Source organism: Sphingorhabdus sp. (genome assembly GCF_023910635.1).
Lineage (GTDB): Bacteria > Pseudomonadota > Alphaproteobacteria > Sphingomonadales > Sphingomonadaceae > Sphingorhabdus_B.
The window spans coordinates 1-112840 of the sequence record NZ_JAAVVZ010000003.1; the positions used below are offsets into that span (position 1 = coordinate 1).

Consider the following 112840-nt stretch of genomic DNA (forward strand, 5'->3'; position numbering starts at 1 on the left):
AAATGGCCGCCCTTCGACGGACGCAGCCGCTGCGCGACTGCTGCTCAGGGCTACGGTTAAGTCGAAACCTCATTGCGCACTCGCCCTCGGCACCAAGCCCGCGCGGATAACGCGCAGCGCATTTTCGCCCATGACCGCGCGGATTTCGGCTGTAGTAAAGCCTTCGTCCATCAACGCTTGCGTCACCTGAACCAATTGCGAAGTATCAAACCGCACGGTGGTCGCGCCGTCATAATCCGAGCCCAAAGCGACAAATTGAATACCCACCAAATCGCGGACATGCTTCATCGCCTTGGCTGCCGCGCGCGGGTCGGTCGAACACAAGGCGCCATCCCAATACCCAATGCCAATGACGCCGCCGGTCTTGGCCACACCGCGCACTTCGTCGTCGGTCAAGTTGCGGTTAACCTTACACGTCGCCTGCACGCCGCCATGGCTGGAGACGACCGGCCGCGTGGCCATGGCCAGCACTTCTGCGACGCCCGTGTGCGACAAATGGGCGATGTCGATGATCATGCCCTTTGCTTCCATTCGCCGGACAATGTCACGGCCAAAAGGGGTCAGTCCGCCCTTTTTCAGGCCGTGCATGGAACCAGCCAGTTCATTGTCAAAGAAATGGGTCAGGCCAGCCATGCGGAAACCGGCGTCGTAGAGTCGGTCCAAATTGGCGGCCTTGCCTTCAAGATTGTGCAATCCTTCAATCGTGAGCATTGCGCCGCGAGGAAAAGGGTGATCGGGTGGTGGAGCATCCGGCCCATGATATTCCGCAATTTTGGCCACTCCAAGTGCGTCATCAACCAAAAACCAGGGCACTAAATTGCGATCATTATAAACAGACACTCGCTGCCTAGCCACCGCAGCGCGTAACTTTTCCGCATGATAAAGCGACCGCTCGACCAGCGAATTCCAAGTCTTTACCGGCTGCAACTGCGCCACGGTCAGCAGTGTTATGTTGTCGCTATCGGCACCATTGCCATCATAATTCTGGCCCTTCGGCGTCTTCGTCACCGATGAAAACAACTGCAGCGCGACATTGCCTTCTTGCAAACGCGGTAAATCCATATGGCCGCGGCTGGCACGCTCCGTTATGTCACGATCCCACATCAGGCTGTCGCTATGCAGGTCAACAATCGTAAGAGTTTGATGAAGCTCTTTCGCCTCATCGCTGACCGCGATCAGCGGCTTGCCGTCAATCTGGTTCATTGACCCTTCGACATAGCCCGGCAGGAAGCCAAAGAATCCTACAGCAGCAGCGGCAATCAACGTCGCCGGTATCCAGATTTTTTTACGCATAATCCACCCTATGACCCCCGACGTTTACGCCGCAGCCCGCCGCAACAACGTTACAAAATCATAGGCAGGAGCGCCGCCTTTCGCTGCATGGCTATCCCGGGCAATTTCTTGCCAGACCGACATGTCAAACGCGGGGACGGTCGCATCACCATCGGGACTGGCCGCGATTTCGGTGAGCTCAACGCGGTCCGCCAGCGGCAGGAACAGGCCATAGATTTCGGCCCCACCGATGACGCAGACATGCGGCCCATTGGCGCACTTCAATGCTTCCTCGACCGAATGCACAACTTCAGCGCCCTCCTCTTCCCAATCATGGTCGCGGGTAAGCACAATGTGGCGGCGGCCCTCCAGCAAGCCCGGCAGGCTATCAAAGGTCTTGCGGCCCATGATCATGGGCCGCCCCTTGGTCACTTGCTTGAAATGGCGCAGGTCGGCCGGGATATGCCATGGCATGCCGCCATCCTTCCCGATTGTTCCATTAAAGGCGCGGGCGAGGACAAGAACGATTTCGGGATGATTCATGTCCTTCGTCTTGCCGACTTTTTCTTACCTATACAAGCGGGTGACGTGGCCTATTTTTCGGCCGGGTCTTGCTTCTGCCTTGCCATATAGATGCAGATGCGCCGCCGGATCAGCCAGAATTTGTTCAAAGCGATCGCCATCGTCGCCAATCAGGTTTTCCATTTCGACGCGTTTCGCCAAGGTTTCGGTGGCTCCAAGCGGGAGCCCGCAAATGGCACGAATATGGTTTTCAAACTGGCTCGTGACTGCGCCCTCGATGGTCCAATGTCCGCTATTGTGCACGCGGGGCGCGATTTCGTTGAACAAGGGGCCTATCGCGCTGGCGAAGAATTCAGCGGTAAAGACGCCGACATAATCCAGCGCCGATGCGACCGCCGATGCCATATCACGCGCCGCTTGTTGCTGGCTTTCGACCAAGGGCCCGGCCGGCAGTGTCGATTTCGCGAGGATGCCACCGATATGCAGATTTTGCGAACTGTCCCAAAAACGGATTTCACCATCTTGGCCACGCGTTAATATGACCGAGAATTCCGCATCAAACGACACCATGGCTTCGGCAATGAGCGGCTGTCCGCCTGTGCGTTCCCACGCACCCTTTATGTCACCCTCGTCCATGATCCGCGACTGGCCTTTGCCGTCATAGCCGAAGCGAATGGTTTTCAGGATGCACGGGGTGCCTACAGCCGCAATCGCAGCGGTTAGGGCGCTTTCGTCCTGCGCAGTCGCAAACTCGGCGGTTTTCCCGCCAAGTGCGCGGACAAACTGCTTTTCGGCTGCACGATCCTGCGCCACTTCAAGTGCCTTGAGCGGCGGGTATACCGGAACAAGGCCAGTGATCGATTCGAGCGGCGTCACGGGTACATTTTCAAATTCGAATGTCACCACGTCGCAAGCCATTGCAAACGCCTTCAGCGCGACCAGATCATCATATTCGGCGACCGTATAAGCGGCCGTGACATCGCAGGCGACATTGTCCCCGGGCGGCGCATAAATATGGCAGCGATAACCCAATTGCGCAGCCGCAGTCGCCAGCATACGGCCAAGCTGACCACCGCCCAATACGCCAATCGTCGATCCGGGGGGTAATGCCGCCATAAATGCGCCTTATTCCGGCGTTTCGGCGACCGAAGCCGTCTGTGCCGCGCGCCAAGCGTCCAAGCGTTCGGCCAGCGCGGCATCTTCATTCGCCAGCATTGCCGCCGCCAAAAGCGCCGCGTTTGTTGCGCCTGCCTTACCAATGGCCAATGTACCAACCGGGATGCCTGCCGGCATTTGCACGATGGACAAAAGGCTATCCATGCCGTCCAGCGCCTTGGATTGCACGGGTACGCCCAACACCGGCAGCCGCGTCATGGATGCCGCCATGCCGGGCAAATGCGCCGCGCCCCCTGCGCCCGCGATAATGCATTTCAAGCCACGCCCGACTGCGCTTTTTGCATAATCATAAAGACGTTCGGGCGTGCGATGCGCAGACACCACCTTGCATTCATGGGGAATATTCAGTGCAGCAAGCGTCGCCGAGGCTTCTCGCATCGTCTCCCAGTCCGAACGGCTTCCCATGATGATGCCAATGATCGGCGCTGCGTCGGTCATATGTCACTCCCCTGACAAGTTCGATGGCCATGGCCTTAGCCTTGTGGTGCCAAAGGCGCAATCCAGCAACGCGGCGTTAACCGCCCGAATGCTTAAAGTGAACTTAATGCTCGGACAGATAGTAATATTCACCGTTCAGATGGTCGTCCAATTCATAGATGATTGGCTGACCCGTGGGGATTTCCAAGCCGTTAATGTCGGCATCGGAGATACCCGACAGATGCTTGACGAGCGCGCGCAGGCTATTGCCATGCGCCGAAATCAATACGGTTTTTCCGGCCTGTAATTCAGGCACTATCGCGCTGTCCCAATAAGGCAGCACACGGTTAATGGTGTCTTTGAGGCTTTCTGACGCCGGAATATTTATACCGGCATAACGCGGGTCATTGGACAGGTCATAAGGCGATCCTGGCGCAAGCGGCGGCGGCGGAATGTCGAAACTGCGGCGCCAGATCTTCACCTGATCCGCGCCATGCTTTGCCGCTGTCTCTGCTTTATCCAGGCCCGTTAGCCCGCCATAATGCCGTTCGTTCAACTGCCAATTCTTCGTCACCGGAACCCACAGGCGCCCCATCGCCTCCAGCGCCAGATTCAGCGTCTTGATTGCCCGTGTCTGCACGCTGGTAAAGGCGGTGTCGGGCGCGATGCCCTTTTCCTTCATAAGCTCGCCTGCCGCCCAAGCCTCAGCCGCACCTTCTTCGGTGACATCGACATCCCACCAGCCAGTGAAGCGGTTTTCAAGGTTCCACTGCGATTGGCCGTGACGGATGAGGATGAGTTTTGGCATGAGAGGCTCCTGAATCGTATCCCCGCGCCCTAACGCAAGTTCGCTAAATCGCCAAGGTCATGAAACGACTGAAGGGGTTTTCGTGCAGATTCCTGTTCAACTCCCCCTCGTCATTCCCGCGCAGGCGGGAATCCAACGCCTGACTAATCGATTTTCACGCGGTGGTCGAGGATACGGAACGTTCGGGAGTTGGATTCCCGCCTGCGCGGGAATGACGAGGGGGGTAAGCGCGTAATATGGTATATGCGCGTTGAGGGTTAAGCCTACAGTTGCAGCCTGAACATCCGTGCTCATTGCTAACATCCCTGCAAAATGCGTTTCGAGCAAGGCCCGAATTTCAACGCCTGTCAGGTCGTCCTTGCTGATGTGCATCGCAGCTTTCATGTCGGTTGTATCCGATTGACAAGTTACGATATGTAATATATGGATTACATATGATAGAAGTTCGTCGTACGGAAACTTTTGATCGGTGGCTGCGAAAAGTCGGCGATTCAAATGCGAGGGCGCGGATTCAGGTCCGGATAGACCGGCTGGCGCGCGGTCTGTTCGGCGACGTGAAGGATATCGGCAACGGCCTAAGCGAACTTCGGATCGACTATGGGCCGGGCTATCGGGTTTATGTGATGCGACGGGGCAATGTCCTGATCATCCTGTTGTGCGGCGGCGACAAGCGGACACAGAATAATGACATCAAACTGGCGAGGGCCATAGCCGATGAATGGAAACGGAGCGACTCATGATCGAAACAAAACCTTATGACAGTGCCGATTATCTCGACAGCGAAAAAGCAATCGTCGCCTATCTGAAAGTTGTGTTTGAAGAAGGGGATGCTGACGACATCCGTGCGGCGCTTGGTGCGGTGGCGCGAGCGCGCGGGATGACGGGGCTATCGAAGGAAACCGGAGTTGCGCGCGAGGCGCTTTACAAAGCGCTTGGCAAAGAAGGAAACCCAACTTTAGATACGCTGTTGGCGGTAACGCGGGCTTTGGGGGTCAAGTTGTCTGTTGCGGCCTAGGCAATGTCAATTTGCCTCATTATGAATTCGACGCGGTCGCGTACTGGCATTCTCGGAATTTCGACTTGCCGGTAGTTAAAATCGGTCAATGTTTCGCAAATCAAATGATATTCCTTTACGGCTGCGGAAAAATCATGGCGACGCTCCGCATCGTCGACAAACAATTCGGGCCAAGGCGGTGTTACAAAAACCGGATCACTATATCTTCGCCCGCCGACTTCATCTTTGAATGCCAAAAAAGCTTGGGAGTCAGATGACCGCCAATACGCAAGTGCCTCGATAAATCCTCGGTCAAAAAAGGTGGGTCTATCGAGGTCGTTGACGTGGTCAAACTGTTCAATTGAATCTTGCGAAAGACGGCGAACAAACGAAGTCATGTCCAGCCAAGGCAAAATCTTACCCCCAATAGCAAGCTGCTCCTGAACAATCATTCGCCCTGCCTCCGGCACGACAGCATACCCCTTGATCAATAGAGCATCGATCAAGCTAGACTTCCCGCCGCCTGAACACCCCGTGATAAGATACCGGCTGCTTGCCAATCAAACCATCTCCGCCAAGGTCGCGAGGCATTCGCGGAAGTGAAGCCATTGCGCGAATTCCGAAACCTTGTCCTGGCAGGCTCTCCAACCTTGCGACCATGCACCAGCATCCGGGCCCAGCGCATAAATTGTAGGCATCAATCGACTGAAACCTACGCCTACACGAAGGACATTAACCCGTCACATCCACCACATTGTCATCCGAATTTTTGTCGATGTAAAAATTATACGGATCGACCCCGGCAAATTTCGGTTTAATTTTTGAGGTGATGACAATTGTCTGCACGCCGTTCTTTACTGGCTTGCGTTCGATAGAGACCACGTCATTCTTACCGAACGCGCCGATGCCCGGGCGACCCCCAAATAGACCGATTTCGATTGATTCTGCCAGCGGCGCGGACTTTTCATTGCCCTTGGCGTCGGCATAATATTTGGCTGCTTCGACGCTAATCGACGTCTGCCACAAGCCGTTCGCTAACTTTGCGGTCTTAGCCTCTTTCGCCTTCAAATCGTAAATCGTGATCTTCTCGAACAGGTCGGTAATCAGCGCCTGTTGTTCGGGCGTGGTGGCTTCCTTGCGCAATTCGGTAATCAGGTCGACCGAGCGGTGGAAAGGAGCGCCCTTGAACTTCCATGTCTGAATAAAGCGAGCCAGAGCTCTGTTAACTGCGGCTTCGCCCAGCCGTTCCTGCAACAGGTACATGACCAATGAACCTTTGCGGTAATGGACATAGCCCTGATTTTCGACGCGGTAGAGCGGTTGTTCGCCAATGGCATCCCCCTTGCGTCCGCCCAGATAATTGTCGAGTTCGTATTTCAGGAAACGGCGGATCTTGTCCTTGCCATATAGCTTTTTCATCACCATCAGCGCCGAATATTGCGCCAGCGTTTCGGACGTTACCGTCACCCCTTGCATGTCGGCGCCGATCACCTGATGCGCCCAATATTGGTGCGACAGCTCATGCGCGGTAACGTAGGTCACGTAATCAATCGAGTCCTTGTCAGTTACATCAGCGGCAAAGCCGATGCTTTCCGAATAGGGCATCGTCCCAGCAAAAGCCTGCGCGAACGACTGGTAGCCTGGGAATTCGATGATGCGGGCATGGTCGAACTGATAGGGCCCGAAATTGGCCTGGAAATAATCCAGGCCCGCCTCAAGTGCGCCAAGCATCGCTGGCACGTTCCAAACGTGGCGCGGGTCATGGTAGATCGACAGCTTGATGCCGTCATGCATGCGCTCGGTAAGCTTATATCGCGCAGACTGCACCGACAGGAAATTTTGAATGGGCACGCTGGAGACGAAATGCGCGGTGCGGCGACCATTTTTGGCACTGTCCGTAAGCTTACGCCCCGGTGCAATCGGTGTCTGGTCGGCATCGGTCGTAACGGTGATATCGGACATCACCCAATCGGTGCGAACGTAGTTCTCGCGGGTGGCGCTCATGTCTTCGAGCTTGGCCATGCGAAGTTCCGCGGGAAGGCCTTGACGCCTCCGGACGGTGCGGTCCTGCAGTAAGGCTGACCGGTTCATTCCGATGATCGGCGCAAACAGGAAATTGTTAACGAACGTCCCGTTGAGGTTAACCTCAGTGGCTGGGGCACCGTTTCGGAAGCCCTTGTGGTGGAGGCGCGACGCGAAATCGAGTGATGCCTCGCCGCCTGGCTGCAAGGGTTGGTCGAAACGGAAAATGCGGTATCCAAATTTTTTGTCATCCGTCACTAGCTTTGCGCCAGCAAGTGCAAGCTTGGTATATTCCACATCACGTTCGCCTTGGCGCACATGCACCTCATATATCGGCGCTGCGGTTTCGTTGCGCATCTGGTAGCTGCCAATCACTTCCATGCGGCGATCTTTAGGGAATATCTGCACATCCAGTTCGACCGATTTGACTACCGGACGCGGCAGACTTTCATATTTCAGATATCTCTTTTCATAATCGGCGAGGAATTTTTCGCCCTCGTCGCTGGTTTCATAGCGGTTGAGGATTTTGAAATTATAATAAGCGTAGCTGCCCGTCCCGATCATCGCCACGACCGCCGCGCCGATCAATCCGAGCGGTGCGCCGCGAAGGCCGGGGCGGATGCGCTTTAGGCGGCTGCGCCAGCGTGTGTCCGTGCCACGCGGCCAGACGAGATGCGCGATCACCAACAGGATGACTCCGAACGCCAGCCAATAAACGCGCAGTACCCAGGCGCCGAAACTGAACCCGCCGCTTCCGTTCATGTCGCTCAGCGGTTCGGCGGGGGTAGCGCCATAATCGTAAAGCGCGTTCGAATAGCCCAAATTAGAGAGAAAAATCCCCACGATGAAATAGACGAGGAACAGGCCCCAGCCGACATATTTATTCGGACTCAATGCTTGGAAAAATACCGCGAGGACAGCAATCATAAGCATCTCAACCGTCACCGGTATGATGAACCAGCCAAAATAGCTGGCAATGCCAAAATCGGCCGCGCCTTTTATCAGTTGGAAGACAAGGCCGGTTGCCATTGCGGCCACGTTGATGAGCAACAGGACGACAAGGATCGCGAAGACCTTGGGAATGGTGATGACCCAATTCGCCGCAGGCGTCGAATCTATGATCTCGCTGATTTTTGCATCGCGCTCGCGCCAGACGAGTTCGCCGCCGTAAAAGATCGCGATGATCAAAAGGAAAAGCGAGAAGCCCGAGATGATATTTGTGATGATATCTGCGGTGAGTGGGTGCGACGGCGTGCCGTAGAGCGTCTCCGTCAGCCAAAGCCCTGCTGCAGCATAGATGACCCCAAGCAACAACAGCACAATCAAGCCTGGACTGCGCAAGACCTGCATGATCTCAGTCTTAAGTCGCACCATGAACTGGGCGCGCGTCGTCGCTCCATCGAAGCGCTGTGTCGCCTTTGTCAACGCAATCTGCGTCGGCGTCGCTTCAACTTCGGACGCCCGCTGCCGCGCCAGTTTCTTCAAAAGGCGTTTTGATGGTGCACGTTCTTCCATCGAAAAGCGCCAATAGGTCAGCGCCAGCAACACCGCCGAAATTGCCAGAACCAGCCCGCGATTAAACAGAATATTATTATCGAGCGGCAGCAACCGCGAATTCATATCGGCTGCGGTCCAGTAGCGCGTTGCTTCCGCCAGCGCGCCGAACCCGAGTGGCTCATACTGCGCCATCAATTGCTGATATTCGACCTTCGATCCCAGTATCGAGGTAGCGATCAGATACCCCATCACGAGCACTACAACGCCAATATAGCTCCACAACATTGAGCGTGTGACCGTCGCCAGCCCGAACAATAGGCTGCTGGCAAGGATGATGTTGGGGATCGCAAGGATAAGATACGGCCAGAGATAAAAGGCGGGATTTTGCGGGCCGACGGTTTCTGCATCGACCCAAGGCATCACCGACCCAAAAAACATGCCCACGGGAATGGCGAGATAACCGATCAGCGCGATGGCCAAACCGCCAAGAAAGCGCCCCATCACATAATTTGTTTTGCCGATTGAGGTCGACTTGATGATTGGACCAAAACCGCTGCTGTCATCGCGGACGATTGCGTTGGCGACGAAGGAGGTGATGACGAACAGATAGAACAGCGAGGCCAGCGCGATCATCGAAGCAATCGCAAAGGGCGCATTTTCATGCACCGTGCCCGGCGTGCCGATGCTGACATTCTCGCTTGCGGTTACGCCGAAGCCGAGCAGGAAAAACAGGAAGAGCGACACCCAGAAAACCGGGTTGCGGAACTGGTAACGCAATTCGAAACGCGCGACGCCTATCAACATGACCAGATCCCCCGCTTAAGCCGCGCGACGCAGGTCGGCGAGCGTGGTGAAGTAGACATCCTCCAACCCCGCTTCGACATCGTCGAAACCTTTTGGCTTACTGTCCGCAAGGATGTGGATGATGGTGCGTCCGGCGAACAGCCGTGTCGAAATCACCTGATATTGTTCTTGATACGCCTCCAGATCCTCGCGCGCGATGGTCTTTTTCCAAACGCGGCCATTTGTCGCGGCGATGAGGTCGAGCGGCGCGCCTTCAAGTTGCACCTTGCCGCCCGCCAGCACCGCCATGCGCGGGCAAAGGTCGGCAACATCGTCTACGATATGCGTGGATAGGATGATGACGACATTGTCGCTGATGCCGGCGAGCAGGTTAAGGAAACGGTTGCGTTCTTCAGGGTCAAGTCCAGCGGTCGGTTCATCGACGATGATCAGTTCGGGGTTGCCGATCAACGCCTGCGCTATCCCGAACCGTTGCCGCATCCCACCCGAAAAACCGGCAATGAAATTTCTGCGATGGTTCCACAAATTGGTCTGGTTCAGCAACGTTTCGACAACTGCCTTGCGCTCGCTTTTGACGGATATGCCCTTCAGCACCGCCATGTGGTCGAGCATATCGAAAGCGGTCACACGAGGATAAACGCCGAAATCCTGCGGCAGATAGCCGAGTTTCCGCCGCAATTGATCAGGACTTGCCAATATATCGAGATCACCAAAGCGGATCGCGCCCTCGGTGGGCGTCTGCAGCGTCGCAATGGTTCGCATCAGTGTAGATTTGCCCGCGCCATTGGGCCCGAGTAGACCATACATACCACGCGGTATCGACAGGCTAACATTATCGAGCGCCCGTGTTCCGTTTGCATACACATGGCTTACACCACTGATTTCGAGCATTAATTCCTCCTGTATTACCTGCCTACTACAGTGAATGGATCAATGTCAAAATAAATTCGTTTTCGACAAACGACATTCGGTGCTCGACGAGTAACATTTCCCTGATCGCGCAGTGAGACTGTCGCGCCGACAATCCTGACCCTATTTGTCGGTATAATAGAATTTGAAATCGGCGGTTTCGTCCTGCCTCCGGCACGACGGTATATCCGCTGATGGATAGAGCATCAATCAAGCTGGACTTTCCGCCGCCTGAAAACCCTGTGATTGGGTATCGGCAAGTTGCTACTCAAACCATCTCCGCCAAGGTTGCGAGGCATTCGCGGGCGAGTAAGCGGCAGCGTTCGGGGGACCAGCCTTGGTCGGGGTCGTTGCCGTGGACGGTGTCCTTATAGGGCATTTCCAGCGTCATTGAGACGCAACCATGAGACGGGCCGAAACGCTCCGCGAGCTGGTTCGTCGACATCGACAGATTGGCTTTGCCCGGGCCAGCTTTGGTATAACCCAGCGCGGTCTGAAAATCGGGGGTGCGGGCCGAAAGGCGGTTGATGAAAGCATTATAGCGATCACCCTGATCATCGGTCCATGACGGAATGCCTTCAAACCCCGCCATAAATGCCGCTGGAATCGCTTCATCGCCATGAATGTCCATGGCCCAATGCACGCCTGATTCATCCATCGCGTTGCGGATAGCCAACACTTCGGGGCTACGCTGCGCCGACGGTTCGGCCCATTCACGGTTCAGGTTAACGCCCAGATAATTGGTCCGCAAATGCCCACGGCAGCTTCCATCCGGATTGCAATTGGGCACAATGTGGAAGCGGCATTTATCAAGCAGTCGCCGCGTATGCGGGTCGCTTAGGTCCGTCAGCATGTCGATGGCGCCTTCCATCCAATATTCGGCCTGCGTCTCGCCCGGATGCTGCCGCGCATAGAGCCAGACCTGCGTATCGCCATGGCCCATTTCGAGGCAATCAATCGGCTGGCCTTCGATGCTGCGGCCAAGGCAACGATAGGTCACGCCTTCCAGCGATGCCGTCTCGGCAATCAAATCATGGTGGCGTTCCATGCTGTAGGGGGCGAAATAGGCAAACCACGCAAGATCGCTTGCGGGGGTGTAACGGATGGTCAATGTCCCGCCATCTTTTGCCTTGTCATAGGTCGTATCGGCGCGGCCCCAATAATCGCGGTCTTCGGAGACGCAAGCCCGGTAATCGGGCCAACCACCGGGATAGGCGCTGCTTTCGAGTCCGGTAATCCGCAATGCAAGTTCTTCGCCTGCGGTGCATGCAACGCGGAAGTGAAACCATTGCGCGAATTCCGAATCCTTATCCTTGCGGATGCCCAGCGTCGCAACATTGTCGTCGATGGCATGAACGATGATGTTGCCGCTGTCGAAGGCGGCATTGATGTCAGTAATCGGCATAAAATCTTACTTCCCCACTTTGTCATTCCCGCGAAAGCGGGAATCCATGGACTAACCGTGCAGCAAGCTGCGCCGGTGTGTTAATACGAAAGCTCAGCTAATGGATTCCCGCTTTCGCCGGAATGACAATGTCTGGCTGTTCACGGCACGGTCTGGCTGTTCATGGCACGCGAATAGTCTCACCCGACACGCCGGGGAAGTCCTTAAACAAGGCTTCGGCCAATTTTGATGCGGCGATGCCGGGTTGCGCGGCGGGTGAGCCAACCTTGGCAGCTTGCACCGCCGTGCCTTCCCAAATCACCAATTGGTCGCTGCGTCTGATAATGCGCACCGCCAATGTTGTCTGCAATTGCGATGCCGAACCACCACCAAGATTGATACCGAGGCCAAGGCCAACGCCCGACCCATAAGTGCCCGTAGAACCGCCTACGCCAACTGAAACTGGCGAACGGCGGTCCGGACGGATCATTGTCGCGCCAAAGCGTATCTCGGCCACAACATCGCTTATCCCGGCTTGATTACGATAGCCGACACGCTGCATTTCGCGCGCAACCGCCGCAAGATAAGGCGAGGCCGATAGCGCTCGATCAGACGCCGATTCGCCAGCAACCTCAACAATGAAACTGCCATTGCCATAGGACACGCCTTCGGCCGCGCGGTTAAAGCGCGTAACCTCAACAGGGCCAGTGGGGACAACACAAGCCGTCAGCAGCGAAAGGGCGAGAAGTGGCAATATTCGGGCGGTTTTCATCATGGTCCTATTCTTAGGCGCGTCATATATCATGGCAAGCTATGTATGGAGGCTGAATCGGATAAAACCGCCAATCACGCTTGACTTTCCAGTGCCCGACCCATAGGAGCGCGCCTTCAATTCAAGCTTCTTGCATTTATTAGACGGGTAAATCCGATGAAAGTCGTTAATTCTCTGAAGTCGCTCAAGGGCCGCCATCGCGATAACCGCGTGATTCGTCGCCGGGGCCGCACATATGTCATCAACAAGACCCAACCACGCTTCAAGGCGCGCCAGGGTTAATTTGGTCCTGCCTGCGCGATGCGGGCATTTGGATGAGGCAAAATGCCGCTCCGAATCTGATTCGCGGGCGGTTTTTTTGCGCCTTAGCCTTGATTTTATGTTTTAGCACCAACAACGTCATTCCCGCGAAGGCGGGAATCCATGGCCAGAGGGATAATTCAACGCTGACGTTGTTGCGCAAGGAACAGTTAGTCCATGGATTCCCGCCTTCGCGGGAATGACAAATGGGGTGTGATTAATGGCCAAGATAACCACCGTCGTCTTTGATGTCGGCAACGTGCTGTTCGAATGGAATCTAAGGCATCTTTTTGCAAAGCTGATCACGGACAAGGGCGAGCTGGAATATTTCATCACAGCAATTGTGACGCCCGAATGGCATTTCCAACATGATGCGGGTCGCGCTTTGGACGATATGGTTGCCGAGCGGATTGCTCAATTTCCAGAATATGCCACGTTGATTGCGGCCTACGCCACCCGTTTCAATGAGACCATTCCCGGACCCGTCACAGGGTCACTGCAGATCGTGCAGCAACTCGCCGAACGCGGCGTGCCGTTATTTGCGATAACCAATTTCGGCGCTGAGTTTTGGGATATGTTTCGTCCCACCCAGCCGATATTCGACCGTTTTCAGGACATAATCGTGTCGGGAGTCGAAAAATTGGTGAAGCCTGACCCAGCCATTTACGCGCTCGCGTTGCAGCGTTTCGGACTAAAGTCGGGCGAAGCGATTTTTATCGACGATAATCATGACAATGTCATCAGTGCGCGCGAAAACGGTTTTGCGGCGCATCATTTTACGGATGCAGCCTCGCTTCGTCGTGAATTGGTGGCGCTTGATTTACTGCTCTGAATTTTTTGCTCGCAGAGGCGCGGAGGATGCAGCGATTGGGACATGTTTTCCCCGCCCTCTGCGCCTCTGCGTGAACCAAAAAACATCGGCGCAAGCCCTTCCATTCATGGCGCGTCTGTGCTTAAGCAACCGTTGAAACTATCTTTTTCAGGACGCCATCTCCCATGAATATCCATGAATATCAGGCCAAAGAATTGCTCGCAAAATTCGGTGTGGCTGTACCCGCTGGTATCGCGGCATTGAGCGTGGAAGAGGCGGTTGCCGCCGCTAAGCAGCTTCCCGGCCCGCTTTACGTGGTGAAGTCGCAGATTCATGCCGGTGGGCGCGGCAAGGGCAAGTTCAAGGAATTGGGACCTGAGGCAAAGGGCGGCGTCCGCTTGGCCTTCAATCTGGACGAGGTTGAGGCCTATGCAAAAGACATGTTGGGCAATACGCTGGTAACGATCCAGACCGGCCCCGAAGGCAAGCAGGTCAACCGCCTATACATTACCGATGGCGCCGACATTAAGCAGGAATTCTACCTCGCTTTGCTCGTCGACCGTGCGACAAGCCGTATCGCGGTTGTTGCCTCGACCGAAGGCGGCATGAACATCGAAGACGTGGCGCATGACAGCCCCGAGAAAATCCACACCATATTGATCGATCCCGCCACTGGCCTTCAACCCCATCATGGGCGCAGCGTTGCCAAGGCACTTGGCCTGACGGGCGACTTGGCCAAGCAGGCACAGACTGTGCTTGCCGGTCTCTACAGCGCGTTCATCGGCACCGATGCCGAACAGATCGAAATCAACCCGCTGGCAGTGTGCGAAGGCAAGAGTGGCGACGCGCTTCTTGTGCTTGATGCCAAGGTCAGTTTTGACGGCAATGCGATGTTCCGTCACAAGGACCTCGCCGAACTGCGCGATCTGACCGAAGAAGACCCTGCCGAAGTCGAAGCATCGGAATATGATCTGGCTTACATTAAACTCGACGGCAACATTGGCTGCATGGTCAATGGCGCTGGCCTTGCCATGGCGACGATGGACATTATCAAGTTGAATGGCGAATTTCCTGCCAACTTCCTCGACGTAGGTGGTGGCGCATCGAAGGAAAAAGTAACAGCCGCGTTCAAGATCATTTTGAAGGACCCCGCCGTAAAGGGCATCTTGGTCAACATCTTTGGCGGCATCATGAAATGCGACATCATTGCCGATGGTATCGTTGCCGCGGCCAAGGAAGTGAACCTGTCAGTGCCGCTCGTGGTGCGTCTTGAAGGGACCAATGTGCAGCAGGGCAAGGACATCTTGGCCAATTCGGGCCTACCCATCGTATCGGCGAACGACCTTGGCGATGCGGCGGAAAAAATTGTCGCGGAAGTCCGCAAAGCGGCGTAGGACAACATTATGTCGGGAAAAGTCGAAAATCTGATGCTCGAACATCTCAAGCGCTTTCAAGCGACCCTTGAGCGTATCGAAAGCAAAATCAGTGAACTGACCATGCGGCAGAATGAAACCTACTCAGCGGTAATTGGCCTTCGGCGGGATCAAGCTCAAGACGCAGAAGTGGCAGCGCATCTGCAAGTGCAGCCTGACGCCGTTCGTGATCGATTGGACCGGATTGAACGTCGTATAGAAATCACAAATTAGGGACCGAGATCGGTTAAGCAGCGATATAGGATTATGTGGCAGACGCACTTGACGTTCACGTAAACGTTAAGCATAGGCGCAACAGATTAAGCAGGCATCCAATTGCCTTATTGAGTCGGTATGGAAGGATGAACACATGAAGATCATCGTCCCCGTTAAGCGGGTCATCGATTATAACGTAAAACCGCGGGTTAAGCCCGATGGTTCGGGTGTTGATTTGGCAAATGTCAAAATGAGCATGAACCCGTTTGACGAAATCGCAATCGAAGAAGCGTTGCGTTTGCGGGAAAAGGGCGTTGCGACGGAAGTGATCGCGGTGTCGATTGGACCGGACAAGGCGCAAGAAACACTGCGGACTGCACTCGCCATGGGCGCTGATCGTGCGATCCTCGTTGTCGCTGAAGATGTCGAGCCTTTGGCAGTCGCCAAGATCCTCGCCAAGATCATGGACGAAGAACAGCCCGGCCTTGTCATTCTTGGCAAGCAAGCCATTGACGATGATAGCAACCAGACCGGGCAGATGCTCGCTGCGTTAACGGGTCGTCCGCAAGGCACCTTTGCCAATACGGTAAACGTATCTGGCGATGCAGTGCATGTTGCGCGCGAAGTCGATGGTGGTTTGCAGACATTGTCGTTGAAGATGCCCGCGATCATTACGACTGACCTGCGCTTGAATGAGCCGCGTTATGCGTCGCTGCCCAACATCATGAAGGCAAAGTCAAAGCCGCTCGCGCAGAAAACGCCTGCCGATTATGGCGTTGACGTCAGCCCGCGCCTCAAGACGTTGAAGGTTGTTGAACCGCCCGTGCGCAGCGCCGGTATCAAGGTTGCCGACGTTGATGCGTTGGTTGCAAAGCTTAAGGAAATGGGAGTGGCCGCATGAAGACCCTCGTTTATGCCGAACATGACAATGCATCGTTGAAGGATGCGACGCTTGCTGTCGTCACCGCTGCATCGCAGCTAGGCGAAGTACATGTCCTCGTTGCTGGCTCAGGCTGCGGTGCGGTTGCCGAACAGGCTGCAAAGATCGCTGGTGTGACCACCGTGCATGTTGCCGATGACGCTATATATGCACAGCAACTGGCCGAAAATGTCGCGCCATTGGTTGCGTCATTGATGGCAACGCATGACGCGTTCTTGGCGCCAGCCACATCGAACGGTAAGAATATCGCGCCACGCGTAGCGGCCTTGCTTGACGTCATGCAGATTTCGGACATTTTATCGGTTGAAAGCGCGGATACGTTCACGCGTCCCATCTATGCCGGTAACGCGATTGCCACGGTGCAGTCGTCGGATGCCAAGAAGGTCATCACCGTGCGCGGTACGGCCTTTGCCAAGGCGGAAGCCGCCGGTGGTTCGGCGACGATCGAAGCGGTCGCAAGCAGCGGCGATGCAGGCACGTCAACATTCCTGTCCGCTGAGATCGCCAAGCAAGAACGCCCTGAACTCACCTCTGCCAAGATCATCGTATCGGGCGGTCGTGCGTTGAAAGATGCGGACACTTTTGCCGCAACCATCTTGCCATTGGCTGATAAGCTTGGCGCTGGCGTTGGCGCAAGCCGCGCCGCAGTAGACGCAGGCTTTGTGCCCAATGACTATCAAGTCGGCCAGACCGGCAAGATCGTCGCCCCAGAAGTATATGTCGCCGTCGGTATCTCCGGCGCGATTCAGCATTTGGCAGGCATGAAGGACTCCAAGGTCATCATCGCGATCAACAAGGACGAAGACGCGCCGATATTCCAAGTTGCGGATATTGGCCTCGTTGGTGACCTGTTCACGGTCGTGCCGGAGCTTGTTGGTAAGCTGTAGGAGCTTGCAATCAATTGTAAATTTTTAAGGGCGGGCAGAAATGTCCGCCCTTTTTCCTTGTGACGACGACCTTGTGCTGTGTAGCTTGCTGGCTATGGCAAAATCATTCGTCGCATCGCTCCTATTTGTCGCCCTCGGTATGCCCGCACCCGCGGCCGCCGCAGCGCCTGCACCGTTGATTTTGAAACCTACATCGGCATGGCAAGTCGATTATGCCGACGAACGATGCCGACTCGGCCGTCAATTTGGCGAAGGCAAGCAAACCGTTTTGTTGTTCATGGACCGCTTTGGCCCAAGCGAATATTTCCGTCTAACGATTGCCGGGCAGGTAGTTAAAACATTTGTCGAAAAAGGGGATGCCGATATTCAGTTCGGACCCACAGAGGAGGAACAGCAGCTTGCCTTTTTGAAGGGAAATCTTGGCAAGGAACCCGCCTTGGTCTTTTCTGGCAGCGCGCGCATCGCACCGCCAAGCGCGGCGGAACTATTGGCGATCAAAAATCGGGGAAAAACCGAATGGGTAGTGATTCAGCCCATAAGTGAAGACCGTCAAAAGGCAGTTCGCCATTTGCGCGTTGGGAAACCGTTGAGAAAACCAGTCATGCTGGAAACAGGTTCAATGCGTGCGCCGTTGGCGGCGCTCGATACCTGCATCGACAATCTCCTGACAAGCTGGGGTGTAGATGTTGAAAGGCACAAGACGCTAAGCCGCACGGTCACGCCGTTGAAATCTCCCGATAAGTGGATTATGCCGTCTGACTATCCCAACGAAATGCTATCTGCTGGTCAGCCCGCATTGGTGAGTTTTCGGCTCAGCATTGGGCCCGATGGTGTACCCGCAGCTTGCCATATTCAGGCGACAACGCGTCCCAAAGAATTTGACAATGCGGTTTGCAAATCGGTCATGCGGCGCGCGCGTTTTTCCCCCGCGCTTGATGCACAGGGCCAGCCGCTGGCGTCTTATTATCAAAACAATGTTTATTTTGCCCTCCCCTAAAAGTTCAAAACCCGCTTAAAAAACTGGCCAGATTTTCGCCAAATTTATCGACAGCATAGCGGCCTTCGGTCAGCACCACCGTCGGCAATCCGGCGGCGGCAATGTTGCTGGCCAGCGCCGCATAATCCGGTGTTTGCAGTGCAAAATTGGCGATTGGATCACCTCCAAAGGTGTCTGCACCAAAGCTAAAGATCAACAGGCCGGGCGCGCAGTTGGCAATTGCCTCAAGCGCTTTGCTTTGCGCAACGCGGAAAGCGCCCATCTCGGTCCCCTGCGGCAATGGCAGGTTAAGCGTTCTACCTGCACCTTCGCCTTCTCCCGCGCCGCAGAGTTGCCTGCCCGCCTGGTTGCGGTTATGCCGTTAGCATAGACGTGCCGGATTTCGATGCGGTGGCTGAGGTCGTTCTGGAGGGCCGATGGCATTTGGTCGACTCCAGCCGCTTGCCTCCGGAAGAGCATCTCGTCCGCCTTACCGTGGACGTGCGTGTGGCGGGCTTGTCAGCATAGGCCGGATCGTGTTATAACGTTCGTATGAACGAAACTGTAAAAATCATCAGAGTCGGCAACAGCGCCGCTATCATTCTGCCAAAGCGCGATCTCGACCGGTTGCAAGCAAAGGTTGGCGATGTTTTGACGAAACGCGATACCGATAGCGGTCTTGAGCTAAAACCTTTTGACGCGGACTTCAACGCACAAATGCAAATTGCCCGCGAAGTGATGGCGCAGCGGAAGCGTGCGCTGCGCGAACTCGCTAAGTAAGAACTGCGTATGACACAGGCTTGGATTTGGGTAACGCTCGACGTTACGATTGCCGCGCATGCGGAGCAAATTGCCGAACATGGTGGCGGTGAAGGAATTCGCGAATCGGGATTGCTCGAAAACGCCATGGCACGCCCGCAAAATCTCGCGCTTTACGGCGAACCTGACATCAGTGAATTGGCGGCTAGCTATGCCTATAGTATAGCGCTTAACCACCCATTTGTGGACGGAAACAAGCGCACGGCGGCCGTGGTGAGCGAAACTTTTCTTATGCTGAACGGCGGCCTGCTATTGGCAACGGACGCAGAACTCGTTGTCGCATTTGTTGCCCTCGCCGCCGGAGAACTAACCGAAGACGAACTCACTGCCTGGTTCCGCGAACATCTTGGCTAAGGCAGCAAGTCCGCTGGCAGCGTCGGTTCGCTCAATATTTTCTCCATCCGACGCCACCGCTCGGCCGTATCTGGATTACCGCGTTCGATATAATTGCGGACCAGATCCTTGCCCCAGCCATAGTTGATCACATAGCTGCGATAATGGTCGGTGAACTTCACCGATTGTTCCGCGCGCGCGGGCGAGAGCAACAGATATTTCTGCGTTAACTCAAGTGCCTGCGCCCGTGTAACCGCACCATCGAGATACATTTTCGCGATAGTCAAACGGGCGCCCGATAGCGCTTCGGTCATTTGCTGCATTTTCCAAAATGCTTGCGCAGAATTGGGGTCGAGGCCAGCGATTGGATATAGAATATCGCGTTCAAACGCCAAGCGTTCTGCGGCAGGGAATGCCAGATCGATGCCATAATTGGCGCTGCCTTCGGATAACACGCTGGTCGGGCTGTAGAGCGGATTAACTTCATATTCCTTCCACCCATTTTTGCGCGCGAGCCGTTCTTCGACCATCAGGTTGAGAACATGGTGGCCCGGATAGCCTTCGTGACAGCCCAAATCGACCGCACGGCTGATGCGAATCGGCAGGTCGGTGTTGATCTGGATCAGGCTTTTATAATTGCCCTTATAATAATTATAGCCTGACCAAGGCTTGCCCGTGACAAACTCCATCGCGAACGTCTCGCCCGCTGGCAAACGGATATATTGCGCCGTGCGGCGCTTACATTCGGCAATTGCGGCGTCAAACACAGGCTGCAACCGGTCTTTGGGAATGACATAACGCTCATTAAAGGCATCGACGCGTGCGGCGAGCGGACCATCGCCGGGAATCATCGTTTCAAGATTGGCCAATATGGCGTCATAATGCGCCAGAGGTTTCAAGTCCGGCACCGTTGCAAACTGACCTTGTGCTTCATCGTTGAAGGAAAACTTGCGGCCCTGAAGCATTTGCAACCGTGTGTCGGCAGCCACCAGCACGCCGCGTAACGCAACCGCGCGACGGCGGTCCGATTCGGCGCGTAAGGACGGCAACGCTGCATCAATAGCCGCCGTCAGCGCGCGGGCTTCGACGATCAATTGTGCCAGTGATCGCGGATTTGCCTTCGCTACGTCTTGCAGCGCGGGCGGGCCATAATACGCATCGACATATTCCGCTTCATGCGTGCCCGCCTCAAGGGTCAACCGGATATAGGCATCGGAGATAGCAGCAATCGACATCGCCGGTGCGGCGACATTTGCGGGGGCTGGAGCCACTGGCGCAACGGTGGCGCAAGCCGACGCAAGCAAAGCGAGCGGAAGGATGATGTAGCGAAGATTCATATGGTGCTTTCAGATATATTTTTTTGCGGCGCGGCAAAGCGCAGGATTAAATACCCAATTATCGCCGACAGGATAGAGCCCATCAGAACCCCAATTTTGACATCATCCGCCTGATCCGGTCCAGTGAACGCAAGGCCGCCGATAAACAAGCTCATTGTAAAGCCGATACCGCACAGCAGCGCAACGCCATAGACTTGCCGCCAGCTTGCATGTGAAGGACGCGCAGCAATGCCAAGTTTGACCGCGATCCAGACGCTGGTAAAGATTCCAATTTGTTTGCCCAAAAACAAGCCCATCGCGATACCAAGAGGCAGCGGCGCAGCCAGCGCAGCAAAGCTGGTGCCGGCCAACGAGACACCCGCATTGGCGAACCCAAAAATCGGTACAATGAGAAATGCAACTGGCTTCACTAGCGCGTGTTCCAGGCGGTGGAGTGCCGAATCTTCCGCGTCAGGTGCAGCCAGCGTTCGGCGAAAGGGAATGGCAAATGCTGCCATTACGCCCGCAATGGTGGCGTGCACGCCGGATAACAATGTCGCGTACCATAACAGAGCCGCGAGGATCAGATATGGCCAAAGGGCATTTACCCCAAAACGGTTCAGCATCATCATAGCGAACCAAATGCCGCCAGCAGCGGCCAGCGCGGGGATGTTTAACTCGGCTGTATAAAATACAGCTATGATCGCCACCGCGCCCATGTCATCAACAATGGCAACGGTCGTCAGGAACAGTTTCAGGGAAGCAGGCGCCCGACTGCCCAAAAGCGCGAGCACGCCAATGGCAAATGCAATATCCGTAGCAGCCGGTATAGCCCAGCCACGCTGTAATGCAGGATCACCTCCCGCAATAGCCAGATAAACAAGCGCCGGAACAAACATCCCCGCCGCAGCGGCAACCATTGGAAGCGTGCGGTCGGCCCAAGTCGACAAATGTCCGTCAACAAATTCGCGCTTAATCTCCAGCCCGACGAGCAGGAAGAAAATCGCCATCAGACCGTCATTTATCCAAAGGTGAACGGTCATCGGGCCAAGCTTTGGCGTCAACTCCGGCCCGATCACCAAATGTAAAAAATCATTATATTTTTCAGTAATTGGCGAATTGGCAATAATCATGGCCAATGCGGCGGCAGCCATTAACAAAATACCGCCCGCTGCTTCACTAGACAAAAATGCCCGCAAAGCAGAAGTTTTGGCGGGTTGTTTTACAGTTCCAATCATCACCATTCCTTATGGCGGGTCGGCCAAAAGATGGCAAGTAAAGGCGGAAAATAGAGCATTCGCCTTGCCTTAGCAGATTATATGGGTTTATAACCTTAGTTAAGGGGGCTGGGACCATGGCCGACATAATGTCCAAAAAGTCTTTTGTCGAAAAAAACATTTCGATGCGCGCACAGTCACCTCTTCACTTGACCGAGGGTCAAAAGGCATGCCTGCGGTTGGTGGTGCAGCTTCACACTTCTAAGGAAATCGCCCGGACATTGGGCATCTCACCATTCACTGTTGATCAACGGCTTGACGCGGCACGGCGCAAACTGAATGCCGGCAGTCGCATAGACGCCGCCAAGATATTCGACGCAATGGAACGCAACGATATATACGAACCATTCGTATACGAAGCGTCAGGTCTTGAGCCGATCAAACTCACCGTTAGTCAGGACTTACTTCTTGACAGGGTACGTCAGTGGTTTGCGAAAATAACTTCGTTCATCGCTGTGCCGCCCATCGGGGGGGAAAGGCATGAATTATCTAATAAAGAAATTCTTGTTTTTGCGTTAAATTTAGCATTTTTCAGTACGGTAATATTGGCATTGGTTGTGGTCGTACTCACGGGAGTGTTTCGACTATTTCAATAGCTCCTCCGTTGCTGGCTGAAAAATGTCCAGAACATGAGGAAACTTTGACATGGTACATATCGAGCATGAGACAGCCAAGCAATTGGCATTGGACATTACCTCCACACATCTAGCCATTGATAAAGCTCTGGCCGACCTGGCCACCCTTACATATTCGGTTATTGACGCTTGTCGCCATTCCGATGCATCCTTGGCGCAATCGCAGGCGGCCATTGAAGGCGTTGCGAATGGCCTCACAAAAATGGTCGATGCGCGTAAAGGATTTATGCATGCCCACCGCAAAATTGCCGTCGCCCAACGGGATAGCAACTTGCAAGAGATCAATTTCGGTTGCGCGCCCGGTCCGCTAACTCGGCCATCCGCCCTTCGGGTTGTAAACGGTTAAGTTGGGATATGCTTGCCCGTTCACGGGTAGCAGAACGAGGGCAGACAAGGCCATGGATACGATATTGCTGGCATTTTATTCCGCGCTTTTGTTGTGCGCGGCTTATGCCAGCGTAAACGGAGGCCGCACGGGCAAGGCAGGCTCGGCCATTTTTATCGTGGCGTCTATATCGACCGTGGCGGCGGCGCAGATGAACCCCAGTTGGGCTGGAACCTCACTGGGGCTGTTTGCGGTCGATGCAGGATGCTTGCTGGCGTTGCTCATCTTGGCGCTGATGAGCAATCGATTTTGGCCGATTTGGGCCTTAGGGTTTCAAATCGTCGCGGTTGCGACGCACCTTGCCACCCTATACATCCCGGATGTCGTCCCAAAATCATTCCAGGCACTGCTCTCGTTTTGGGCCATTCCAATACTCTGGGTGATGGTCGCGGGTACCCATAAAGACCGTCAGTATGAAATCGGTCTAGAACGGCGGAGCCGCGCCTAAAAACCTATAAATCACTTGAAATTCGGCGCGCCTTTAGTTGCGACCGAAAAGGGCGCGGCGACTTTGATGGATTGGATTTTGCCTTTTCTGGAAACGGGTCAGCGTGAACTATTTCTGTTCAGCGCCGTCTGGATTTTGATTAGCGCTATAGATGATCTGTGCGTCGATATCATCTGGATCGCTCGCGTTGTCTATCGGCGGCTGACCTTTTACCGGTACGCGTTACCGCGCGAGGTGGGCCAACTTACCGACCCCGTTGACCATAAACGGCTGGCTGTTTTTGTGCCCGCTTGGCGGGAGGCAGGCGTCATTGGCGATATGCTACAAAATTGCACGCGCAAGTGGGCTGGGCGCGCGGGCCGGTATCGGATCTTTGTCGGTTGCTATCCGAACGATCCGCACACGGCCGCCGCGATTATTACAGCAGCCCGGACCAACGCCGACATCCGTCTCGTCCAGGTCGAACATGATGGTCCCACGACAAAAGCCGATTGTCTCAACCGATTATGGCGCGCACTGCTCGCAGACGAAATTGCCGAAGGATATATAGCCAAGGCCGTTGTTCTGCATGATGCAGAGGATTCTGTTCACGCCGACGAATTACGCGTTTTCGACTGTCTAGTGACCAACGGGGGCGCTGTGCAATTACCGGTGATCCCGGTGCGTACCGCCAACTCTCGATGGATTAGCGGCCATTATTGCGACGAATTTGCAGAGGCGCATAGCAAAAACATGGTGGTCCGCGAAGCGTTGGGTGCACCCTTGCCTCTCGCCGGAGTGGCATGTGCCATTGAACGCAACCTCATGGGGCGCCTTGCGCAGATAAACGGCGGCAAGCCCTTTGATGCACACAGCCTGACAGAAGATTATGAACTCGGCATCCGCATGGGTGCCGCGGGCGGGCGGACGATCATGGCGCGGATATTGGACAGCCAAGGCAAGTTGGTCGGCACCAGAGCCTGTTTCCCCGACACGCTGCAGACGTCAGTGCGTCAGAAAACCCGTTGGTTGACGGGTATTGCACTGGCGGGGTGGGACAGGCTCGGTTGGGAGGGCAATATCGCGCAGAAATGGATGCTGTTCCAAGACCGGAAATCAATTTTCGGCACGATTGTAGTCATAGCTGGCTATATCTGCCTTCTGCTCACCGCCATCTTGGCCGCTGCGTACGCACAGGGACTATATCAACCGCCAGCACTGCGGGCCGACGTGATCCTATTACTGTGGTTGAATTCGGCATTTTTGCTTTGGCGGCTTGGTGTGCGCGCTTGGTTTGTGGCGGCACTATACGGTCCGGCAGAGGCCCTGCTGTCCATACCCCGCAGCATCGTCAGCAACGTCATTGCCATCATGGCCATGCGGCGGGCCTGCACCAATTATCTGAAACATTGTTTGGGCGCGCCGCTGACATGGGACAAGACCGCACATCACTTCATGCCCGATAAGCTGGCACATAGCGACTGATGCGTGGCCGGGCCCTCGGATTTGTCGCCATATTATGCGCAACCTGGGTCACGGCGCGGATTGGATTTACCCTCATCGCCGACAGGAATGGGCAAGTCGCTCCACAACACAAGGCTTCGGCTGGCGCAATTGCGCAACCTGTCACGCATATTAAGCAGGAACGACCGCTTAGTCATGTAGCAGCAAAGACTCGTAGCGCCGCGAATCGGACGACAGATCGCGTTTTTGCAAAGGTTCCAAGTTCCCTTGAATCTATGGCAGTTGGTCCAAACCGTAAAATATACGCAATTTGGGGCAATGCGGGCGATTGGATTCCCGATGACAAGGCTCCACGCAATGTATCATCCGAAGCTATCGCATCCTCCTTAGCTGACCCCCAGAAAAAGGGCGGCTCCGTCCGCCCAATCCAGATATATGCGTATAGCTTCTGGCGGCCGGGCGATACGGCGCAGGGGGTGCTTGGCAACGGGCAATATGGAGGTGGTCAAAGCGCGCTGTTGATGACGATCCCGCTGCTGCGATATAAGCGTAAACGTAGCGTTTCGCGTTTTTCACTTGTCGGGCGGGCGTCGGTTTCCCACGATGACCTGCGCGATCGCGAATGGGCAGCGGGGCTGCTTTGGCGTCCTTCAGCCGCCTTTCCAGCGCAATTGTCCCTAGAACGACGTTTTCGGCCAGATCGCCCCGATGCCGTTGCGGCGTTTGTATCTGGCGGACATGACGGCACTTCATTGCCCTTGGGCTTTGCGCTCGACGGGTATGGGCAGGCAGGATTTGTAACCGGCAAAACTGGTGGTGGCTTTGCCGACGCCCAATTGCATATATTGAAAAATATCGCCAGCGACGGACATGCTAAGCTGGCGGTCGGCGCAGGCGCATGGGCGGGCGGCCAAAACGACATCATGCGCGTCGATATCGGGCCATCTGTCCGCGCGAACCTAAAGGCTGGCGCAACGTCGCTCCGGCTAGACGCAAGCTGGCGCTTTCGCATTGCGGGCAACGCACGGCCCGGCGATGGTCCGGCGGTCACCTTGTCCACCAGTTTCTAAGTCCTAGCCTTTATCCTGCCGTCAAATGCCGTTAGGGTCAGATTGTCGATCATGGATATTTATCTTCCCATAGCCAATCTGTCGGTCAACGCGCTGGTGATCATCCTTTTGGGTGGCGGCGTCGGCGTGCTGTCGGGCATGTTCGGCGTTGGAGGAGGATTCCTGACCACGCCTTTGCTCATATTCTACGGTATCCCGCCAGCGGTAGCCGCGGCGTCCGCATCCACGCAGGTGACAGGGGCCAGCGTCTCGGGCGTATTTGCACATATGAAACGCGGCGGGGTCGATTTCCAGATGGGCGGCGTGCTTGTGGTCGGTGGCATATTCGGCACTGGCGCGGGCGCAGGGATATTTGAAATATTGGAGGCGATTGGCCAGATAGATACCGTCATCAACATCCTCTATGTACTGATGTTGGGCAGCATCGGTGGCTTAATGGCCAAGGAAAGCTTAACCAGCGTCCTTGCCGTGCGCGCGGGAAGGCCGGTCGCTGCGGCCAAACGCCGGCATCACCCGTTGGTAGCCAATTTGCCGATGCGCTGGCGTTTCTATCGTTCTGGTCTATATATTTCGCCTATCGCGCCGCTGATATTGGGCTTTATCACAGGCATCATGACCATGCTGCTTGGCGTGGGCGGCGGCTTCATCATGGTACCTGCCATGCTCTATCTGTTGGGCATGGGCGCGCAGGTGGTGGTGGGGACATCCTTGTTCCAGATTTTGTTTGTGACGATGGCGTCAACGATGATGCACAGCCTGACCACCAAAGCGGTTGATATCGTGCTTGCCGTATTCTTGCTCATTGGCAGTGTGACAGGGGCACAAATCGGCGCGCGTCTGGCGCAGCGGATGCGGCCGGAATATCTGCGCCTCTTTCTCGCCGCGATCGTTCTGCTTGTCGCAATCCGCATGGCGCTTGGTCTGGGCTGGCGTCCCGACGAAATCTATACGTTGCAAGCGTTATGATCCGTTTATTTGCCCTGATATTGTTTTTGCTGCCGATCAGCGCCAGCGCGCAAAATGTGCCCAAGCTGGTGCCGGATGTCTCGCAACGGCAAATCAATATCCAGTCGGGATTCACGGGCGCCGAAATGCTGTTATTCGGAGCCATCATCTACCCACGCGGCCTGGCGCCAGAGGGGCAAGTGGATGTTGCGGTTGTTCTGCGCGGGCCAACCCGGTCGGTAACGTTACGGGAAAAGCAGAAAATTGCCGGTATCTGGATCAACGTCGACAGCACCGATTTCCGGTCCGTCCCCGCATATTACGCTATCGCGTCGTCACGCCCGCTTGACCAAATCATCAACAGCAAAACAGCAGCAATTTACGAGCTTGGCCTTAACCGCCTGCAATTGTCGCCCAGCGGCGAGGTCAATGCCACCGAGCAGCGTCGCTTTGTCGATGGACTGGTGGACTTAAATCGCCGCAACGGTCTTTTCCGGCAAGATGCGGGCACGGTCGAAATAACCGATCAGGTGCTGTATCGTGCGCGCCTCAACATTCCGTCCAGCGTGCCGGTCGGTGTCTACACTGCGGAAACGTTGCTCATTCGCGATGGCCGGGTGATTGTGGCCGATGACAATGTCGAAGTCCGCATCCGCAAAACCGGGTTCGAACAATTAGTCACCATATTGGCTCAGGACTATGCCTTTTTTTACGGCGCAATGGCGGTGCTGGTCTCGTTACTGCTTGGCTGGTTTGCCGGATTTGTCTTCAACCGCCTGTAAATTGTAAAGTAACGTAAAAAATTATAATTTCCTGCGATTTATCCCGTTGCGATCGTAAGTATATTTTTACCTTCTTGGCCTATTGCCTGACGCTTCTTTATGAAAGAGGCGGACAGTTTATGGACATTTCGGCACATCGGCCGTCCGATCGGGCAGGCCACCCGGATCAGTCGGCACCTATGCCCATAGCCGTGCCAGACGCAGCGGCACCGACGGGCGTGCCGGTCGTTAACGCGACGCTGCACCATATTGGCTTTGTCATGGAAATTTCGGGTTCAGAGTCACAAGTGACGCTCGATGCCTCTTTGTTAACTAGCCTTGATTCGCACAGTGACTCAAGCATCGCGATGTCGGGACAAGTCGGCAGTCAGATTAAAATCCGCGTCGGTAATAGCTGGCTTCTTGCCAACATCCGTACCCAAAAAATGTACGAACGCGACCATAAAATCATCACCGCGCAAGTCGATTTCCTAGGCGAAGGCGATGAGGACATAGTGACTGGCAAGATTTACAATTTCCGCCGTGGTGTGACGCGCTACCCAGTGCCCGGCAGCGAAGTATATGCGGTTTCCAGCTCCGACCTCAAACAAGTCTATGCCACCGACGCGCGGGCGAATGTCGAAATCGGCACGGTATTTCCAACGAAGGATATTCGCGGCGCGCTGTATGTTGACGCCATGCTTGGCAAGCATTTTGCGCTGCTGGGTTCAACCGGTACGGGTAAGTCGACCAGCGCTGCCCTGATTTTGCACAAGATCTGCGACATCGCGCCCGAAGGGCATATCGTAATGATTGACCCGCATGGGGAATATAGCGCCGCGTTTAAAAATAATGGCGCGCTGTTCGACGTTAACAACCTGGCCATGCCCTATTGGATGATGAATTTCGCCGAGCATTGCGAAATTTTCGTCACTTCCAATGGCGACGACAGACAAATAGATTCCGATATTCTCGCCAAATGCCTTCTCCAAGCGCGGTCAAAAAACCGGATTGCCGAGACGATTGGCAAGCTGACTGTTGACGCCCCCATTCCTTATCTCCTGTCCGATTTGACCACCATCATTCAAAATGAAATGGGGCGGCTCGACAAGGCGACATCGTCCGTTCCATTCATGCGGTTGAAGAACAAAATTGACGAGTTAAAGGCAGACCCACGTTATAATTTCATGTTCTCAGGTATGCTTGTTGGCGATACGATGGCGGAGTTTGTGGGCAAGATTTTCCGTATGCCGTCGAATGGCAAGCCGATTTCCATCATCGACGTTTCTGGTGTGCCGTCGGACATCACCTCGACAGTGGTCGCCGTGCTCTCGCGCCTTGTATTTGACTATGCGATCTGGTCACGCAACGAACCACAGCGGCCTATATTGCTCGTTTGCGAAGAGGCGCACAGATATATCCCGTCGGAACATGTGTCAAAAGACAGCGCCGTGCGCTCCATCCTTGAAAGAATTGCCAAGGAAGGCCGTAAATATGGCGTATCGCTCGGCCTAATTACGCAGCGGCCATCCGACTTGGCCGAAGGCGTGCTGTCGCAATGCGGCACGATCATTTCGATGCGTTTGAACAACGACCGCGATCAAGCCTTTGTGCGTGCCGCAATGCCTGAAGGCGCGCGCGGGTTCCTCGACTCTATCCCGGCGCTGCGGAACCGCGAATGCATCATCTGCGGCGAAGGTGTCAGCATTCCCATCCGCGTTGCGCTCGATAATCTTGAAGAAGAAAAGCGCCCTGCTTCGGACGATCCCCTGTTTAGCCAATTGTGGCAGGAAACGGGTGGGGAAGCCGAAATACTGGAACGGGTTGTCCGACGATGGCGCGCGCAAGGCCGGTAAGGCTATTTCTCAATGTCGAGATTGTCGAGAAGCCTCCAGTTGCATAGGCGCATCCAACAGCCGAAAAGCAGAATTGGGCAACCATTAGCGCTTTTCAAAGGGTTTTAGGCCGCGGCCAAGTCGGTTCCCGCCCAATGCCGACCGGTCGCCCGACCAGTCAGCGACGAACACAGCCCGTCGGTCCACGCCCGCTGCAATGTGCGCTTCATTCGCGTTAACCGACAGGCCAAAGCTGCTTTGCCCACGGCCTTCGGACGCGACGGTGATGAAGGCGCTGTCACTTGCCTTGGACGCAGCTTGCACGAATATATTGTGCGCGATGCTGCCGCTTGCGCCAATGGGTAAGTCAATCATCCTATCGGTGCCGCGGCCTCGGCTATCGTCAAAGGCGTTGTCCGTGATCGTTATGCGCGCTGCGCGGCTTTGAATGTAATGCCCGCCATTACCACGTTCGAAACGGCTGTTCGTCACCGAAAGCGGACCCTTGCCGCCGATAGAGAGGCTATGCGCGCACGGCTGACGACGAACGCAGCGACCAAGGCCAATGAAGCTCGATTGTTTAATGCTGATTGCGCCAGTCCCTTTGTCGGCAGTTGTGATGCCCTGCACGCTGTTGCGGAAGATACTGCGGGTGACAGTCAAATTGCCTTTTTCAAGGCGAATAGCTGCGCCATCGGCATCGGCCACGCGCATATTCTGAAAAACAACGCCATCGACCCGTGCCCCCTGCCCGCGCAGCACCAACGCGGCTTTGCCTTCGCAAGTTTTCGTGTCGAATATGCTCTGCCCGGGAATGACAGCGCGAAAGGCAATGATGCCCGATGTCTGCACGGCGCATTGGCGGTAACTTCCTGGTGCGATAAGGATTGTGCCTTGCGCATCGCCAATTGAATCAACTGCCGCTTGCAGCCTTGCGTAAGTTCTTCCTGTTTCGGCGTTTCGAAAGGGCGAGGCATTTTGTGCTGATGCGGCAGCGGCGCACAACATAACGGCAAGGACGAGTGACGTTTTCTTCATGCGCTTTGGTCCTTAAGTGGCCCTGACCCTAGGACCAGGGCCATCCTTATTCGTTGAGATTGGGCCGCAGATATTGCCGCGCACGATCAAGGTCCAGCCCACGGCGCGCCGCATAATCCGACACTTGGTCATCGCCAATGCGCGCAACGCCGAAATATTCGGATTGCGGGTGGCCGAAATACAGACCGCTTACCGCAGCGGTCGGCAACATGGCAAAGCTTTCTGTCATGGTGATGCCGGTTGTATGCGTGGCATCAAGCAGGTCGAACAATGTCGGCTTCAGGCTGTGGTCCGGACAGGCGGGATAGCCAGGGGCTGGCCGGATACCGCGATATTCTTCGCGGTTCAGAGCCTCGGGCGTGAATTGTTCATCGGGGGCATAGCCCCATAAATCCTTGCGGACATGTTCGTGCATCCGCTCGGCAAAGGCCTCCGCCAAGCGGTCAGCCAGTGCCTTCAACATGATGTCCGAATAATCGTCGATATTGGCTTTGAACTGCGCCAAATGCGTCTCGATGCCGTGGCCAGTGGTCACTGCAAATCCGCCAATCCAGTCGCCATCGCGGCTGATGAAATCGGCCAAGCACATGTTCGCTTTGCCTTCGCGCTTGCCGATTTGCTGGCGCAAGAACGGCAGGCGGACATGCGCCTCGGTCTGTTCGCAATAGACAACCACATCATCGCCATCGCGCCAACAGGGCCACAGACCGGCAACGCCCTTGGCGCGAAGCCATTTTTCGTTGATGATCTTGTCGAGCATTGCATTGGCGTCGGCAAACAGGCTGGTTGCGCTTTCGCCGACAATGTCATCGGTCAATATCGCCGGGTAATTGCCATGCAATTCCCAAGCACGGAAAAACGGGGTCCAATCGATATAGTTGCGCAAGTCGGCCAAATCCCAGTCATCATAGACATGGACACCCGGCTTTTGCGGCGCGGCTGGTTTCATGCTTTCGTCGATTTCAAAGGCATTGGCGCGCGCTTCTTCCAGCGTGGCGAGCGGCTTTGCCGTCTTGCCCGCGCGGGCGTCACGAATATGGCTATATTCGGCGCGGGTGTCGGCAACAAACTTGTCGGCCATGGTGTCGCTAACCAATGTTCCTGCCACCCCGACGGCGCGCGAGGCGTCGAGCACATGGATGACGGGACCAGAATAGACAGGCTCAATACGCAAGGCCGTGTGCGTTTTCGACGTGGTTGCGCCGCCGATCATCAACGGCATCGACATGCCCGCTTTTTCCATTTCCTCGGCAACGGTCACCATTTCGTCGAGCGAAGGGGTGATAAGGCCCGACAGCCCGATCATATCGGCATCATGTTCGACCGCCGCTTGCAAGATTGTCGGCCATGGAACCATCACGCCTAGGTCAACAATCTCGAAACCATTGCATTGCAGGACAACGCCAACGATGTTCTTACCAATATCATGCACGTCGCCCTTCACGGTCGCCATGATGATCTTGCCCTTGCCCTTGGCGCCCGCCTCTTTCTCCGCCTCAATATACGGGAAGAGATGCGCGACCGCCTTTTTCATCACGCGCGCCGATTTTACCACTTGCGGCAGGAACATGCGGCCTGATCCGAACAGGTCACCCACAACGTTCATGCCGTCCATCAACGGCCCTTCGATGACCTCTATGGGGCGACCGCCAGCCGCTTTGATGGCAAGCCGGGCTTCTTCGGTGTCATCGACGATATGCGCGTCAATGCCCTTGACTAAGGCATGCTCCAACCTTTTGGTCACGGGCCAGCCGCGCCATTCGGCCTCCGCCTTTTCCTGAGCAACATCGGTCCCGCGATATCTTTCGGCAAGCGTGATCAGGCGCTCGGTCGCATCGGGGTCGCGGTTAAGAATGACATCTTCGCACGCGACGCGCAGTTCCGCGTCAATGTCATCGTAAATGTCCAACTGCCCCGCATTGACGATGGCCATATCAAGCCCTGCCGGGATGGCGTGATAGAGAAAGATCGAGTGCATTGCGCGGCGCACGGGTTCATTACCACGGAAGCTGAACGACAGGTTGGAAAGCCCGCCTGAATAATGCGCATGCGGGCACAAGACGCGCAGTTCCTTTATGGCCTCGATAAAGTCGACGCCGTAATTATTATGCTCCTCAATCCCCGTTGCCACCGCAAAGATGTTGGGATCGAAAATGATGTCCTCGGGCGGAAAACCGATGCCGATCAGCAAGTCATACGCCCGTTTGCAAATCTGGACCTTGCGTGCTTGCGTGTCGGCTTGGCCAGTTTCATCAAACGCCATGACAACGACCGCAGCGCCATAAGCCATACACAAGCGCGCGTGATGCAGGAACGCATCTTCGCCTTCTTTCATTGAGATCGAATTTACGATGGGCTTACCCGAAACGCATTTCAGCCCAGCCTCAATCACGCTCCATTTGGAACTGTCGATCATTAAAGGCACGCGGGCGATGTCTGGCTCTGCTGCGATGCGCTTGATGAAGGTGGTCATCGCTTCATGCGCGTCCAGCAGGCCTTCATCCATGTTGATGTCGATAATCTGCGCGCCATTTTCGACCTGGTCGCGCGCCACCTCGACTGCGGCTTCATAATCGCCTGCGAGGATCAGCTTTTTGAACTTGGCGCTGCCCGTGACATTGGTGCGCTCGCCGATATTGACGAAGCGAGAAGAGGAGGTGGAGGAGGACATTTTTGTTCTACTTTATACGGGTTCAGGCGGCCATGATGAAGGGTTCAAGCCCCGCCAGCCGGGTCACGACTTCCGCCTTGGGAATGGCGCGTGGCGCACGGTCCGCAACCGCCTTGGCGATCGCGGCGATATGCGCAGGCGTGGTGCCGCAACAGCCGCCGACGATGTTCACCAGGCCATCATCGAGCCATTGGCCAATCAATTGCGCCGTGGTTTCGGGCAGTTCGTCATATTCGGCAAGATCATTAGGTAGGCCTGCATTCGGATATGCCATCACAAGCGCATCGGCTTGCTTGGACAATGCGGCCAGATGCGGACGCAACAAATCCGCGCCGAACGAACAATTCAACCCGATGGTCAGTGGTTTGACATGCCGGATCGCAGCCCAGAATGCTTCTACCGTGTGGCCGGAAAGATTACGGCCGGCCATGTCAGTGATGGTCATCGATATCATCAACGGCACATCGCGCCCACAGGCCGCAGCAGCCTCTTGCGCAGCCATCGCAGCACATTTGGCGTTGAGCGTGTCGAATATGGTTTCAATCAACAGGAAATCGACGCCACCTTCAATCAGCGCGTCGCATTGTTCGCGATAGACATCTTTCAGATAGTCAAAGTCTATTTCACGATAGCCAGGGTCGTTGACGTCGGGTGACAAGGACAAGGTTTTGTTGGTCGGGCCAATCGACCCGGCAACGAACCGCTTTATGCCGTCTTTTGCCTCGGCAGCGTCGCAACAGGCGCGGGCCAGCTTCGCCGACTCCATGTTCAACCGCCGCACCAAATGCTCACATCCATAATCGGCCATGCTGATTTTGGTCGCGCTGAACGTGTTGGTCTCGATCATATCGGCACCCGCCTCCAGATAGGCGCTGTGGATTGCCCCAACGACATCGGGACGGGTAATAGACAATAGGTCGTTATTGCCCTTTTGATCATGCGTCAGTTCAAGTTCGCCGCGATAATCAGCCTCAGACAATTTATAGCCTTGGATCGCGGTGCCATAGCCACCGTCGAAAACCAATATCTGTTGCGCCGCGCGGGCGACAAAGGTTTCACGCGCGCTCATGCTGCGGCCTTTTGCGCTAAAGCGGAAGGCCGCTTGCCCAGCAAATGGCAAATCGCGTAGGATAATTCCGCGCGGTTTAGGGTGTAGAAGTGAAATTCCCGAACGCCGCCTGCATATAATTTCCGGCACATTTCTGCTGAGACAGTGGCGGCCACCAATTGCCGTGCGGACGGATGGTCATCCAATCCGTTGAACACATCGGCCATCCAGCTGGGGATAGCTGTGCCCGTCAACTGCGACATGCGGGTAATCGCGGCAAAGTTCGACACGGGCATGATGCCCGGCACGATCTCCGCATCAATGCCAGCCGCGGCAACCGCATCGCGGAAACGGAAGAAAGTTTCGGGTTCAAAAAAGAATTGCGTAATCGCGCGGCTTGCACCGGAGTCCAGCTTGCGCTTTAGAAAATCAATGTCTGACGCCGCAGACAAGGCCTCTGGATGGGTTTCGGGATAGGCGCTGACCGATATTTCAAACGGGTGCAGTTTGCGCAAACCTTCGACCAGTTCCGCAGCGCTGGCATAGCCATCGGGATGCGGCACAAATTTGCCGTCAGAATTAGGTGCATCCCCGCGCAGCGCGACAATATGACGGACCCCTGCTTCCCAATAGGCGTTGGCGACATCGGCAATTTCGCCCTTGGATGCTTCGACGCAGGTTAAATGCGCGGCCGCCGGAATATCGGTCTCGCGGGCAATGCGCGCGACGGTGTTATGTGTGCGTTCACGGGTTGTGCCGCCTGCACCATAAGTGACCGAAACAAAGCGCGGACCCAGCGGCGAGAGGGCCACGACCGAATCCCATAATTGCTCTTCCATCTTTTCCGTTTTGGGCGGGAAGAATTCGAAGCTGATCTCGCAATCACCTGGAAGCCCAGCAAAAAGCGGGGCGGCAACTGCCCGGCTGGCCTCCTGCATCTGTGCAAGTGGGAGAATCATGCGACAATCCTTAAATTGTTTTTTGGGCTGAAATTATCTGTGGGACGGGGCTGCAAGACCGAGAGCTTTTCACCCATCCAGACTTTGATCACCAGTTCGCCAGCCTCAAGCGCAGTTTGGTGCACCATCTGCAGGCCGTGACTATTAAATGCTTTTCTCATGAACTCATCGGAAAAGCCCAACCGGGCGTGGGCATGTACCGTGCGCAACTCTTCCAGATCATGCGCCGCAAAATCAACGATGACGAGCCGGCCACCCGGCGCAAGCGTGCGGATCGCTTCGGCGATAACGGCCTCAGGATGTTGCGCGTAATGCAGGACCTGGTGGAAGATGACGGTGTCGAATTCACCATCACCCAAGGGCAGCATGTTGAAGTCGCCCAGCTTTATGTCGATTTTATTAGCGATTTCGGGGCTTAAGTTGGCAATTTTCGCGCGCGCAAGCCGCAGCATTTCGGGACTGTTATCTATCGCCACAAATCGGCTGGAATCAGCCGCAAACAATTCGACAATGCGCCCGGTGCCCGTGCCCACATCAAGGACCCGGCCTAAGGGTGCGCTGTTTAGAACTTGCGTCAAGCGCGCCTCAACTTCCGAATCGGCAATGTGCAATGATCTGAGCGAATCCCACGCATCAGCATGCGCCGCAAAATAATGTGCCGCCATGTCGGTGCGCGCATTGCGAACTTCATCCAGCCGAAGCAGGTCCCGCTGGAACGCCTTTGCCTGCGACACATCCGCCTCTGCCAATAATGATGACAGCGGGCCGTTTGTTAACATCCCGCTTGGCCTTAAGAATACCCAGCTTCCCTCCTTGCGACGCTCCAAGAGCCCGGATTCATCCAGAATGCGGATATGTCGGGAAACGCGCGGCTGGCTTTGGTCGAGTATCTGGACCAATTCGCCCACCGAAAGCTCCAGCCGAAGCACTAGAAACACGATTCGTAACCGCGTAGGGTCGGCTAAAGCCCGCATGATATTTAACAAACTGATCATTTGATAAAGATATAAAGAATTCTTTATATAAAGTCAATCCGCACAAATTAGCCATATTTTCTACTGTTATAGTAGACATAAGCCCAAAACAGCTATGTAACATTTTGTCGGAATGAAAAAGCGCATTGCCAGCGAATTATGAACGGGCTAGAGGGCTTTTCGCAGGCAAGCTGCAATACTTGCAACGTGCCTGTCAGGTTTTCATAAGTTTTGCTAGGGGGTTTCCCATATGAAGAAAATTGCTGTATCTCTCGTTCTTGCCGCTTCGCTCGGTTTGGCCGCTTGTTCAGGTGCTGAAGAAGCATCCACAGAAGCAACCACAGAAGCAACCACAGAAGCTGCTGATGCCGCTGTTGAAGGCGCTGAAGTAGCTACCGATGCTGCTGCTGCAACTGAAGCCGCTGCAACCGACGCTGCTGCAACTGCAACTGACGCCGCTGCAACTGCAACCGACGCCGCTGCAGAAGCCGGTGCCGCTGCAGACGCTGCGAAAGAAGCTGCGAAGTAATATTCGCGCTTTCTAAGCGAAAGCATTTTGATAAGGGCTGTCCTGTTTACAGGACGGCCCTTTTCTTTGTCTGCGGCAATTTCTGTGTCGGCAGCAAGCGGCTGGACCATGTCTTTGGCCACCCTAATTCGCGGCGATGATTATTGACCGTGATATGTGGCGATAGTGCGTGACACGAACTGCATGAACGACATGCGTTGCGGAATGGGCGCGGTCGTACTGCCCATCATCACGGCAACGGCATAACGCGTGCCGTCAGGCGCGGTCATTATACCAATATCATTATAGCCTGTTGAAACCGGCGGCAGAATTTGCCCCGTCCCCGTCTTATGCACAAAATGCCAATCTGCCGGCACACCAGCCCTCAACCGGTTTGGACCGCTTGATGTACGTGACATTATCCCCAAAATAAGGCGCGTCGATGCAGGAGAGAGTAGTTCGCCCTTAGCCAATTTCGCCAACGCACGGACTATCGCCTCAGGACTTGCCCCGTCGACGGGATCGGCAAGATAGCGATCTAACGCTGCTTTGCGTGTCGCCAGTGGAACCTCTGCACGCGCAGCGTAAAATCGGCGGCCAATGGCATATTCTTGACGCCACTCCAGCCCTGCTATCGCGCTTTGCATCAAACGCTCACCCGGGCCAAAGCGGATGGCCCCCAGTTTTTTGCGCAGCAGGAAATTCTGCACAGCCTGCGGACCACCCGCTGTTCGCAGCAGCGAATCATTGGCCGTGTTGTCGCTGCCGATGATCGCTTGTTCGAGCAACGAGAGCACCGTGACTTCGATCTCGCCATTGGCGATAACGGAATCGCGAATGGGCTGATGAAAGACCGCAAGGTCATCGCGCGTAATACGTATTTTTTGGTCCAGCCGGACCTTATTTTGGTCGACCAAGTCCAAAATCGTCAGCGCCACCCATGTTTTGGATACGCTTTGCTGCGGGAATAGCGCGTCAACGCGTTTGCCGGTTATCCATTCGCCGCCATCGATACGCATAATAGCAACGCCCGTGCGACCCGGAAAAATACGCCATTGGTCGTTCAGCAGATTTTCAAGTCCTAATGGTGCGCGGACAACTGCTGGACGAACTTGAGTGGCAGGCGTCGGTGCCTTTTGCGAAGGCAGTGGCCGATTCACGACGGGCGCGGGCAGTGTTCGTGATGGTGCGCGCTCTGCAGCGACACATGCCGACAGCACGGACAGTATTGCCAAAGAGGCGATGCCTTTGCGACGCGCGTCTTGAGCGCATATTTGCCAGGCGTTTGCTATTTGGACCATGACGACAGGATAGAACATACCCGCATTGGATAACAGCCCCTACGCATTTTTTGCGACGAACGATTCTTGAACATCGACGAGATGAGAGACGCCTGTCGGTGTAAGCTCTGTACTATCCATTGCAGGATTTACTTGATCGCCTCGTCCCTGCATAGTCGGTTGCACGCATTCAGCTTTCATAGGTGGCCGGTTATATGGACAGCATCTTCATTGGACAAAATTCCAACGGCCACGAAGTGCTTAATCTCAAACGCGCAAACCGCCATGGTTTGATAGCTGGCGCAACCGGCACCGGTAAGACCGTAACCTTACAAGGCATAATCGAGGGACTGTCTGCCGTGGGCGTTCCGACATTTGTCGCTGATGTGAAGGGTGACTTGGCCGGATTGGCCATGCCTGGATCACCTTTAACCAAAACACATGAAATTTTTGCGGCACGTGCTGCGGAAATCGGGCAGCAGGGCTGGGCCTATAAGGACAATCCGGCGCAATTCTGGGACTTGTTCGGTGAACAGGGTCATCCGGTACGCACGACGGTTTCAGAAATGGGGCCGCTGTTGCTCGCGCGCTTAATGGACCTGAATGAAGTGCAGGAAGGCGTGATAAACATCGCGTTCCACGTGGCGGACAAGGAGGGGCTGTTGATGCTCGACCTTGATGATCTGCAGTCGATGCTTGTGTACTGCGGCGCGCAAGCGGACACGTTGACGCTGGAATATGGCAATATCTCAAAGCAATCGGTTGGCAGCATTCAACGCGCACTGCTTCAATTGCGCGCGCAAGGCGGCGAGAATTTCTTTGGTGAACCAGCACTTGAAATCGGCGACCTCATCCGGTGCGACGATAGTGGCCGGGGCGTGGTGAATATCCTCGCTGCCGATCGACTCATGTCCAGCCCAAAGCTCTATTCCACATTCCTTTTATGGCTGCTTTCCGAACTGTTCGAAACGCTTCCTGAAATTGGCGATCCTGACAAGCCGAAGCTCGTTTTCTTCTTTGATGAGGCGCATTTGCTGTTCAACAATGCACCAAAGGCCTTGCTTGAGAAGATCGAACAGGTCGTCCGCCTTATCCGGTCCAAAGGTGTGGGGGTATATTTCATCACCCAGAACCCGATCGACATTCCGGACACGGTGGCCGCGCAATTGAACAACCGGATTCAGCATAAATTGAACGCCTTCACTCCGCGCGATCAGCAAGCGGTGCGGTCAGCCGCCGAAACCTTCCGTCCGAACCCAGCGCTGGATGTCGCGCAAGTGATCACTGAGCTGAAAATCGGTGAAGCGCTTGTATCCCTGCTTCTGCCGGACGGGTCGCCATCAATGGTGCAGCGCACGTTGATCAAGGCGCCGTCGAGTCGAGTCGGGCCGCTAACCCCGCAAGAACGCGGCGTGATGATTACGACCGATGCCGTTGGCGACAAATATGACGCGATGATTGACCGCGAATCCGCCGAAGAAATACTCGCCGCCAAAGGCGCGCAGGCCGCCGCTGCTGCACAAGAAGCGAAGGCACAGGTGGTTGCAGACAAGGAAGCCGCCGCCGCCGCAAAGGAAGCTGCCCGCGCAGAAGCTATCGCTGCCAAGGAGGCTGCGCGCCAACAGGCCGTCGCGGCACGGGAGGCCGCAAAGCCGAGCATGGCAGACAGGATGTTGCAATCAGCAGCACGTTCCGCCGCAACTTCAATTGGGCGTCAGGTTGCCGGGTCGTTTGGCAAATCTTTGGTGCGCGGAATATTGGGTGGGTTGTTTAAATAACCTAGGGTCAGGACCTAGAGCGGCGCACTGAAAATGTGAATCATGTAATTCTTGGGATTCCCTTTGATTGAGAACTGTGATTCACTGCTCATGGAGGTGGATCATGGGCAAAAGCAGTTCGTCGGATTTACGGGTTCGGATCGTTGGAGAGATTGAGAGCGGTCATTCATGCCGGGCAGCAGCTCGCCGATTTGGGGTGAGTGCTGCCACTGCGGTTCGGTTGGCGCAACGCAAGGCGCGGACGGGATCGATCACGCCGGAGAGGCAAGGTCGTCCGCCGGGCAGGGGGCCGCTGTCGGCGCATGCGGATGTTCTGATCAGCTGGGTCGATGCCGAAGGCGACGTTACGATGCCGGAGCTGGCGGACCGGTTGTTTAAGGAGCACGGGGTGAAGGCGCATCCAGCTTCCCTGTCCCGGTTGCTGCTTGCGCACGGATTTACCGTCAAAAAAAACTCTGCTGGCGAGCGAAACCGATCGCGCTGACATTGTTCGTGCCCGGCGCGTATGGCAGACACACCGTCAGCCTTGGATGAAGAGGCGCCCGGAAAGGCTGGTCTTTATTGACGAAACCGGGACCACAACCAAGATGACACGGCTGCGGGGGCGTGCCCGCCGGGGACAGCGGCTGAAGATGAAGGCCCCGTTCGGTCACTGGGGAACACAGACCTTCATCGCGGCCTTGCGCCATGACGGCCTCACCGCTCCGTGGGTCATTGACCGTCCCATGAACCGAAAAATCTTTGAAACCTATGTGGAAACCCAGTTGGCGCCGACGCTCCAGCGCGGTGACATGGTCATCCTCGACAACCTATCGAGCCACAAAAGCGAGAAGGCCAAAGCCATCCTCAAAGAGCGCGGGGCGTGGTTCCTCTTTCTGCCGCCCTACAGTCCAGACCTGAACCCAATCGAGATGGCGTTCGCCAAACTCAAGGCGCATCTGCGCAAAGCAAAGGCCCGCACCATCGATGACCTGTGGAAGGCCGTTGGATCAATCTGCGACCTTTACACCCCAGAGGAATGCTGGAACTATCTCAAGCACGACGGCTATGTTGCAGATTAAATGCACGAAGCTCTAGCCGCGACCGCGATAGGGCTGAACACCCTGATCGGGTAACCACAGACCCTTGGGTGGCTCGCCTGATTGCCAGAACACATCAATCGGTATGCCGCCGCGCGGATACCAATAGCCGCCGATGCGCAGCCAATGCGGTTTCATCTCCGAGAAAAGACGCTGGCCGATGCCAACGGTGCAGTCTTCATGAAAGGCGGCGTGATTGCGGAATGATCCCAAAAACAGCTTCAACGATTTCGATTCGACTATCGTCACATTTGGCGCATAGTCGATGACCAGATGCGCAAAGTCCGGCTGCGCCGTAACCGGGCAAAGCGAGGTAAATTCAGGCACGGCAAAGCGCGCAAGATACAGCGTGTCCGGGCGCGGATTGGGAACATAATCGAGTTGCGCCTCTTCAGGCGTTTGGGGAAGCGCGCTTTGCGCACCGAGAAATTTGGGCTTTAGTGTGTCAGTCATGATCGCGCATTTAGCGATTTCGCCGCGCGAAGCAAACGGGTGATGTCAGATATCGCCAATGGTTCGGGAATGAATACTAAGCCACGTCTTTCTTCAAACCCTGTATCGCCCTTGCATGCGCGCCGCGCTATGGCGCAGGCATGACAATTTTGATTCCCATATTTGGTGACCAGCTAAGCCACGGCCTGTCTTCTTTGGCGGGACAGGACAAAACAGCATGCGTCATCTTGATGGCGGAGGTCGACGAAGAAACCGAATATGTGCCGCACCATAAATCCAAAATGGCGTATATTCTGTCCGCCATGCGCCACCATGCAGAGGATCTGCGCAGCGCAGGCTGGACCGTCGATTACGTAAAACTTACCGAGGCCGAAAACAGCGGTAGCTTCACCGGCGAAGTCGCGCGCGCAATCGAGCGACACACAATTTCCGCACTGCGCGTGACCGAGGCGGGCGAATGGCGCGTAAAGGCCATGCTCGATAGCTGGGATGACCGTTTTGATATTCCGGCAGAAATCCTGCCCGACGACCGGTTTTTGTGCACCCATGGCGAATTTGAAAGCTGGGCCAAGGACCGCAAGCAGTTGCGCATGGAGTATTTTTATCGCGACATGCGCCGTAAGTCCGGCCTGCTCATGAACGGCGATGCGCCCGAAGGTGGGCAATGGAATTTTGACGCAGAAAACCGCAAACCCGCCAAGCGCGATCTGACGATGCCAAAGCCTCTGCATTTTGCGCCCAATGCTGTGACGCAAGACGTCATCGAGATGGTAGAGAGCCGTTATGGCGACAATATCGGGCAGACGGCCAAATTCGGCTTTGCCGTGACCCGTGAAGATGCGTTGAAGCAGCAAAAGCATTTCCTAGCGCATGCTTTGCCGAATTTTGGCGATTATCAGGACGCGATGCTGACCGGCGAACCGTTTTTATGGCACTCGATCCTCTCGCCCTACATCAACTCCGGCTTACTTGACCCGCTTGAGCTGTGCCGCGCGGTTGAGGTGCAATATCGGGCGGGCAAGGTTCCGATTAACGCCGCTGAAGGCTTTATCCGGCAAGTCATTGGCTGGCGCGAATATGTACGCGGCATTTACTGGCATGCTGGCCCCGAATATGTGGAGAGCAACGCGCTGGCCGCGACCCGGCCCCTGCCTGCATTTTACTGGACGGGTAAAACCGACATGCTTTGCCTGTCGCAGGCGATTGGCCAGACAATCGCGCATAGCTACGCACATCATATCCAGCGGCTAATGATCACCGGCAATTTTGCCTTGCTGGCAGGGGTCGACCCGAAGCAAGTGCATTTATGGTATCTGGCCGTTTATGCCGATGCCTATGAATGGGTGGAATTGCCCAACAGCCTTGGCATGAGCCAGTTTGCCGATGGCGGCATGCTCGCGTCAAAACCCTATGCGGCGAGCGGTGCCTATATCAACCGCATGTCCGATTATTGCACACATTGCCGTTATGACGTCAAACAACGCGTTGGACCAAAAGCATGTCCTTTCAACGCGTTATATTGGGAATTCATTGCCCGTAACGAAGGCAAGCTGCGCAAAAACCCGCGCATGGCGATGCCGTATAAAAATTGGGAGCGGATGGCGGACGCAGATAAAACAGCGCTTCGCAGCCATGCGCAGCAGTTTCTGGAAACACTTGGATAGTTTGAAAAAGCAGCTTATCCTGCACGGAACAAGAATCATATATGCGGGCAAGGACGAAATCATGGAATTGTTAGTAAGCACCGATTGGTTAGCGAACGAGATCGGCGCGTCCGACCTTCGCGTGGTCGATGCAACATGGTTCATGCCCGATGCGGGCCGCAATGCGCAGGCAGAATATGAAGGCGGGCATATTCCATCGGCCGTGTTCATGGATTTGGAAGAACTTGCCGACGCCAATAGCAGCCTGCCGAACACATTGCCGCCGCCCGAAAAATTCGCGAGCCGTATGCAATCGCTCGGACTTGGGGACGGCAGCCGTATCGTGGTGTATGATGACAGCCCGTTCAAGTCTGCCGCCCGCGCCTGGTGGATGCTGACCTTGTTTGGCGCACATGATGTGGCAATCCTTGATGGCGGCATCGCCAAATGGAAAGCCGAAGGTCGCCCGCTTGAAACCGGCAAGCCCACCTTGCGCCATCGCCACTTTACCGTGTGGAAAGATGACAAGGCCGTGCGTAGCAAGGCAGACATGCTCGCCAATTTACATAGCAAAGACGCAAGTGTCGTCGATGCACGCGGTGCTGGCCGTTTTACCGGCGAAGAAGCCGAGCCACGACCTGAAATGGCGTCAGGCCATATTCCCGGCAGCCGCAACTTGCCGTTTAGCCAGCTTTTCAACGCAGATGGAACGTGGAAGCGCGGCGCGGAATTGACACAAGCCTTTACCGACGCGGGCGTGGATTTGAACACCCCCATGATCACCACCTGCGGGTCGGGCATGACTGCTGCGGTCGTCCTTTTTGGAGCGCGGATGACAGGCAAGACCGATGTAGCATTATATGATGGTAGTTGGTCCGAATGGGGCCTCGATGCGGACACCCCCAAGGCGCAGGGTGCGGCTTGAGTTCTGACAAGCCCCAAAAGCCCTCCACTAAAATAGTCACTGCAGGACGAAGGGCTTCATTAACCGGCCCAGTCGTCAACGTGCCCATTTGGCGCGCGAGCACGCATCTATACCCGGATGTCGCCGCGCTCGAAGCTGGCAAGGCATCGAACGAAGATGGCCGGTTTTTCTACGGTCGCCGTGGGTCACCGACGCAATGGTCGCTGGCCGAGGCGCTGACCGAGATGGAGCCTGGCGCGCATGGAACGATGCTCTATCCATCGGGCGTCGCTGCCGTTGCGTGCGCATTGCTTTCGGTCCTTGCGCCCGGCGATGTGCTGTTGATGACCGACAATGCTTATGACCCAAGTCGTTCATTCGCAGAAGGCTTCCTGAAGCGCTTTGGCGTTGAGACGCGTTATTTTGACCCGCGTACGACCGATTATGATTCGGTATTTTGTGACCGCACCAAAGCGATCTTGTTGGAGTCGCCCGGAAGCCTGACCTTTGAGGTTCAAGACATTCGCGCCATTTGTGCAGCGGCCAAAAAACATAATGTTGTCACTTTGCTCGATAACACGTGGGCGACATCTTATTTCCATACGGCGCTCGACAAGGGCATCGATATGGCGATCTTATCGTGCACCAAATATATTGTGGGCCATAGTGACGTCATGATGGGCAGCGTCACCACGCATGCGAAATATTGGACGAAATTGCGCCAAACCGCGCAGCAGCTTGGCCAGACAGTGTCACCCGACGATGCCTATCTCGCCAGTCGCGGCTTGCGGACATTGTCTTTGCGGATGAAGGCACATGAGGCCTCCGCGCTGCAGATCGCCAAATGGTTGCAGACCCAAGCGGATGTTGCAGCGGTGCTTCACCCGGCGCTGCCGGAATGCCCAGGGCACGACATTTGGAAGCGTGACTTTACAGGCGCGTCGGGCCTGTTCTCGTTCATCCATAAAGGTGACGCCGCAACCGCCGCCGCCTTTGTAGATGCACTCGGCCTGTTCGGCATTGGCTATAGCTGGGGCGGCTTTGAGAGCCTTGCTTTGCCCGTCCACCCCGAAAAATATCGGTCAGCAGTGCCTTGGGACAAGGAAGGCACCCTCATCCGCCTGCAAATCGGGCTAGAAGATACCGACGATTTGATCGCAGATCTTGAGGCCGCCTTCCGTGAGAGTGGTGCCTTAACCTAACGTCGATTGAAAAGTCGCCCGCACGCAAAAAATGCTTGAAGTTGACCCAGCGTCAAGATGCATAAAGCCTATATGACTGATTCGCTTCCAATAAACGAAGTTGTACGCCGCACGGGACTGACAAGCCGCACATTGCGTTTTTACGAAACCAAGGGGCTCGTCGCACCACTGCGCACTGCTTCAGGGCGCAGGATATTCGGTGCGCGCGAATTGTCGCGCTTGCATCAGATCGCGGTCCTGAAATCGGCAGGGTTGAGTCTATCGCAAATGCAACGTCTGTTTGCGGGACATAGTGTCGATATGTCGGCGATGTTGACCGCTCAGCTAAAAATGCTTGATGAAGAGGCTGCGCAGATAAACAGCGCGCGCCAAATCATTCGCTTTGCAATGTCGCGCCTCGACGACGGTGAACGGATCGACCCCGCGACATTTTGTGCGCTCATCGAATCTGGACAGCGGATGACGAATCAAGAGCCAAGGGAATGGCAAGCCATAACCGACCGATATTTTTCTCCGGAGGAGAAAGCGAAATGGGCAAGGGCATGGCAATTAATCGGTGCTGACTTCGATGCGCGATCCTATGATGCGCAATGGCAGAGTTTGGGCGACCGTATCAAAGCCGCGATACCAATGGAGCCCGAAAGCGAACGCGCGCAGGGCTTTGTCGATGAGTGGTTCGAACTGCTCAAGCCCTTTTCTGCGGTCAGCACGCCTGACATGTGGCAATCGAGCATAAAAATGTTTGACGAAATGGATCAATGGACAGGCGAAGGCGCACCCGACCCCGGTTTCGACAAGTTGGTCTGGGACTTTATGAAACGCGCCACGACGGCGCGCATCATGCGGGGCGGGACGTTGCCTTGGGTCAGGACCACTTAAATCCATCTTCGCGGCGTCAAAATGGCCTCAAACCGCGAAGGTGGACTTAAGTGGTCCTGACCCAAGTTTTGAAGCGAACAAAGAGGGAGATTGAAATGAACGCGTGGATCTATCTGGCAATCGCCATTGCCTTTGAAATAGCAGGAACGAGCCTGCTCAAGGCGTCGGACGGCTTTGCCCGTATCGGCCTCGGTATTGGCTCGATGGCATGTTATTGGGTATGCTTCGCCTTCCTTGCCGTGGCGATGAAGAGCATTCCGGTGGGGGTAGCTTACGCGATCTGGGCCGGGGTCGGGATATTGGCGATTACCATCATCGGTTGGCTGGTGTTCAAACAAAGCCTGCAACCCATCCAGATTGGGTTTATCCTGCTGATCTTGGTCGGGGCAACCGGGTTAAATCTGACAACAAAAGCCGATGCCGCAGAGCCTCAACGTGTCGGTTCGGGCATGTCCCCCGAATAATCGTAAAATCCGCGCTTTACCTTGCGGCCATACCATCCGGCCTCAACATATTTTTGCAGCAAGGGCGCAGGGCGGAACTTTGGATCGCCCGTCGATTGGAACAGTATATTGGTGATTTCAAGACAGGTATCGAGCCCGATAAAATCTGCCAAGGTCAGGGGCCCCATGGGGTGATTGAGGCCAAGCTGGCACGCGGTATCGATATCGCGCATGTTGGCAACGCCTTCGCCAAGCGCAAAGATTGCTTCGTTGATCATGGGCATCAACACGCGGTTGACGATGAAGCCCGGCGCATCATTGGCAAAAACCAATTGCTTGCCAAGCGCTTCGCCATATTGGCGCACGATGTCGACCGTCGCGTCCGTCGTCGCAAGCCCACGGATGATTTCAATCAGGCCCATGACGGGCACCGGATTGAAGAAATGGACACCAATAAATCTTTTTGGGTCGGACGACGCCTGCGCCAAACGGGTAATAGGGATGGACGATGTGTTCGATGCCAGCACCGCCTGATGGCCAAGGATTTTGCCCACAGCCTCAAATATCTTGCGCTTGATATCCTCGCGCTCGGTCGCCGCTTCGATGATTAGCCCGGCATCAGCCATCGGTTCATAGCTGGCGACAGGCTCAATGCGCGCCAACACTGTGTCGGCTTCGACCTGCCCCATTTTCTCTTTGGCGACCAAGCGGACCAAGGCTTTGGCAATGCTGGCTTTGCCTGCTTCGGCCTTGGCCAGATCAAGGTCGGATAGATAGACATGATAGCCAGCAGCAGCGCTCACTTGCGATATGCCTGCACCCATTTGACCCGCCCCGATAACACCAACTGCACGCATTTTTTCACTCCGATTTCGCTTCCATCCGGGCTCTAGCGAACCCCATGCCCAAGCGCCAGCCTTGCGCTTGTCTTATGCCTTTGGCGCGCACAACCGCAAGGGTATCGCAAGCTTGGGCTAGCGTTTCCATCAATTTCCACTTAAGCGCGGCATAAATCCTCCAGATTCAAGGCAGAAAGTCATTTAGCCATGTCCACACCCGTTCGTCATGCACCCCTTAAAGTGGGCCTCGCTGGACTTGGAACCGTGGGCAGTGGTGTCATTCGCCTGATTGAAGAAAATGCAGCGCTTATTGCGCGTAGAGCCGGCCGCGAGATCAAGATTGTCGCCATTACCGCGCGTGACCGGACAAAGGATCGCGGCGTTGATCTGTCGCCGTATCGCTGGGTCGACGACATGGGTGCGCTTGCGACCACGGACGATATTGACGTTGTGGTAGAGCTCGTCGGGGGATCCGATGGCCCTGCCCTGACCTTGGCCCGTGAGACTTTGTCCAACGGACGCGCTTTGGTGACCGCCAACAAGGCGATGATCGCGCATCATGGTTTCGAGCTTGCGGCTTTGGCGGAGAGCAAGCAGGCTGCGCTCAAATTTGAAGCGGCTGTTGCCGGAGGTATTCCTGTCATTCAAGGTCTGCGCGATGGTGCCGCCGCCAACCGCATTGACCGGGTCTATGGCATTCTCAATGGCACATGCAATTTCATCCTGTCCACTATGGAGCGCGACGGGCTGGATTTTGCGCAGGTTCTTTCCGATGCGCAGGCCAAGGGCTTTGCCGAAGCCGATCCGTCGTTCGACATTGACGGGATCGATGCCGCACATAAGCTTTCGATTCTTGCCTCCTTAAGCTTTGGCTCTGTCATCGACTTTAGCGGAGTTGAGGCGCGCGGTGTGCGTAAAATCCTGGCGGCGGACATCGCGCAGGCCAAAACCTTGGGCTATCGTATCCGGCTGATTGGCCTTGCTGAAATTGACGGCGACAATGGATCGTCGACTATTTTTCAGCGCGTTGAGCCGTGCCTCGTGCCGCTGAGCCACCCGCTCGCAGTTGTCACAGGCGCAACCAACGCCGTCGTTGCAGAGGGCAATTTCTCGGGCCGCCTGCTGTTCCAAGGCGCAGGCGCAGGCGACAAGCCAACAGCGTCAGCGGTCGTCGCCGATTTGGTCGATATTGCGCGCAAGGAAACCGGCCCTGCATTCTCCATGCCGTCGGCTGAACTTGAAAAAATGCCGCGCGCAGCCTCGGCGCACCGGATCAGCAAAACTTATTTGCGCATGTTGGTGGCCGACCGGGTCGGTGTGCTCGCGGAAATCACCGCAGCGATGCGCGATGCGGGGCTGTCGATTGAAAGCCTCATCCAAACCGAGGCAGGTGACGATGGTTCGGCATTGATTGCCATGGTTACACATGCTGGGCCCGAGCAAGCCATCAACGACACCATAAATGCGCTTTCAACATCCGATAGCTTGCTTGGCGAGCCGATGGTGATGCACATTTTGGGCGAATGATCAGGGCGGTGCGTTCTCGCCGTCGGTGACAATCATATCCGGTTCAGGCAGCCCTTTAAGCACTTCTTCCAAGGGGATCGCCGGCGGCGGAACATAGCCGAACGAAGATGTCCAAAATGGCGGAATTTTAGGGATTGGCGAGCAGCAGGCCGCGCGCAGTTGCGAGACCGCCTCGCCGGGGCGGATACGGTTTTCATCAGGAGGACCTCGATCCGTAAACATGCGCTGGCTTTTATTGTCTGGGTTTTCGCCGCACACGACAATTTCGTCGGTTGCAGGATATTTAACGCAGCCATCTTCATCGACCGCAATTATCCGCCGGGCTTTTTCGATCCGTTCCGCAATTTCGTCATCGCTCACTGGCTGCGCAGAAACGACGGAAGCAGAAAGTGCCGCGGCGGCGACAAGTAATCTCGACATTTAGCTACGCCTTCCCTATCGGAACCGCAGTGCCGACGTTAACGCCCCAGATGCCGAAATTTCTTTCCCCAGAAACCCGATATTTCAAATAGCTAGGAAAAAACGATGACTACAGCAAGCCAAATCCTCGACCGGGTCCTTGTTTTGGAAATGGTGCGGGTGACGGAAGCTGCTGCCATCGCAGCGGCGAAGCTTATTGGTCGCGGCGATGAGAAGGCAGCGGATGCCGCCGCCGTCGAAGCGATGCGCGCCGCCTTGAACGAATTATATATGGATGGAACGGTCGTCATCGGTGAAGGCGAGCGGGACGAAGCGCCGATGCTGTTCATTGGTGAAAAGGTCGGATCGGCGATTGGCACTGGCCCCAAAATCGACATCGCGCTGGATCCGTTGGAGGGCACTACCATCACCGCAAAGGCCGGCCCGAACGCACTGGCCGTTCTGGCCGTGGCCGAAGAAGGCAATTTACTCAACGCGCCCGATGTCTACATGGACAAGATCGCAGTTGGCCCCGGCTATTCACCCAACATCGTCAATCTCGACAAATCGGTGGCTGAAAATGTTGCTGCTGTTGCCGCGGAAAAAGGTGTGCCGCCGCATGAGCTGATTGTGTGCGTGCTTGACCGTCCCCGCCATGAAAAGATGATCGCCGAACTGCGCGAAATTGGCTGCGGCGTCATGCTTATCCCCGATGGCGACGTCGCCGGTGTGATAGCAACCACGAACCCCGACACGACCGTCGACATCTATATGGGTAGCGGGGGCGCGCCAGAGGGCGTGCTGGCAGCCGCTGCTTTGCGTTGCGTCGGTGGCCAGTTTAAGGGCCGCTTGCTGTTCCGCAATGACGATGAGCGGCTGCGCGCCCGCAAATGGGGTATCGAGGATCTCGACAAAATCTATGATCTTGAAGAACTGGCCAAAGGCGACTGTATCTTTGCCGCTACGGGCGTTACGCATGGTTCCTTGCTTGAGGGCGTAAAGACCCTTCGTGATGGCCGCGTGACCACCGAAAGTGTGGTGATGCGCGCCTCATCGGGCACCGTTCGCTGGGTCAAGAGCGAGCATCGGAAAGCGGACCATATCGGCTGATATTTAGTAAATACCCATTTGCAGACCCGTCGCGATCTGATCGCCCATTTCCGCTGCCGCTGATAGCTGCGCAACATCAATAATTTTGGCCGCCAATATCGCCGCTTGTGTCTGCGCATGCGTGCACACAATCACAGTTGGCAGTATTTGTCGCAGCCGCCAGCCCGTCGCGATCCGTTCGGCCTGCGCAACCGCATTGCGTCCATCCGAACCAGCGCATACGATCATCGCATAAGGCCGCCCGTTTAGCGCGCCAAGGCAAGGATAATAGCATCGGTCGAAAAAGCTTTTCATGCCCCCGCTGATCGCCGCCAGATTTTCAGGAAAGACGAACAGATAGCCATCCGCCGCCAACATATGTTCAGGGTCGGCCTCTGCTGCGTTCAGCATCAGCACATGCACGCCCTGCCCCCGCACCGCGCCGTCATAGGCCGCCTGCGCCAGAGCCTTCGACCCGCCGGTCATGCTGTGCCAGATTATTGCCAGTTGCTTCATCCCCACTTGCTAGCACCAGCAGCGCGCCATAGGGAAGCATCATGAAGCCAGTCCTCGACATAAATCACTCCATCCTTGAACAAGCCTGGCATTGGCGGGGCAGCGGCACCGATGGCCGCGACCCGGATTTTCAGCCTGACGATCTTGTGACCCAGTTGCTCATGGCGCGCGGTGTCGCGCGCGACGATATCGAGCGGCACCGCAACCCGACCATCCGCAACTTCATGCCCGACCCGTCGATCTTTCAGGATATGGAGAATGCGGCACTTCGACTGGCACAGGCGGTTGAGGCAGGGGAGCAAATCACCGTCTATGGTGATTACGACGTCGATGGCGCGACCAGCGCGGCGCTCCTCATCCGCTTGCTGCGCAATTTGGGGCTAGACGCAGGCTATTATATCCCGGACCGCTTGATGGAGGGCTATGGCCCCTCTGGCGAAGCCTTGGTCCGTATTGGCGACGGCGGCAGCCGCTTGATCGTTACCGTCGATTGCGGAGCCATGGCCTATGACGCCTTGTCGCAGGCCAAGGCCGCTGGGCTCGAGGTCATCGTCGTAGACCATCATAAATGCGCCACAGAGCTTCCTGAGGCCTTTGCCTTGGTCAACCCCAACCGACTGGACGAAACCGACGCAGCGGCGTCCCACGGGCATCTGGCGGCGGTTGGCGTGGCATTCCTTTTGGGGGCAGCGTTGATCCGCACGCTGCGCACCCGTGGCTATTTCGCCACCCGGGCCGAACCCAAAATCATGGAGCTACTCGATATCGTGGCCTTGGGCACCGTGGCCGACGTGGCGCAGCTGCGCGGGCTGAACCGCGCGTTCGTTGCGCAAGGGCTGAAGGTAATGGCCGCGCGCCGCAACATAGGTCTGTCCGCGCTCATTCAAGCGAGCCGCCTGACCCGCGCACCGATATGCTCCGACCTTGGCTTTGCCTTGGGTCCACGCATAAATGCCGGCGGCCGCGTCGGCAAATCTGACCTTGGCGTGCGCTTGCTGATCACCGAAGATGCGGTCGAGGCACAAGACATCGCGATGGAGCTTGACCGCCTGAATGAAGAACGCCGGGCGATTGAATCGGTGGTGCAGGAACAGGCCGAGGCCAACTTGGCCGGACAACATAACCGCGCAGTGGCGTTGTTATCTGGCGAAGGCTGGCATCCGGGTGTCATTGGCATCGTTGCCGGTCGCATCAAGGAAAAGACTGGCAAGCCATCGATCGTCATTGCCGTCGACGAAAATGGGGTCGGCAAAGGATCGGGTCGGTCCATCGCGGGTGTTGACCTGGGCGCGGCAATCATTTCGGCACGCGAGGCTGGATTGCTGGTGGCAGGCGGTGGCCATGCCATGGCGGCGGGCCTGACCGTAGCGCGCGATAAAATTGATGCCTTGGCCGACTGGCTCGACGCGCGGCTGGCAACAGATGTCGCCAACGCATCGGGGACCAAGGCGTTGCTGATCGACGCCATTGTCGCGCCGCGCGGGCTGAACCCCATTTTTGTCGACGCCATGGAGTCCGCTGGACCTTATGGCATGGGCTGGCCCGGGCCGCGGGTGGTTACAGGGCCATTGCGAATCATCAAATGCGATATTGTCGGCAAGGACCATGTCCGCGCTATTGTGGCAGGCGACGATGGCCAGTCGTTCAAAGCCATGGCATTTCGTCAGGGCGAGACCGTTCTTGGTCAGACCATGCTCCACGCCGATCGCGGTCGCCGCTACTGGTTTGCAGGCCGCGCCAAGACCGATGACTGGGGCGCAACGCCAAAAGCGGAGCTGCATGTCGACGACATTGCCTTTGCCGACTGAATTTGCGCCAACTTGGCCTTGACGGGGGCAGAACGAATCCGTAAAGGCGCGGCTCGCCAAGCGATTGGCCCCTTCGTCTAGCGGTTAGGACGCGGCCCTTTCACGGCTGAAACACGGGTTCGATTCCCGTAGGGGTCACCATCCGTTCTGATATTCCTTGGAATACTGGGCGGTTTTGGGTATCAGTTCCCTGTCTACTGCGTTTCCAGTACATACCGACGGTACATAATGGACATTCAGCCCGTGCAGCCGAGGGTGTAATATCGGCAGGGTCGGCTCAAATTTGGTGGAGCTGGAACCGGGGTACGCCGCCGTGAGCGGAGTACGCGCCCCACACCTTCAACGCCGTGATGGCGTCTATCATCTGAGAATTCGGGTGCCGGACGCAATTAGGCCGCAAGTCGGCAAGACGGAGCTCGTTCGGTCTTTAAGGACCTGTTCGTTCCGCAAAGCTCGTCCTCTTGCAGCCTTACTCACGGCTCTGGTGATGGAGGCTTTTGAAATGATTAAGACAACTCAAATGACGACAAATGATGTCCGTAAGCTAGTTCAGGACATTTTCGTGAACGTAATTGCAGAGCAGGAGGCTGTAGGGGCCTATGTTGCGCAAACTGACCAAATAGACGATGAAATGCGCGAGCAACTTTTCATGTCTCAAGATCGCATCGCGGACTTACGAAATCAGATCGCGCTGACGAAATTTGACGGTGAAGTTCGGTATCATCTCCGCAATCTCCTTACACGCAATGGCTTTGGACAAGATGAACTGAGTCAAGCACGCATCGACGATATTGCGAATGGTGTTGCAAGAGCTTTGATTGAGCAGCAGCGGTTTTTCCAACTTCGCATTGACGACAGGCTGGCGCACTTTTCTCCTGCTGACAGCCTATTTGTGTCGGCGGCTTTGGGAGTGACTGAGCAGGGCGTATTGCCCACCTTCAAAGGCCCGCAACTTGGCGATGCAGTTGAGAAGTATCTATCTGTTTACCGCAGCGTGTGGAAACTCAAGACTTACAAGGCTCGGGTTTGGCAACTTGGCTACCTCGTCGAGTTTTTGGGAGCACAGCGACCAATTGAAAGCATCCAGCCTAGCGATATCCGTAACTATCGGGACGCGCTTTTGACGCTTCGTGCGAACCACGGTTTTGCCGCTAGTCAGAGCTTTGCAGCTAAGCAGACAGCAAATGCTAACGCCCGAATAAAATTGAAGACCGTAGAACTGATTTTTCAGCCCATAAAGACCTTCTTAAAATGGGCGGTTTCGGTGGAAGGGCTAATTGAGGTGAACCCCGCACAGTCGATCAAGGTGGTTGTCAAAAAAGAGAAAACATTTGTTCGAGTGCGTCGGTCATTTGTGAAATCCGATCTGGAGCGCCTTTTCTCCTGCCCTCTTTTTATCGGCTGTCTTTCACCACATCGACGGTTTGTCGTAGGCGGCAAGGTATTCCGGGATGCAAAGTATTGGTTACCTATCCTTGGCTATTTAACGGGAGCCCGGCTTGGTGAACTCGTTCAGTTGGCAATTGGAGATGTGCGTGTCGAAGATGGCATTTCCTATATTGATATCAACGAGAAGGCGCTCGTTGGGGTTGAGACCAAATCTGTGAAGTCTGGAGCAGGTCATCGTCGGGTACCATTACATCCTGATTTGCTCTCTCTCGGGTTTATGGAGTTCGTCGCAAAAAGGGCAAAACAGGACAAGGCAGACGTAAGACTATTCAAGGATGTACCGTTCGGAGTCGATGGTCAGGCTTCGACTGAGTACAGCAAGATATTTGGCCGGTTAATGGACAAGGTTGGCCTTACAGACCCGCAACTCGTTTTCCACAGCTTCCGGCACACTGCTGAAGACGCCCTAAGGGATGCAGGTTGTCAGCCCTACGTGATCGACCGGATTATCGGTCACGCTGATAACACAATGGGCGGCAAGTACGGGTCAGGGGTTTCGCTAAGTGTTTTGGCTGAAGCAGTGGCGTCTATGAAGCTCCCGGTTAGGCTCCCCAGCCTGTTGCCGACCGCCAAAAAAGACTAGCGGCATTCAGGTAGTGTCTCAGTTTGAAATTTAGCCTTTTACGCCTTTTGACCAAGCGCCTTTCGATGGAGGCTTTGGAACTTTAGTTTTCGGGCGGTCATTAGGGTGTATCCAGTGAGCCGGTGGGTCATATTCGGGAGGGCGATTGATCATGCCATTTGCCCCGTCAACTTGTGAGTCCATTACACAACGCTCAATCATTGCGACTGATATATTTCTACGTGGTACACCAAGGCCTTTATAGTCCGTTGGATAATTTTGACCCGGCGGAATGGCGGCAAAAAGCAATTTGCCTTTCGGTGCTAAGCGAGCATTAAAAAATTTCGCGGTAGCAACTTGGTCAGAATCGGCGGACAGAAGAAACGCTGCGTCATATTCATCGTCTTCGCCGTCACAGATGACAGACAGTGCAACATTTATGTCTGATTGTTTTTCAGAATAGACGCCGTTGGCCGGGACATGATGCCCTCGCAGAATTTCAACGCCTCTTGCTGAAAGAGCGTTGTTAAATGTTATGTGGCGCTCAAATGAACCCGGTATGTGATCGGGAACAGCGGTGCAAAAAACAACTTTCACAAGCTTTAGCCCCTCAGGCTTGCAAAGCATTTCGCCAAGTTTCCAGAGGCACGCCCATTTAAGATGATTCATTCCTGTTTGATGAATTGGATGATAAAGGTTGAAGCCATCTACATATAGAGCTCCTCTGCGCTGATTTTGATCTTGACGTTTTTGATCGCTCACGCTATATGGCCCCTATCGATGCCAACTTGTTCACTTGTTGGCGGAAGCCCCGGCAATGCCGGGGCTTTTTCTTTTTAGACTTGTTTCTTGTATGGTCCACGCTTTTTCGGGGCCGGGGCAAGTTCATCAATCTTAACGATAACATCATCAAGCGACCATAGGCGGTCGGTAATGCCAGCGGCCATAGCTGGCGACACGCGCAGTGTTTTGTGGATACGAGTGAAATTGTAGAACACGAAATACAATGCCAGCGCGTGAATGTGGTTATCCAGCTTCTTTGAAAAGGCATTGGTCAAGCGGATGAAGCGGCGCATGGACATACGCATTGTAAGGTTCTGGCGCTCGACATAGCTTGTCGGCGTTCGGGCGTCATGTTTGCGGCGCGTTTCTTGCCTCCAAGACTCCCAAGCTTTGCAGCAGCATTTTTCGTTGTATCGCTCGTGTCGTCTATTTCGCCGGTCGCAATCTTGCCGATCATAACGGCAAGGCCGATAGCGTCGGCTGGGCGCTTTTGCCCGTTTGGTCCTTTAGGCATTGTGAAGTTCCAGAAGCTTTTCGATGTCGTCGGCAATTCCGCTCACAAGTTTTAGATAGGACTGGGTTCGATCCGTATCCCCGACCCGCCACCGTGCGCTTCCGCCGTATCTAGAGCGGCGCTGTTCCATGAAGTAGAACATGCGCTGCAATTCAGCAATTTCGTCTTCTCGGGTCATGCAACCTCCTATGCTTTGCGCTAAGCATATAGGAACGGCGGCTGGAATGCGATTGGGCTATCGGTCAAAATTCAAACTGAGACACTACCGGCATTCAACCGAGCTTGCACAATGAAATGCAATGTCGTATGTACGTAATGCTCGGCAGTCATATGAAATGACCGTAGCCACAAGCGTGCTTGTCGAGAGTTTCCAACAGCAATCTGTTTTGGTCCATTCGGATCAGGGGGCTCTCAGATGTCTTATCTTTGCAATTATTGCAGCACTTCAGTGCACATCGCAGCATCGTTGCGGGGGGCAGAGTGATGGCTCGTCATATACCCGGCCATCTCAGCGAACTTGACCTTGCTCTAAAGCTTGGCATCTCAATTTGGGGGCTAAGAGCATGGCGTCGTCGAGGATATGGGCCGTCATCTGTGAAATTCGGCAAAAGCGTATTCTATCGTGAAGACGAGGTAGCAAAGTTCATTGATGCGCCGGTTGGGCATGGAGCGTCGGAATGACACAGCATGCACGTCCTTTCGAACCACCCTTTACGTTGGCACAGGTGTTAAACAGGGCCAGGTTCGTACTTGGAGTGGATAAGTTACCCGAGGACATCGCATCAGAAGTTCGTCGAATGACTGCTGGGTATTTGGGGCGACTACACCGATTACAGCGCGTCGAATTTGCTGGGGGGCACTACCGCTCTCGGGACACTCTTCATCGTATGCACTCGTCATTAGCTGCCAAGACAATTTCATTTTTGCTGGCATATCCAAAGAATAGAGCTCCGATGACGTGGGATGAGGTGAAAACGCAATCGAAGCGGGTCAATGTTCTCCGTCCCTCTGGAGAACTGGTCATTTCCTGGGAACAAGCCAAGCGAACACTGGGCGTAAGGACAATATGCGCTTTTGGCCCAATCTCTCGTGCTGCCCAGGAAATGGTCAGCCACATAATATTCGTGGTGGCTGGTCCCAGCCCCTATGAGTTCGCCCAGTCGAGGCGAGGACGGGATGCAGCGGCCCGAGTTTCGTTGCATAATATCAAGCATAAAGGAGTAAGATGGTTCGGTCTGGCTGACGTGAGTAACTGCTTTCCGTCAATTAACCGCGAAATGGTAAAGCAGGCGCTCCCGTTCCTGCCGTGGTCGATCATCGACGCAACCATTTTCATCCACGACGACACAGACATATCAGCAACAAGTCTCAACGGAGACAAAGCGAACAATAAATCAGTGAACGCGATCCGACAGAGTTTACCGCAGGGATCGTTGGCTTCGCTCCTCGTCACCAGCAAAGTATTACAGCCGCATCTAGATGCGCTAAGTGCTCCGCTGATTATCATACACGTCGACGACGTGATGATTGGTGCAAAGACGGAAGAGCAAATCCAAGCGAACTTAATTGCCCTGACTTCTTCAATGAAGAAGACCTCTGGAGGATCGCTCCATCTGACAACTCAGGTTTGCAAACTAGGCGATCCAGAAATGGACTATCTGGGTTATAGGTTCCGACAGGAATGGATGCTGGCAGGTGGTTTTGGACGAGCATTTCCTGCCAAACGGTCATTCCGACAGTTGCATGTTCGTATAGCCCGGAAATTACTGCTCATTCCCGAAAAGTTTTGGGCAGAGACGATCGAAATAGAGTGCGCTCGTTGGATACGCTCCTTTCCTGCTTGGGCAGGCCGATTTCGGTCGGAGTATTTTGCGATCCTACATTGTGAGTTAGATATGCTTCCAATGCTGTATCGCGTTCGAGCTGCAATCACAGAAGCAAAATATAAATGGGCAAGTTTTTCTGAAATGACTGATTTTCTGACTAGCACCGCAAATCTGCTAGCAGATCAAATGCCGCGCCTTTTCACCGAGGGCGGGCCTAGCAAGTTACTTAAGGGTGCATCGATCTGCCCGGCGTTAATCTAACCTTTCAAATCCACATTCAACAAGGAATGTGACGCTTATGGACTGTACAGCGAAGTCCCTAAAAGTCAGAATGTCCCACACATACCACCCTCTATTCGGGACAGTGCATGTTTTACGGCTATATACGCGTTTCAACTGACCGACAGGCTATTTCTGGACTTGGTCTTGACGCTCAGCGTCAATCAATCGAGCTATATGCCGCTCAACAGGGTACTACGCTTACAGAAATCTTTGTCGAGACAGAAAGCGGGACGAGAAATGACCGGCCCCAACTACATGCCGCAATAACTTTGTGTCGAAAGCATAAAGCGACGCTCGTTATTGCCAAGCTGGATAGATTAGCCCGCAATGTCGCATTCGTATCAAGCTTGATGGAAACAGGCGTCGAGTTTGTCGCAGTTGATGCGCCTTTTGCTAATCGGCTTATGATCCATGTGCTGTCGGCGGTAGCTGAATGGGAACGTGAACAAATTTCTGTTCGAACTAAAGCAGCCCTCACTGCTGCAAAGGCCCGAGGCGTCAAATTGGGTACTCACGGTGCGGTGCTAGCATCCCAAAGAAAAGCTGAAGCATATGCTCGCGCTCGGACGTTACAGCCATACATTGTGCGCGCCCAATACGATGGTTGCACCAGCCTGCGGCAAATCGCAGGTCATTTAAACTCGGCGAGCGTGGCAGCGCCCGGCGGGGGTTTATGGCATGCTAGTAATGTCCATCGAGTTATGAATCGCCTAAATCTGCCGGGTACCGATCAAACCTATTCCGACGGCACGTCGCCATTTAGGTGATTGGGATGCCGTTTACATCGTTAGATAGCCCCGAACTCATTACTATAGCATTCGCCTGGAAGCTTCAGCTAACCTAGCTGAACGAATGGCAAAAACTGCCGGCTTGAACTGCTGGCGTTCATGACCGAAATGTTGTGGGACGCAGACATCTAGAATTGTTAGCGCTCAAACTCCCAACGCAAGAAAGGTCGGGCCGCTTGAATAAAATCCTCGAAGCGAGAATAATCCCGTTCGCCAAATTTTGATTGGATTGCGCTCTTTATCTGCACGTCATCCAATCGATCAACGATCAGAAATTGATCACAAAAACCAGTCTGATCGTGACCTAGGTGCTCCAAGGCCCAATGTCGATTGGACACATTTACAAAGAAAAGATCAAAACCCTTTGCGTCACTTTCTCCGATTTCGATGATGCAGTGGCAGGTAGCTGGCTTGTGCACGCCCTCCTCAAAATCATCTATGAAATCGACTGACCGGACTTCGATCTTCATTGCTATTCTCCTGATCGATTTCGGTCGAGATAATTCCTACGGAAATATATCGGTTTAATCTTCATCGTAGAATATGTGCCCGCGATTGTCGGGCTTCAGTAATCGGAAGATGGGTGATGGCGTAACTTCTTCTGCATTCAGTTCCAACTTAACTTGGTTAGAATTGAGCCAACCGGTTTGCCGCTCAAGGTTATCGCGGACACGGCGGAAAGCAGTGTTCTGAGCGGAACTGATCGAGGATGCCAATACGAAACGGTGACAATAGAAACCCAAAGGTTGCCATGTGTCATCTACGTCATTATCTGACGTTACGGCGGTGCACCAATCCAATCGGCCATGGATCACGACATAGTAACATTGCATTCAAACCAACATATACGGCGCGTCCACAAAAACAATACCGCCAGAAGCCGAACGTCCGCTTTGTTGTCGTATCCTGAAAGTCTGCTTTTGTTGCATATTGTCGGAAAGCAGACCTTCGTTCAGCTGGTGAACCAACGGCAGCATAAATGGCTGGGAAGTCCTAGACGTCGCCATTCAGTGTAAAGCGATAATGGCAAAAAAAGAGGCAGTTTTCAGGATTACCGCCGCATATAAAAAAGCGCTTCATTCGACGCTTGAAGCTTCCGTAGCTCGCCTTGGTGGCCTTCGATTGAGTGCGTGATCAACAAGCTTTAATACCCACTCCAAATCTGAAGTATCGAGAGACGCAACGCGACTGACAAGTTTGCTTAGTGGGGCAGCTGACACCTCCTGCCCAGCTGCAAAATGATTAACGCCAAAAAGATCACGCACTTCTACGTTCAGCGCCGAAGCAATGCCTGCAAGCGTTTCAAAGCTTGGTGCGGATGAACCGCGTTCAATTCTTCCGACTAGCTGGACTGACCTCTCGATACGATCTGCAAGCTCAGCTTGGGTAAACCCCGCAACTTCCCGATGATGTCGGACAAGACTGCCTACTTGAACTCTGAGGTCAGACACTAACTCACACCTAAAATTTAATTGCAGTTATGTGCCAAAACTACCTTTACGCTTGACGATGAACGAGCAACTGTGGTTGCAATCAATTGCAAAATATACAATAGGATTGGATATTCAGATGATTTCAAGACAATTAGTTGCGACAACAATTTTATTGGGTCTGACGACGGCTGGCCAGGCTGCTAAACCTCCCAAATATAACTCCGATGCTCCGCTCCCTGCTGAAGAAGTTTACCGCCCAATCATCAAAGGCATGATCGATGGTATTCTCCGCGATCCCTACAGTGCAGTGTATAAATGGGGGGCCCCATACCAGATCACATGCAAAAAGGATTTGTTTCGGACCGCGGAGCGATGGCGCGGTTGGGCGATCAACATTAACGTAAACGCCAAAAACGCGTATGGTGGATACGCTGGAGCTTCAGACTATTACGTCATGTTTATGAGTGATGGGATAAAAGACGATATGGAGCTGCACACTGGGTTTGCAGCGTTTGATTACAAAATCTGTCGCAGGGAGAATTGGGGACCCGACAGCATTCCAACCTCCCCGCCAAAACAATAATATTGTAATAAAAATAGATAGTTGCTCTGAATTTTATGTTCATCTGAGCACATAAAAGTTAGGCTTTAAGGCAACATATAGCCTTGGAAAACCTAATGATTTATACAATTGGATACAGCAATCGAAGCTTACCTGAGTTTCTTAACGAACTGACCAGCAGGGGCATAGCGCAACTATGGGATGTCCGCTCATCGCCATGGTCGCGCAACGCTGCATTTAACGCGTCTAAGATCGAACAATGGTCAGAAAGCGCAGGTATTTTCTATCGGCAATGCGGTACAATTTTTGGGGGCAGGTCAGAAGTGGCACTGGATGACCCAATTTACATAGATTTGCTGAATGAGCTTATAATTGCGGCTAAACGGAACCCAGTCGTAGTGATGTGTGCTGAGGGCGATCCAGCCAATTGTCATCGCTCCTGGGCAATTGGTGCTAGCCTGCTTCTTAAATGCAATGTGTCGGTGATAAACATCATGCGAGACGGGACTACCGAAGATATTGGAGCTAGCATCCGACGAATCAAGCGAAGGAATTTTACGCCGGCTATTTTGTCTGCATTAGATGGAATGGAGCCTTTCGCCTGGCCGGAAAAAAATTGGTTTTGCTGACAAACTCTCCGTAAACTACAAAATCCTGTAGCCTTACGAAATCCTTGGTTTTTTGGTTTCACACCCTACAAATGTTGTATGATTAGAGCTTCAAAAACTAGCTAATGCAGGCGCAAAGTATTCATGGTACTGCCTTGGCAAACGCTTCTTCAGGCGACAATCCTTCGCGGATCATTTCGATGATTTTATTGCGTTTGCTTTCGAGACCCTTAGGAATTGATGCGCGGTTACCCAGATAATATTCGGACATTAAATTGCGTGCGGCTTCGCTGCTAATTTTTGGCCTAGACCGAGGTTTTATATTCTTTCGCAAGCTGGATATATGAAGATTAAATTCGTCTGAAACGGTACTCCAATCGAATGCTGCCACCTCCGCCCGAATGCGTTCCGCATCAGAACCGAATGCGACACCAACTTCACCTGTTCCTGCGTTTACGATTAGGCTGGTAAGGTTTGGGAGTTTCTGCTCGGCCAGAAAAATTCTTACAACGTCCAGCCGACGCCCCAATGAAATTGGGATTGCCGATTGGACAGCATCATTGTTTGGAAACCGAACCTTTGCTTCATCAAGCAATGCTCCGTAGGTTAGCTTTTTCACAGGCGATTGCCGAGCGCACTCCACAAGAATAGGGTAAAATGCGGCAGCAATGGTGACGTCAGTTTCCGTAACCTTCAAAATCTGGTTCTTTCACAAAATAAAAACGCGTTACAAATGGACTACCATTAATCGCCTTAAGATACCAAAACGCCAAATTAAGGGGTATCTAGGGCATACACGGCTGCATTCATAATTCCCCAACTCCCCACGGCATTAAGTAACTCAAAGTGAAAATCAGAGAAGTTACGTTCGCATTGCTTTGTCGATCATGCTAGAGCGCGCTACCATCGGCCAATTAGCTAAGTGCACGATACTCGGAAAAAAGGTAGAGAGTTAAGAGTTCAAAGGTCATTTCCTCCCGAACTGCCTGACAAATCATTGGGCCGTTGATAAACTTCGTCAGCTTCAACAAGCATTTTGGAGATCGTGTTTATCGACACGTTTAAACTAAGATGAACTCTTCAGTTGGCTGTTTTGTCCGTAGGGACCTTTAGGCTTCAATCGGCTTCCATCCACGCGATGAACTGATCCCACGAGACTTCAACGCCGTTCTTTTTGTGAGTTTTCCCAGCGCACCACACGAGTTTCGCTTTTGTTATTGTGAGGTCACCCAGCCTAGTCTCGCCATCAGGGGAATAGACATCAAGCTGCATTCCTTTATTCTTAAGCTGCTGCTCTGCGTTCAGTTCTGTGATCCAGACGTTCATATTGCCTCCTTGTCTTCCGCTACACCTATAGGAACGGAGGCTGGAATGCGATAGAGTATAACTATTCGTAACCCCTAGATATTTTAAACTGAGACAATACCGCAGAGGGTAACAAGCGCATGAACGAAAGAACAATCTGGGGCATCCACATGGCCCGCGATCATGGCACGTTGCCGATCGACAAAGGCTATGTAGCAATTGGCTGGCATAGGTTGGGCGATTTTGCCCAAGTCGCTCCGACCCGTGAGGCTTTTAAGGCAGCGTATGTCCAAACTTATCCAAATGAGAAGCCCGGCAAGGTTCCGGTGGCGGCGGGGGTTGCGTATCGCTTTGCAGTTGAGATGAAGCCGGGTGACATTGTGGTATACCCATCGAAGCAGGACCGCATGGTCAACATTGGTGTGATCGAGGGCGGTTATGAGTATGTTGCGAACGCTCCACTTGAATGCCCCAACCGCCACAAAGTCAAATGGCTGAAGCATATAGCGCGGACATCATTTTCGCAGCCGGCATTGAATGAGATTGGCTCGGCAATAACCCTTTTTAAAGTTAGCTCGAACGCTGATGAGTTTTTGGCTGCGTTGGAAGGCGAGGCATTCGAGGTCGAGGATATCGACGAAGCGAGCGCAGAACTTGTGTCAGCACAGGTAGAGGAAACGACCGAAGATTTCATCATCAAGCGGCTCAAGAACAACCAGACGCCGTTCCAGTTTGAACATTTCGTTGCCCACCTGCTCAAGTGTATGGGGTATCATAGCAGGGTCACACAGGCATCGGGCGACGGCGGGATCGATATCATCGCCCACCGTGACGAGCTTGGCTTTGAACCACCCATCATCAAAGTGCAGTGTAAGCAAATCCTATCGACGATCGGCAGGCCAGATGTGCAGCAACTTCATGGCGCAATTGAAAGTGGCGAGCACGGCTTATTCGTATCTTTAGGAACATTTTCGAATGACGCACGGACCTTTGAACGCACTAAGCCAAACTTGCGTCTTATCGATGGCAGCGATTTAGTGGAGCTTATTTATGCTCACTACAGTCAATTCGAACCACGCTATCAAATGCTGCTCCCACTCAAGCGGACATATATACCGGGACCAGCGATTGGCGAAAACGAGTAACGGGCTGACGCGGACGTTTGAATCCAAGAGTAAAGCTTGTCTTTTCTGCTCATGATTCAGCTACAGTATTGGATTTTTGTCCCGTTGAGCTAAGCAGGCTGGGTCTCTATCATTGAACAGGTCCTTAAACTGATCATCGGTGAGCTCAGTGAGCCCGCATAGTTCGTGGTAACTTGGGTAATCGACATATTGCCAGCCAGCGTCAGTATGTTCCAGGCTGTGGAACGGGCCAACGAGACAACTTTTAGCGCAGTAGTAGTGGGACACGAACGGATGAGTTTCCCATTCTTTTTTGATAAAACCAGCGCCCATTGTGCCGGAAATAAACCAAGGCTGGAGACCGAAACCGGCGAATTGGCCCTCTAGGATTCTCTTTAGATATCCGATTGCGCATAGAGCGTCTTCGCGAAGGCGAGTTGCCGTGTCGGCGGTAAAATGAATAGACCGGTTACGGAGGCGTTCTAGCTCTAAGAAGTCATTAGACACTTCGGGCAACAGGACGCCCCAAGCGACCAAAGTATGGATCATCTGGCGCCATCTATCGAATGAACTTTTCCGGTAGACCTTCTTATACTCGGGGGTAGCTTTGAAATGGTCGCGCAAATCCAGCATCATATGATTGAGGATCCGCTCTCCCAAAGCGCAAGCGCCGGTCAAGGCCGCATAATAGCCGCCCCCTATGAATGCTGTTCGAACGTGATCAAACATGACATTGTGGTGAGCTACAATGCTGAAAGGCTTGGCCCCGAAGTCTCTAAAATTGTCGATTTTCTCAGTGAGGCCATTCTCACCATAGTCCGAACGGATGCTGGCAATGATGTTCTTTCGACTCTGCTCCCAAATCGCTCGCGACTCTTCGCTCCAGTCTCTTCCCGGTTCGTCCGACAATGTTAGCGGTCTTGAGTCAAAGTCAAAATTGAAGATTCGATATCGACGAACCTCTGGCTCGCCGTCCGCAAGTATGGTCGTGTGGGTATCTGTCGATTTCTCCATATGCTCAAACATACAGCCTAAATGAGCCGGTTCTCTGCTCTACGCTTCTTCCGACGATAATCCTGGACGCGTCCCTTGAGTTGCGGAATCCAACCCGGTCGATGCTCAATACGGTCGTAATTTTCGCCATTGCCAGCCAGCAATTCAATTCTGCTCTTTTGGCTGAGAACCTCCCAACCATCGTACATGATATACAATGCATTTCCGTACCGAGCATTCTCGAAAGCAACAAAATCGTCTCCAAACTTGGCTCCAAAGTAACGCAGAAACCCGTCTGTTCCCGTTATATATGCCTCTGGTTGAAGTTGTTGCATGACAGCAATCCGTTCTCGCATGACGGCCTGTTGCTGAGCATTCACGGGTCGTTTGCCATCCAGCATTGCGGCCACAACTTCATCAACACTGCCAGGCGGAAGGAGTTGCCAATCAACTTTCACGCTCTTCGCAAAATCGGCCAGCGAGGTGGCGCTCTCGAAAATGTCTGCAGCGCCGACATTTTCTTGCAGCAAATTCAAATTATAGAGAAGTTCCTGCTGAAAATCTGGCGTCCGGCGGCTGATGACTTGGTCGATCGCAAATTTAATTAAGAAATCATTCCCTCGACGTTCAACTAAAGCAATCGATAAGTTCACCTCTTTAGGCGGATAAATATCACGGATGTAGACTTCGCGATCATGGGAAACGTAATGGGTGCTTCCAGAATTCCAGGATGGTGCCCAGAAGCCATACGATTTTGTGATTTTTGGCAGGTCTTTTCGGACTTTTTCCATGCCATACAGGTTTGCATTGGAATATTTACCAGCGGATGGTCTGGGAGGCTGAGGTTCAGGAAAGACAACAACATCGCCTTCCAGCGAAAGCCCCAATCCGCTGTAGTTGCCGATTTCAGCTCGCGTGATCAATTTTACTGTGGCAGCTACGACATCATCTTGATCGAAGGTGGTCAGCCTTTGTAGGATGCTGTTTGGAACTTTTAGAAGGTTCTTGGGCATGATTAGATTAAGTCCATTTCGCCAAAAATGAGGTTGTCGCTGTTAACACAGTAGCGAGATGCTGGGCTAATTGAGCCTGATGAGTTGGGATTAGCTGGGCGTCCAGCGGTAATTCATTCAATTTCCACTCAACTGGTGGCGCGTCGGCTATACCAATACCAACATACATCCGTCGGCCGGGCGCTGCACGATGAGTAAGTATGTTTCTGGTATCGCGCCATTGTTGGTAGGAAACTTCATCAAACACAGATTGAATATCGTCTAAAATCTGATCACCGGGAAATGCTTTAACAAAGGTGGCTTGGGTGAACGAAGGCGAAATTCTCTGGCGCTCTTTCGCAGTTGATAAAGGAAAGGCGGCAGGGTGAATGAATGAGCCTATTGCAAATAGGCCGTAGAAAAACGCCTCGTAAGCCGCGAAGCCATTGCTAAAGAAACTGAATAATGCCTCTTCCTGTTGATATCGCTGCAGGGGAGCTGGATGAGGCCCAGAGTCTCTCAGAGATTTTTGAAACTTTGTACCTGCGTCTACCGAGCCGTGAAATCGGAAGGCCACTGCGTTCCAAGCACCGGAATATTCATGATACACACCTGAATCGGACCATTGTGCTAAAACAGCAGAATGAACTGCTTCATAAGGTTTGCGCGGAAAATCGGCGTGTGGAATTAGGCCGTTCGGTGTGAGAGGAGACATAACAGAATACTATCGCATCGACCAAATCATGGAAAGCTTTCAACTCAAAGTATTGATGACACGTGATGTGTGCAGTTGGTAAGTTATCACACAGCTAGTTTGCCTCAGCACCAGCCGGCAAAGTCAAAATGCCAATCTTGTATTTATTGAGTACACGTAGTTTTGCACCAAAACGTTACGCGTTGCTTAGTCCCGCTGGTAATTTGCTATTGGGATGTCAATCGGGCCGCTAACCCATTTTCCATATATGACGCCGTGACGCTTTTCGTAATTTGCGAGCGCTGCCTTCCATGTTTCACTATCAGTCAGTGTTGAGTGTTCGACGGTGAGATTTTGCCACGGTTCGATAGATCGCAGCACTTTGCGTATGTTCGTGATTAGGCTTGGGTGGGCGAAAGGGCTAACGACGACGCGTTCGATAAGCCTAGTATCAAATTCCAGACCCATGGAATTTTGCTTCTCAACAGAAAAGCTGACGACCCTATATTCCTTTTCATCGCCGAACCCATATCGTTTGAAGAACGGTAACTGATGAATATCCTTCGCCTCGATTTGATCTATCCGGTTTAGGAGAATATAGCGGACATCGCCAGCGTAGAAATGTTCATTTTCTTTACAAAGCTCATCCAACCTCTGCTTGTTTAGGATAACGCTGACACCAGCTGGGCCGCTAGCGTAAATTTGCCAATGATGAAAAGTTTCAGGCGCTCTAGTGAGACAAACTGCTCCGACAAATCCGTAGCCTAGCGCCCTTTGATATAGCGACAAGCCCTCACGGTCATTGGCATCGACCCAGTGGCTGTAGCCAATCGTTGTCAGCTTTCGGCTTACCAGCATATCGATCAGCACAGGTAGATTTGTATATCGTCTGAGGGTCTGTGGATTTTCCATATAGCGACTCTTCCTGCTCGTAGCGGTCATTCCAGCTGCGCCTACCCTCTAGAACCGAATTTCGAATCACAAGGGCCTATCACTCGGCGCACAAGTGTGCTAGGAATTTACAGTACATAAAACGGTACATAGATGGCCATCATACGTCGAATTTCAGGGCTTTTAGGAGCAAATTTGAAGAGAGCTACTTCTCCCGTAGGGGTCACCAAATTTGCATGCCTACAGCCCTTGCAATTTTGGCGATTTTCTGGAATTTTTTACCGTCTATTGAGTGTCATACCAAGCTGCGGTGAGGCTGACTCAGATTTGGGATTCCCAAACGGTGGAAAGTCTGATTCTATGTTGTTCTTCATTTGGAGGACGTGACATGGGATCAGCGATTAGCTTGCGGGATGATTTTGACGGCACTGCCTTGAGGCGACTGGCGCGGAAGTCGAAAAGTGCGAACCAGGCCCGCCGGCTTTTGGCATTGGCCGAGATCTACGACGGTGGCAGCCGGACAAGGGCGGCGCGGATCGGCGGGGTGGGCTTACAGATCGTGCGTGACTGGGTGGTGAGGTTCAACGCCCGAGGTCCCGATGGGCTGCTCGATGGCAAGGCCCCGGGAAGACAGTCGCTGCTCAATGATGCCCAGCGCCGCGCGCTTGTCGAAATGGTCGAGTGCGGCCCGATCCCGGCGATCCATGGCGTCGTTCGCTGGCGGCTGGTCGACTTGGTCCAGTGGCTTCATTACGAATTTGCTGTCTCGCTTGATGCAACGACCGTGGGGCGTGAGCTAAAGAGACTGGGCTATGTCAAGCTGACGGCGCGGCCTCGCCACTACGCCCAGAACGAGCTTGCGATGGAGGCCTTTAAAAAGGGGGCTTTGCCGCCGAGCTTGCAAAGGTCAGAGCAACTCTCCCGAAGGGCACGCCGATAGAGATTTGGTTCCAGGACGAAGCGCGGATTGGCCAGAAGAACAAGATCACGCGGCGTTGGGCCAGACGCGGGACGCGGCCATCGGCACCCAAAGACCAGCGGACCAAATCGGCCTATATCTTCGGCGCAATCTGCCCGGAGCACGGCAAGGGCGCGGGGCTGGTGCTGCCGTTCTGCAATACCGAAACCATGACACTCCATCTGACAGAAATAGCGCTCGCCGTCGCTCCTGGCGCTCACGCTGTTATACTGATGGATCAAGCCGGTTGGCATATGACTGACAAGCTGGATGTTCCCGGCAATATCAGCATCATCGCGCTTCCGGCCAAATGTCCTGAACTCAACCCGGTTGAGAATATCTGGCAGTTCATGCGCGACAACTGGCTCTCCAACCGGGTGTTCACTTCCCACGACAATATCGTCGACCTCTGCTGCGAGGCGTGGAACAAACTCATAGATCAGCCTTGGCGCATTATGACCATCGGGCACCGCAAATGGGCCAGTGGGTTATGATCATTGCAGGTTGGTATCAGCGGCATTCGCGATGGCCAACAAGGCCTGGCCATAAGCAGTTTTTTCAAAAAACTTGCCGCGTTCGATCAACTGGTCGCGGTCAATGAACCCCTGATGAAACGCGATTTCTTCGAGGCAGGCAATTAACGTGCCGGTGCGCTTCTGCATCACGCGCACAAACTCGCTTGCTTCGACGAGGCTGTCGTGGGTGCCGGTGTCTAACCAAGCGTAGCCACGCCCCATTTTTTCGACGTACAGCTCGCCCAGTTCCATGTACATACGGTTAAGCTCGGTTATTTCGAGCTCTCCGCGTGCAGATGGCCGGACGTCCTTCGCTAGCTCCACGACCTTGTTATCGTAGAAATACAGCCCTGTGACGGCGATATCGGAACGCGGCTGTTTTGGCTTTTCTTCAATTGATATTGCGCGACCGTCAGCGTCCAATTCCACAACTCCATATGCCGAAGCATCGGTGACCTGATAACCAAAGACGGTCGCGCCTTGTATCCGCTCTCTCGCGTTGGCGAGCAATGCGCCAAAACCTGCGCCAAAGAAAATGTTATCGCCCAGCACCAGGGCCGCTGGTTGATCACCAATAAATTCGGCACCAATATGAAGTGCCTGCGCCAAGCCTTCAGGCTTGGGCTGCACTGCATATTCAAACTTCAGTCCGATGTCTTCGCCGGTGCCAAAAAGACGCCGATAGTTATCCAGATATTCTGGCGATGATATAATCAGGATTTCGCGAATGCCAGCCAGCATCAGCGCCGAGAGCGGATAATAAATCATCGGCTTGTCGTAGATCGGTAGCAGCTGCTTGTTTATCGCAAGCGTCGCTGGGTGCAGTCTGGTGCCTGAACCACCGGCCAGTATTATTCCGCGCATTTTTATGTCCTCTTATCTTTCGAAACGTTCAGCGAGTATTTCATCGATCGCATCCTGCCAGTGCCTAGATGTAATTCCAAAATCCCGCTGTATCGCCGCCGTCGAGAGGCGCGAATTGCTCGGCCGTTTAGCAGGTGTGGGATATTGCGACGTGGTAATGGCCTTTAAAGCTGGTGTTGCAAGTCCGCGCCCCCCCATGTTGGCAAATATCGTCGCCGCCAGTTCATGCCAACTAGCTTCCCCACCGTTCACAAAATGCCATGTGCCATATTGTGCGTGGGGGTGTTCGGCCACTGCCAGCAGCGTCTGGGCTATATCGGAAGCGCTTGACGGACAACCGATTTGATCATCAACCACGCTGACTTCAGGTCGATCAGAAGCCAGTCGGATCATGGTGTTTACAAAATTCGCGCCGCCCGCGCTCACTACCCAAGCGGTTCTGATGATCGCATGGCGCGGATTAAGTGAGCGAACTGCGCTCTCGCCCATTTCCTTCGTTCGGCCGTAGACACCCAGTGGGTTCACCGCGTCCTCTTCGACATAAGGCGCGTCTTTAGTACCATCAAACACATAGTCAGTGGACACGTGAATGATGGGAATATCCAACTTCGCCGTTTCGGCTGCGAATATAGCTGGTGCGACTGCGTTGACCTGCTCGGCCAAAGCGGCATCGGTCTCTGCGCGATCAACGGCAGTATAGGCCGCGCAGTTGATAACGGCTGACCATGAACGATTGGCAACCAAGTCGGCGATGGACTGCGCATTCGTTAAATCCATCTGCGCGCGGGTGGGCGCAAATATATCCAAGCCACGTGTCTCAGCATGCCGCAACACAGCCTGACCAACTTGGCCGGTCCCGCCCGTCAGAAGAATGGTTGCCTTTGACATCGTTACGCGGTTTTCAAACCAAGTCTTTCACCTTGATATTCGCCCGATTGAATGGCCTGCCACCATGCACGATTTTCAAGATACCATTTGATGGTCTTTTCCATGCCACTTTCAAAAGATTCAAGCGGTTTCCAGCCCAATTCCCTTTGCAGTTTGCTAGCATCTATTGCGTAGCGGAAATCATGACCGGGCCGGTCGGCGACGAACTTAATCTGCTCGCGATAGCTAAGTTTATCCGACCTCGGCCGGATACGGTCTAATGTGTCACAAATTACATGGACAACTTCAAGGTTGGTGCGTTCCGAATTGCCGCCAACCATGTAGCTGTTTCCGACGGCGCCATTCTCAAACACTGCTTGCAAGGCACGGACATGGTCATCAACATACAACCAGTCGCGCACATTTGATCCCGTGCCGTATACGGGCAAGGGCTCGCCAGCCAAACATTTGATGATGACCAACGGGATCAGTTTTTCTGGAAAATGAAAAGGGCCGTAGTTGTTCGAACAATTGGTGATCACCACAGGTAGGCCATATGTATGATGCCAAGCCTGAACCAGGTGGTCGGAACCAGCTTTCGATGCCGAATACGGCGAACGCGGGTCATACGGCGTTTCCTCAGTAAAAAACCCGTCATCGCCAAGCGCACCAAATACTTCGTCCGTCGAGATGTGATGAAAGCGGAAATTGCCCTGTTTGTCTTCCGGCAAATCGCGCCAATATTCCAGCGCGCCGTTCAACATGGAAAAGGTGCCAACGAGATTGGTCTGAATAAACGCTCCGGGTCCATCGATGGAGCGATCCACATGCGATTCCGCCGCCAAGTGGGTGATGACATCTGGCTGAAAGCTTTTTATCGCTTCAAGAATCTTGGTAGAATCGCAAATGTCTATCTGCTGGAATTGATATCGATCGGATCCAGCCACGGACGCCAGCGAGGACAGGTTTCCGGCATAGGTCAGCGAGTCAATATTCAAGACGGTGTACTCGGTATCGGACATTAGATGTCGCACGAGCGCTGACCCTATAAAACCCGCGCCGCCGGTGACGATAATTTTCTTGCTCATAAATTTAGACACATCTCAGGTTGATAAGGAAGCCAACGGGTTGCCGTCGTACGGAAAATCGAAATCGCTATGGGACAAAGATGGCAGACTTGCATCCTTGTCTGACAAGATCGGAGCAGCGCTAACCATCGGCCAATTGATTGCCAATTCGGCATCGTCCCACCGAATACCGCCATCGGCCTGCGGCGCGTAATACGCATCTACTTTATAAGCTACGTGACAATCGTCTTCGAGCGTCAAGAACGCGTGCCCAAAACCCGCGGGGACAAAAAGCTGATTGCCTCGTTCAGCGGACAATTCGATACCAACCCATTTTTTAAACGTCGGGGATGCATGTCGCAAATCAACCGCGATGTCGAAAATCCTACCCTTTATACACCGCACCAACTTTGCCTGCGCATGCGGAACACGCTGAAAATGGATACCGCGGATCGTGCCTGCCTTTAAGGAGGCAGATTGATTATCTTGGCAGAATTCCCCACACACGCCGAGTTTCTGAAAGCGGTCTTCGTTCCACGTTTCCGTGAACCAACCCCGATCATCGGCAAATCGTTGTGGGGTTAAGTGCACAACGGGCATGGGCGTTCCTTATGTCTTGGTTAAACATTGCTGGTGACGCAATTAACGGGCATGCGCCGTTAAGAAAAGACCTCATTTTAACTGAGACACATTACGCTCTGTATTGCTTTTGGGGTGTTAGGAACCATATGATTGGACGACAGTGCCGCCATAGAGTGGCGTGTAATTTCTTTTAGCCATGCACAAACAAATGAAGATATTATCGACGAGGTTAGCAGATTTCTCTCCGTCGACTGATCAAACGCGGAACAACTTTGCGATTAAGGGAGAGAGCGAATCATGGTTGCGCTGCGCGTGGAGCTATTTGCAATAGCTGTCTGCGCTTCAATCTCCTTGGCCTTTCTGATAGTGCGAGGACTGGTAAGGCGATCGTACAAACCAAAGGAGTGCTAGGACCATTAAGCTCATTATTGCAGGCGTACGCAGCGGATAGTCAAACACGCTGGCAACAGCAAGAATCGCAATTATGACGCTCGACATTCGGCCAATTTTTACTTCGGAACGTGTTCCATCCATGAGAATCCATAGTTGAAAGGAACGGTAAACAAAATAAATGGATGCGCCCAATAGCCACACGATCCCTAAAATACCGAAAGTCAATGCAGTCTCGAGCCAATCATTGTGAAGTCTGTTTAAATACACGCCATCCAATATCGATAATGGTTCGTCCCTTTGAAATGCCGCTGAAAATGATCCGGGGCCGAAGCCAAACGGGTAATATTGTCGAAATAATTGTCCACTCAAAGCCCAGAAATCTGAACGATCTTTTGCATATCCAGTTTCCGCAAAAAAACGCTCGATGGCCTCAGCGCGCGAAAAGAAAATCGTAATCATCACAACACATACAATTGTTGCCAGCATGACTGCAGGGACGATAAACTTCGCGTTTTTGGATCTGTCACGTGACGAAATATGGGGAATATAAAGAAGCGCGCCACCGATCAATCCGACTACGGCTGCAAACATCCCTGCTCGCGAGCCGGTAACCAAAATCAACGGGACTAATATCAAAGTCAAGATGAGAGCAAAATAGCGATACCAGGTCGTGCCGCCTAACCCGTATGACGTTCGGTCACTGGCAAATACGGCCAAGATCGGAAATAAACATGCCAAAAATACAGCGGAGTGATTGCGATTTGCAAAAAACCCTACTGCGCTGCCGTTGTTGGTCACGCTGTAAAGATACAAGGGATTGTCCGTCCCACCAGATAATTGAAGAACGCAAATTATCGCTGAAAGCGCTCCGACAAAAACTAAAAAGTGACGCACGAGGCCCAATTCAGCGCGCTTAAGCTGAAGGGCAAACAAAAGCACCGCCATTGGTGTAAACAAGAAAATGAGTGATTGCCAAGCAGACGGAAAGGCAGATGACTCTAATTGTCCAAATGTTGTCAAATTCGACGAGTTACGAATTTCGTCGACACCGGCATCTGTTTGCAAAAACTGCATCAATTTCAACGGGCTCGGCAAATAATAAAACGCTACACATATATAGATGCTGCCAAACCATATCAGAAAACGTTTGTGTTCGCGCCAGTGTTCGACCCTTAATGTCAGTAATGCTATTCCCGTACACAATATCATCATAGGGTTTAAAAGCGCTAAAGACTGCACATCCGCTCGGGATGAACCGCCCATAAGAAATGCCGCAGCCAATGAAATGAAAATCCCCCAAAATGCGAATGAGGGCAAGGCGGAGCGAGTGTATTTAGGCAACAAGGTAATCCTACAAATCAACTATCGCACAAATGCCATCTAGGCGGCACCGACAGCGGCGATACGAATGAAAGCAGTGAACGCATGACTACCCTAATAGCAACAGGTGCGTGATTATATACGTCTATTGAAGCGTCGCCAAACCTTAAAAAGTTATGGCAATATTATTTTACTTCCGATACTCGCCACCAGAACAGCCGACACGCTACAATGCCCCAAAGCCCTGCAAAGTAAAGCTCCCATTGCACAAGGAAACCGATGATAAACTCTACTCGCCCCGCGCTAGGCATTGCAAATTCAGGTGTGCCTTCAGTAAACGGTGAAGCGGAAATCAGTCTAGCTCCACCTATCTTGCTGCAGTATTGGCATGTCCTAATTCGTTGGAAATGGCTAATAGTTGGCATCGTGATTGTCGCTTTGACTATTGGATTGGTGGCTACTTTACTTGCGACTCCTCAATATACTGCCACATCGCGCATTGAGATTAGCCGATCGCAGAAAAACGTGACAAACGTGGAAAGCCTCGAATCGGCCGACGCGGGTCGCGATCAAGAGTTCTTCCAAACCCAATACTCCCTGTTGCAAGCTAGATCTTTAGCAGAAAGGGTCGCTCGGCAATTACGTTTGGCAAATAATGACCAATTCTTTGAAGCCCATGGCGTGGATCCTAATAATGCGGGTCTGTTTGCTTCAAAATCTTCTAAGCAGCTGCGTGGCCCGGAATTGCGAGCGCGGGAAAAAAAGGCGATCGACTTACTTACCAAACATATCTCAATTTCGCCGATCCGCAACTCGGCTTTGGTAGATATAAGCTACACCAGCGCCTCGCCCGGCCTTTCGGCGCAGATCAGCAATTCATGGACGGAGCAATTCATTGTTCAGAGTATGGATCGGCGTTTTGCATCTACTGCAGATGCTAGAAAATTCCTTGAAGGCCGCTTGGCTGATCTGCGCGCTCGTGTCGAAACATCCGAGCGGGAAGCTGTCAACTATGCTTCACAGAAAGACATTGTCGCACTCGCCACAACGAGGAATGCGGACGGGAACACGGAAGTTGCCCGTACAATGGTCTCAAGCGATCTTGAGGCGCTAAACGGCGCGTTAGCTGAGGCTACTGCCAGTCGAATTGCCGCTCAAAGTCGTGTAAACAGTCGCAACGGCGGAGCGAATTCCGACGCACTAGGAAATGCAGCGATTTCACAACTTAGGCAACGGCGGGCGGAGGTCGCTTCAGAGCAGGCAAAGTTGCTGGTCCAGTTCGAACCAGACTATCCTTCCGTTAGAGCACTTACCGAACAACTACGGGCACTCGATGCAAGCATCGCACGAGAAGAAAGCCGCGTACTTAACAGCCGCTCTACAGAGTACAGTGAAGCAGTTCAACGCGAGAGGGACCTTCTGCAACGCGTGCAAACTCTGAAAAGTCGCTTGGACCGTCAACAGCGGGACAGCATAAAATACAACATTTTTCAACGTGAAGCAGATACAAACCGGCAGCTATATGATGGTCTATTGCAACGGTACAAAGAAATTGGTGTCGCTGGTATTGGTGCAAATAATATCGCAATTGTTGACCAAGCTAAGCTCCCGGAGAGTCCTTCCTCGCCTAGCTTACCAATAAATATGGCGTTAGCCTTACTCGCTGGCATGGCTGTAGCTGCCATTTCCACATTTGCTATTGAACAAATTGATGAGGGCATTCGTAATCCGGATCAAGTCAACCGCATCTTGCACGTCCCCTTGCTCGGAAGTGTTCCAGACGCCGACCAGACAGACACTTTTGTCCTATTAGCTGATCCAAAGTCAATGATTGCGGAGGCCTATTTCAGTGTGCGGTCCAACCTTGCTTTCAGTACCGACCACGGAATACCAAACACTTTTATGGTCACTAGCACTCGGCCGGCCGAGGGGAAGTCTACGACCAGCCTTGCACTTGCGACCGTTATGGGCCGAACAGGCAAAAAGGTCTTGTTGGTTGATGCCGACATGCGATCGCCGTCAATGCACCAATTTCTCAATTGCCAGAACAATAGCGGGCTCAGTAACTTTTTGGCAGGCGACAATCAGTGGCAAAATATGGTCCTCGAAACGGATCAAAAGGGCCTGCATCTTATGCCTGCAGGGCCGATGCCGCCCAGCGCTTCAGAACTACTCAGCAGCGATCGGTTGTTAATGCTCATACGGCAGCTGAGTGAGCACTTCGATCATATCGTAGTTGATTCACCACCAATACTGGGGCTTGCCGACGCACCGTTGCTTTCGCGCGCTGTTGAAGGGTGTATATTTGTGGTGGAGGCAGAAGGTGTTGCTGTCAGAGGTTTGAAGTCCTCGTTGGGGCGTCTTCATGCAGTGCATGCCCATGTGTTTGGTGTGGTTCTTACGAAACTCAAGAATCGCCAAGCTGGATATGGATATGGATATGGATATGGATATGGATATGGAGAGAGAGATCCTCGAATTGATGACAATTGAGATCCGACGATATCTATAATTTTCATTCCGTCATTTTGCAGCCCATATTTGATCCCAAGGTCAATCTGTGCACGGCGGCCCGTATGACAATATGCTGAAGCCAGAGACTTTGGCTGGAAGTCGCGCACGCAGATACTTCGAATGGATTTATATGGAGTATCGAGGAGCCGCTGTGGGTGCTGTCAAAGCATGTGGGATGTCTTGGATCCCATTGATCGGCTATCGTTCTCGCAACTAGGATCATGCACCCTGAGAATGACGGATGATGGAAATTGGCATGAAAGCTTTTTGCAGGCAAAGTCGGCTGTGTGACTGGCTAATAGATGTTATACCAACCTGCAATGATCATAACCCACTGGCCCATTTGCGGTGCCCGATGGTCATAATGCGCCAAGGCTGATCTATGAGTTTGTTCCACGCCTCGCAGCAGAGGTCGACGATATTGTCGTGGGAAGTGAACACCCGGTTGGAGAGCCAGTTGTCGCGCATGAACTGCCAGATATTCTCAACCGGGTTGAGTTCAGGACATTTGGCCGGAAGCGCGATGATGCTGATATTGCCGGGAACATCCAGCTTGTCAGTCATATGCCAACCGGCTTGATCCATCAGTATAACAGCGTGAGCGCCAGGAGCGACGGCGAGCGCTATTTCTGTCAGATGGAGTGTCATGGTTTCGGTATTGCAGAACGGCAGCACCAGCCCCGCGCCCTTGCCGTGCTCCGGGCAGATTGCGCCGAAGATATAGGCCGATTTGGTCCGCTGGTCTTTGGGTGCCGATGGCCGCGTCCCGCGTCTGGCCCAACGCCGCGTGATCTTGTTCTTCTGGCCAATCCGCGCTTCGTCCTGGAACCAAATCTCTATCGGCGTGCCCTTCGGGAGAGTTGCTCTGACCTTTGCAAGCTCGGCGGCAAAGCCCCCTTTTTAAAGGCCTCCATCGCAAGCTCGTTCTGGGCGTAGTGGCGAGGCCGCGCCGTCAGCTTGACATAGCCCAGTCTCTTTAGCTCACGCCCCACGGTCGTTGCATCAAGCGAGACAGCAAATTCGTAATGAAGCCACTGGACCAAGTCGACCAGCCGCCAGCGAACGACGCCATGGATCGCCGGGATCGGGCCGCACTCGACCATTTCGACAAGCGCGCGGCGCTGGGCATCATTGAGCAGCGACTGTCTTCCCGGGGCCTTGCCATCGAGCAGCCCATCGGGACCTCGGGCGTTGAACCTCACCACCCAGTCACGCACGATCTGTAAGCCCACCCCGCCGATCCGCGCCGCCCTTGTCCGGCTGCCACCGTCGTAGATCTCGGCCAATGCCAAAAGCCGGCGGGCCTGGTTCGCACTTTTCGACTTCCGCGCCAGTCGCCTCAAGGCAGTGCCGTCAAAATCATCCCGCAAGCTAATCGCTGATCCCATGTCACGTCCTCCAAATGAAGAACAACATAGAATCAGACTTTCCACCGTTTGGGAATCCCAAATCTGAGTCAGCCTCACCGCAGCTTGGTATTACGCTGAGTCCATATTCGCAAAAAACATCAGTGAACGTTCATTGGTGGCCGTATTACCAATCAGATATTGGTGAGATATCTTATGGCGCTTGATACATGCCATCTCAAGTGCTTGATGCTTCTTTTGCTTGCACGTTGAGCAGCGTGGACCACGGTAACAGAAGGATTTGCGATGACTGACCAACCCGACTTCCAGATGCGCCTGCATATATCGACATCCTCAAAGTACATAAAATACTTCTTATCATCGAACCCGCCAACCTTTTCGAAAACTGACCTGGTGAATACCATGAACATACCCGCGGCCCATTCAACAGGGAACGGAATATCACCCCAGCGATAATCTAATTGCCTGTCTCTAAAAACAACACGTCGTAATAGTCTAATGAAGGTTGGGCGGTAGCGGACAGAGTCTTCAATCGCCCCATTTGGCGAAATTACTTTTGGTACAACAACGCCCACGCTTGTGTTCGCGAATGGCTGCAAAAATGCGACACAATCGAGTTCGGATAGACGAATATCGGGATTGATCACCGCAAAATATGGAGTCGTGGCAAACTTGAATGCGGTGTTGTGGTTTGCTCCAAATCCCCGTGGCTCGCTATTCACGATGATTTTTTTTATGTACGATCTCGGTAGTGGTCGATGATGGTCAACGATATTCATCGTTATTATTAGCTCAAAGTCCCCATTATATACCTTGTCCAGATCGGCGAGGAGCAAGGACATCAGATCATATTGGTTGTGGCTCACAACCGATAACGTGATGAGGGGCTCCTTGTTTGACATCGAAAATAACCTAATGTAAATTTAATTGGAAAAAGAAATCATAAGGTAAAAATCTGACTGCGTCGCTATTGCTAAAGATAATCTGACGCAAGAAGTTTAGATTTGTTAATATGCCAAGTGAAACACAAAGAAATAACGCTACTTTTTGTTTTCGTATTTCCAACGAGGCAGCGGTAGACAGCGCAATCAACAACACAGAAATCTGTAGAAATCGTAACCCTGCATAGCTATACACCAAAACGGGTAGAGATAATAAAAATATAGCTAGCGCCATTATCCTTAAAGATTTTGATAAATCATTATTTATACAGAATTTATAATTTATGAAGTAGAAAATCAAAAATTGTATAACGGGCATTATGCCAGAATACCCTTCAGGCCGAGACAATTCTTGATATACTTCAAATTTATATATGAGATATTCTATAGGTAAAAATTGCGATATTAAAACAGAAACGACAGATATTGCTAAAAGACCAATTAAGTTAAATCTTAATTTAAGAAATACCAACGGAAGCATACTAATATGCGCTAGCGACGGGACAAGCAGCCAGGTCCGCGCAAAATAATTGCTTCTTTTCGCGAACAGAGCGACGAAATAACAGACTAAAGCGAACGATAATCCATATCTTAATCCGTTAAATGTTGAATCGAGCATTAGGACCGGAAGAATCGAAACCGACAGATACGCATTATTTGGTTGTAGTTTGCTGACGCCTGTAATGTACAAATACAATACTACAAATGAATGAAGGACTGTATATGCCTGAAAATCCAGACCAACATCGCGCATAAATGTCTGAGGATACCAAAATAATGGATCAATCGTTATTGCGTAGGATTCGGCATAATCGAACAAGTCACGATATGCTGCAGTGTCGGTTCCTGCGTAACCTCTCAGAGACGCAAATATTGCTATTGGGCAAAATGATATCAACAAAGCAAATCTAGATATTTTGACGTTATTGTAAGCCATAAACGACAAGATCAATTGAGGCCAAAATATCAAAAACACATACAGCGCGATGCTTGTCATGATTTGTCTGAATTCTGTATAGGATTTAGCTTATTCGGAAACGAAATTATCAAATACCCAAACAGCATAAGAATTACTTTTATGCTGTGCACCATCCGAACACTCATTCGAAGCGATTTGTACAAAAGACGATCAAAAACAGAAAGTTTGTTCAGAATTTCTGGAGCAACATAGGCGCCCATTTTTGACATCGCCAGGGCCTTGCTTCGCAGAGAAAATTTGTCTTTTATTTCGTTTGTAGAACCAGGATAGAAGTCCCAGCCCTTGTGAATAACTGACAATTCCGGTGAAGTTCTGCACGTATAGTAATGCGGCTTAAATAGACGCGCATGACCTATCCGAAATCTAAATCCGAATAAAAAATAGTCATTTCTATAAATTGCAGCAGTTGTATCAACTGGTGCAATAATGTTGCTACCAATATTTGATCCACTAAGCAGTTTTTTTTCGAGTTCGAATGTTTCCTGAAGTATTTTATTATCTTTTATATTATCAAGAGACAAATTTAGTCCCAGTTTTCCAATACATCTATGTTGGTTCATTTCAGTTAACATTTGAGTCAGCCAGCAGTCGCCGTCTCTGGGCTCAGGGAATATTATATCTGCGTCGGAAAATACGTAATATTGGCCATCGATCCAATTATTATGTTCCAATGCTAAATTAAATCCATATATCCAGTTGTTGTGTTTATTTTGAATATAATGCGCATCGGGTAATTGTGCGATTTGATTTTTCACATACTCGAGCGCCGCAGAGCTGTCTGATTTATTGTCCACCACAAAGAGGCGATATGGATATCGAGTGTTGGCAACAATCGAGTTAATGCACATCAAAAGTATATCTGGTTGATTATGATGCAACAGGACGATCTGGATCATATCAATATCGTTCTTTCATAGCCTGAGATATAGCCTCAAGGTATTGCCGCTCTTCGTCAAAGCTCGGTTCAACGAAATTGCCCTCGGCCCACTCGTTCCAGGATTTCAGAAAAATAAACCTAGGCTTCCCGTCTTGATTAACAAAATCAGATTTTTCAATTGCTGCTTTAAGCACGTCCTTAAATTTTTCAGGACTGCAGCCGGTTAAAACCAGTCCTCGCCGTCCAGATCTCGGTGTGTTGTCCCAGTTTGATATAACCGTGTGGTAGGCAGGAAAATTAAATTGGCTAAGATCGGGCAACATCTCCTTTGCCGCGTCGATATATGGAATACGCTGCGGACCAGTCAGACCACTTATTTTGCCTTTGATCCTTGCACTAATGGCATCGATGTAATGGCTGTTTTTATGTTGGCTGTCTCGTCCGGTAATATTCATAATTACCGCCCCATCTAGCCCCATAGATTCGATTTGGTCAAATCGGCCGCTTGGATTTGGTGACCAAGTTCCCAAGATGTACAGATCAGGAAACCCGTCCGACCGGGCCAAACTTCTAAGTTTTTCATAATAGGCCAGCGAATTTTTAAGACCGTTGGGTCGGTATATGTAAAGCACGGGTCGATTGTCATGCTTTACATACCGGGGATCCAAGAAAAACCGCCTTAGCGTTGCATAATGAGAGCTTGCGTCGTCGGAAGGATACGTCTGCTCTACGAGGGTTTTTTTGGGTTGTCCGTGCCAAACACCAGTCCATGATTCATTTGCCCAGCCTAGGCAAAATGGGAAATCAATGTGCGGCGCGGCAAGAAGATTTTCAAGTGGCTTTTCCAGCAATCTTCTGCCTCCAAACCAGTAATGCCAGTAGCAAAAACCATGAATTCCATAGCTTTGCGCGAGGTCAGCTTGTCGCTCTTGCGTTTCTGTTAACCGTAAGTCGTAGAATCCAAGCTCGCCGGGAAGTTTTGGCTGTTTATGACCGCGATACAAAGGCCGGGCTCTTGCAACATTATGCCATTCGGTAAAGCCGGGGCCCCACCAATTACTATTTTCTTCAATGGGATGGAATTGGGGCAGATGAAACGCGAGTATCTTCGGCAAATTTTTACTTGCCACCTCTAGTCTATTTTTTTGCATTTTTTCCATTCCATTGTGCGCTCATCATAATATTTGACGGGAACTGCAGGCGCGCCAACGACAATTGTATTAATCGGCACATTCTTAGTAACAACTGAATTTGCGCCAATAATCGCACCCGCGCCTATAACAACCGGACCTATAATAACAACGTTATCACCGATCCATACATTTGAGCCAATTTCCACTGCTCCATCGCAGTTAATATGTCGTTTGATCGGCGCTTCCATCGGATCGCTTTGATCTTGGCCAGTATATTTCCCGTGATTGTGGTCTGTAATATGCACCCCGCTTCCGATGAGGCAATCTTGTCCTATGCGAATGTGATTCACACATGCGACGTGCAAACGTTCAGAGGCTGAAAATTTTGCTCCGATTTCAAGGATTGGGGTTCGGTTCGTCTCGCTTGGAACCACTTCTATCCAGGCGAAGCGGCCAACGGAGCAACCAGGCTGCGCCGCGATAAATGTTGTCCCGATAATTCTTGGCGCCCGACCAATAAACCCGCCTTGCCATCCATATAACAAAGCACGGTAACGTCCAGCGAAGCGTTCACTTGCCCGCGTTACGAAGGCACTCAATTTTGAGAAACCTCTTTCAGAACGCCAAATGCGTTTCATTACTGCAATCTTTGACATGTCACTGTCCTAATCAGTTTTATTCAATCGTCGCAGAAATTGCGCAAAAATGTAAAAGGGCCATGCCAACGGACGTGGAAGCGCTATAATCGGCCTTACCAATAACTGGCGATAATAGTTTTTTCCGATCGCGTTACTCCAATTCGTAGGTAAATCCTCTTTCTGAAATTTACCGATATTTTTGAAGCGTAAATTCCACGCCAGTCTGGGAAGATAATCCAAGAAATGTGGTTTAAGTATGGATTTACCAATTGAACTATCTTTGCCAAAGAAATTATCGATTATTTGCGGAAAATTCTGAAAGAATACTTTGAATACTTGGTATCCCCCGGTATTTCCTGAGGTTGCCAAAACACATTTATTCTTGACATAAAAAAACGGCCCGTCGGTCATTAGCAAAGGTAATATCCATCCGAGCTGTACTAACGATGTTCGATTGTAGCGGTCAACGGCGCGCATATCGATTACGTCCGTTAACCGTCGCTTATCAATCACCATCGCTGAAATATAGGTCAACCATGTATGTACCGTTGAAGCAAACGATAGTGCATTCAATTGCCTTATATTTAAGGATTGAACCAACTCCCCCTGATCCGGACTGCATACGCGGTCGACCCATTCACTTTGCATATATACCAATGCCGGCTCTTTTTCTTCCAGCAACTGGATAACACTTGATAATATGCCACGTTTCGGCAGGTCGTCATCTCCAATTATCCAGAGCCAACGTGTTTGCACGGAACGCACACAATGGAGAAAATTCTCATCCGCGCCTATATTTTCAGGATGTCGAAAACTAGCAAAGTTGGGCCATTCCTTCGCTACGCGATCGACGACAAGGGGAGTGGAGTCGGTGGAAGCATTGTCGGAAACAAACACCGTAACGGTGTCCAGTTGAGCGACTTCTTCGTGGAGAGCACGCAACAAAACGGCAAGATTTTCGCTCCTATTGTAGGTCGGAACGAGTATCGTCAATAAAGGCTTGGTTTTCATATAGGCGCGTTAATGTTCAAGGAGATAAAATTGCGCTAGTTTGGCGCGACCTGTAGCGGATAAATAACAACAAAGTCCAAGGCATGCTCACAAATGCACCTACCATGGCGTAGCCCATCATCATTTCCGTAACATCTGAACGCAACAGCCAGACCATTATAATGGTCGCTATTGCCGAAATAATTGATACGGGCAGCATCGGCTCCTCTCGATGAGCGCGCATATATGTAGCGGCCGAGTAAGAAGCTGTGTTAAGAACTGCAGAACAAGCGATCCAGAATAAGGTCGAGGCACTGGCAATTCGATGCACAGCCTCTAGTTCGGCTAACGTGGCAAGTTTGACAATACCGACAATGGAAAATGCAATTGCAGCTGTGGCGAATACCGACCGTGCTGCGACCGACATGAATAACTGGTTCAATGCTCGGGGCTCTCGCCTTGACACATGCATCGTGAAGTTTGGTGCCTTTGCATTTATCCAACTTAAGCCAAGCGTCGTCACTGCATTAAATACGGTCATTGCCATGCCAACTCGACCGGCCACAACAGCGCCGTGCGTAGCAAATGCTATGGGAGTGAACATATTATAGAGAAAGTAGCCGCTGACCCAACTGACGGCGATACGCCATTGCAATGGAAGAACATCTCTTCTCCAATTTACCTCACTATTTTTCCGGTCTATTTTCCTAAATCCGGAAGCCTTTGAACGTAGCCAAAACCACGTCACAAACGACGACATGAGTGGTAACGACACCGTCGCCCAAAGTTCCAATCCTAATATAAGCAAAAGCCACAATAAGACATATCCGGCCATCGACTGCAATAAGCGCAGGCGCGCTACCTGGCCGACCTGCCCCAAGCCCTCGAATAATGCGAGTTTCGGACTTAGAAATAAATTGAAGGCCGTCAGCAATACTAGAACGACCCAGACTGGCGCCCAGTCGTAAATTGAAATAGACTGGTTATTTACAAAAAAGAAAATCCATCCGGCTGTCCCCGCGATTGCAGCAAATAATACAGCGGCAACTGCGAACCATCGACGTACAAATCCAAAGATACCGCCAATCCGGTTGAGACGGTCTTCGTGCCCCAAAAACGTCCCATCTGGCTGTACCGTAATATGCGCGGCTTCATGGCTAATTAGAAGAACAATAACTTGGCTAAAACCGAGTTCAAAAAAGATCTGCAGTGCCAACAAACTCGCAAACGTATAAAAGAAGCCTTGCTGTAAAGGCGTTAACCAAAATGGCACTATTAGCACCGTTAGGGCACCAGCAACTAGCGCCCATATCCTGTACAATAGCGTTAGCGACACATGAAAATCGAGGCCTGTCATCACTAACATACGCCTAAGCGACGCAGACAGACCCATCGCCTTTCCTGTCATTTACCGAATTTCAACGGTAAAATAAAAATCATGTGAAAACACTGATGCTGCAGTATGTTAACTTTTGCGATCACCTTTGGTAACTCACATCGTTCATATTTATATCTGGTATTCATTTCTGCGCTTAAGCAAGAATTCATATTCATCGCAATTTAAATCCCGGCCCAAATTCCACTCTGCTTTTTTCCGGTATTCGATCTGAAATTTGTTTTTGTCGAATTGAAATTTATCGGCGCCGACAAGGGCATTGGCGACGTGATTTACATGCAGAATTGCTTGTCGAGTTGTTCGACTGATGTGTTTCGTGTAATTTTCAATCGTACTTTCGTCCATCTCAGCCAAACTGTAGGAATTAAAGAATAAATCCACGGAATTGTCTTCTAAATCCTGAATGACAAATGAGGGTAACAGCGCAATGTCATAACGCTTAATTGTATCGATATTTATATTCGGCTCATCGCCATATAATAAAAATTTCTTTTCTGGAAAAAGATTCATCAGCTGATAGCTGGATATGCAAAGTATTTCTGGCAAATCCAGATTAATATAAGCGAGATTGTTTGGCATGATTTTATTTAAATAATATGCAAAGCCGCCAATGCCGCCGCCCAATTCCGCAACGACACTGCGTTGCTCATTTGACGCAACAAGCGACGACGCAACATGCGCATAATAATATTGATAGTCGGAACCCGACCGTACAAAATCCTGCCCTACCCAAATGCCGTAGGGATTCCCGAAATTTTCGATATGTAGGTCTCGTGTTGTTACATTGGGCAGTAGTTTCTCAAGCAACCGATATCTGTACACGGCATCGATCAACATGCGTTTCAAAGCCAATTTGGAAGGTGCATTTTTAAAATATACCTTCTCCATATCTACTGGCATGCCAATTAGCCCAGTGCTTATTGAATTTCGGAAAAAATTATCCAACAGGTCACGCAAGCCTTCAGCGTCGCCCTGTCTCAACACATCAAGTAGCTTTGTCAGCGGCTTTTCATAAATCGGAACCCATTCATTGGATACCTTGTACAAATCATTTTGTTTGGAATGATCTTTTGCCGTGAGGGAATATGCGTCGATAATGCGTTGGGCAACTTGCGTACGCTCAATCTTACTGCGCGTAGACGAGGTCGGACGCGGCAGAAGGCCCTTTTGAACTGCTGCAATCTCATAAAGCGGATCGCGCTTGAATTCCGCATCCCAATAACGGTACGTCTTAACCATATTGTTAAATCGACGCGCCCTTGAGACTATTCGCTTAATTATATTCAATGAACTGCTCCAGATGGATAAATGTTAGTGAATCTGCATAGCTTCTTAAATAATTGCTTTAGAATTGATTACGGAAAATGATTCCTCTAAAACAATATCTAACGAATTGCCGGATGGTTCGTATCCAAATTTCTCTGCTCGCCGATTATTTGAATAATAATTCATTTTCATTCCTGTCGAATCGATAATTTCAAACGATTCGCAAAATGAATATTTTAATTCATATTTTGATTTCATTGCGTTTAATAATGAAAATTTGTCGATGGGAGATTTAGTGTAACAGTCAATAACATCATTAGTGAGTGGGGAAGAAATAATTGACTGAATTAATCTGAAAAAATCACTTGGGCCGATGTAATCACGAACAATATTGACCTGATTTGTCTTAAGCGTTTTTCCAGATTTTATGGCTCTCAATATGTCTGTGATCAAGAACCGTTCCGAGATATCTTGTGTGCGACTGACATAATTGAAAACTCTTACATCAATTATCGGGAGATGGGGCAGCGCGCGATGACGACATTCAGCGTACATTTTGGCTACTGAATACCAATCTCGTGTAAGTAAGTGATTGATTGGGATCTCAGCATAAGTATTTTCGTCTGCGGGTTCATCAAATCTCGAGCCATAGGCTGCTCCGCTGCTCAAAAATATGTAACGGCACTCGGGATGCGCAGTCTGATAGCGAACAGCCATTTCATCATATTTTAGTGTAACGTCAAAAATAGACGCACCCATCGCTATTGCCTGTGCTGGGTTCCCCACCCCTACGAAGTTTAAAACTACATCGAAGTGTAGATCATGATGAAAATCTTCAAAACCTGCAACGGTATAAACACCGTGCAATTGCATGTCGCGAAGCCATGTGACTACTGCGTCTGGTCGCCTTGCAAACAAAATAAGATTATGCTGGGTTTGTGCAGCAAAAGATCGGATGAGATCTTTTGCAATTTGGCTAGTAGCGCCCAATATTGCTATGCGTTGAGTCACGGTAGGGAGAGCCCGCAAAATTCCGAAACGCGCCTGAGCACGGAATTATCGTCCAAGCCGTGCTCATGCAAAAGATATGCGTGTGAACCACAATGAGAAGAAAAACGGTCTTCCACCCCAAGTCTCAACAACCGAGTTGGATGATCCTGACTAATAATTTCAGCTACTGCTCCGCCTAACCCGCCTAATATAGAATGCTCCTCGAGTGTTACCAAGCCTTTGGTAATACTTGCTGCGCTGCAGACATCCTTACTGTCCAGCGGCTTCAACATAGGCGCACTCCACGCCATCAGGTTGAGCTCTTCAGCAACACGAAGGGCGGTTACCGCCATTGCGCCTGTAGCAATGAGTCCAGGACGATCCGTTCGTCCATCTCGCAATTTAATTAATTGCCCGGATTTCAACGCATCTATCGGCCCAGTATGGACGTCGCCGCGATCTGATTTTCCCATACGGAGGTAAACGGGTTGCTTTGCAGAATACGCGTAATTCATACACGATTCCATTTCAAATCTATCGGCCGGAGAAAGCACCGTCATATTGGGTATGCTTCGAGTACATGCAATATCTTCGGTTGATTGGTGACTGGTTCCTAAATGGCTGTAAACGAAACCTGCCCCGTCTCCCAAAAGAACGACCGGTAGATCATCATGAGCAATATCTAGCTTTATCTGTTCGATTGTTCGTATTGGTACAAAGGCTGCCAACCCATATACAAATGGCCGAAAACCGACGCGCGCCAAACCCGCGGCCATGCCAACCATGTTTTGCTCAGCAATACCGGCATTAATATATTGCTTCGGGCATTCCCGCCGAAAATCGTCAAACAATGCATAGCCGTGATCGCCGGTCAGGAGCAGTACCTTACGGTCGGCTGATGCAAGGCGCACCAAAGCACTAGAAAAAGCGTCCCTCACTACGCAGCTGCCCCGAGCGCAGCAATAGCATCGGCGTACGTTTGGCTATTCAGTCGTGTGTAGTGCCAGCTGTTGTCGGATTCCATGAATGGAACGCCTTTTCCCTTTACGGTAGTGGCGATCAAAGCCTTAGGTTTGCCTACTCCAGTCGCCCAAAGGCGGTGAATAGCCGAATCCAATTCGTCCTCATCATGTCCGTCAACTTCCAGCGTTTCAAAGCCAAAGCTTCGTAACTTAGATGCTAGGTCTCCAAGCGCCAAAACATCATCGGTCGGGCCCATTGCTTGAAATCCATTTTTGTCAACAATCATCATCAAGTTGTCAATCTTGTGATGTGCCGCTACCAATGCCCCTTCCCAGATTGGTCCTTCATTGAGCTCGCCATCACCGACAAGACAAAAGACCTTTTGCTCAGCTTTTTTGGACATTAAACCTAGTGCGATACCAACCCCGACTGAAAATCCGTGCCCCAACGATCCTGACGTTACTTCAAGTCCAGGTACCCGTGAGTCTGATAAACCTTTTAAGTCACTTCCATCTTCAAAATAACCCTTGATTTGTTCGTCAGTTAACCAGCCTAACTCGTGCATACAGGCATATTGGGCCATGACACCATGCCCTTTGCTAAGGACAAGGTAATCCCGTCCGTCCGCCATTGGATTGTTGTCCGGATATCGCAAATGATTGCGATATAGCACGGTCAATATTTCGACGATCGAGAATGCACACCCGATATGCACTGTTGAACCAGAATATGCCATGTCCAACACCGTGCGCCGCATACGCGCGGGTAAAAAGCGATGATCACTATTGAGCAAGGTTGAATTTCGCATTTTTTTCGTCATTAGAAGTTGAGGCCAAAAAATTCTTCCAACTTATCGCCAATATATTCGAGGTGCTCCTCAGATAAACCTGGAAAAGTGCCCAACCAAAACGTCTGGTTCATCACAATTTCAGTATTCGTCAAGTCCCCAGAAACTCGATAATTGCGGCCAGTCATATATGGCTGCTTGGTAAGGTTGCCAGCAAAAAGCAAACGGGTGCCAATTTTATTTTGGTCAAGGAAGTTGATGAGATCAGTTCGCATAATCCCACTATTTTCTTTTAAAATGAGAGGAAACCCGAACCAAGACGGATTGGAATTTGGGGTTGCTTCAGGCAAGTGCAAGAACTCGCTGCAACTTGCGAGGCGCTTCTTTAAAAAGGAAAAATTAGAACGTCGCTTGGCTATAAACTCCTCCAAACGATCCATCTGGGCCAAGGCACAGGCAGCCTGCATATCGGTGATTTTCAGATTGTATCCCAAGTGACTATAGGTATATTTATGGTCATATCCGTCCGGTAAATCACCGCCGATATCTTTTTTGGTCCAGCAAAACCGCTTATTGCAGGTATTGTCCTTTCCAGTTGGGCAATAGCAATCACGTCCCCAGTCGCGGAATGACTCCGCAATCATCTTCAATTCCACGTCATTTGTGAATACAGCACCGCCCTCGCCCATTGTGATGTGGTGCGCGGGATAAAAACTAAGAGTTCCGATATCACCAAAGGTGCCGACCATTTGATCCCGATATGTCGCACCCAAAGCATCGCAACAATCTTCGACTAACCATAGGTTATACTTTTTGCATAACGCCGTTATTACTTCGACGTTGAAAGGATTACCGAGACTGTGAGCCAGCATAATTGCCTTAGTTTTTGGCCCAATTGCAGCTTCAATTTTCGTCGGATCAATATTGTGTGTAGCTAATTCAATATCTACAAATACTGGCACAGCTCCAAACTGCAAAATAGGATTAACCGTGGTTGGAAAACCCGCTGCCACGCCTATTACTTCATCTCCGGGTTTGATTGCGCGAGCGCCAAGTTTTGGACTCGTCAGCGTTGAAAACGCGACCAAATTTGCCGATGAACCCGAATTAACAGTAATCAAATGCTTTACGCCTAGAAAATCGGCCATTCGTTTTTCGAACATTGAATTAAAGCGGCCAGTTGTTAGCCATCCATCTAAAGAGGCCTCAACCATCAGCTGTAATTCCTTCGCGCCAACGACTTTACCAGACACCGGCACTGGCGTTTCGCCATGCACAAAAGGTACGGGAGCATATGCAATGTCTGCATATTGCTGAACTAACTCGCCAATCTGCTTGCGAATAGCATCAAGCGGAGAATCAACGTTTATCGATTGTGTAGTCATTTTTCATCCTGATATTGAGAAATCTGCGCGAGACAGACCGCGCGCATATCCGCGCCCGCCAACCAAGCTTGATGCCATTGAGTGATGTTCGACAACGCCGTTTGGAGTGGCCACCGGGGCAGCCAATTTAAGCGTGAGCGAGCCTTAGAGATGTCTAGTTTTAAGTAGTGCGCCTCGTGTGGGTGTTCCCCCGGTTGCAATATCCACGATCCCCCGCCCGTCCACTCTTGGCATAGGCGTTCAACAATCCATTGCACAGTTTGCGCATCCTCGTCGCGAGGACCAAAATTCCAACCTTCCGCGTCTAACTGACCATGCTCATACAAACGCTCAGCCAACCGTAAATACCCCGACAAGGGCTCCAAAACATGTTGCCAAGGACGAACGGCATGCGGGTTGCGTATTTGCACTGGCCGCCGATCCTCAAGCGCTTTTAAAATGTCAGGAACGAGGCGATCCGACGCCCAATCACCTCCACCGATGACGTTGCCAGCACGTGCGGACGCCAGTGCGATACCTTGAGCTTGAAAAAACGATTTGCGATATGCGTTTCCTACTAGCTCGGCGCAACCTTTGCTACTTGAATAAGGATCATGGCCCCCCATAGCCTCATGCTCACGATAGCCCCAAACCCACTCTCGATTTTCATAACACTTATCAGTTGTTACAGATACGATTGCCCGCACACTGCCTGCGTGCCGCGCGGCTTCTAATACGTTGACGGTGCCCATTACGTTCGTAGCAAAAGTATCGATAGGCTGCTGGTACGATAAGCGCACTATTGGCTGCGCCGCCATGTGAATTACGATTTCAGGCTTAAAATCTGCCATCAAAGCAGAAAGTATATCATAGTTTCGAATATCTGAGATCTGGTGGTCCATGCCATTAGCAACCTGCGCGATGCTAAAAAGAGCCGGCACGGTGGGCGGTTCGAGCGAAATGCCTCGTAAAGTCGCCCCCAATGATTGCAACCACAGACTCAACCAACTCCCCTTGAAGCCGGTATGCCCCGTCAATAAAACGCGCTTGTTTTGCCAAAATGCTGGATTCACATTTTCCACCGTTAGGGCCACTTCTTCCACGGTGCGGTGCCATCGACCCACATTTTTTCAAGAGTGTTTTTATCGAATAGAGTGTCCATCGGTTGCCAAAATCCGTGATGCGGAAATGCCATCAATTCGCCCTGCTCGGCCAAGCTGGTTAGCGGGCCTTGTTCCCAAACCGTATCGTCACCGTCTAGCAGCGACAGAACTTTCGGAGACAAAACGAAGAATCCGCCGTTGATCAGCATGCCATCACCACGCGGTTTTTCTTTAAAACTATGCACTCGGTGGTTTTGAATATCCATGGCGCCGAAGCGAGCGGGTGGATAGGTCGCAGTAAGCGTAGCGGCCTTGCCGTGGCTTCGATGGAAGGCGATTGTCGCTCCAATGTCGTTATCGCCAACGCCATCGCCATAGGTGAAACAAAACGCCTCTTCATTTTTGACGTGATCGGCAACGCGCCGCAAGCGACCCCCTGTCATTGAAGCATCGCCTGTGTCGACCAGCGTAACTGTCCAGGGCTCTGCGCGCTTTTGGTGAACGCGCATATTGTTCGACTTCATGTCAAAAGTAACATCAGACATGTGTAAAAAGTAATTCGCAAAATATTCTTTGATCAAATATCCTTTATAGCCACAACAAATGATAAAGTCGTTGATGCCGTGATATGAATACATTTTCATAATGTGCCACAAGATCGGCTTGCCTCCGATTTCGACCATAGGTTTTGGCCGAGTCGAAGTTTCTTCGCTCAATCTGGTGCCCAATCCACCTGCAAGAATTACTGCTTTCATATATTTATTCTCGATCTGTCAGATAGATCCCGAGCTTACAAAAGCATCGGAATAAAATCGGTTGGGAGCCAAGCCAGCTTTAAAGAGCTCTACTTTAGCACTAGCAATCATTGCCTGAGATCCACAAGCGTACGCAACGGCATCACTTAAGTCAGGTCCATTTTCCAATAATGCATCTTGGACGTAGCCCCGAGCCCCCGACCACTCGGAATGTGCCTGAGACAATACAGGCAAAAAAGTGTGTCGGCCTCCTATCGCCTGAATATCATAGTATATATCAGCGACAACCCGCCCCCCCCAAACGACCGTTACCGAGCGCGGTTGTTCATCAACGCTAAGTTCCGTGATTGCCTCAAGCATCGCTTTGACGGGCGCTATACCTGTGCCTGTTGCCAGAAAAATTAAGTCCAAGCTCGCGCAACTGCGAAGAAAAAACGACCCAAGCGGTCCATTGATACGCAAAAGATCATTTTCTTTGGCTTTATTGAACCAGTAATCGCTCATCGCACCCCCATGCACCGCACGTATGTGCAAATCAAGATGGCCGCGACAATTCGGTGCATTCGCAATTGAGTAGCTTCTGCGCATGGCCCCAGGCCCGATCACATCGATATATTGACCTGGCAGATAACTGAAGGCACTTGTTGGCGGAACCCTGAGTGTCGCGAGCATCACATCTGGCGCTAATTTCTGTAGGCAATCGATACGGGCGGGAAGAGTTTTGACTTCAGGTATATATATGCCGTCCAAATCTTCGGCATCAATTGTTAAATCTGATGCTGCGGTTCGTATGCAGCTGAGAATATAGCCGGCCTTTTTTTCATCATCTGACAAGCCTATCTCAATGGCAAGCGCTTCGCTCCGTCCGCTCAAAATCCTGCATTTGCAAGAGCTACACCGGCCCGTTTTACAACTATAAGGAAGCGAAATCTGCGCATTTGCTGCAGCATCTAACAAAGACACTCCGTGCGAGCACTCAAATTTTTTCCCAGAAACAAGTTCTACTAACAAGATTGCTCCTTTCAATTATTAAAACTGTTGGTGCTTTATCAGTGTGTGTCAATCTTACATGACGGGTAATGATTGTAGGGTCCGAGCGCAATGGCACCTGAAATTGTCATTTTTTATTCCAAATTTATAGGTCTCTACCAACCAAGTACCTCTCAAATTATATCATAAAATGATCAAGATGAGCGCAAGGGTTAACGACGCGATCCAGTACATAAATAAACCACCGGGCCACCCAAACTTATCCTGCAAATGATGATGCAAATGGTCGCGATCAGCAGACATGGGCGACCGCCCCTGCCGAAGGCGTTTATACGTTAGCCTAAATGAGTCAGCGACTGGCACAACAAAAAGCAACACTAATTCGTCAGCGCTAATTGCCCGCAGCGCCTGGGTTCCTGGCGTGTTGTAAACCATGATCGAAAGCAATCCGATAGCGGCAGCAATTGCGTATGCTCCGCCATCACCGAGGAACAACTTGCTCCTCATGTTAAAAGTAAACAAAACCATCAGCACAGCTGAGAACAAACCAATAAGTGGCAGCAAGGGCCCAACCGATCGGGTCGCTAGTATCGCCAGCCAGCCCAAAGAAAGTCCTAAAACAAGCCCATTCTTTCCGTCAGCCATGTTAACTGCGTTCAAAAGACCAACGCAACAGACTACTGTGAAGATAATAGAGAGCCACCATGTTCCCAATCCTAGGGTTAACGGGGGTATGATGAAATCAAGAACGCGAACATTGAAAGTCGGATCTACAGCGGCCGCAATAGCAAACACAGCAAACGAAATTATAAGCCTTGAGCGCGGGGAAAGAGAGTGCCGGTCATCACCGAGCCCCACCAGTGCCATCGCGGAAACGCAGCCGAGCCAGATCAGAAGAGATCCAAGCCAGCGTTCTGAGGCAAAAATCATGATATAGGCGAGTGCTACAGGAACAAATGCGATAAGAAGCGTGACTCCTCCCATCAAGGGCGTAGGTACGCTGTGCTTTTTTCTGCCAACAGGAACATCCATCAGATTTAATAATGTGCAAATGCGTTGCGCGTTCAAACACAAAATAATTGCTGCCAATGCACCTGACAAGATCAGCGCAATGTAAAGTATATCGTCCATGGAATGGCAGTTGCTCTAGTGTTGGTTATCGGACGTGCACGTCGAAGCCATTATTGTATAAAATTACAGAGGTCTATACAGTAATAACAATTCCAGGAAAAAATTGCTTGGGCCAGAGCTCGGTAGCAAGCTTTGTGATTAGCGCTTAACCGCAAACCGCATACCCCGATTGCGATGTGCCGCACCACTCGGAGATTACTGCGGCTGATCTTCCCCGCCGTGACGGACGCGTTGTCGTACTGGCTGTTGACGCAAGCGTTCCTGTCGGACCTCGGGTACCGGTCTCCCAGTGGCAGCGCCGTCCTGCCCCGAATCAATCAGTGGTGTTTGCCGCTGATCAAAATTGTCGCGTTGCCGGGGCGGTGCATTTGCGTCGGGTGCGCGGGGGCGTCGACTCGGCTGTCCATAGCTTCCGCCGCGTCCTTCACGTATGTCAGTATATGGCACGGGCACAGCACCGGCGCCGCGGCTTTCTCGGCCACGCCAATGATCATTTTTGCCGCGCCGTTCATCCCGGCGCCCGTCATGCGGATGCTGGATTTCTTCGGCACCGCGTGCGCGACCGCTATGACGTTCGGGCCAACTTGCAGCGCCCGACCCTGCACCCTCCGTATATCCGCGACTACGCCTTTGGTATCGGCCGCTGTCGCCGTTACGCCCCCGATTCTCACGATACCAATTATGCCGCTTTTCGCCCCAATAGCGGCGATGCTGATCGCGCATGGGGTAGCGGCGTCCGATGTTATCGAACAGGAAGAAGCCATAGCCGGGATAATAATAATTATCGTACCAGCCGCCGCCATAACCGATATTGTTAAAGCCATAGCCGAGGTCGCAATCATAATAGCGGTCGTAATCGCTATAAGGGTCGCAACCATATTCGTCGTCATAATAGCCGTCGCTGGCATAACCAAGGCCGAGATCATAAACGCATCCGGACAGTGCAACGCTTGCCGATGCTAATGCCGCAATCTTTACAATAGCCTTTAGATTGAATGTCGCTTTCATATGACCCCCGTTTCGCCCTAAACGCTCCTGTGCCAATTCCGCTTAGAGCATCATATGCGCTGGTTATAATTGCTCAGTTGAATTGCAGGTGAATAAGTCCGTATGCTGACGTTCAGCTTTCTGCCGACGTCTCCACTTGCACCTTACTTACAGACATGGCAGTAATGTTTAACCGCGCAATTAAACAGGATTGAGACCGATGGCCCTTGCCCATAGCGAAGCTGCAAATCCGCATTGGACGCCACGCACCAAAATCGGTGACCTTTCGCACATACCCGGCGAAAATGGGCCACCCATCGTCGGCACGACATTCCGCGTATTGCGCGATCCACCCGGATATGGTGCGCATATGGTCAAAACCTATGGCAAGGTTTTCCGCACTAACGCCTTTGGCAACCCGACGATTTCGCTGGTCGGTGCCGAGGCGAATGAGCTGATGCTGTTCGACCGGGAAAAGCTGTTCTCGTCCGAGCAAGGCTGGGGTCCTGTATTAAATTTGCTGTTCCCGCGCGGCTTGATGCTGATGGATTTTGACCATCACCGTATGGACCGGCGTGCCCTTGGTATTGCATTCAAACCCGAGCCAATGCGGGCATATACGCAGGATATGAACCGCATCTTTGCTGATCAGTTAAAGAACTGGCGCGGCGATATGCTGTTTTATCCTGCGATCAAGCAGCTGACCCTTGATGTCGCGGCAAGCAGCTTTCTTGGCATTCCGCTGGGGCCAGAAGCGGATAAAATCAACAAGGCGTTTGTTGATATGGTGCAGGCATCGGTAGCGCCCATTCGAGCCCCAATACCGTTTACTTCCATGGGCCGGGGCGTGGCCGGTCGCAAATATCTGATCGACTATTTCGGTCCGCAAATCGCCGAGCGCCGCCGCAATGAAAACCGGCAGGATATGTTCAGCCAATTTTGCCGATCAAAGCGCGAAGACGGCGAATATATGTCGGATGGCGAACTCATCGATCATATGAACTTCCTGATGATGGCGGCGCATGACACCATCACGTCGTCGGTCACGTCGATGATCTGGTATCTCGCCAAGCACCCAGAATGGCAGCAGAAACTGCGCGAGGAGTGCCTCGCCATCGCGCCAGCTGGTTCGGACATTTCCTTTGCCGACCTCGATAAATTCGAGCTGACCGAATATGCGTTCAAAGAAGCATTGCGGATGATTTCGCCTGTGCCGTCTATCCCGCGCCGCGCGCTCAAAGATTTCGAATTTATGGGTTATCATATTCCGAAGGGAACGGCCGTCAGCATCAGCCCCTCTTACGTCCATATGATGCCCGAATATTGGGAAAACCCAGAAGTGTTCGACCCAATGCGTTTTACCCCCGACAAGGTGAAGGCACGGCATAAATATGCGTGGGTCCCATTCGGTGGCGGCGCGCATATGTGCCTGGGCCTGCACTTTGCCTATATGCAAATGAAGCTGTTCACCCATCATTTGCTGACGTCGGTGAAGGTCGAAATTGCCGAAGGTTATGAACCCGATTGGCAGCCATGGCCTATTCCAAAGCCCAAGGATGGACTGAAGGTCCGGTTCACGCCTCTATAATGCGGCATTGCAAGCAGCGCTGAGCGCATTAAAGGTGCGCGCTGCGCGCATGGCCTATTCAGAACAGACAGATTGGGACCGTGAATCGCTGCGCCGGCGAGGCTTGGGCTTTGTCATCGCCCTGCTCGTCGAAGCGCTCATCATCATAGCGATACTCAGCCTGGGCATGCGGGCGGGTGGGCCATCAGCGGGTACAAGGGGCCTCAGCACCTTCTCACTGGAGGCACAATCCGATTCCGCTTCGTCCGAGCGAACCGAAACCAAAACCCCTATTGCCCAAAAAACACCGCCTCAATTTACGCCACCTATTCCCAAAGCGCTGCTACCACCGGTCAATCCCGTGCAAGCGCCGCCGCCGAACCCTGAATTCATCAAGGTCAGCAAAAGCGAGTTCGATGCCATGGACTTATCGAAGCTGCCTGCTGGTGGCGGAGGGGCTGGCGACAATAAGGGTGCCGGACAAGGTTCCAAAGGCATGATGGGTCCAGGGCTTGGACCAGGCGGTGCGCAATTATATCCGGTCGCGTGGCTGCGCGAACCGTATGACAGCGAACTTACGCCCTATCTGGCCGCCATCAAGCGTATTCCCCCAGGCGCGTCCGCCGACATTGCATGCCGCATGGCAGAACACAACCGCGTCGAAAACTGCCAGATCATTGGTGAAAACCCCCGCGGCACCGGCCTCGCCAAGGCCTTACGCCTCGCGGCATGGCAATTTCTGGTTAAGCCGCCGCGCATCGATAACAAGCCCCAATTGGGTGTGTGGGTGCGGATCCATTTCGACTTTGGTGTAAAGGCCGCGGGTGAAGAGGCCCAATAGGTCCGTTAGTATTTACTGGGCCGTGTCTGTCTGTCCGCTTTTGGTAGAGCCAAAAATCACGCCAAAGCAGATCATCATCAACATCAATGGTTGTGCAAAATGCGCCATGCCGTCAAACATGGACATGACCAAAAGGCAATCTAGCATGGCTAAAAACGGTAGCACATTGCGATGTCGTAGGGCAGCGAGATGTGCTCGCCAAGTGGCATAAGGAAGCATTGCAACTGACGCGACGGTTGCCAATAATCCCCACGATAAAAGAAACTGCAAAATAATATTGTGCGGCTGAACATGAATTTGCTCTCCGGCTGGCAATATCCAATAAGATGCAAATGGGCCTGCACCAAAAATTGGAACGGACTTATACGCGCTCCAAAGTGCAGACCAATATGACGCGCGACCCCCTGAAATGCTTTCGGCAGTCGCCGAATCATGGCTGGCGATCAGCATAAATGTTGGATCACCGTACGGTACAAGAATTGTCGCTAATAAAAAGGCAGTAGCAGCACACAGGATCAACAACGCAAACGACGTCATATTTGCTGGTCGCAACCGATAGACAAGCAGTAAGATGGTCATTGCAACTGCAATCCCGAGAACGGCATTTCTTGTACCGGACCACAGCGTCATGGCAGCACACAATGTTACCCACAAATATGGCAGATATCCCCTGCGGCCACGCTCTTCATCGAACAGCAGTTGCGCTAAGAGAAAGCAAAAAATGGCCCCGCAGAATGCTCCGAATAATCGCACCGATATAAAACCAGGGATGATAAACTGCCATATAATCATGTTATCCGGCATTGTTGATAGTGGCGGGTGATTTAGGAATGCAGATGCTGTCATACCGCAAAAAATGAGCAGGCCGCCAGATACGGCCACGGCGAACGCCCGCAACCCTTGCGCGCTCACGCATGATACCGAATGATATACCGCAATCGCGAAGAGCGGATGGATCAGAAAAATGATGTTCTGGGCGATCGCGAGCGGCGTGACCTTAGAATAGAACGCACTACCTACCCAAAAAAACGCCAAAAAGATGATGGCGCACACCCGCAAGTTGCGGGGCAGCTGCTTCCAAACTTCACGCACGTCAAGACCGCGGCGCAGAGCGTAAATAATAGTCCCAATTTCGGCGATAACATAGGGCAGCCCCAATTGTCGGGCAGCCTCCATCGACGGTGAAGTCATGGTGATACCATATGTCCGAAAAAGAAGACCGTTGAGCACCAAAAGCGCGCTAATCAATCCGCCCATCGCCAGCAGCGGTAGAGGTTTAAGGTCGCGGCGAGTAGGAATCGCAGCTTGCGGTTTATCAAATAATTCCATCGCGATACAACTACCGCGACATGGTTAGCATATCGTTACCAGTGCTAAGAAAGGGCCCTTCTTAAACGACAAACGGAAGGACCGCCGTTAGTGCGACGACCCTCCTATCTGTATTACCGCCGTGAAGCGACCCACGCATCCACTTGCTCTTCGAGCACATCGAGAGGCACGGGGCCTGATTTCAGCACCGTGTCGTGGAATCCGCGGACGTCGAACTTTGGTCCAAGCGCCTTTTGCGCCTTGTCGCGCAGTTCGCTGATTTTCAGGCGACCGACCATATATGCAGTCGCTTGGCCGGGATAGATGATATAGCGTTCAATCGCCTTCACGATGCCGCCGGGTGCATCGGCGCTATTATCCTCGACATATTTGATCGCCTTTTCGCGGGTCCAGCGTTTGTGGTGCAGGCCGCTGTCGACGACCAAGCGAATCGCGCGGTGTAGCTCAAGCTGGAGCCGACCAAAATCGCGCGCCGGATCGGTATATAGGCCCATGTCCTTTGCCAGTTTCTCCGAATAGAGACCCCAGCCTTCGGAATAAGCCGTGACGCCGCCAAACTGACGGAAGGCGGGAACGTCTTTCAACTCGGTCTGAATCGCGAGCTGCAAATGGTGGCCGGGAACGCCCTCATGGTAAAATAGCGCCTCAACCTCGGTCAGCGGCATATCCGCCATCTTGTACAAATTGGCATAATAAGTGCCGGGGCGCGAACCGTCGGGGCTGGGACGCTGATAAAATGCCTTGCCGGCAGATTTCTCGCGGAATGCTTCGACGGGCTTCACGACCAAAGGTGCCTTGGGCAAAACGCCAAACCATTTGGGCAGCAAGGGCGTAATCGCGTCCTGCGCCTTTTGCGTTTCGGACAGATACAACGCGCGGCCTTCGGCGGTTTCGGGCGCGTAGAATTTGGGCTCCGTGCGCATATAGTTGAAGAAGGCCTGAAGATCACCCTTCACGCCCATCTTTTTCTGGACGACACCCATTTCCTTATGAATGCGCGCGACCTGCGCTAGACCCAGATTGTGGATATCGTCAGGCGTCATGTTGGTCGTGGTGTAGTTCGCCAGCCGCTCGGCATAATAGCCCGCACCATCCTTGAAACGCCAGACACCGTCGTCGGTTCCGGCGACTTTTTCCTGCGCCGTCATTTCGGATATCAACGCCTCATACGCTGGCTTCACCGAAGCATTCAGTGCATGCGCCGCGTCAGCGACAAGCAAGTCTTTTTCGATCTGGCTGATGTTGAGCTTGGCCACCTTTGCCTTGAAATCTGCAAATAACGGCGCATCGGGACCATCGCCAAAGGGCGCGCCGGTGATAACATTGCGCGCGTCATTGATGACATAAGGATAGACCCATTTGGGCGGCAGTATGCCTTGCGCCGCGCGCGTCTTGGCTTGGGCGATGGCTTCCATCATGCCTGGACCTAGGCCATATAAGCGGCTAACATATGCGCGGGCGTCTGACTTGTTATCGACGCGGTGAATATTGATCAGGAAGGCTGGCAACTGGCTTTGCGCACCATTCATCTGGTCAAAGATATAGCCATAATCATTATATGCATAAGCAGCCTCGCTGCGTTCGGCGCGCTTTTCAAACAAGCGGTAGGACAGGCGGTTTTCGGGCGAAAGCTTGGCAGGGTCAAAACGGGCGCGCATTTCCTTCAACGCCGAACGCTCGGCTTCATGCGTGCGCATTTCGCCGGCGGCGGAAAAATCACCCCAACGGCCATAATCGCTGTCCTTGATACCGCGATAGGATTTGCCGAGCGGCGAAAGCGCCAGTTGCTGCGCATCATATTCTTCAAAGAATGCCGTGATGGCGGCGTTTTGATCGACCTCGGCGACGGCAGTGGGTGCGGCAGCGGGTGTGGCATTGGCCGTCTGCGCAAGCGCCGGGGTGCCAATTTGCACCAAAGCGATGGCAAAAGCAGAAATCGCGGTTTTGGTAATGCGCATTCGAAACTCTCCTGATTGTCTTTATGGCACCGTCATATCAGTCCGACGCGCTAGGGGAAGCGCCGAATGCGTGGCTTGTCGAAAGGACGGGGATTTTTGGTTGGTGCTTCGGCGCTTATCAGGGCTGTGCGCGTGAACCTACCCGCTATTCCTGAGCGCCGTCGCGATGGCGTTGATGGTCAACTGAATGCCCTCGCCGATCCGCTCGTCAGCTTCGCCCGCGCGGTGGCGTTTCATCAGTTCGATCTGGAGCAGGTTAAGCGGTTCGATATAGGGCAGCCGCAACCGGATGGAATTGTGGAGCGCGGGGTTGGCCTCCAGCAAATGACTTTGCCCCGTTGCATCAAGCAAGCTGTCGCGTGACGCCTGCCAGCCGCCTTTGATGCGACCGAATATGTCGGTGGCCAACGCCTGATCTTCGACCAAGCCCGCATAATGCGTGGCGATGGCCATGTCCGATTTGGCCAACACCATTTCCATATTGGCAAGGATCGTCTGGAAATAGGACCACTCTCCCGCCATGGCGCGCAGCAGGCCTTTGTCCGCGAAATCGGCCAACGCTTGGCCCGTGCCATACCATCCGGGTAACATCACGCGCGCTTGCGCCCATGAAAACACCCATGGGATGGCGCGCAAATCTTCAATCGCGTCCGACGCCGTGCGGCTTGACGGGCGCGAGCCGATTTTCAGCGTCGCAATCTCGTTAATCGGTGTCATTTGCCGGAAAAATGTCCGGAAATCGGGCGTATCATACACCAGCCCGCGATAATGTTGAAAGGCGCTGGCGGACAACTGCGCCATCGCCGCCTTAAACCGCACGACATCGGCATCGGCTATCGGGTCGCTGGACAATGTCGCCAGAATTGCGGCAGAGGCCATGGTTTCAAGGCTCGTGACGGCATTGTCGACCGTGCCATATTTGGCGGCGATGACTTCGCCTTGTTCGGTAATGCGGATGCGCCCCTGCAATGTGCCCTTGGGCTGCGCAAGAATCGCGCCAAAGGCTGAACCGCCGCCCCGACCCACTGCGCCGCCGCGACCGTGGAACAATTGCATCGCGATATTGGCATCGGCAAAAATGCCCGCAAGCGCGCTTGATGCCTCGTACAATTCCCATGTGGAGGTAAGGTACCCGCCATCCTTATTCGAATCGGAATATCCGATCATCACTTCCTGATGCCCGCGCGCCTGCGCCAGCTTACGCATCAACGGAATGTCGAAGAACGCCCGCATCGTCTCGGGCGCGGCTTGCAAATCGGCGATGGTTTCGAACAGGGGCACGGACATGATCGTCGCCTGCGGCGTGCCATCATCGTCCACATGATATAGCCCCGCCTGTTTCAGCAGAACATAAACCTCCAGCATGTCGGACACGCTGGTCGTCTTGCTGATATTATAGGTCGTGATTGCCGCGCAGCCGAAATCGCCTTGCGCCTTTGCCGCAGCGCGGATGATGGCCAGTTCTTTTGTGGTCTCTTCACTATATTGCGTCCACACGCCCGTCAGCGGGCGATTATGTGATAGCTCGGCGACGAGCAAATCCACACGCGCTGCCTCATCGAGCTTCAGATAATCCGGCGCGACCCGCGCCGTGCGAAACAATTCGGCAATGACGCGCTCATGCACGTCGCTATTCTGGCGCAGGTCCAACGTTGCCAAATGGAAACCAAATATTTCCACCGACCGGATCAGCCGCGATAGTGCCCCACCGCTCGAATATGCGCCATCGCCGTCACTGGCAAGGCCCGATGCCACCGTAACAAGGTCCTTCCGCAGGGCGTCCGGGCCGCTGTAAGCCGCGCCAGATAGCTTTGATGGACGCGGTGGCCCGTCACCCACCAATTGGACATGCGTGGCCGCCAGCCGCGCGTAAATGCCCGACAGCGCACGTCGATAGGGCTCGTCCGCACGGCTGGGTGCCGAATCGCCGCTGGCTTCGGCAAGCGCAAGCACGGCCTCGGGCGTATCGCTCATGAAAGAAGAGATCGAAATCTCCGCGCCAAGACTGTGGATGCCCTCAAGATAGTGCCGGATCGCGGTGCCGCCATTACGCGCGACCGCATATTGCAGCGTTTCGGCATCGACAAACGGGTTGCCGTCGCGGTCGCCACCGATCCAACTGCCCAAGCGGACAAAACCGGGCGGCCTGCTCCCAAGCGCCGTTTCCCAGCCCGCATATAATTTGGGCAACGCCGTCAGGAACACCTCCTGCATCGTGGCGCGGGCATTTTCAATCTCGTCGGCGACAAACAGCTTTTCGCGGCGCAATGGCCGCGTCTGCCACAGCAAGGCAATTTGCCGGTAGATCGCGGCATCGACATCATCGCCATCGTCGGTGACTTTTTGCCCTTGGTCGCGCAACGTCATCAGCCGCGCGATGCGGTTCTTATGGTCAATGATGCTTTTGCGCCGCACTTCGGTCGGGTGCGCGGTGAGCACCGGGACAATCAGGCTGTGCGAAAGCAGTTCGCGAACCTGCGTCAGCGACACCCCCTCTGCCGCAAGCCGTGCGCACGCTTCGGCCACCGTCGCGCCATCTTCATGCGCAAGGCCTTGCCGATCCTCTGCTAGGTTCGCCAGCAGCGAGAACAGCATGAACCCGCGTACGAAGTTGAGCGTGTCATCCAAGCTAAGCGCCCCAAGGCCGCGATCACTCGAATCGGCGCCCTCTATTTTGCGAAAGCGGTCAACGCTGGTGGATCGGATATATTCGGTCTGCCGGAATAATTGTTCGCCGCCATAAGCGCGAATGACATCGCCAAGCATCTTACCCAGAAAGCGGATGTCGGGATTTTGTGAAATGGCTTGTGTGTGTTGACCGTTCATTGCGTGAATAACGCACATGGGTAAGGCTGGTGCAAGCAAATGTGGCCATTTTTACCCGGGAATAGCTATTCCCCGATCACCTTCGAAAGCCGCGCGATTTCCGCATTTTGCTGCGCGACGTCTTCGGCCACTGGTCGCTGCGCCTCTGCCAGATGCACCGCAAGGCCCGCGTCACGCGCGCCTGCCTCTGCTATCAACCCGTCAAAGTCACGCAAGGCGGCCACCGAATCGGCACGTGTCTTGTCCAGCCGTGACAGCATAAGATGCGCGTTCACCCACATCTCACTGCCCGGGGATGTTCTGGCCGCCTGTGCAGCGGTCAACTGCACCGCGGGCAATCCGCGCAGATATGCGCCATGCGCCGCTGTGTGCCGCGCCTGCAGCGCGTCGATTTTTGCAGCGAATTCAGCAGATACCACAAATGGCGCAGTTGCCGAATCGCCGGGCGCAGCAATCGGCGCGTCGGCTTCATAACTTCGGCGCTCAAGCGAGGGAAATCCCCCCTCACTTGTGCCACATGCGGCAAGGATCAGGAGCAGAAGCAATGGGGATGCAGGCTTGAAATTCAACATATCCGTCGTTTAAGCCTGCTTGGAGGCGCATGCAAGCGCATCTCAGTGGCGGCGCAGGCGGCGTCATAAGCGCCAAAACGCTGGATTATACGTTGACATAGATATTTGCTTGCACTAGCTGCGCCCATTCTTGCGTGACCCTGTTGAGATTCGTCTCCGCTATGTCACGCGCCTGAGCAACCCGCCCTTATAAGGCGCTAAGCTGTAGAAACGGATGAGTTAAAGCCATGTTCGCAATCGTGCGCACAGGCGGCAAGCAATATCGCGTCGCCGCCGGAGATAAAATCGCAGTTGAAAAACTGTCTGGTGAAGCGGGTGACAAAATCTCGCTTGGTGACGTCCTTCTTGCCGGTGACGGTGACAAGGCGCAGGACGTAAACGGCTTGACCGTTTCTGCCGAAATCATTGCGCAAGAGCGTGGTGAAAAGGTCATCGTCTTTAAAAAGCGTCGCCGCCACAACTATCGCCGCAAGCAGGGTCATCGCCAGTCGTTGACGCTTCTGCGTATCCTTGCCGTTGGCAAGGAAGAGAAAAAGGCTGCTGCGCCTAAGGCCGAGAAGGTTGAGGCTGCTGCCACTGCTGCTCCTGCCAAGGAAGCCGCGCCAAAGAAAGCCGCTGCGCCCAAAAAGGCTGCAGCCCCTAAGAAAGCTTGAGCGGCAACGCTCTGACGTAGGAGTTTAGACCATGGCACATAAAAAAGCAGGTGGTTCGTCACGCAACGGTCGCGATTCAGCTGGCCGTCGCCTTGGCGTAAAGAAGTTCGGTGGCGAAAATGTCATCGGCGGCAACATTATTATCCGTCAGCGCGGCACCAAGGTATATCCTGGTTCGGGCGTTGGCCTTGGCAAGGACCACACCTTGTTCGCGCTCGTCGAAGGCCGCGTGCGATTCCATGCTGGCAAACTCGGCCGCAAATATGTGTCGGTCGATATGCCAGCGATGGCCGCCGAATAAACAGGACAATCGATACCGGGTTGTCCAGACGGATGACCCGGAAATCATGTCAGGTGGTTTCCACCTTTGAACAGGGAGACGGGTCAACCGGTCTCCCTTTCTTTTTGCCTCATTCTCCCTGTTCATCGCCTTTCAAAGGGCGAATGTAACATGGCTGTCGCTTTGAGATGTCAAAGGGCGGCGCAGCAGCGGAGAAACAGGATGTTCGCGAGAACGGAAAGATTATTGTTGCGGCCAAGCTGGCCAGAGGATGCAGCCGAATTGCATCAGGCGATTGCCGATGAAGGCATCGTCCGCAACCTTGCAAGCGCACCCTGGCCTTACACTGCGGATGACGCTGCGGCCTTTGCGGCGCTGGAACACGACCCACTGTTCCCCAATTTTCTGTTGATGTTGCGGACCGACAACGCGCCGCGCTTGGTGGGCTCTTGCGGGCTTGGCGAGCGTGAAGGCGAGGCCGAGCTCGGCTATTGGATCGCCCGGCCTTATTGGGGCCTTGGCTTTGCGACCGAGGCCGGCCGCGCCGTCATCAACATCGCCCGGACGATAGGCCATAAAAAGCTTATCGCCAGCCACTTCACCGACAATCCCGCGTCGGGCAAAGTGCTGCGCAAGCTTGGCTTTCAACACACGGGCAAGACGGCATCACGGCACAGCAAAGGCCGCCGCGCGGCGGCGAGCTGCGTCTTATATGAAAATGCATTGGATGGCGCAGGCGCAGAACCCGCCTGTATGCCGCGACCACCCGCGTTCAACATCCGCGCACAAATGGATGGCCTGCAAGCCGCCTAGGCAGCGGCCGCGCCTGCGTTGCTGTCGGCATTCGGTTGATATTCAGGCACGAGATCGCGCAGCAAGCTGACGGCAACACATGCTCAAATCTTCTACGCTCTCTAGAACGCAACAAGCGCCTTTGCGTCGCTTGAAAAGGTGATTTTTGCTTGGCCAGACGTGACTATGCAGTCACCCTTGGCGGCGACCTGCCCATCTGTTTGAACCTGGCCTGACAACGGAATAATCCAGATATCCCTTAAGGGTGGCAACGCCTGCACATTGTCCATGTTACGGACATACCAAAGTTGAAAATATGGTCCTGCGACAAGCTGATCGCCAAGATCGGCATGTCCGGACCGAATATCTGTATATGGTGTTGCAGACGATACCCCCACACCATCGTCCAAATGCAGCTCGCGATCGCGGCCGTAATCATACAGGCGATATGTGATGTCCGCATATTGCTGAACCTCGACAAGAACTATCCCGGCCCCGATGGCGTGGACTGTGCCGGCGGGAATGTAAAAATAGTCTCCGGCAGACACTTTTTTCCAGTCCATCAGCGCTTCAATCTCGCCCGAAAGTGACGCGGCATACAGTTCTTCGCTGCCAAGCGGGCGCTTGGTCCCAATGCCAATAACCGCGCCCGGCTCTGCGTCAACAATGTACCAACATTCTTCTTTGCCCGAAGACATGCCGCGCGCGCGTGCCTGCGCGTCATCAGGGTGTACCTGGATGGAAAGCCTTTCGGACGTAAAAAGCCATTTCACCAAAATCGGCAAAGGCGCTTCGGTTTCGGCGCTATACCAGATTTCGCCGACGCGGCGGCCATTCATGGTGCCGAATTCTGGCGGAATGTCCGTTCGACCCCAGGGTTTGTCAACCAAATGCTTTGATAACTTCATGCTCAGATGGATAGCAGAGCCTGTCCGCTTGCGCACTCGACAAATTTTGCAGGTGGCGTGTTGCAAATAGGCAAATCGCGGTCACAACTTCATGCCTGCAACGCCTGCCCCCCATGTGCAGACGTATAACCATTTTTTGGCGTTTGACCGAGCACGCAACATCGGCAATATCAATTCCATCTCCCCACGTCCTGACAGTTGGAAAAATTGTGATCATTAGTCCTGTAATCTTATCGGGTGGCGGCGGTACCCGGCTTTGGCCGTTATCGACGCCGCAAACGCCAAAGCAGTTTTTGGCGCTGACGGATGCGCATACGATGTTTCAGTTGACGGTGCTGCGGGTGATGGACCGCGCACGCTTCACCGCGCCAATTATCGTCGCCAATGCCGCGCATGCGGGGATTGTCAGCGCGCAATTGGCCGAAATCGGTGTAACCGATGCGACCATCTTGCTTGAGCCCTGCGCGCGCAATACGGCGCCGGCGATTGCGCTGGCGGCGCTTGCCGTCAGTGCGCCGCAATCGGTTATGCTGGTGATGCCAAGCGACCATGTCATCACCGACGAAACGGCATTTCACGCAGCGACAGGGGCGCTTTTGCCGTTAGTTCAGGATAACTGGCTCGCCACTTATGGGATCAACCCAACCGGTCCCGAGACAGGCTATGGCTACATCCAGATGGGTTCCGCCGTTGGGGCGGGCGTTCAGGCCGTGCAGCGCTTTGTGGAGAAGCCTGACGCAGCCCGCGCTGCGGCCATGATTGAGGCTGGGGACCATGTGTGGAATGGCGGTATTTTCCTGTTCCGCGCAGACAGTTATTTGGACGCCGTGGAGGCACATGCCTCGGAAATGGGCGCAGCGGTTCGGGACGCAATGTCAAGGGCGCAGCGGAGCGGCAATCACATAAATCCCGACGCCGATAGCTTCGCCGCCTGTCCCGCAGACAGCATTGATTATGCGATTATGGAAAAGGCGCCGAAGGTCGCGGTCGCTCCAGTGAGCATGGGTTGGTCAGACGTCGGCAGCTGGGATGCGCTGCACGACATCGGTGAAAAGGACGCCGATGGCAACGTTACGTCCGGCACTGTTCGGTTGGATAGCAGCCACGGCAACCTTATTCACGCCGACGGCATCCGCGTGTCGGTGCACGGCGTTGACGACTTACTCATCATTGCGAATGGCAATGAAGTGATGATTCTGCCCCGAGGAACGAGCCAAAAGGTCAGGGATTTCGCAGGCTAAGTATCCGTCGGCCAACCGCGCGCGAACCCCAAAAACATTCTGCGGCATTGCCTCCCAACGCTCTTGGATATACCCGCCAATTGGCGTAGCGTTGTAAAATCATCGGAGTATTGTCGAATATGGCGACTGAGGCATCCAAGATTATTGAATTTAAAGACGTTGGCATGCCGCGCCGATTAAGCCCGGAAGCGAGCCGGATGGCGGCGCTTGAGGCGGCGCGTGACCTGTTGCTTGAGGCAGGTCCGCAGGCCGTTACCTTAAAGGCGGTCGCCGGGCGGATCGGGCGGACGCATGCCAATTTGCTGCATCATTTTGGGTCGGCCTCGGGCCTTCAGCGCGCATTGGCGGCGTATATGGGCAACAATATCTGCAGCAAAATCGCCGAGGCTGTGGTGCAAATGCGCGGCGGGGTCGTAACGCCGCACGAATTGGCCGACCTGATTTTTGACCATTTCGACCGTGAGGGTGCGGGCGCGCTGGCGTCGTGGATGCTGCTGTCGGGCAATGAAGACGCGCTAGACCCTATTGTGGAGGCGATCCATAAGCTGGTGGATGAGATTGCAGAGGAGGGGGACGACGCCACCTCGCTGCATGAGCTGACACTTGAAATGGTGCTGATGGCGCTCGGTGATGCGCTGCTGGGCGGACCATTGTCGTCCTCGCTTGGCTTGCCGCGCGAAGCGGGACGGCAGATTGCCGGACGAAAGCTCGCCGCGTCCTTTGATGAATGGCAGGCGCAGTTAAAACGTCAAGTTTACGAAGCGGGTCCGTAATACGCCCGATACCAGTCGGCGAACTTCTCTAATCCCTCCGCCAGCATGACCTTTGGCTTGTAACCGGTGAGGGCATGTAATTTCGATACATCGGCATAGGTCGCGGTGACATCGCCCGGTTGCATGGGCCGCATGATCTTGACCGCCTCTCGCCCAATCGCCTTTTCAAGCGTTTCAATCATCTCCATCAGGCCAATTGGATGGCTATCGCCAATGTTAAGAACCCGGTGTTCGCCGTGTGCAGGTGGGTGGTCGAGCGACCCGATGATCCCGTCAACAATGTCGTCGATATAGGTGAAATCGCGCGCCATTTGTCCATTGCCATAGACTTCAATCGCCTCGCCGCGCAGGATTTTCTGCGTGAAACTGAAATAGGCCATGTCGGGCCGCCCCCATGGTCCATAGACAGTGAAGAAGCGCAGGCCGGTTTGCGGAAAGCCGTAGAGTTTGGCATAAGATTGGCTCATCAACTCACACGCGCGCTTGGTCGCGGCGTAGAGCGATACAGGATCGTTGGCGGGTTCATCCTCCTTAAAGCCTTCGCCGCCCATGGGCTTATCACCATAGACCGAGCTCGACGACGCATAGACCAGATGCTCAAAGCCCTCGGCATGCCGGCACGCCTCCATCACTGACAAATGGCCCGCCAGGTTTGACCGTTCATAGGCAAACGGATTTTCGATGCTGTAGCGCACACCCGCCTGCGCCGCGAGATGCACGACGCGCAGTATGTGGTTGTCGTGGACGAGCGCCCGCATCTTTTCGGCATCGGCGATGTCGAGCCGTTCAAAGGCAAAGCTGTTTATCCCGGCAAAGGTCGCAAGTCGCGCTTCCTTCAACGCGGGGTCATAATAATCATTGACGATGTCGACACCAATGACGCGCTCGCCGCGCGCCAATAGTCGGTGCGCCACCGCATGGCCGATAAAGCCAGCGGCGCCGGTTACGAGTATCGGTGATGTCATATTAGAAAACGTCCCTGTCCATCGCTCGTCCGACCCGCGTCTATAAGACACAATCTTAGCATTGCTAGGGTCAGGACCTATTAAATCCACCTTCGCGGTTTGAGGCCATTTTGTTCAGTGCAAGGCGGTAAGCGCAGGGCTTAGTGGTTCTAAGTCCAAGCTTGCCAACGCGGCAATGGACAGTATGGGTCAAATCCGAAGGACGCCAAAATGGCTTTGATCTCGAAACAAAATGCCCTTGCAGGCAGAATAACTGCCTGCGGCGGACATTTTGCTTCGATATCTTTGCCATTTTGACGCCGCGAAGGTGGATTTAAGTGGTCCTGACCCTAGATATAGAGAGAGATATGGCTGCCTTTTTTTGTTGCCTTAGCGACCAGCGGCTTTATCTGACCAAGGCTGTCGGCTAGGCAGGTGGCAATGAACCAACAATATTGCAAGAGTTCGTCCACACTGGGCACCGATTTGGCTTCCCAGACCTGTATCCCCCGTCCAAGCTATAACGTAGGGTCAGGACCTATCCCAATAAAATGTCGGGCGTAGAATGAGAAAAATTAAATTATGGTCACATATAAATGTGCAAAATAATTAGTTTTGCACATTTATATATAAGCATCATATATTGATTTGCGCATATATATATGTCATATGATGTGCGAAGGATCTCAAGACATGTCACCCAGTCAAGCAATTCTGGCGCGTAAAAACCTAGATCGCCGCCTCGCAACGCTAAAGGGCGAAGCCGTTGCCGTGCCTCCACGCGGTTGGCTGAAGGGCATTCGCGAGGCCTTGGGATTAAGCACGCGGCAATTGGCTTCGCGAATGGGTGCCGCCTATTCGCGCATAAGCGCAATGGAGAAGGCGGAGGTAACGGGCGCGATAACGATCAAGAGTATGCGCGAGGCCGCTGAGGCCATGGGCTGCACATTCGTCTACGCCATAGTCCCGACGACCTCATTGGATGACATCGTGCGGCGGCAGGCCACGCACAAGGCCGAAGTCAGCCTTGGTCGGCTCCATCACACAATGCGCCTCGAGAACCAGGCGATGGAGGGAGAAGACCTCGCCAACGAACGTCAAAGAATTATAGCTGAATTGCTTGCCGGCCCATCGCGCCGCTTGTGGGATGATAAATGACCGATCAACTGTTCGATGGGCATGACGATGACGCCAATACACCTCTCGACGCAGAGGAGCGTCAGCAGCTTATCCCGTCCTACATCACCCTGCGCCGCGAGTTGAACGAGGCGGAGCAGATCAATATCGCGCACGCAGCAAAGTGGCTGTCCTCACGCCGCGGCGACCTGCTCGATGAAGGCTTCCTGCGCGAACTACACAGACGCATGTTCGGTCAGGTGTGGCGCTGGGCAGGCAAGTATCGAGAGACCCCGCGTAATATTGGGGTGGATGCAAATCGCATTCGGATGGACATTGCGCAGGCAATTGATGACGCACGCTTCTGGGTCGCAAATGCCACCTATGCGCCCGACGAAATTGCAGTGCGTTACGCGCACCGGTTAGTGGCAATCCATCCCTTCCCCAATGGCAATGGCCGCCTATCCCGGATGGTTGGCGACTTACTCGCAATGCACCTGGGTAGACCTCGCTTTTCGTGGGGAAGCCAAAGCCTCATTGACGCCAACATGACGCGCGCAAAATATGTTGCGGCGCTGCGCGCGGCCGATGCGCACGATCTGACACCATTGATTTCATTCGCACGCTCTTAGGGTAAGGACCACTTAAATCCACCTTTGCGGCGTTCGTCTGTGGCACCAAGCCGTCGCCAAATCTTAGATAAAGCGGATCGAATTGAACCTTTGGGTGAATGCGGGTGTCAATGCGGGTGATGAGAATGCGAATACGCTAAAGCCGATATGATATAGATCGCGCAAGGGCCGACTGCTCTTTACATCGCCAGATTATCGATCAACCGCGTCTTGCCCATCTTTGCCGCCGCCAAGAGCCGCGCCGGTCTGCCGTCAAAATGCTGCAATTCCTCCAAGGTCTCGGCATCCGCCAGCGCGATATAATCCACCCGCGCAAAGCCAGCGGCAAGAATATCGGCCGTGGCCGCAGCTAGCGTCCGCGCCACATCATCACCTGCACGAATCCTACCCGCCGCCTGTTGCAACGCCGCAGGAAGCGCCAAGGCCGCCGCACGTTCGTTGGCCGTTAGATAGGCATTGCGCGACGACAGAGCGAGGCCATCTGCGTCACGCACAATTGGCACACCCAATATCTCCAAAGCGAAGTCAAGATCGCGGGCCATGTGCCGAATGACAGCCAGTTGCTGAAAATCCTTTTCCCCGAAAAGCGCAACATCGGGCTGAACCTGGTTAAATAATTTAGCGACCACCAAAGCAACGCCGTCAAAATGCCCGGGCCGCGCTGCGCCGCAATAGCCGTTGCTTGGGCCATCGACATGCAATTGGGTTGCAAAGCCCGGTGGATAGACAATGTCCGCATGCGGTGCCCATAAAATGTCGACCCCGGCAGCGCGCAGCAGTTCGGCATCACGTTCCATGGTGCTGGGATAAGCGTCAAGATCTTCATTCGGTCCAAATTGGGCCGGGTTGACGAAGATCGACACAACCACCGCATCGGCATGCCGCCGCGCCTCCTCAACCAGCGTCATGTGCCCGTCATGCAACGCGCCCATCGTCGGGACCAACGCGACGCGGCGCTTGACAGAGCGCAGCGCCGAAATATGGGACCGCAATGCGTCAAGCTGATTGATGGTTTGCACGTCCACGTCGCCTTGTTTATTGGCCTTTGTTGAACCCGCCTATGCGGGAGGGTACAGCGACAATTCAAGGCAAATGTCGCCGCATATGATATTTGGAGTAGATTTGGGGGATTATGGCCAAGGCACATCACATCGTTTTTGCGAATGAAAAGGGCGGGACGGGTAAATCAACCACCGCAGTCCATGTCGCCATAGCTCTGGCGTCACGTGGCGCGCGGGTGGCGTGCATCGATTTGGATTCGCGTCAGCGCACCTTATACCGCTATCTGGAAAACCGGCGCGACACGATGGCGCGGCGCAAAATCACTTTGCCGATGCCATTGTTCGAGGTGTTTGAGCATGAGTCGCAGGCTACGTTAGAGCGTCAGGTGGAACGCCTGGGCGCAGAAAATGATTTCCTCATCTTCGACACGCCCGGACGCG

The 112840-nt window shown here is 53.1% G+C and carries 112 protein-coding genes, 1 tRNA gene and 3 pseudogenes (1 of these 116 cut by a window edge); 51 read left to right on the forward strand and 65 right to left on the reverse strand.

From position 1 onward, the window contains the following. Positions 1-69: 69 nt before the first annotated feature. The 5 genes from HEQ34_RS01845 to gpmA form a co-directional block, all read right to left on the reverse strand. The gene (locus HEQ34_RS01845; protein ID WP_296196615.1) at positions 70-1293 is read right to left on the reverse strand and encodes a dipeptidase; all 1224 of its coding nucleotides are present in this window, start codon (positions 1291-1293) and stop codon (positions 70-72) included. 24 nt (positions 1294-1317) lie between these two features. Beyond that, positions 1318-1815 carry a dihydrofolate reductase gene (locus HEQ34_RS01850; protein WP_296196618.1) on the reverse strand — a complete coding sequence of 166 codons (498 nt, stop codon included), beginning with the start codon at positions 1813-1815 and terminating at the stop codon, positions 1318-1320. Between the two features lie 24 nt (positions 1816-1839). Beyond that, the gene (locus tag HEQ34_RS01855; protein WP_296196621.1) at positions 1840-2910 is read right to left on the reverse strand and encodes a 5-(carboxyamino)imidazole ribonucleotide synthase; all 1071 of its coding nucleotides are present in this window, start codon (positions 2908-2910) and stop codon (positions 1840-1842) included. A gap of 9 nt (positions 2911-2919) precedes the next feature. Further along, the gene (purE, locus tag HEQ34_RS01860; protein ID WP_296196624.1) at positions 2920-3408 is read right to left on the reverse strand and encodes a 5-(carboxyamino)imidazole ribonucleotide mutase; all 489 of its coding nucleotides are present in this window, start codon (positions 3406-3408) and stop codon (positions 2920-2922) included. A gap of 103 nt (positions 3409-3511) precedes the next feature. Continuing rightward, a complete protein-coding gene (gene gpmA, locus HEQ34_RS01865; RefSeq protein WP_296196626.1) occupies positions 3512-4195 on the reverse strand; it encodes a 2,3-diphosphoglycerate-dependent phosphoglycerate mutase in 684 nt (227 codons plus the stop codon). 434 nt (positions 4196-4629) lie between these two features. Here gpmA and HEQ34_RS01870 point away from each other — a divergent pair, with 434 nt between their 5' ends. Then, positions 4630-4935: a type II toxin-antitoxin system RelE/ParE family toxin gene (locus HEQ34_RS01870; protein WP_296196629.1), complete on the forward strand. Its 306-nt coding sequence runs from the start codon at positions 4630-4632 to the stop codon at positions 4933-4935. Continuing rightward, positions 4932-5210 (forward strand): addiction module antidote protein, encoded by a 279-nt coding sequence (locus HEQ34_RS01875; protein ID WP_296196631.1) that lies wholly within the window; start codon positions 4932-4934, stop codon positions 5208-5210. The genes HEQ34_RS01870 and HEQ34_RS01875 overlap by 4 nt, the downstream gene beginning before the upstream one ends. On the opposite strand, the gene HEQ34_RS01880 is transcribed toward HEQ34_RS01875, so the two are convergent. The 5 genes from HEQ34_RS01880 to HEQ34_RS01900 form a co-directional block, all read right to left on the reverse strand. After that, entirely contained in the window at positions 5207-5749 is a 543-nt protein-coding gene (locus tag HEQ34_RS01880) for an AAA family ATPase (RefSeq protein WP_296196634.1), read from the reverse strand. The genes HEQ34_RS01875 and HEQ34_RS01880 overlap by 4 nt on opposite strands. A gap of 172 nt (positions 5750-5921) precedes the next feature. Continuing rightward, a complete protein-coding gene (locus HEQ34_RS01885) occupies positions 5922-9512 on the reverse strand; it encodes a M1 family aminopeptidase (RefSeq protein ID WP_296196636.1) in 3591 nt (1196 codons plus the stop codon). A 15-nt stretch (positions 9513-9527) separates the two neighbouring features. After that, a complete protein-coding gene (locus HEQ34_RS01890) occupies positions 9528-10403 on the reverse strand; it encodes an ABC transporter ATP-binding protein (RefSeq protein ID WP_296196638.1) in 876 nt (291 codons plus the stop codon). A 286-nt stretch (positions 10404-10689) separates the two neighbouring features. Next, positions 10690-11826, reverse strand: coding sequence for a M14-type cytosolic carboxypeptidase (locus tag HEQ34_RS01895; protein ID WP_296196641.1), 1137 nt, complete (start codon positions 11824-11826; stop codon positions 10690-10692). A gap of 160 nt (positions 11827-11986) precedes the next feature. Beyond that, positions 11987-12580 (reverse strand): DUF4136 domain-containing protein, encoded by a 594-nt coding sequence (locus tag HEQ34_RS01900; protein WP_296196643.1) that lies wholly within the window; start codon positions 12578-12580, stop codon positions 11987-11989. 153 nt (positions 12581-12733) lie between these two features. On the opposite strand from HEQ34_RS01900, the gene ykgO reads away from it, so the two are divergent. From ykgO to HEQ34_RS01935, 7 genes are all read left to right on the forward strand, one after another. After that, the gene (gene ykgO / locus HEQ34_RS01905; RefSeq protein ID WP_125229386.1) at positions 12734-12859 is read left to right on the forward strand and encodes a type B 50S ribosomal protein L36; all 126 of its coding nucleotides are present in this window, start codon (positions 12734-12736) and stop codon (positions 12857-12859) included. Between the two features lie 238 nt (positions 12860-13097). Continuing rightward, positions 13098-13709: an HAD family phosphatase gene (locus tag HEQ34_RS01910; protein ID WP_296196646.1), complete on the forward strand. Its 612-nt coding sequence runs from the start codon at positions 13098-13100 to the stop codon at positions 13707-13709. Between the two features lie 164 nt (positions 13710-13873). Continuing rightward, positions 13874-15082 (forward strand): ADP-forming succinate--CoA ligase subunit beta, encoded by a 1209-nt coding sequence (gene sucC, locus HEQ34_RS01915; protein WP_296196649.1) that lies wholly within the window; start codon positions 13874-13876, stop codon positions 15080-15082. A 9-nt stretch (positions 15083-15091) separates the two neighbouring features. After that, positions 15092-15334 carry a hypothetical protein gene (locus HEQ34_RS01920; RefSeq protein WP_296196652.1) on the forward strand — a complete coding sequence of 81 codons (243 nt, stop codon included), beginning with the start codon at positions 15092-15094 and terminating at the stop codon, positions 15332-15334. A gap of 136 nt (positions 15335-15470) precedes the next feature. After that, positions 15471-16217, forward strand: a complete 747-nt coding sequence (locus tag HEQ34_RS01925; protein ID WP_296196654.1) for an electron transfer flavoprotein subunit beta/FixA family protein — start codon at positions 15471-15473, stop codon at positions 16215-16217. Beyond that, a complete protein-coding gene (locus tag HEQ34_RS01930; protein ID WP_296196657.1) occupies positions 16214-17143 on the forward strand; it encodes an electron transfer flavoprotein subunit alpha/FixB family protein in 930 nt (309 codons plus the stop codon). The genes HEQ34_RS01925 and HEQ34_RS01930 overlap by 4 nt, the downstream gene beginning before the upstream one ends. A gap of 40 nt (positions 17144-17183) precedes the next feature. Continuing rightward, complete coding sequence (locus HEQ34_RS01935; protein ID WP_296196658.1) at positions 17184-18140, forward strand: energy transducer TonB; 957 nt, start codon at positions 17184-17186, stop codon at positions 18138-18140. A 4-nt stretch (positions 18141-18144) separates the two neighbouring features. On the opposite strand, the pseudogene HEQ34_RS01940 reads toward HEQ34_RS01935, so the two are convergent. Beyond that, positions 18145-18450: pseudogene (locus tag HEQ34_RS01940) on the reverse strand (histone deacetylase family protein); the annotation flags it as partial. Positions 18451-18512: 62 nt separating this feature from the next. Here HEQ34_RS01940 and HEQ34_RS01945 point away from each other — a divergent pair. Genes HEQ34_RS01945 through HEQ34_RS01955 form a run of 3 tightly spaced genes read left to right on the forward strand, consistent with a single transcriptional unit; the run spans position 18513 to position 19292 of the window. Continuing rightward, positions 18513-18647, forward strand: a complete 135-nt coding sequence (locus tag HEQ34_RS01945; RefSeq protein ID WP_296196661.1) for a hypothetical protein — start codon at positions 18513-18515, stop codon at positions 18645-18647. 24 nt (positions 18648-18671) lie between these two features. Continuing rightward, positions 18672-18899, forward strand: coding sequence for an AbrB/MazE/SpoVT family DNA-binding domain-containing protein (locus tag HEQ34_RS01950; protein WP_296196664.1), 228 nt, complete (start codon positions 18672-18674; stop codon positions 18897-18899). 9 nt (positions 18900-18908) lie between these two features. After that, positions 18909-19292 carry a type II toxin-antitoxin system death-on-curing family toxin gene (locus tag HEQ34_RS01955; RefSeq protein ID WP_296196667.1) on the forward strand — a complete coding sequence of 128 codons (384 nt, stop codon included), beginning with the start codon at positions 18909-18911 and terminating at the stop codon, positions 19290-19292. On the opposite strand, the gene HEQ34_RS01960 is transcribed toward HEQ34_RS01955, so the two are convergent. Further along, positions 19289-20608 carry a hypothetical protein gene (locus HEQ34_RS01960; RefSeq protein WP_296196669.1) on the reverse strand — a complete coding sequence of 440 codons (1320 nt, stop codon included), beginning with the start codon at positions 20606-20608 and terminating at the stop codon, positions 19289-19291. The two genes, HEQ34_RS01955 and HEQ34_RS01960, sit on opposite strands and share 4 nt — an antisense overlap. Continuing rightward, complete coding sequence (gene nhaA, locus HEQ34_RS01965) at positions 20605-21825, reverse strand: Na+/H+ antiporter NhaA (protein ID WP_296196671.1); 1221 nt, start codon at positions 21823-21825, stop codon at positions 20605-20607. Before nhaA ends, HEQ34_RS01960 begins: the two co-directional genes overlap by 4 nt. A 116-nt stretch (positions 21826-21941) precedes the next feature. On the opposite strand from nhaA, the gene HEQ34_RS01970 reads away from it, so the two are divergent. From HEQ34_RS01970 to HEQ34_RS02005, 8 genes are all read left to right on the forward strand, one after another. Next, positions 21942-22460 carry a helix-turn-helix transcriptional regulator gene (locus HEQ34_RS01970; RefSeq protein WP_296196674.1) on the forward strand — a complete coding sequence of 173 codons (519 nt, stop codon included), beginning with the start codon at positions 21942-21944 and terminating at the stop codon, positions 22458-22460. Positions 22461-22509: 49 nt separating this feature from the next. Continuing rightward, positions 22510-22845: a hypothetical protein gene (locus HEQ34_RS01975; protein ID WP_125229380.1), complete on the forward strand. Its 336-nt coding sequence runs from the start codon at positions 22510-22512 to the stop codon at positions 22843-22845. A 52-nt stretch (positions 22846-22897) separates the two neighbouring features. After that, positions 22898-23332, forward strand: coding sequence for a hypothetical protein (locus HEQ34_RS01980; RefSeq protein WP_296196676.1), 435 nt, complete (start codon positions 22898-22900; stop codon positions 23330-23332). A 66-nt stretch (positions 23333-23398) separates the two neighbouring features. Further along, a complete protein-coding gene (locus tag HEQ34_RS01985; RefSeq protein ID WP_296197154.1) occupies positions 23399-24796 on the forward strand; it encodes a glycosyl transferase family protein in 1398 nt (465 codons plus the stop codon). 254 nt (positions 24797-25050) lie between these two features. Beyond that, positions 25051-25845 (forward strand): hypothetical protein, encoded by a 795-nt coding sequence (locus HEQ34_RS01990; protein ID WP_296196678.1) that lies wholly within the window; start codon positions 25051-25053, stop codon positions 25843-25845. Positions 25846-25896: 51 nt separating this feature from the next. Further along, entirely contained in the window at positions 25897-26811 is a 915-nt protein-coding gene (locus HEQ34_RS01995; RefSeq protein ID WP_296196680.1) for a sulfite exporter TauE/SafE family protein, read from the forward strand. After that, positions 26808-27572 (forward strand): TIGR02186 family protein, encoded by a 765-nt coding sequence (locus HEQ34_RS02000; RefSeq protein ID WP_296196683.1) that lies wholly within the window; start codon positions 26808-26810, stop codon positions 27570-27572. The genes HEQ34_RS01995 and HEQ34_RS02000 overlap by 4 nt, the downstream gene beginning before the upstream one ends. A 119-nt stretch (positions 27573-27691) precedes the next feature. Next, a complete protein-coding gene (locus HEQ34_RS02005) occupies positions 27692-29407 on the forward strand; it encodes a DUF87 domain-containing protein (protein ID WP_296196685.1) in 1716 nt (571 codons plus the stop codon). A gap of 84 nt (positions 29408-29491) precedes the next feature. On the opposite strand, the gene HEQ34_RS02010 is transcribed toward HEQ34_RS02005, so the two are convergent. Genes HEQ34_RS02010 through HEQ34_RS02030 form a run of 5 tightly spaced genes read right to left on the reverse strand, consistent with a single transcriptional unit; the run spans position 29492 to position 36097 of the window. Further along, positions 29492-30424, reverse strand: a complete 933-nt coding sequence (locus HEQ34_RS02010) for a right-handed parallel beta-helix repeat-containing protein (RefSeq protein WP_296196686.1) — start codon at positions 30422-30424, stop codon at positions 29492-29494. 46 nt (positions 30425-30470) lie between these two features. Further along, positions 30471-33095, reverse strand: a complete 2625-nt coding sequence (gene metH, locus HEQ34_RS02015; RefSeq protein ID WP_296196687.1) for a methionine synthase — start codon at positions 33093-33095, stop codon at positions 30471-30473. Positions 33096-33117: 22 nt separating this feature from the next. Then, the gene (locus tag HEQ34_RS02020) at positions 33118-34164 is read right to left on the reverse strand and encodes a homocysteine S-methyltransferase family protein (protein ID WP_296196690.1); all 1047 of its coding nucleotides are present in this window, start codon (positions 34162-34164) and stop codon (positions 33118-33120) included. Then, complete coding sequence (metF, locus tag HEQ34_RS02025) at positions 34161-35102, reverse strand: methylenetetrahydrofolate reductase [NAD(P)H] (protein ID WP_296196692.1); 942 nt, start codon at positions 35100-35102, stop codon at positions 34161-34163. The genes HEQ34_RS02020 and metF overlap by 4 nt, the downstream gene beginning before the upstream one ends. Next, positions 35099-36097: a metalloregulator ArsR/SmtB family transcription factor gene (locus HEQ34_RS02030; protein ID WP_296196695.1), complete on the reverse strand. Its 999-nt coding sequence runs from the start codon at positions 36095-36097 to the stop codon at positions 35099-35101. Before HEQ34_RS02030 ends, metF begins: the two co-directional genes overlap by 4 nt. Positions 36098-36326: 229 nt before the next feature. Here HEQ34_RS02030 and HEQ34_RS02035 point away from each other — a divergent pair, with 229 nt between their 5' ends. Beyond that, complete coding sequence (locus HEQ34_RS02035) at positions 36327-36605, forward strand: hypothetical protein (RefSeq protein ID WP_296196697.1); 279 nt, start codon at positions 36327-36329, stop codon at positions 36603-36605. A gap of 140 nt (positions 36606-36745) precedes the next feature. Here the strand turns inward: HEQ34_RS02035 and HEQ34_RS02040 are convergent, their stop codons facing one another. Further along, positions 36746-37819 carry a serine hydrolase gene (locus tag HEQ34_RS02040; RefSeq protein WP_296196699.1) on the reverse strand — a complete coding sequence of 358 codons (1074 nt, stop codon included), beginning with the start codon at positions 37817-37819 and terminating at the stop codon, positions 36746-36748. A 260-nt stretch (positions 37820-38079) separates the two neighbouring features. On the opposite strand from HEQ34_RS02040, the gene HEQ34_RS02045 reads away from it, so the two are divergent. Both HEQ34_RS02045 and HEQ34_RS02050 read left to right on the forward strand, forming a co-directional pair. Continuing rightward, positions 38080-39642: a helicase HerA-like domain-containing protein gene (locus tag HEQ34_RS02045; protein ID WP_296196703.1), complete on the forward strand. Its 1563-nt coding sequence runs from the start codon at positions 38080-38082 to the stop codon at positions 39640-39642. Positions 39643-39745: 103 nt separating this feature from the next. Next, positions 39746-40703 (forward strand): IS630 family transposase gene (locus HEQ34_RS02050; protein ID WP_296196447.1). Its coding sequence is split into 2 segments (ribosomal slippage): positions 39746-40071 and positions 40070-40703, totalling 960 coding nucleotides; the frame shifts between segments, so codons are not numbered across the junction. A gap of 12 nt (positions 40704-40715) precedes the next feature. Here the strand turns inward: HEQ34_RS02050 and queF are convergent. Next, positions 40716-41174: a preQ(1) synthase gene (gene queF, locus HEQ34_RS02055; RefSeq protein WP_295443184.1), complete on the reverse strand. Its 459-nt coding sequence runs from the start codon at positions 41172-41174 to the stop codon at positions 40716-40718. Between the two features lie 140 nt (positions 41175-41314). On the opposite strand from queF, the gene HEQ34_RS02060 reads away from it, so the two are divergent. The 5 genes from HEQ34_RS02060 to HEQ34_RS02080 all read left to right on the forward strand — a co-directional run bounded on the left by HEQ34_RS02060 (position 41315) and on the right by HEQ34_RS02080 (position 46266). Then, entirely contained in the window at positions 41315-42838 is a 1524-nt protein-coding gene (locus HEQ34_RS02060; protein WP_296196706.1) for a cryptochrome/photolyase family protein, read from the forward strand. 61 nt (positions 42839-42899) lie between these two features. Further along, positions 42900-43742 carry a 3-mercaptopyruvate sulfurtransferase gene (gene sseA, locus HEQ34_RS02065; RefSeq protein ID WP_296196709.1) on the forward strand — a complete coding sequence of 281 codons (843 nt, stop codon included), beginning with the start codon at positions 42900-42902 and terminating at the stop codon, positions 43740-43742. Beyond that, complete coding sequence (gene metC, locus HEQ34_RS02070; RefSeq protein WP_296196711.1) at positions 43697-44923, forward strand: cystathionine beta-lyase; 1227 nt, start codon at positions 43697-43699, stop codon at positions 44921-44923. The genes sseA and metC overlap by 46 nt, the downstream gene beginning before the upstream one ends. 72 nt (positions 44924-44995) lie before the next feature. After that, positions 44996-45802 (forward strand): MerR family transcriptional regulator, encoded by an 807-nt coding sequence (locus HEQ34_RS02075; protein WP_296196716.1) that lies wholly within the window; start codon positions 44996-44998, stop codon positions 45800-45802. A gap of 95 nt (positions 45803-45897) precedes the next feature. Further along, on the forward strand, positions 45898-46266 hold the full coding sequence (locus tag HEQ34_RS02080) for a multidrug efflux SMR transporter (RefSeq protein ID WP_296196719.1): 369 nt from the start codon (positions 45898-45900) through the stop codon (positions 46264-46266). On the opposite strand, the gene HEQ34_RS02085 is transcribed toward HEQ34_RS02080, so the two are convergent. Next, positions 46233-47102 carry a 3-hydroxyacyl-CoA dehydrogenase NAD-binding domain-containing protein gene (locus tag HEQ34_RS02085; protein WP_296196722.1) on the reverse strand — a complete coding sequence of 290 codons (870 nt, stop codon included), beginning with the start codon at positions 47100-47102 and terminating at the stop codon, positions 46233-46235. The two genes, HEQ34_RS02080 and HEQ34_RS02085, sit on opposite strands and share 34 nt — an antisense overlap. 189 nt (positions 47103-47291) lie before the next feature. On the opposite strand from HEQ34_RS02085, the gene HEQ34_RS02090 reads away from it, so the two are divergent. After that, positions 47292-48611: a homoserine dehydrogenase gene (locus tag HEQ34_RS02090; protein ID WP_296196725.1), complete on the forward strand. Its 1320-nt coding sequence runs from the start codon at positions 47292-47294 to the stop codon at positions 48609-48611. On the opposite strand, the gene HEQ34_RS02095 is transcribed toward HEQ34_RS02090, so the two are convergent. Continuing rightward, a complete protein-coding gene (locus tag HEQ34_RS02095) occupies positions 48612-49031 on the reverse strand; it encodes a hypothetical protein (protein WP_296196728.1) in 420 nt (139 codons plus the stop codon). It lies immediately after the preceding gene. Positions 49032-49136: 105 nt separating this feature from the next. Between HEQ34_RS02095 and glpX the strand changes: the two genes are divergently transcribed. Next, positions 49137-50120, forward strand: coding sequence for a class II fructose-bisphosphatase (glpX, locus tag HEQ34_RS02100; protein ID WP_296196730.1), 984 nt, complete (start codon positions 49137-49139; stop codon positions 50118-50120). Positions 50121-50123: 3 nt separating this feature from the next. On the opposite strand, the gene HEQ34_RS02105 is transcribed toward glpX, so the two are convergent. Continuing rightward, entirely contained in the window at positions 50124-50615 is a 492-nt protein-coding gene (locus tag HEQ34_RS02105) for an NAD(P)H-dependent oxidoreductase (RefSeq protein WP_296196732.1), read from the reverse strand. Between the two features lie 41 nt (positions 50616-50656). Between HEQ34_RS02105 and recJ the strand changes: the two genes are divergently transcribed. From recJ to HEQ34_RS02120, 4 genes and pseudogenes are all read left to right on the forward strand, one after another. Next, entirely contained in the window at positions 50657-52423 is a 1767-nt protein-coding gene (gene recJ / locus HEQ34_RS02110; protein ID WP_296196735.1) for a single-stranded-DNA-specific exonuclease RecJ, read from the forward strand. A gap of 66 nt (positions 52424-52489) precedes the next feature. Continuing rightward, positions 52490-52564: transfer RNA gene (locus HEQ34_RS02115), tRNA-Glu, on the forward strand. A gap of 172 nt (positions 52565-52736) precedes the next feature. Next, a pseudogene (locus HEQ34_RS14440) lies at positions 52737-52922 on the forward strand (DUF6538 domain-containing protein); the annotation flags it as partial. A 3-nt stretch (positions 52923-52925) separates the two neighbouring features. Next, a complete protein-coding gene (locus HEQ34_RS02120) occupies positions 52926-54455 on the forward strand; it encodes a site-specific integrase (RefSeq protein ID WP_296196737.1) in 1530 nt (509 codons plus the stop codon). A 30-nt stretch (positions 54456-54485) separates the two neighbouring features. Here the strand turns inward: HEQ34_RS02120 and HEQ34_RS02125 are convergent, their stop codons facing one another. The 3 genes and pseudogenes from HEQ34_RS02125 to HEQ34_RS02135 all read right to left on the reverse strand — a co-directional run bounded on the left by HEQ34_RS02125 (position 54486) and on the right by HEQ34_RS02135 (position 55909). Then, on the reverse strand, positions 54486-55196 hold the full coding sequence (locus tag HEQ34_RS02125; protein WP_296196739.1) for a hypothetical protein: 711 nt from the start codon (positions 55194-55196) through the stop codon (positions 54486-54488). 74 nt (positions 55197-55270) lie between these two features. Further along, positions 55271-55552 (reverse strand): annotated as a pseudogene (locus HEQ34_RS02130) (hypothetical protein); the annotation flags it as partial. 171 nt (positions 55553-55723) lie between these two features. Continuing rightward, positions 55724-55909 (reverse strand): hypothetical protein, encoded by a 186-nt coding sequence (locus HEQ34_RS02135; RefSeq protein ID WP_296196742.1) that lies wholly within the window; start codon positions 55907-55909, stop codon positions 55724-55726. A 775-nt stretch (positions 55910-56684) separates the two neighbouring features. Here HEQ34_RS02135 and HEQ34_RS02140 point away from each other — a divergent pair. Together HEQ34_RS02140 and HEQ34_RS02145 are read left to right on the forward strand one after the other, a co-directional pair. After that, positions 56685-57818, forward strand: a complete 1134-nt coding sequence (locus HEQ34_RS02140; RefSeq protein WP_296196745.1) for a reverse transcriptase domain-containing protein — start codon at positions 56685-56687, stop codon at positions 57816-57818. Positions 57819-57925: 107 nt separating this feature from the next. After that, positions 57926-58606: a recombinase family protein gene (locus HEQ34_RS02145; RefSeq protein WP_296196748.1), complete on the forward strand. Its 681-nt coding sequence runs from the start codon at positions 57926-57928 to the stop codon at positions 58604-58606. 158 nt (positions 58607-58764) lie between these two features. Here HEQ34_RS02145 and HEQ34_RS02150 read toward each other — a convergent pair whose 3' ends face one another. The 3 genes from HEQ34_RS02150 to HEQ34_RS14445 form a co-directional block, all read right to left on the reverse strand. Further along, a complete protein-coding gene (locus HEQ34_RS02150) occupies positions 58765-59097 on the reverse strand; it encodes an Imm8 family immunity protein (protein WP_296196750.1) in 333 nt (110 codons plus the stop codon). 54 nt (positions 59098-59151) lie between these two features. Then, positions 59152-59460: a hypothetical protein gene (locus HEQ34_RS02155; RefSeq protein ID WP_296196752.1), complete on the reverse strand. Its 309-nt coding sequence runs from the start codon at positions 59458-59460 to the stop codon at positions 59152-59154. A gap of 243 nt (positions 59461-59703) precedes the next feature. After that, on the reverse strand, positions 59704-60078 hold the full coding sequence (locus tag HEQ34_RS14445) for a helix-turn-helix transcriptional regulator (RefSeq protein WP_366934834.1): 375 nt from the start codon (positions 60076-60078) through the stop codon (positions 59704-59706). A gap of 58 nt (positions 60079-60136) precedes the next feature. Here HEQ34_RS14445 and HEQ34_RS02160 point away from each other — a divergent pair, with 58 nt between their 5' ends. Both HEQ34_RS02160 and HEQ34_RS02165 read left to right on the forward strand, forming a co-directional pair. Further along, positions 60137-60643 carry a hypothetical protein gene (locus HEQ34_RS02160; RefSeq protein WP_296196754.1) on the forward strand — a complete coding sequence of 169 codons (507 nt, stop codon included), beginning with the start codon at positions 60137-60139 and terminating at the stop codon, positions 60641-60643. 95 nt (positions 60644-60738) lie between these two features. Further along, entirely contained in the window at positions 60739-61251 is a 513-nt protein-coding gene (locus tag HEQ34_RS02165; RefSeq protein WP_296196756.1) for a DUF488 family protein, read from the forward strand. A 121-nt stretch (positions 61252-61372) separates the two neighbouring features. Here HEQ34_RS02165 and HEQ34_RS02170 read toward each other — a convergent pair whose 3' ends face one another. Together HEQ34_RS02170 and HEQ34_RS02175 are read right to left on the reverse strand one after the other, a co-directional pair. Next, positions 61373-61927 carry a hypothetical protein gene (locus tag HEQ34_RS02170; RefSeq protein WP_296196758.1) on the reverse strand — a complete coding sequence of 185 codons (555 nt, stop codon included), beginning with the start codon at positions 61925-61927 and terminating at the stop codon, positions 61373-61375. Positions 61928-62346: 419 nt separating this feature from the next. Beyond that, positions 62347-62556, reverse strand: coding sequence for a hypothetical protein (locus HEQ34_RS02175; protein WP_296196761.1), 210 nt, complete (start codon positions 62554-62556; stop codon positions 62347-62349). 119 nt (positions 62557-62675) lie between these two features. On the opposite strand from HEQ34_RS02175, the gene HEQ34_RS02180 reads away from it, so the two are divergent. Then, the gene (locus HEQ34_RS02180; RefSeq protein WP_296196764.1) at positions 62676-63680 is read left to right on the forward strand and encodes a restriction endonuclease; all 1005 of its coding nucleotides are present in this window, start codon (positions 62676-62678) and stop codon (positions 63678-63680) included. A gap of 60 nt (positions 63681-63740) precedes the next feature. Here the strand turns inward: HEQ34_RS02180 and HEQ34_RS02185 are convergent, their stop codons facing one another. From HEQ34_RS02185 to HEQ34_RS02200, 4 genes are all read right to left on the reverse strand, one after another. After that, positions 63741-64673: a hypothetical protein gene (locus HEQ34_RS02185; RefSeq protein ID WP_296196768.1), complete on the reverse strand. Its 933-nt coding sequence runs from the start codon at positions 64671-64673 to the stop codon at positions 63741-63743. A 17-nt stretch (positions 64674-64690) separates the two neighbouring features. Then, positions 64691-65665 (reverse strand): hypothetical protein, encoded by a 975-nt coding sequence (locus tag HEQ34_RS02190; RefSeq protein WP_296196771.1) that lies wholly within the window; start codon positions 65663-65665, stop codon positions 64691-64693. Between the two features lie 7 nt (positions 65666-65672). Next, positions 65673-66359, reverse strand: coding sequence for a hypothetical protein (locus HEQ34_RS02195; RefSeq protein WP_296196774.1), 687 nt, complete (start codon positions 66357-66359; stop codon positions 65673-65675). 186 nt (positions 66360-66545) lie between these two features. Next, a complete protein-coding gene (locus tag HEQ34_RS02200) occupies positions 66546-67250 on the reverse strand; it encodes a DUF2971 domain-containing protein (RefSeq protein ID WP_296196776.1) in 705 nt (234 codons plus the stop codon). A gap of 367 nt (positions 67251-67617) precedes the next feature. On the opposite strand from HEQ34_RS02200, the gene HEQ34_RS02205 reads away from it, so the two are divergent. Further along, positions 67618-68681, forward strand: a protein-coding gene (locus tag HEQ34_RS02205) for an IS630 family transposase (RefSeq protein ID WP_296196779.1) whose coding sequence is annotated in 2 segments (ribosomal slippage) — positions 67618-68109 and positions 68112-68681 — 1062 coding nt in all. Because the reading frame shifts where the segments join, the coding sequence is not laid out codon by codon here. Here the strand turns inward: HEQ34_RS02205 and rfbA are convergent. From rfbA to HEQ34_RS02230, 5 genes are all read right to left on the reverse strand, one after another. Continuing rightward, positions 68682-69566 (reverse strand): glucose-1-phosphate thymidylyltransferase RfbA, encoded by an 885-nt coding sequence (rfbA, locus tag HEQ34_RS02210; protein WP_296196782.1) that lies wholly within the window; start codon positions 69564-69566, stop codon positions 68682-68684. Positions 69567-69578: 12 nt separating this feature from the next. Further along, complete coding sequence (gene rfbD, locus HEQ34_RS02215; protein WP_296196785.1) at positions 69579-70454, reverse strand: dTDP-4-dehydrorhamnose reductase; 876 nt, start codon at positions 70452-70454, stop codon at positions 69579-69581. Positions 70455-70456: 2 nt separating this feature from the next. Continuing rightward, positions 70457-71521 carry a dTDP-glucose 4,6-dehydratase gene (rfbB, locus tag HEQ34_RS02220; RefSeq protein ID WP_296196788.1) on the reverse strand — a complete coding sequence of 355 codons (1065 nt, stop codon included), beginning with the start codon at positions 71519-71521 and terminating at the stop codon, positions 70457-70459. Positions 71522-71536: 15 nt separating this feature from the next. Next, positions 71537-72100: a dTDP-4-dehydrorhamnose 3,5-epimerase gene (gene rfbC / locus HEQ34_RS02225; protein ID WP_296196791.1), complete on the reverse strand. Its 564-nt coding sequence runs from the start codon at positions 72098-72100 to the stop codon at positions 71537-71539. A gap of 324 nt (positions 72101-72424) precedes the next feature. Next, positions 72425-73816: an O-antigen ligase gene (locus HEQ34_RS02230; protein WP_296196794.1), complete on the reverse strand. Its 1392-nt coding sequence runs from the start codon at positions 73814-73816 to the stop codon at positions 72425-72427. A 258-nt stretch (positions 73817-74074) separates the two neighbouring features. Between HEQ34_RS02230 and HEQ34_RS02235 the strand changes: the two genes are divergently transcribed. Next, positions 74075-76288 (forward strand): polysaccharide biosynthesis tyrosine autokinase, encoded by a 2214-nt coding sequence (locus tag HEQ34_RS02235; protein WP_296196797.1) that lies wholly within the window; start codon positions 74075-74077, stop codon positions 76286-76288. A 345-nt stretch (positions 76289-76633) separates the two neighbouring features. On the opposite strand, the gene HEQ34_RS02240 is transcribed toward HEQ34_RS02235, so the two are convergent. The 18 genes from HEQ34_RS02240 to HEQ34_RS02320 all read right to left on the reverse strand — a co-directional run bounded on the left by HEQ34_RS02240 (position 76634) and on the right by HEQ34_RS02320 (position 94987). Then, positions 76634-77697 (reverse strand): IS630 family transposase gene (locus tag HEQ34_RS02240; protein ID WP_296196779.1). Its coding sequence is split into 2 segments (ribosomal slippage): positions 76634-77203 and positions 77206-77697, totalling 1062 coding nucleotides; the frame shifts between segments, so codons are not numbered across the junction. A 152-nt stretch (positions 77698-77849) separates the two neighbouring features. Beyond that, on the reverse strand, positions 77850-78578 hold the full coding sequence (locus HEQ34_RS02245; protein WP_296196800.1) for a glycosyltransferase: 729 nt from the start codon (positions 78576-78578) through the stop codon (positions 77850-77852). Positions 78579-78588: 10 nt separating this feature from the next. Beyond that, positions 78589-79614, reverse strand: a complete 1026-nt coding sequence (locus HEQ34_RS14450) for an EpsG family protein (protein WP_366934835.1) — start codon at positions 79612-79614, stop codon at positions 78589-78591. Continuing rightward, complete coding sequence (locus tag HEQ34_RS02250) at positions 79611-80492, reverse strand: glycosyltransferase (protein ID WP_296196801.1); 882 nt, start codon at positions 80490-80492, stop codon at positions 79611-79613. Before HEQ34_RS02250 ends, HEQ34_RS14450 begins: the two co-directional genes overlap by 4 nt. Position 80493: 1 nt before the next feature. After that, positions 80494-81624: a glycoside hydrolase family 99-like domain-containing protein gene (locus HEQ34_RS02255; protein ID WP_296196804.1), complete on the reverse strand. Its 1131-nt coding sequence runs from the start codon at positions 81622-81624 to the stop codon at positions 80494-80496. After that, positions 81606-82262 (reverse strand): DapH/DapD/GlmU-related protein, encoded by a 657-nt coding sequence (locus HEQ34_RS02260; RefSeq protein WP_296196806.1) that lies wholly within the window; start codon positions 82260-82262, stop codon positions 81606-81608. Before HEQ34_RS02260 ends, HEQ34_RS02255 begins: the two co-directional genes overlap by 19 nt. 9 nt (positions 82263-82271) lie before the next feature. Further along, the gene (locus HEQ34_RS02265) at positions 82272-83255 is read right to left on the reverse strand and encodes a glycosyltransferase family 2 protein (protein ID WP_296196808.1); all 984 of its coding nucleotides are present in this window, start codon (positions 83253-83255) and stop codon (positions 82272-82274) included. Between the two features lie 16 nt (positions 83256-83271). Then, entirely contained in the window at positions 83272-84591 is a 1320-nt protein-coding gene (locus HEQ34_RS02270) for a hypothetical protein (protein ID WP_296196811.1), read from the reverse strand. 150 nt (positions 84592-84741) lie between these two features. Further along, a complete protein-coding gene (locus HEQ34_RS02275) occupies positions 84742-85869 on the reverse strand; it encodes a putative sugar O-methyltransferase (RefSeq protein ID WP_296196813.1) in 1128 nt (375 codons plus the stop codon). Positions 85870-85962: 93 nt separating this feature from the next. Then, a complete protein-coding gene (locus HEQ34_RS02280; protein ID WP_296196816.1) occupies positions 85963-86886 on the reverse strand; it encodes an NAD-dependent epimerase/dehydratase family protein in 924 nt (307 codons plus the stop codon). 17 nt (positions 86887-86903) lie between these two features. Then, a complete protein-coding gene (locus HEQ34_RS02285) occupies positions 86904-87824 on the reverse strand; it encodes a transketolase C-terminal domain-containing protein (protein ID WP_296196818.1) in 921 nt (306 codons plus the stop codon). Then, on the reverse strand, positions 87824-88669 hold the full coding sequence (locus tag HEQ34_RS02290; RefSeq protein WP_296196821.1) for a transketolase: 846 nt from the start codon (positions 88667-88669) through the stop codon (positions 87824-87826). The genes HEQ34_RS02285 and HEQ34_RS02290 overlap by 1 nt, the downstream gene beginning before the upstream one ends. After that, positions 88669-90021, reverse strand: a complete 1353-nt coding sequence (gene rfbH / locus HEQ34_RS02295) for a lipopolysaccharide biosynthesis protein RfbH (RefSeq protein ID WP_296196823.1) — start codon at positions 90019-90021, stop codon at positions 88669-88671. Before rfbH ends, HEQ34_RS02290 begins: the two co-directional genes overlap by 1 nt. Then, positions 90018-91103, reverse strand: a complete 1086-nt coding sequence (rfbG, locus tag HEQ34_RS02300) for a CDP-glucose 4,6-dehydratase (RefSeq protein WP_296196824.1) — start codon at positions 91101-91103, stop codon at positions 90018-90020. The genes rfbH and rfbG overlap by 4 nt, the downstream gene beginning before the upstream one ends. Next, on the reverse strand, positions 91085-91858 hold the full coding sequence (gene rfbF / locus HEQ34_RS02305) for a glucose-1-phosphate cytidylyltransferase (RefSeq protein ID WP_296196827.1): 774 nt from the start codon (positions 91856-91858) through the stop codon (positions 91085-91087). Before rfbF ends, rfbG begins: the two co-directional genes overlap by 19 nt. A gap of 18 nt (positions 91859-91876) precedes the next feature. Beyond that, a complete protein-coding gene (locus HEQ34_RS02310; protein WP_296196829.1) occupies positions 91877-92869 on the reverse strand; it encodes an FAD-binding oxidoreductase in 993 nt (330 codons plus the stop codon). Positions 92870-93031: 162 nt separating this feature from the next. Next, entirely contained in the window at positions 93032-93979 is a 948-nt protein-coding gene (locus HEQ34_RS02315) for an MraY family glycosyltransferase (protein ID WP_296196832.1), read from the reverse strand. A 195-nt stretch (positions 93980-94174) separates the two neighbouring features. After that, the gene (locus tag HEQ34_RS02320) at positions 94175-94987 is read right to left on the reverse strand and encodes a hypothetical protein (protein ID WP_296196835.1); all 813 of its coding nucleotides are present in this window, start codon (positions 94985-94987) and stop codon (positions 94175-94177) included. Between the two features lie 199 nt (positions 94988-95186). On the opposite strand from HEQ34_RS02320, the gene HEQ34_RS02325 reads away from it, so the two are divergent. Together HEQ34_RS02325 and HEQ34_RS02330 are read left to right on the forward strand one after the other, a co-directional pair. Next, positions 95187-96554: a cytochrome P450 gene (locus tag HEQ34_RS02325; protein WP_296196837.1), complete on the forward strand. Its 1368-nt coding sequence runs from the start codon at positions 95187-95189 to the stop codon at positions 96552-96554. Between the two features lie 49 nt (positions 96555-96603). Next, positions 96604-97374 (forward strand): hypothetical protein, encoded by a 771-nt coding sequence (locus HEQ34_RS02330; RefSeq protein WP_296196839.1) that lies wholly within the window; start codon positions 96604-96606, stop codon positions 97372-97374. Positions 97375-97386: 12 nt separating this feature from the next. Here the strand turns inward: HEQ34_RS02330 and HEQ34_RS02335 are convergent, their stop codons facing one another. The 4 genes from HEQ34_RS02335 to HEQ34_RS02350 all read right to left on the reverse strand — a co-directional run bounded on the left by HEQ34_RS02335 (position 97387) and on the right by HEQ34_RS02350 (position 104059). After that, a complete protein-coding gene (locus HEQ34_RS02335) occupies positions 97387-98703 on the reverse strand; it encodes an O-antigen ligase (protein WP_296196841.1) in 1317 nt (438 codons plus the stop codon). A 113-nt stretch (positions 98704-98816) separates the two neighbouring features. Then, positions 98817-100661, reverse strand: a complete 1845-nt coding sequence (locus HEQ34_RS02340) for a DUF885 family protein (protein ID WP_296196843.1) — start codon at positions 100659-100661, stop codon at positions 98817-98819. Positions 100662-100799: 138 nt separating this feature from the next. After that, positions 100800-103487 (reverse strand): phosphoenolpyruvate carboxylase, encoded by a 2688-nt coding sequence (gene ppc, locus HEQ34_RS02345; protein ID WP_296196846.1) that lies wholly within the window; start codon positions 103485-103487, stop codon positions 100800-100802. 65 nt (positions 103488-103552) lie between these two features. Continuing rightward, positions 103553-104059 carry a hypothetical protein gene (locus tag HEQ34_RS02350; protein WP_296196848.1) on the reverse strand — a complete coding sequence of 169 codons (507 nt, stop codon included), beginning with the start codon at positions 104057-104059 and terminating at the stop codon, positions 103553-103555. 227 nt (positions 104060-104286) lie between these two features. On the opposite strand from HEQ34_RS02350, the gene rplU reads away from it, so the two are divergent. The 3 genes from rplU to HEQ34_RS02365 all read left to right on the forward strand — a co-directional run bounded on the left by rplU (position 104287) and on the right by HEQ34_RS02365 (position 105805). Beyond that, positions 104287-104712, forward strand: coding sequence for a 50S ribosomal protein L21 (gene rplU, locus HEQ34_RS02355; RefSeq protein ID WP_296196849.1), 426 nt, complete (start codon positions 104287-104289; stop codon positions 104710-104712). 31 nt (positions 104713-104743) lie between these two features. Next, positions 104744-105013, forward strand: coding sequence for a 50S ribosomal protein L27 (rpmA, locus tag HEQ34_RS02360; RefSeq protein ID WP_295443149.1), 270 nt, complete (start codon positions 104744-104746; stop codon positions 105011-105013). Positions 105014-105214: 201 nt separating this feature from the next. Further along, on the forward strand, positions 105215-105805 hold the full coding sequence (locus HEQ34_RS02365; RefSeq protein WP_296196852.1) for a GNAT family N-acetyltransferase: 591 nt from the start codon (positions 105215-105217) through the stop codon (positions 105803-105805). 101 nt (positions 105806-105906) lie between these two features. Here the strand turns inward: HEQ34_RS02365 and HEQ34_RS02370 are convergent, their stop codons facing one another. Beyond that, positions 105907-106674 carry a class I mannose-6-phosphate isomerase gene (locus tag HEQ34_RS02370; protein ID WP_366934836.1) on the reverse strand — a complete coding sequence of 256 codons (768 nt, stop codon included), beginning with the start codon at positions 106672-106674 and terminating at the stop codon, positions 105907-105909. 227 nt (positions 106675-106901) lie between these two features. Between HEQ34_RS02370 and HEQ34_RS02375 the strand changes: the two genes are divergently transcribed. Continuing rightward, entirely contained in the window at positions 106902-107933 is a 1032-nt protein-coding gene (locus HEQ34_RS02375; protein ID WP_296196856.1) for a mannose-1-phosphate guanylyltransferase/mannose-6-phosphate isomerase, read from the forward strand. A 119-nt stretch (positions 107934-108052) separates the two neighbouring features. Beyond that, the gene (locus tag HEQ34_RS02380) at positions 108053-108706 is read left to right on the forward strand and encodes a TetR family transcriptional regulator (RefSeq protein WP_296196861.1); all 654 of its coding nucleotides are present in this window, start codon (positions 108053-108055) and stop codon (positions 108704-108706) included. Here HEQ34_RS02380 and HEQ34_RS02385 read toward each other — a convergent pair. Then, entirely contained in the window at positions 108688-109671 is a 984-nt protein-coding gene (locus HEQ34_RS02385) for an SDR family NAD(P)-dependent oxidoreductase (protein WP_296196863.1), read from the reverse strand. The genes HEQ34_RS02380 and HEQ34_RS02385 overlap by 19 nt on opposite strands. Positions 109672-110343: 672 nt before the next feature. On the opposite strand from HEQ34_RS02385, the gene HEQ34_RS02390 reads away from it, so the two are divergent. After that, positions 110344-110808: a mobile mystery protein A gene (locus HEQ34_RS02390; RefSeq protein WP_296196865.1), complete on the forward strand. Its 465-nt coding sequence runs from the start codon at positions 110344-110346 to the stop codon at positions 110806-110808. Continuing rightward, complete coding sequence (locus HEQ34_RS02395) at positions 110805-111398, forward strand: mobile mystery protein B (protein ID WP_296196868.1); 594 nt, start codon at positions 110805-110807, stop codon at positions 111396-111398. The genes HEQ34_RS02390 and HEQ34_RS02395 overlap by 4 nt, the downstream gene beginning before the upstream one ends. A gap of 179 nt (positions 111399-111577) precedes the next feature. Here HEQ34_RS02395 and panC read toward each other — a convergent pair whose 3' ends face one another. After that, positions 111578-112417 carry a pantoate--beta-alanine ligase gene (panC, locus tag HEQ34_RS02400; RefSeq protein ID WP_296196871.1) on the reverse strand — a complete coding sequence of 280 codons (840 nt, stop codon included), beginning with the start codon at positions 112415-112417 and terminating at the stop codon, positions 111578-111580. Positions 112418-112530: 113 nt separating this feature from the next. Here panC and HEQ34_RS02405 point away from each other — a divergent pair, with 113 nt between their 5' ends. Then, positions 112531-112840, forward strand: partial view of a division plane positioning ATPase MipZ gene (locus HEQ34_RS02405; RefSeq protein ID WP_296196874.1) — the beginning only. 473 nt of this gene lie beyond the right edge of the window; 310 of the gene's 783 nt are visible here — the first part of the coding sequence; it begins with the start codon at positions 112531-112533; its stop codon lies off the right edge, out of view.

What these genes read in the sequence shown, in the direction of transcription:
- HEQ34_RS01890 (WP_296196638.1), bottom strand. Translation starts at nt 10,403, where the DNA reads ATGCTCGAAATCAGTGGTGTAAGCCATGTGTATGCAAACGGAACACGG.
- HEQ34_RS02020 (WP_296196690.1), bottom strand. Translation starts at nt 34,164, where the DNA reads ATGAGCGCGCGTGAAACCTTTGTCGCCCGCGCGGCGCAACAGATATTG.
- nhaA (WP_296196671.1), bottom strand. Translation starts at nt 21,825, where the DNA reads ATGATTGGAACTGTAAAACAACCCGCCAAAACTTCTGCTTTGCGGGCA.
- ppc (WP_296196846.1), bottom strand. Translation starts at nt 103,487, where the DNA reads ATGAACGGTCAACACACACAAGCCATTTCACAAAATCCCGACATCCGC.
- HEQ34_RS02390 (WP_296196865.1), top strand. Translation starts at nt 110,344, where the DNA reads ATGTCACCCAGTCAAGCAATTCTGGCGCGTAAAAACCTAGATCGCCGC.
- HEQ34_RS02185 (WP_296196768.1), bottom strand. Translation starts at nt 64,673, where the DNA reads ATGGAGAAATCGACAGATACCCACACGACCATACTTGCGGACGGCGAG.
- metF (WP_296196692.1), bottom strand. Translation starts at nt 35,102, where the DNA reads ATGATTCTCCCACTTGCACAGATGCAGGAGGCCAGCCGGGCAGTTGCC.
- metH (WP_296196687.1), bottom strand. Translation starts at nt 33,095, where the DNA reads ATGTCCTCCTCCACCTCCTCTTCTCGCTTCGTCAATATCGGCGAGCGC.
- HEQ34_RS01855 (WP_296196621.1), bottom strand. Translation starts at nt 2,910, where the DNA reads ATGGCGGCATTACCCCCCGGATCGACGATTGGCGTATTGGGCGGTGGT.
- recJ (WP_296196735.1), top strand. Translation starts at nt 50,657, where the DNA reads ATGAAGCCAGTCCTCGACATAAATCACTCCATCCTTGAACAAGCCTGG.
- HEQ34_RS02195 (WP_296196774.1), bottom strand. Translation starts at nt 66,359, where the DNA reads ATGTCTCCTCTCACACCGAACGGCCTAATTCCACACGCCGATTTTCCG.
- HEQ34_RS02255 (WP_296196804.1), bottom strand. Translation starts at nt 81,624, where the DNA reads ATGCAAAAAAATAGACTAGAGGTGGCAAGTAAAAATTTGCCGAAGATA.
- HEQ34_RS02385 (WP_296196863.1), bottom strand. Translation starts at nt 109,671, where the DNA reads ATGACATCACCGATACTCGTAACCGGCGCCGCTGGCTTTATCGGCCAT.
- HEQ34_RS02060 (WP_296196706.1), top strand. Translation starts at nt 41,315, where the DNA reads ATGACAATTTTGATTCCCATATTTGGTGACCAGCTAAGCCACGGCCTG.
- sseA (WP_296196709.1), top strand. Translation starts at nt 42,900, where the DNA reads ATGGAATTGTTAGTAAGCACCGATTGGTTAGCGAACGAGATCGGCGCG.
- queF (WP_295443184.1), bottom strand. Translation starts at nt 41,174, where the DNA reads ATGACTGACACACTAAAGCCCAAATTTCTCGGTGCGCAAAGCGCGCTT.
- HEQ34_RS01985 (WP_296197154.1), top strand. Translation starts at nt 23,399, where the DNA reads ATGGATTGGATTTTGCCTTTTCTGGAAACGGGTCAGCGTGAACTATTT.
- rfbH (WP_296196823.1), bottom strand. Translation starts at nt 90,021, where the DNA reads ATGACTACACAATCGATAAACGTTGATTCTCCGCTTGATGCTATTCGC.
- rplU (WP_296196849.1), top strand. Translation starts at nt 104,287, where the DNA reads ATGTTCGCAATCGTGCGCACAGGCGGCAAGCAATATCGCGTCGCCGCC.
- HEQ34_RS01925 (WP_296196654.1), top strand. Translation starts at nt 15,471, where the DNA reads ATGAAGATCATCGTCCCCGTTAAGCGGGTCATCGATTATAACGTAAAA.
- HEQ34_RS02035 (WP_296196697.1), top strand. Translation starts at nt 36,327, where the DNA reads ATGAAGAAAATTGCTGTATCTCTCGTTCTTGCCGCTTCGCTCGGTTTG.
- HEQ34_RS01850 (WP_296196618.1), bottom strand. Translation starts at nt 1,815, where the DNA reads ATGAATCATCCCGAAATCGTTCTTGTCCTCGCCCGCGCCTTTAATGGA.
- HEQ34_RS01845 (WP_296196615.1), bottom strand. Translation starts at nt 1,293, where the DNA reads ATGCGTAAAAAAATCTGGATACCGGCGACGTTGATTGCCGCTGCTGCT.
- HEQ34_RS02275 (WP_296196813.1), bottom strand. Translation starts at nt 85,869, where the DNA reads ATGGTTAAGACGTACCGTTATTGGGATGCGGAATTCAAGCGCGATCCG.
- rfbA (WP_296196782.1), bottom strand. Translation starts at nt 69,566, where the DNA reads ATGCGCGGAATAATACTGGCCGGTGGTTCAGGCACCAGACTGCACCCA.
- HEQ34_RS01960 (WP_296196669.1), bottom strand. Translation starts at nt 20,608, where the DNA reads ATGAATCTTCGCTACATCATCCTTCCGCTCGCTTTGCTTGCGTCGGCT.
- HEQ34_RS01920 (WP_296196652.1), top strand. Translation starts at nt 15,092, where the DNA reads ATGTCGGGAAAAGTCGAAAATCTGATGCTCGAACATCTCAAGCGCTTT.
- HEQ34_RS01875 (WP_296196631.1), top strand. Translation starts at nt 4,932, where the DNA reads ATGATCGAAACAAAACCTTATGACAGTGCCGATTATCTCGACAGCGAA.
- HEQ34_RS01980 (WP_296196676.1), top strand. Translation starts at nt 22,898, where the DNA reads ATGGATACGATATTGCTGGCATTTTATTCCGCGCTTTTGTTGTGCGCG.
- HEQ34_RS01885 (WP_296196636.1), bottom strand. Translation starts at nt 9,512, where the DNA reads ATGTTGATAGGCGTCGCGCGTTTCGAATTGCGTTACCAGTTCCGCAAC.
- HEQ34_RS02190 (WP_296196771.1), bottom strand. Translation starts at nt 65,665, where the DNA reads ATGCCCAAGAACCTTCTAAAAGTTCCAAACAGCATCCTACAAAGGCTG.
- HEQ34_RS01975 (WP_125229380.1), top strand. Translation starts at nt 22,510, where the DNA reads ATGGTACATATCGAGCATGAGACAGCCAAGCAATTGGCATTGGACATT.
- HEQ34_RS02045 (WP_296196703.1), top strand. Translation starts at nt 38,080, where the DNA reads ATGGACAGCATCTTCATTGGACAAAATTCCAACGGCCACGAAGTGCTT.
- HEQ34_RS02350 (WP_296196848.1), bottom strand. Translation starts at nt 104,059, where the DNA reads ATGTTGAATTTCAAGCCTGCATCCCCATTGCTTCTGCTCCTGATCCTT.
- rfbC (WP_296196791.1), bottom strand. Translation starts at nt 72,100, where the DNA reads ATGCCCGTTGTGCACTTAACCCCACAACGATTTGCCGATGATCGGGGT.
- HEQ34_RS02260 (WP_296196806.1), bottom strand. Translation starts at nt 82,262, where the DNA reads ATGTCAAAGATTGCAGTAATGAAACGCATTTGGCGTTCTGAAAGAGGT.
- HEQ34_RS01995 (WP_296196680.1), top strand. Translation starts at nt 25,897, where the DNA reads ATGGATATTTATCTTCCCATAGCCAATCTGTCGGTCAACGCGCTGGTG.
- HEQ34_RS02245 (WP_296196800.1), bottom strand. Translation starts at nt 78,578, where the DNA reads ATGTCAAACAAGGAGCCCCTCATCACGTTATCGGTTGTGAGCCACAAC.
- HEQ34_RS02270 (WP_296196811.1), bottom strand. Translation starts at nt 84,591, where the DNA reads ATGACAGGCCTCGATTTTCATGTGTCGCTAACGCTATTGTACAGGATA.
- HEQ34_RS02030 (WP_296196695.1), bottom strand. Translation starts at nt 36,097, where the DNA reads ATGATCAGTTTGTTAAATATCATGCGGGCTTTAGCCGACCCTACGCGG.
- HEQ34_RS02080 (WP_296196719.1), top strand. Translation starts at nt 45,898, where the DNA reads ATGAACGCGTGGATCTATCTGGCAATCGCCATTGCCTTTGAAATAGCA.
- HEQ34_RS02095 (WP_296196728.1), bottom strand. Translation starts at nt 49,031, where the DNA reads ATGTCGAGATTACTTGTCGCCGCCGCGGCACTTTCTGCTTCCGTCGTT.
- rpmA (WP_295443149.1), top strand. Translation starts at nt 104,744, where the DNA reads ATGGCACATAAAAAAGCAGGTGGTTCGTCACGCAACGGTCGCGATTCA.
- HEQ34_RS02290 (WP_296196821.1), bottom strand. Translation starts at nt 88,669, where the DNA reads ATGACGAAAAAAATGCGAAATTCAACCTTGCTCAATAGTGATCATCGC.
- HEQ34_RS02075 (WP_296196716.1), top strand. Translation starts at nt 44,996, where the DNA reads ATGACTGATTCGCTTCCAATAAACGAAGTTGTACGCCGCACGGGACTG.
- HEQ34_RS02005 (WP_296196685.1), top strand. Translation starts at nt 27,692, where the DNA reads ATGGACATTTCGGCACATCGGCCGTCCGATCGGGCAGGCCACCCGGAT.
- gpmA (WP_296196626.1), bottom strand. Translation starts at nt 4,195, where the DNA reads ATGCCAAAACTCATCCTCATCCGTCACGGCCAATCGCAGTGGAACCTT.
- glpX (WP_296196730.1), top strand. Translation starts at nt 49,137, where the DNA reads ATGACTACAGCAAGCCAAATCCTCGACCGGGTCCTTGTTTTGGAAATG.
- HEQ34_RS02250 (WP_296196801.1), bottom strand. Translation starts at nt 80,492, where the DNA reads ATGATCCAGATCGTCCTGTTGCATCATAATCAACCAGATATACTTTTG.
- HEQ34_RS02325 (WP_296196837.1), top strand. Translation starts at nt 95,187, where the DNA reads ATGGCCCTTGCCCATAGCGAAGCTGCAAATCCGCATTGGACGCCACGC.
- HEQ34_RS02155 (WP_296196752.1), bottom strand. Translation starts at nt 59,460, where the DNA reads ATGCAATGTTACTATGTCGTGATCCATGGCCGATTGGATTGGTGCACC.
- HEQ34_RS02090 (WP_296196725.1), top strand. Translation starts at nt 47,292, where the DNA reads ATGTCCACACCCGTTCGTCATGCACCCCTTAAAGTGGGCCTCGCTGGA.
- HEQ34_RS01970 (WP_296196674.1), top strand. Translation starts at nt 21,942, where the DNA reads ATGGCCGACATAATGTCCAAAAAGTCTTTTGTCGAAAAAAACATTTCG.
- HEQ34_RS02180 (WP_296196764.1), top strand. Translation starts at nt 62,676, where the DNA reads ATGAACGAAAGAACAATCTGGGGCATCCACATGGCCCGCGATCATGGC.
- HEQ34_RS01935 (WP_296196658.1), top strand. Translation starts at nt 17,184, where the DNA reads ATGTCCGCCCTTTTTCCTTGTGACGACGACCTTGTGCTGTGTAGCTTG.
- HEQ34_RS02380 (WP_296196861.1), top strand. Translation starts at nt 108,053, where the DNA reads ATGGCGACTGAGGCATCCAAGATTATTGAATTTAAAGACGTTGGCATG.
- HEQ34_RS02140 (WP_296196745.1), top strand. Translation starts at nt 56,685, where the DNA reads ATGACGTGGGATGAGGTGAAAACGCAATCGAAGCGGGTCAATGTTCTC.
- HEQ34_RS01895 (WP_296196641.1), bottom strand. Translation starts at nt 11,826, where the DNA reads ATGCCGATTACTGACATCAATGCCGCCTTCGACAGCGGCAACATCATC.
- HEQ34_RS02365 (WP_296196852.1), top strand. Translation starts at nt 105,215, where the DNA reads ATGTTCGCGAGAACGGAAAGATTATTGTTGCGGCCAAGCTGGCCAGAG.
- HEQ34_RS01955 (WP_296196667.1), top strand. Translation starts at nt 18,909, where the DNA reads ATGACACAGGCTTGGATTTGGGTAACGCTCGACGTTACGATTGCCGCG.
- HEQ34_RS01870 (WP_296196629.1), top strand. Translation starts at nt 4,630, where the DNA reads ATGATAGAAGTTCGTCGTACGGAAACTTTTGATCGGTGGCTGCGAAAA.
- HEQ34_RS01910 (WP_296196646.1), top strand. Translation starts at nt 13,098, where the DNA reads ATGGCCAAGATAACCACCGTCGTCTTTGATGTCGGCAACGTGCTGTTC.
- ykgO (WP_125229386.1), top strand. Translation starts at nt 12,734, where the DNA reads ATGAAAGTCGTTAATTCTCTGAAGTCGCTCAAGGGCCGCCATCGCGAT.
- HEQ34_RS02085 (WP_296196722.1), bottom strand. Translation starts at nt 47,102, where the DNA reads ATGCGTGCAGTTGGTGTTATCGGGGCGGGTCAAATGGGTGCAGGCATA.
- HEQ34_RS01950 (WP_296196664.1), top strand. Translation starts at nt 18,672, where the DNA reads ATGAACGAAACTGTAAAAATCATCAGAGTCGGCAACAGCGCCGCTATC.
- HEQ34_RS02315 (WP_296196832.1), bottom strand. Translation starts at nt 93,979, where the DNA reads ATGGACGATATACTTTACATTGCGCTGATCTTGTCAGGTGCATTGGCA.
- HEQ34_RS02000 (WP_296196683.1), top strand. Translation starts at nt 26,808, where the DNA reads ATGATCCGTTTATTTGCCCTGATATTGTTTTTGCTGCCGATCAGCGCC.
- HEQ34_RS02395 (WP_296196868.1), top strand. Translation starts at nt 110,805, where the DNA reads ATGACCGATCAACTGTTCGATGGGCATGACGATGACGCCAATACACCT.
- rfbF (WP_296196827.1), bottom strand. Translation starts at nt 91,858, where the DNA reads ATGAAAGCAGTAATTCTTGCAGGTGGATTGGGCACCAGATTGAGCGAA.
- HEQ34_RS02235 (WP_296196797.1), top strand. Translation starts at nt 74,075, where the DNA reads ATGATAAACTCTACTCGCCCCGCGCTAGGCATTGCAAATTCAGGTGTG.
- HEQ34_RS02330 (WP_296196839.1), top strand. Translation starts at nt 96,604, where the DNA reads ATGGCCTATTCAGAACAGACAGATTGGGACCGTGAATCGCTGCGCCGG.
- HEQ34_RS02320 (WP_296196835.1), bottom strand. Translation starts at nt 94,987, where the DNA reads ATGAAAGCGACATTCAATCTAAAGGCTATTGTAAAGATTGCGGCATTA.
- HEQ34_RS02120 (WP_296196737.1), top strand. Translation starts at nt 52,926, where the DNA reads ATGATTAAGACAACTCAAATGACGACAAATGATGTCCGTAAGCTAGTT.
- sucC (WP_296196649.1), top strand. Translation starts at nt 13,874, where the DNA reads ATGAATATCCATGAATATCAGGCCAAAGAATTGCTCGCAAAATTCGGT.
- metC (WP_296196711.1), top strand. Translation starts at nt 43,697, where the DNA reads ATGGGGCCTCGATGCGGACACCCCCAAGGCGCAGGGTGCGGCTTGAGT.
- HEQ34_RS02200 (WP_296196776.1), bottom strand. Translation starts at nt 67,250, where the DNA reads ATGGAAAATCCACAGACCCTCAGACGATATACAAATCTACCTGTGCTG.
- HEQ34_RS14450 (WP_366934835.1), bottom strand. Translation starts at nt 79,614, where the DNA reads ATGACAAGCATCGCGCTGTATGTGTTTTTGATATTTTGGCCTCAATTG.
- HEQ34_RS02340 (WP_296196843.1), bottom strand. Translation starts at nt 100,661, where the DNA reads ATGCGCATTACCAAAACCGCGATTTCTGCTTTTGCCATCGCTTTGGTG.
- purE (WP_296196624.1), bottom strand. Translation starts at nt 3,408, where the DNA reads ATGACCGACGCAGCGCCGATCATTGGCATCATCATGGGAAGCCGTTCG.
- HEQ34_RS01990 (WP_296196678.1), top strand. Translation starts at nt 25,051, where the DNA reads ATGGCAGTTGGTCCAAACCGTAAAATATACGCAATTTGGGGCAATGCG.
- HEQ34_RS02150 (WP_296196750.1), bottom strand. Translation starts at nt 59,097, where the DNA reads ATGAAGATCGAAGTCCGGTCAGTCGATTTCATAGATGATTTTGAGGAG.
- HEQ34_RS02175 (WP_296196761.1), bottom strand. Translation starts at nt 62,556, where the DNA reads ATGAACGTCTGGATCACAGAACTGAACGCAGAGCAGCAGCTTAAGAAT.
- HEQ34_RS02010 (WP_296196686.1), bottom strand. Translation starts at nt 30,424, where the DNA reads ATGAAGAAAACGTCACTCGTCCTTGCCGTTATGTTGTGCGCCGCTGCC.
- HEQ34_RS01900 (WP_296196643.1), bottom strand. Translation starts at nt 12,580, where the DNA reads ATGATGAAAACCGCCCGAATATTGCCACTTCTCGCCCTTTCGCTGCTG.
- HEQ34_RS02105 (WP_296196732.1), bottom strand. Translation starts at nt 50,615, where the DNA reads ATGAAGCAACTGGCAATAATCTGGCACAGCATGACCGGCGGGTCGAAG.
- HEQ34_RS02160 (WP_296196754.1), top strand. Translation starts at nt 60,137, where the DNA reads ATGAACGAGCAACTGTGGTTGCAATCAATTGCAAAATATACAATAGGA.
- HEQ34_RS02165 (WP_296196756.1), top strand. Translation starts at nt 60,739, where the DNA reads ATGATTTATACAATTGGATACAGCAATCGAAGCTTACCTGAGTTTCTT.
- HEQ34_RS02135 (WP_296196742.1), bottom strand. Translation starts at nt 55,909, where the DNA reads ATGACCCGAGAAGACGAAATTGCTGAATTGCAGCGCATGTTCTACTTC.
- HEQ34_RS02335 (WP_296196841.1), bottom strand. Translation starts at nt 98,703, where the DNA reads ATGGAATTATTTGATAAACCGCAAGCTGCGATTCCTACTCGCCGCGAC.
- HEQ34_RS02145 (WP_296196748.1), top strand. Translation starts at nt 57,926, where the DNA reads ATGTTTTACGGCTATATACGCGTTTCAACTGACCGACAGGCTATTTCT.
- rfbB (WP_296196788.1), bottom strand. Translation starts at nt 71,521, where the DNA reads ATGAGCAAGAAAATTATCGTCACCGGCGGCGCGGGTTTTATAGGGTCA.
- rfbD (WP_296196785.1), bottom strand. Translation starts at nt 70,454, where the DNA reads ATGTCAAAGGCAACCATTCTTCTGACGGGCGGGACCGGCCAAGTTGGT.
- HEQ34_RS02265 (WP_296196808.1), bottom strand. Translation starts at nt 83,255, where the DNA reads ATGAAAACCAAGCCTTTATTGACGATACTCGTTCCGACCTACAATAGG.
- HEQ34_RS01930 (WP_296196657.1), top strand. Translation starts at nt 16,214, where the DNA reads ATGAAGACCCTCGTTTATGCCGAACATGACAATGCATCGTTGAAGGAT.